Annotated in this window: 100 protein-coding genes and 1 other annotated feature (2 of these 101 cut by a window edge); of the genes, 48 read left to right on the top strand and 52 right to left on the bottom strand. The window is 60.8% G+C overall.

The annotated features are described in order from the left end of the window. Nucleotides 1-676, top strand: the 3' portion of a protein-coding gene (locus IE127_RS05985) for an SMP-30/gluconolactonase/LRE family protein (RefSeq protein ID WP_189424274.1). It extends 200 nt beyond the left edge of the window; 676 of the gene's 876 nt are visible here — the last part of the coding sequence; its start codon lies beyond the left edge, outside the window; the stop codon is at nucleotides 674-676. Between the two features lie 9 nt (nucleotides 677-685). On the opposite strand, the gene IE127_RS05980 is transcribed toward IE127_RS05985, so the two are convergent. Beyond that, nucleotides 686-1,072: a helix-turn-helix domain-containing protein gene (locus tag IE127_RS05980; protein WP_189424272.1), complete on the bottom strand. Its 387-nt coding sequence runs from the start codon at nucleotides 1,070-1,072 to the stop codon at nucleotides 686-688. A gap of 284 nt (nucleotides 1,073-1,356) precedes the next feature. Here IE127_RS05980 and IE127_RS05975 point away from each other — a divergent pair, with 284 nt between their 5' ends. Both IE127_RS05975 and IE127_RS05970 read left to right on the top strand, forming a co-directional pair. Beyond that, nucleotides 1,357-3,780 (top strand): DUF4214 domain-containing protein, encoded by a 2,424-nt coding sequence (locus tag IE127_RS05975; RefSeq protein WP_189424270.1) that lies wholly within the window; start codon nucleotides 1,357-1,359, stop codon nucleotides 3,778-3,780. Nucleotides 3,781-3,859: 79 nt separating this feature from the next. Next, the gene (locus IE127_RS05970) at nucleotides 3,860-5,389 is read left to right on the top strand and encodes a methyltransferase regulatory domain-containing protein (protein ID WP_189424268.1); all 1,530 of its coding nucleotides are present in this window, start codon (nucleotides 3,860-3,862) and stop codon (nucleotides 5,387-5,389) included. A gap of 3 nt (nucleotides 5,390-5,392) precedes the next feature. On the opposite strand, the gene IE127_RS05965 is transcribed toward IE127_RS05970, so the two are convergent. After that, nucleotides 5,393-6,160, bottom strand: coding sequence for a Crp/Fnr family transcriptional regulator (locus tag IE127_RS05965; protein WP_189424266.1), 768 nt, complete (start codon nucleotides 6,158-6,160; stop codon nucleotides 5,393-5,395). 220 nt (nucleotides 6,161-6,380) lie between these two features. Between IE127_RS05965 and IE127_RS05960 the strand changes: the two genes are divergently transcribed. Together IE127_RS05960 and IE127_RS05955 are read left to right on the top strand one after the other, a co-directional pair. Next, a complete protein-coding gene (locus IE127_RS05960) occupies nucleotides 6,381-6,650 on the top strand; it encodes a hypothetical protein (protein WP_189424264.1) in 270 nt (89 codons plus the stop codon). Between the two features lie 251 nt (nucleotides 6,651-6,901). Continuing rightward, complete coding sequence (locus IE127_RS05955) at nucleotides 6,902-7,447, top strand: response regulator (protein WP_189424262.1); 546 nt, start codon at nucleotides 6,902-6,904, stop codon at nucleotides 7,445-7,447. 11 nt (nucleotides 7,448-7,458) lie between these two features. Here the strand turns inward: IE127_RS05955 and treY are convergent, their stop codons facing one another. The 6 genes from treY to IE127_RS05925 form a co-directional block, all read right to left on the bottom strand. After that, nucleotides 7,459-10,095 (bottom strand): malto-oligosyltrehalose synthase, encoded by a 2,637-nt coding sequence (gene treY, locus IE127_RS05950; protein WP_189424260.1) that lies wholly within the window; start codon nucleotides 10,093-10,095, stop codon nucleotides 7,459-7,461. After that, complete coding sequence (gene treZ / locus IE127_RS05945) at nucleotides 10,092-11,915, bottom strand: malto-oligosyltrehalose trehalohydrolase (RefSeq protein WP_189424259.1); 1,824 nt, start codon at nucleotides 11,913-11,915, stop codon at nucleotides 10,092-10,094. Before treZ ends, treY begins: the two co-directional genes overlap by 4 nt. Before the next feature lie 108 nt (nucleotides 11,916-12,023). Further along, nucleotides 12,024-12,809 (bottom strand): SDR family oxidoreductase, encoded by a 786-nt coding sequence (locus tag IE127_RS05940; RefSeq protein ID WP_189424257.1) that lies wholly within the window; start codon nucleotides 12,807-12,809, stop codon nucleotides 12,024-12,026. Then, nucleotides 12,806-13,738 (bottom strand): dihydrodipicolinate synthase family protein, encoded by a 933-nt coding sequence (locus IE127_RS05935; RefSeq protein ID WP_189424255.1) that lies wholly within the window; start codon nucleotides 13,736-13,738, stop codon nucleotides 12,806-12,808. The genes IE127_RS05940 and IE127_RS05935 overlap by 4 nt, the downstream gene beginning before the upstream one ends. Nucleotides 13,739-13,752: 14 nt before the next feature. Next, nucleotides 13,753-14,622, bottom strand: a complete 870-nt coding sequence (locus IE127_RS05930) for an amidohydrolase family protein (protein ID WP_189424253.1) — start codon at nucleotides 14,620-14,622, stop codon at nucleotides 13,753-13,755. Continuing rightward, nucleotides 14,619-16,313: an IlvD/Edd family dehydratase gene (locus tag IE127_RS05925; protein ID WP_189424251.1), complete on the bottom strand. Its 1,695-nt coding sequence runs from the start codon at nucleotides 16,311-16,313 to the stop codon at nucleotides 14,619-14,621. The genes IE127_RS05930 and IE127_RS05925 overlap by 4 nt, the downstream gene beginning before the upstream one ends. A 285-nt stretch (nucleotides 16,314-16,598) precedes the next feature. Between IE127_RS05925 and IE127_RS05920 the strand changes: the two genes are divergently transcribed. Next, nucleotides 16,599-17,612, top strand: coding sequence for a Gfo/Idh/MocA family protein (locus IE127_RS05920; protein ID WP_189424249.1), 1,014 nt, complete (start codon nucleotides 16,599-16,601; stop codon nucleotides 17,610-17,612). Between the two features lie 30 nt (nucleotides 17,613-17,642). Then, nucleotides 17,643-18,311 carry a GntR family transcriptional regulator gene (locus IE127_RS05915; protein ID WP_189424247.1) on the top strand — a complete coding sequence of 223 codons (669 nt, stop codon included), beginning with the start codon at nucleotides 17,643-17,645 and terminating at the stop codon, nucleotides 18,309-18,311. A gap of 69 nt (nucleotides 18,312-18,380) precedes the next feature. Here IE127_RS05915 and IE127_RS05910 read toward each other — a convergent pair whose 3' ends face one another. Further along, a complete protein-coding gene (locus tag IE127_RS05910) occupies nucleotides 18,381-19,979 on the bottom strand; it encodes a GH39 family glycosyl hydrolase (RefSeq protein WP_189424246.1) in 1,599 nt (532 codons plus the stop codon). A gap of 386 nt (nucleotides 19,980-20,365) precedes the next feature. On the opposite strand from IE127_RS05910, the gene IE127_RS05905 reads away from it, so the two are divergent. The 5 genes from IE127_RS05905 to IE127_RS05885 all read left to right on the top strand — a co-directional run bounded on the left by IE127_RS05905 (nucleotide 20,366) and on the right by IE127_RS05885 (nucleotide 26,079). Beyond that, a complete protein-coding gene (locus IE127_RS05905; protein WP_189424244.1) occupies nucleotides 20,366-22,264 on the top strand; it encodes an ABC transporter substrate-binding protein in 1,899 nt (632 codons plus the stop codon). Between the two features lie 77 nt (nucleotides 22,265-22,341). Then, nucleotides 22,342-23,346: an ABC transporter permease gene (locus IE127_RS05900; protein WP_189424242.1), complete on the top strand. Its 1,005-nt coding sequence runs from the start codon at nucleotides 22,342-22,344 to the stop codon at nucleotides 23,344-23,346. Between the two features lie 5 nt (nucleotides 23,347-23,351). Then, a complete protein-coding gene (locus IE127_RS05895) occupies nucleotides 23,352-24,209 on the top strand; it encodes an ABC transporter permease (protein WP_189424241.1) in 858 nt (285 codons plus the stop codon). Nucleotides 24,210-24,211: 2 nt separating this feature from the next. Continuing rightward, nucleotides 24,212-25,228 (top strand): ABC transporter ATP-binding protein, encoded by a 1,017-nt coding sequence (locus IE127_RS05890; RefSeq protein ID WP_189424240.1) that lies wholly within the window; start codon nucleotides 24,212-24,214, stop codon nucleotides 25,226-25,228. After that, nucleotides 25,225-26,079: an ABC transporter ATP-binding protein gene (locus IE127_RS05885; RefSeq protein WP_189424239.1), complete on the top strand. Its 855-nt coding sequence runs from the start codon at nucleotides 25,225-25,227 to the stop codon at nucleotides 26,077-26,079. Before IE127_RS05890 ends, IE127_RS05885 begins: the two co-directional genes overlap by 4 nt. Nucleotides 26,080-26,097: 18 nt before the next feature. Here IE127_RS05885 and IE127_RS05880 read toward each other — a convergent pair whose 3' ends face one another. The 4 genes from IE127_RS05880 to IE127_RS05865 form a co-directional block, all read right to left on the bottom strand. Further along, nucleotides 26,098-27,384, bottom strand: coding sequence for an MFS transporter (locus IE127_RS05880; protein WP_189424238.1), 1,287 nt, complete (start codon nucleotides 27,382-27,384; stop codon nucleotides 26,098-26,100). Nucleotides 27,385-27,455: 71 nt separating this feature from the next. Beyond that, a complete protein-coding gene (locus IE127_RS05875) occupies nucleotides 27,456-27,830 on the bottom strand; it encodes a TraR/DksA family transcriptional regulator (RefSeq protein WP_189424237.1) in 375 nt (124 codons plus the stop codon). Between the two features lie 2 nt (nucleotides 27,831-27,832). After that, nucleotides 27,833-28,684, bottom strand: coding sequence for a universal stress protein (locus IE127_RS05870; protein ID WP_189424236.1), 852 nt, complete (start codon nucleotides 28,682-28,684; stop codon nucleotides 27,833-27,835). Between the two features lie 12 nt (nucleotides 28,685-28,696). Further along, nucleotides 28,697-30,184 (bottom strand): SulP family inorganic anion transporter, encoded by a 1,488-nt coding sequence (locus tag IE127_RS05865; protein ID WP_189424235.1) that lies wholly within the window; start codon nucleotides 30,182-30,184, stop codon nucleotides 28,697-28,699. 111 nt (nucleotides 30,185-30,295) lie between these two features. Further along, nucleotides 30,296-30,348, bottom strand: a sequence feature (sul1 is cis-regulatory element that is thought to sense ions involved in sulfur or methionine metabolism; They are found in Alphaproteobacteria). A 298-nt stretch (nucleotides 30,349-30,646) separates the two neighbouring features. Here IE127_RS05865 and IE127_RS05860 point away from each other — a divergent pair. Continuing rightward, the gene (locus IE127_RS05860; protein ID WP_189424234.1) at nucleotides 30,647-32,104 is read left to right on the top strand and encodes a D-alanyl-D-alanine carboxypeptidase; all 1,458 of its coding nucleotides are present in this window, start codon (nucleotides 30,647-30,649) and stop codon (nucleotides 32,102-32,104) included. Nucleotides 32,105-32,126: 22 nt separating this feature from the next. Here IE127_RS05860 and IE127_RS05855 read toward each other — a convergent pair whose 3' ends face one another. Both IE127_RS05855 and IE127_RS05850 read right to left on the bottom strand, forming a co-directional pair. Then, nucleotides 32,127-32,681: a flavin reductase family protein gene (locus IE127_RS05855; protein ID WP_189424233.1), complete on the bottom strand. Its 555-nt coding sequence runs from the start codon at nucleotides 32,679-32,681 to the stop codon at nucleotides 32,127-32,129. Nucleotides 32,682-32,794: 113 nt separating this feature from the next. Then, nucleotides 32,795-33,403, bottom strand: coding sequence for a superoxide dismutase (locus IE127_RS05850; RefSeq protein WP_189424231.1), 609 nt, complete (start codon nucleotides 33,401-33,403; stop codon nucleotides 32,795-32,797). 90 nt (nucleotides 33,404-33,493) lie between these two features. On the opposite strand from IE127_RS05850, the gene IE127_RS05845 reads away from it, so the two are divergent. Then, nucleotides 33,494-34,174: a helix-turn-helix transcriptional regulator gene (locus IE127_RS05845; protein ID WP_189424229.1), complete on the top strand. Its 681-nt coding sequence runs from the start codon at nucleotides 33,494-33,496 to the stop codon at nucleotides 34,172-34,174. Here the strand turns inward: IE127_RS05845 and IE127_RS05840 are convergent. Continuing rightward, the gene (locus IE127_RS05840; RefSeq protein WP_189424227.1) at nucleotides 34,163-34,897 is read right to left on the bottom strand and encodes a copper homeostasis protein CutC; all 735 of its coding nucleotides are present in this window, start codon (nucleotides 34,895-34,897) and stop codon (nucleotides 34,163-34,165) included. The two genes, IE127_RS05845 and IE127_RS05840, sit on opposite strands and share 12 nt — an antisense overlap. After that, entirely contained in the window at nucleotides 34,897-35,799 is a 903-nt protein-coding gene (locus IE127_RS05835) for an ROK family protein (RefSeq protein WP_189424225.1), read from the bottom strand. Before IE127_RS05835 ends, IE127_RS05840 begins: the two co-directional genes overlap by 1 nt. A gap of 128 nt (nucleotides 35,800-35,927) precedes the next feature. On the opposite strand from IE127_RS05835, the gene IE127_RS05830 reads away from it, so the two are divergent. The 3 genes from IE127_RS05830 to pcaD are packed head-to-tail and all read left to right on the top strand — an operon-like array spanning nucleotide 35,928 to nucleotide 38,863. Continuing rightward, the gene (locus tag IE127_RS05830) at nucleotides 35,928-37,361 is read left to right on the top strand and encodes a M81 family metallopeptidase (protein WP_189424223.1); all 1,434 of its coding nucleotides are present in this window, start codon (nucleotides 35,928-35,930) and stop codon (nucleotides 37,359-37,361) included. Between the two features lie 60 nt (nucleotides 37,362-37,421). After that, nucleotides 37,422-38,036 carry a DnaJ domain-containing protein gene (locus IE127_RS05825; protein ID WP_189424221.1) on the top strand — a complete coding sequence of 205 codons (615 nt, stop codon included), beginning with the start codon at nucleotides 37,422-37,424 and terminating at the stop codon, nucleotides 38,034-38,036. A 17-nt stretch (nucleotides 38,037-38,053) separates the two neighbouring features. Next, the gene (pcaD, locus tag IE127_RS05820) at nucleotides 38,054-38,863 is read left to right on the top strand and encodes a 3-oxoadipate enol-lactonase (protein ID WP_189424219.1); all 810 of its coding nucleotides are present in this window, start codon (nucleotides 38,054-38,056) and stop codon (nucleotides 38,861-38,863) included. Here pcaD and IE127_RS05815 read toward each other — a convergent pair. Beyond that, on the bottom strand, nucleotides 38,860-39,633 hold the full coding sequence (locus IE127_RS05815; protein WP_189424217.1) for an SDR family NAD(P)-dependent oxidoreductase: 774 nt from the start codon (nucleotides 39,631-39,633) through the stop codon (nucleotides 38,860-38,862). The genes pcaD and IE127_RS05815 overlap by 4 nt on opposite strands. Before the next feature lie 361 nt (nucleotides 39,634-39,994). Here IE127_RS05815 and IE127_RS05810 point away from each other — a divergent pair, with 361 nt between their 5' ends. Continuing rightward, complete coding sequence (locus tag IE127_RS05810; protein ID WP_189424215.1) at nucleotides 39,995-41,848, top strand: autotransporter assembly complex protein TamA; 1,854 nt, start codon at nucleotides 39,995-39,997, stop codon at nucleotides 41,846-41,848. Beyond that, complete coding sequence (locus IE127_RS05805; protein WP_189424213.1) at nucleotides 41,848-46,206, top strand: translocation/assembly module TamB domain-containing protein; 4,359 nt, start codon at nucleotides 41,848-41,850, stop codon at nucleotides 46,204-46,206. Before IE127_RS05810 ends, IE127_RS05805 begins: the two co-directional genes overlap by 1 nt. A 48-nt stretch (nucleotides 46,207-46,254) precedes the next feature. Here the strand turns inward: IE127_RS05805 and IE127_RS05800 are convergent, their stop codons facing one another. The 5 genes from IE127_RS05800 to IE127_RS05780 form a co-directional block, all read right to left on the bottom strand. Further along, nucleotides 46,255-46,725 (bottom strand): GNAT family N-acetyltransferase, encoded by a 471-nt coding sequence (locus IE127_RS05800; protein WP_189424212.1) that lies wholly within the window; start codon nucleotides 46,723-46,725, stop codon nucleotides 46,255-46,257. A 78-nt stretch (nucleotides 46,726-46,803) separates the two neighbouring features. Beyond that, nucleotides 46,804-48,669 (bottom strand): extracellular solute-binding protein, encoded by a 1,866-nt coding sequence (locus tag IE127_RS05795; RefSeq protein ID WP_189424211.1) that lies wholly within the window; start codon nucleotides 48,667-48,669, stop codon nucleotides 46,804-46,806. 85 nt (nucleotides 48,670-48,754) lie between these two features. Then, entirely contained in the window at nucleotides 48,755-50,362 is a 1,608-nt protein-coding gene (locus IE127_RS05790) for an ABC transporter ATP-binding protein (RefSeq protein WP_244639953.1), read from the bottom strand. Further along, on the bottom strand, nucleotides 50,359-51,504 hold the full coding sequence (locus IE127_RS05785) for an ABC transporter permease (protein WP_189424209.1): 1,146 nt from the start codon (nucleotides 51,502-51,504) through the stop codon (nucleotides 50,359-50,361). The genes IE127_RS05790 and IE127_RS05785 overlap by 4 nt, the downstream gene beginning before the upstream one ends. Then, complete coding sequence (locus IE127_RS05780) at nucleotides 51,501-52,607, bottom strand: microcin C ABC transporter permease YejB (protein WP_189424208.1); 1,107 nt, start codon at nucleotides 52,605-52,607, stop codon at nucleotides 51,501-51,503. The genes IE127_RS05785 and IE127_RS05780 overlap by 4 nt, the downstream gene beginning before the upstream one ends. A gap of 197 nt (nucleotides 52,608-52,804) precedes the next feature. Here IE127_RS05780 and IE127_RS05775 point away from each other — a divergent pair, with 197 nt between their 5' ends. The 5 genes from IE127_RS05775 (at nucleotide 52,805) to IE127_RS05755 (ending at nucleotide 55,835) form a co-directional block, all read left to right on the top strand. Then, a complete protein-coding gene (locus IE127_RS05775) occupies nucleotides 52,805-53,131 on the top strand; it encodes a cupin domain-containing protein (RefSeq protein ID WP_189424207.1) in 327 nt (108 codons plus the stop codon). A gap of 115 nt (nucleotides 53,132-53,246) precedes the next feature. Next, the gene (locus tag IE127_RS05770) at nucleotides 53,247-53,693 is read left to right on the top strand and encodes a hypothetical protein (RefSeq protein WP_189424206.1); all 447 of its coding nucleotides are present in this window, start codon (nucleotides 53,247-53,249) and stop codon (nucleotides 53,691-53,693) included. 62 nt (nucleotides 53,694-53,755) lie between these two features. Continuing rightward, nucleotides 53,756-54,967 (top strand): mannonate dehydratase, encoded by a 1,212-nt coding sequence (uxuA, locus tag IE127_RS05765; protein ID WP_189424205.1) that lies wholly within the window; start codon nucleotides 53,756-53,758, stop codon nucleotides 54,965-54,967. 115 nt (nucleotides 54,968-55,082) lie between these two features. Beyond that, a complete protein-coding gene (locus IE127_RS05760) occupies nucleotides 55,083-55,616 on the top strand; it encodes a response regulator (protein WP_189424203.1) in 534 nt (177 codons plus the stop codon). Nucleotides 55,617-55,637: 21 nt separating this feature from the next. Then, the gene (locus tag IE127_RS05755) at nucleotides 55,638-55,835 is read left to right on the top strand and encodes a CsbD family protein (protein WP_189424201.1); all 198 of its coding nucleotides are present in this window, start codon (nucleotides 55,638-55,640) and stop codon (nucleotides 55,833-55,835) included. Between the two features lie 42 nt (nucleotides 55,836-55,877). Here the strand turns inward: IE127_RS05755 and IE127_RS05750 are convergent, their stop codons facing one another. Next, nucleotides 55,878-56,870: a sensor histidine kinase gene (locus IE127_RS05750; RefSeq protein WP_189424199.1), complete on the bottom strand. Its 993-nt coding sequence runs from the start codon at nucleotides 56,868-56,870 to the stop codon at nucleotides 55,878-55,880. Between the two features lie 259 nt (nucleotides 56,871-57,129). After that, nucleotides 57,130-57,924, bottom strand: coding sequence for a response regulator (locus IE127_RS05745; RefSeq protein WP_189424197.1), 795 nt, complete (start codon nucleotides 57,922-57,924; stop codon nucleotides 57,130-57,132). A 147-nt stretch (nucleotides 57,925-58,071) separates the two neighbouring features. Here IE127_RS05745 and IE127_RS05740 point away from each other — a divergent pair, with 147 nt between their 5' ends. Together IE127_RS05740 and IE127_RS05735 are read left to right on the top strand one after the other, a co-directional pair. Then, nucleotides 58,072-58,293: a NepR family anti-sigma factor gene (locus IE127_RS05740; protein ID WP_189424195.1), complete on the top strand. Its 222-nt coding sequence runs from the start codon at nucleotides 58,072-58,074 to the stop codon at nucleotides 58,291-58,293. A 5-nt stretch (nucleotides 58,294-58,298) separates the two neighbouring features. Continuing rightward, nucleotides 58,299-58,853, top strand: coding sequence for an RNA polymerase sigma factor (locus IE127_RS05735; protein WP_189424193.1), 555 nt, complete (start codon nucleotides 58,299-58,301; stop codon nucleotides 58,851-58,853). 1 nt (nucleotide 58,854) lies between these two features. Here the strand turns inward: IE127_RS05735 and IE127_RS05730 are convergent, their stop codons facing one another. After that, entirely contained in the window at nucleotides 58,855-59,250 is a 396-nt protein-coding gene (locus tag IE127_RS05730; protein ID WP_189424191.1) for a response regulator, read from the bottom strand. A 98-nt stretch (nucleotides 59,251-59,348) separates the two neighbouring features. On the opposite strand from IE127_RS05730, the gene IE127_RS05725 reads away from it, so the two are divergent. From IE127_RS05725 to IE127_RS05715, 3 genes are all read left to right on the top strand, one after another. Next, a complete protein-coding gene (locus IE127_RS05725) occupies nucleotides 59,349-60,104 on the top strand; it encodes a Crp/Fnr family transcriptional regulator (protein ID WP_189424189.1) in 756 nt (251 codons plus the stop codon). Nucleotides 60,105-60,175: 71 nt separating this feature from the next. Then, on the top strand, nucleotides 60,176-61,096 hold the full coding sequence (locus tag IE127_RS05720) for a diacylglycerol/lipid kinase family protein (protein WP_244639952.1): 921 nt from the start codon (nucleotides 60,176-60,178) through the stop codon (nucleotides 61,094-61,096). A gap of 137 nt (nucleotides 61,097-61,233) precedes the next feature. Continuing rightward, nucleotides 61,234-62,973 (top strand): sensor histidine kinase, encoded by a 1,740-nt coding sequence (locus IE127_RS05715; protein WP_189424188.1) that lies wholly within the window; start codon nucleotides 61,234-61,236, stop codon nucleotides 62,971-62,973. Nucleotides 62,974-63,149: 176 nt separating this feature from the next. On the opposite strand, the gene IE127_RS05710 is transcribed toward IE127_RS05715, so the two are convergent. From IE127_RS05710 to IE127_RS05625, 18 genes are all read right to left on the bottom strand, one after another. Then, nucleotides 63,150-63,512 (bottom strand): DNA gyrase subunit B, encoded by a 363-nt coding sequence (locus IE127_RS05710; RefSeq protein ID WP_189424186.1) that lies wholly within the window; start codon nucleotides 63,510-63,512, stop codon nucleotides 63,150-63,152. Between the two features lie 210 nt (nucleotides 63,513-63,722). Then, nucleotides 63,723-63,881, bottom strand: a complete 159-nt coding sequence (locus IE127_RS05705; RefSeq protein ID WP_189424184.1) for a DUF3309 family protein — start codon at nucleotides 63,879-63,881, stop codon at nucleotides 63,723-63,725. A 37-nt stretch (nucleotides 63,882-63,918) separates the two neighbouring features. Further along, entirely contained in the window at nucleotides 63,919-64,077 is a 159-nt protein-coding gene (locus tag IE127_RS05700) for a hypothetical protein (RefSeq protein ID WP_189424182.1), read from the bottom strand. A gap of 122 nt (nucleotides 64,078-64,199) precedes the next feature. After that, nucleotides 64,200-65,078: a transglutaminase family protein gene (locus IE127_RS05695; protein ID WP_189424181.1), complete on the bottom strand. Its 879-nt coding sequence runs from the start codon at nucleotides 65,076-65,078 to the stop codon at nucleotides 64,200-64,202. After that, complete coding sequence (locus tag IE127_RS05690; protein WP_189424179.1) at nucleotides 65,078-67,492, bottom strand: circularly permuted type 2 ATP-grasp protein; 2,415 nt, start codon at nucleotides 67,490-67,492, stop codon at nucleotides 65,078-65,080. The genes IE127_RS05695 and IE127_RS05690 overlap by 1 nt, the downstream gene beginning before the upstream one ends. 3 nt (nucleotides 67,493-67,495) lie before the next feature. Further along, entirely contained in the window at nucleotides 67,496-70,843 is a 3,348-nt protein-coding gene (locus tag IE127_RS05685) for a transglutaminase family protein (RefSeq protein WP_189424177.1), read from the bottom strand. A 78-nt stretch (nucleotides 70,844-70,921) separates the two neighbouring features. Then, the gene (locus tag IE127_RS05680) at nucleotides 70,922-72,505 is read right to left on the bottom strand and encodes an FGGY-family carbohydrate kinase (protein WP_189424175.1); all 1,584 of its coding nucleotides are present in this window, start codon (nucleotides 72,503-72,505) and stop codon (nucleotides 70,922-70,924) included. A gap of 27 nt (nucleotides 72,506-72,532) precedes the next feature. After that, entirely contained in the window at nucleotides 72,533-73,207 is a 675-nt protein-coding gene (locus IE127_RS05675) for an HAD family hydrolase (RefSeq protein WP_189424173.1), read from the bottom strand. A 3-nt stretch (nucleotides 73,208-73,210) separates the two neighbouring features. After that, nucleotides 73,211-74,692, bottom strand: a complete 1,482-nt coding sequence (locus tag IE127_RS05670) for a mannitol dehydrogenase family protein (protein ID WP_189424172.1) — start codon at nucleotides 74,690-74,692, stop codon at nucleotides 73,211-73,213. A 15-nt stretch (nucleotides 74,693-74,707) separates the two neighbouring features. After that, the gene (locus IE127_RS05665; protein ID WP_189424170.1) at nucleotides 74,708-75,721 is read right to left on the bottom strand and encodes an ABC transporter ATP-binding protein; all 1,014 of its coding nucleotides are present in this window, start codon (nucleotides 75,719-75,721) and stop codon (nucleotides 74,708-74,710) included. Between the two features lie 10 nt (nucleotides 75,722-75,731). Then, on the bottom strand, nucleotides 75,732-76,562 hold the full coding sequence (locus tag IE127_RS05660; protein ID WP_189424168.1) for a carbohydrate ABC transporter permease: 831 nt from the start codon (nucleotides 76,560-76,562) through the stop codon (nucleotides 75,732-75,734). A 13-nt stretch (nucleotides 76,563-76,575) separates the two neighbouring features. Then, a complete protein-coding gene (locus IE127_RS05655; RefSeq protein ID WP_189424167.1) occupies nucleotides 76,576-77,448 on the bottom strand; it encodes a carbohydrate ABC transporter permease in 873 nt (290 codons plus the stop codon). A gap of 194 nt (nucleotides 77,449-77,642) precedes the next feature. After that, entirely contained in the window at nucleotides 77,643-78,953 is a 1,311-nt protein-coding gene (locus tag IE127_RS05650; protein ID WP_189424166.1) for an ABC transporter substrate-binding protein, read from the bottom strand. Nucleotides 78,954-79,153: 200 nt separating this feature from the next. Further along, on the bottom strand, nucleotides 79,154-80,113 hold the full coding sequence (locus IE127_RS05645) for a sugar-binding transcriptional regulator (RefSeq protein ID WP_189424164.1): 960 nt from the start codon (nucleotides 80,111-80,113) through the stop codon (nucleotides 79,154-79,156). Nucleotides 80,114-80,189: 76 nt separating this feature from the next. Next, the gene (locus tag IE127_RS05640) at nucleotides 80,190-83,306 is read right to left on the bottom strand and encodes an efflux RND transporter permease subunit (protein WP_189424162.1); all 3,117 of its coding nucleotides are present in this window, start codon (nucleotides 83,304-83,306) and stop codon (nucleotides 80,190-80,192) included. A gap of 2 nt (nucleotides 83,307-83,308) precedes the next feature. Continuing rightward, nucleotides 83,309-84,499: an efflux RND transporter periplasmic adaptor subunit gene (locus tag IE127_RS05635; protein WP_189424160.1), complete on the bottom strand. Its 1,191-nt coding sequence runs from the start codon at nucleotides 84,497-84,499 to the stop codon at nucleotides 83,309-83,311. Between the two features lie 121 nt (nucleotides 84,500-84,620). After that, complete coding sequence (gene sseA / locus IE127_RS05630) at nucleotides 84,621-85,463, bottom strand: 3-mercaptopyruvate sulfurtransferase (protein WP_189424158.1); 843 nt, start codon at nucleotides 85,461-85,463, stop codon at nucleotides 84,621-84,623. A 14-nt stretch (nucleotides 85,464-85,477) separates the two neighbouring features. Beyond that, nucleotides 85,478-86,524, bottom strand: a complete 1,047-nt coding sequence (locus IE127_RS05625) for a LacI family DNA-binding transcriptional regulator (protein WP_189424720.1) — start codon at nucleotides 86,522-86,524, stop codon at nucleotides 85,478-85,480. Nucleotides 86,525-86,984: 460 nt separating this feature from the next. Here IE127_RS05625 and IE127_RS05620 point away from each other — a divergent pair, with 460 nt between their 5' ends. The 7 genes from IE127_RS05620 (at nucleotide 86,985) to IE127_RS05590 (ending at nucleotide 93,605) form a co-directional block, all read left to right on the top strand. After that, nucleotides 86,985-88,253 (top strand): ABC transporter substrate-binding protein, encoded by a 1,269-nt coding sequence (locus tag IE127_RS05620; protein ID WP_189424156.1) that lies wholly within the window; start codon nucleotides 86,985-86,987, stop codon nucleotides 88,251-88,253. A gap of 109 nt (nucleotides 88,254-88,362) precedes the next feature. Then, nucleotides 88,363-89,343 (top strand): carbohydrate ABC transporter permease, encoded by a 981-nt coding sequence (locus IE127_RS05615; RefSeq protein WP_189424154.1) that lies wholly within the window; start codon nucleotides 88,363-88,365, stop codon nucleotides 89,341-89,343. Next, nucleotides 89,343-90,173 (top strand): carbohydrate ABC transporter permease, encoded by an 831-nt coding sequence (locus tag IE127_RS05610; protein ID WP_189424153.1) that lies wholly within the window; start codon nucleotides 89,343-89,345, stop codon nucleotides 90,171-90,173. The genes IE127_RS05615 and IE127_RS05610 overlap by 1 nt, the downstream gene beginning before the upstream one ends. Before the next feature lie 11 nt (nucleotides 90,174-90,184). Next, nucleotides 90,185-91,192 (top strand): ABC transporter ATP-binding protein, encoded by a 1,008-nt coding sequence (locus tag IE127_RS05605; RefSeq protein ID WP_189424151.1) that lies wholly within the window; start codon nucleotides 90,185-90,187, stop codon nucleotides 91,190-91,192. A gap of 184 nt (nucleotides 91,193-91,376) precedes the next feature. Then, complete coding sequence (locus IE127_RS05600) at nucleotides 91,377-92,159, top strand: ThuA domain-containing protein (protein WP_189424149.1); 783 nt, start codon at nucleotides 91,377-91,379, stop codon at nucleotides 92,157-92,159. Between the two features lie 71 nt (nucleotides 92,160-92,230). Continuing rightward, nucleotides 92,231-93,280, top strand: coding sequence for a Gfo/Idh/MocA family protein (locus tag IE127_RS05595; RefSeq protein ID WP_189424147.1), 1,050 nt, complete (start codon nucleotides 92,231-92,233; stop codon nucleotides 93,278-93,280). A gap of 73 nt (nucleotides 93,281-93,353) precedes the next feature. After that, entirely contained in the window at nucleotides 93,354-93,605 is a 252-nt protein-coding gene (locus IE127_RS05590) for a GlsB/YeaQ/YmgE family stress response membrane protein (RefSeq protein ID WP_189424145.1), read from the top strand. A gap of 76 nt (nucleotides 93,606-93,681) precedes the next feature. Here the strand turns inward: IE127_RS05590 and IE127_RS05585 are convergent, their stop codons facing one another. Next, nucleotides 93,682-95,274, bottom strand: coding sequence for a bifunctional metallophosphatase/5'-nucleotidase (locus tag IE127_RS05585; protein WP_189424144.1), 1,593 nt, complete (start codon nucleotides 95,272-95,274; stop codon nucleotides 93,682-93,684). 281 nt (nucleotides 95,275-95,555) lie between these two features. Here IE127_RS05585 and IE127_RS05580 point away from each other — a divergent pair, with 281 nt between their 5' ends. The 6 genes from IE127_RS05580 (at nucleotide 95,556) to IE127_RS05555 (ending at nucleotide 100,777) form a co-directional block, all read left to right on the top strand. Further along, a complete protein-coding gene (locus IE127_RS05580; RefSeq protein ID WP_189424142.1) occupies nucleotides 95,556-95,999 on the top strand; it encodes a GtrA family protein in 444 nt (147 codons plus the stop codon). Between the two features lie 10 nt (nucleotides 96,000-96,009). Then, nucleotides 96,010-96,669 (top strand): class I SAM-dependent methyltransferase, encoded by a 660-nt coding sequence (locus IE127_RS05575; RefSeq protein ID WP_244639950.1) that lies wholly within the window; start codon nucleotides 96,010-96,012, stop codon nucleotides 96,667-96,669. Nucleotides 96,670-96,719: 50 nt separating this feature from the next. Further along, nucleotides 96,720-97,370, top strand: coding sequence for a ThuA domain-containing protein (locus IE127_RS05570; protein ID WP_189424140.1), 651 nt, complete (start codon nucleotides 96,720-96,722; stop codon nucleotides 97,368-97,370). A gap of 81 nt (nucleotides 97,371-97,451) precedes the next feature. Then, entirely contained in the window at nucleotides 97,452-98,327 is an 876-nt protein-coding gene (locus tag IE127_RS05565) for a cytochrome b/b6 domain-containing protein (protein ID WP_189424138.1), read from the top strand. Then, complete coding sequence (locus IE127_RS05560; protein WP_189424136.1) at nucleotides 98,324-99,115, top strand: molybdopterin-binding protein; 792 nt, start codon at nucleotides 98,324-98,326, stop codon at nucleotides 99,113-99,115. The genes IE127_RS05565 and IE127_RS05560 overlap by 4 nt, the downstream gene beginning before the upstream one ends. 294 nt (nucleotides 99,116-99,409) lie before the next feature. Beyond that, complete coding sequence (locus IE127_RS05555; RefSeq protein ID WP_244639949.1) at nucleotides 99,410-100,777, top strand: DEAD/DEAH box helicase; 1,368 nt, start codon at nucleotides 99,410-99,412, stop codon at nucleotides 100,775-100,777. Between the two features lie 55 nt (nucleotides 100,778-100,832). Here the strand turns inward: IE127_RS05555 and IE127_RS05550 are convergent, their stop codons facing one another. The 7 genes from IE127_RS05550 to puuE all read right to left on the bottom strand — a co-directional run bounded on the left by IE127_RS05550 (nucleotide 100,833) and on the right by puuE (nucleotide 107,716). Then, nucleotides 100,833-102,251 carry an alpha,alpha-trehalose-phosphate synthase (UDP-forming) gene (locus tag IE127_RS05550; protein WP_189424132.1) on the bottom strand — a complete coding sequence of 473 codons (1,419 nt, stop codon included), beginning with the start codon at nucleotides 102,249-102,251 and terminating at the stop codon, nucleotides 100,833-100,835. Nucleotides 102,252-102,272: 21 nt separating this feature from the next. Beyond that, the gene (otsB, locus tag IE127_RS05545) at nucleotides 102,273-103,028 is read right to left on the bottom strand and encodes a trehalose-phosphatase (RefSeq protein ID WP_189424130.1); all 756 of its coding nucleotides are present in this window, start codon (nucleotides 103,026-103,028) and stop codon (nucleotides 102,273-102,275) included. A gap of 362 nt (nucleotides 103,029-103,390) precedes the next feature. After that, a complete protein-coding gene (locus IE127_RS05540) occupies nucleotides 103,391-104,023 on the bottom strand; it encodes a nucleoside deaminase (RefSeq protein ID WP_189424128.1) in 633 nt (210 codons plus the stop codon). Nucleotides 104,024-104,057: 34 nt separating this feature from the next. Continuing rightward, nucleotides 104,058-104,558, bottom strand: a complete 501-nt coding sequence (locus tag IE127_RS05535; protein ID WP_189424126.1) for a hypothetical protein — start codon at nucleotides 104,556-104,558, stop codon at nucleotides 104,058-104,060. Nucleotides 104,559-104,620: 62 nt separating this feature from the next. Beyond that, nucleotides 104,621-105,127 carry an ureidoglycolate lyase gene (locus IE127_RS05530; protein ID WP_189424125.1) on the bottom strand — a complete coding sequence of 169 codons (507 nt, stop codon included), beginning with the start codon at nucleotides 105,125-105,127 and terminating at the stop codon, nucleotides 104,621-104,623. A gap of 1 nt (nucleotide 105,128) precedes the next feature. Beyond that, a complete protein-coding gene (locus IE127_RS05525; protein ID WP_189424123.1) occupies nucleotides 105,129-105,959 on the bottom strand; it encodes a bifunctional allantoicase/(S)-ureidoglycine aminohydrolase in 831 nt (276 codons plus the stop codon). A gap of 341 nt (nucleotides 105,960-106,300) precedes the next feature. Further along, a complete protein-coding gene (gene puuE, locus IE127_RS05520; RefSeq protein ID WP_189424122.1) occupies nucleotides 106,301-107,716 on the bottom strand; it encodes an allantoinase PuuE in 1,416 nt (471 codons plus the stop codon). 158 nt (nucleotides 107,717-107,874) lie between these two features. On the opposite strand from puuE, the gene uraH reads away from it, so the two are divergent. The 6 genes in view from uraH to IE127_RS05490 are tightly spaced (at most 2 nt apart) and all read left to right on the top strand, a layout consistent with a single transcriptional unit that may run on beyond the window. Continuing rightward, the gene (uraH, locus tag IE127_RS05515) at nucleotides 107,875-108,231 is read left to right on the top strand and encodes a hydroxyisourate hydrolase (RefSeq protein ID WP_189424121.1); all 357 of its coding nucleotides are present in this window, start codon (nucleotides 107,875-107,877) and stop codon (nucleotides 108,229-108,231) included. A gap of 2 nt (nucleotides 108,232-108,233) precedes the next feature. Beyond that, on the top strand, nucleotides 108,234-109,697 hold the full coding sequence (xdhA, locus tag IE127_RS05510; RefSeq protein ID WP_189424120.1) for a xanthine dehydrogenase small subunit: 1,464 nt from the start codon (nucleotides 108,234-108,236) through the stop codon (nucleotides 109,695-109,697). After that, nucleotides 109,697-112,021, top strand: a complete 2,325-nt coding sequence (xdhB, locus tag IE127_RS05505; protein ID WP_189424119.1) for a xanthine dehydrogenase molybdopterin binding subunit — start codon at nucleotides 109,697-109,699, stop codon at nucleotides 112,019-112,021. The genes xdhA and xdhB overlap by 1 nt, the downstream gene beginning before the upstream one ends. Beyond that, complete coding sequence (gene xdhC, locus IE127_RS05500) at nucleotides 112,018-112,869, top strand: xanthine dehydrogenase accessory protein XdhC (RefSeq protein ID WP_189424118.1); 852 nt, start codon at nucleotides 112,018-112,020, stop codon at nucleotides 112,867-112,869. Before xdhB ends, xdhC begins: the two co-directional genes overlap by 4 nt. Continuing rightward, nucleotides 112,870-114,435 (top strand): ABC transporter ATP-binding protein, encoded by a 1,566-nt coding sequence (locus tag IE127_RS05495; RefSeq protein ID WP_244639947.1) that lies wholly within the window; start codon nucleotides 112,870-112,872, stop codon nucleotides 114,433-114,435. Then, a protein-coding gene (locus IE127_RS05490; protein WP_189424117.1) for an ABC transporter permease crosses the window boundary here: on the top strand, nucleotides 114,416-115,343 show its 5' portion. 158 nt of this gene lie beyond the right edge of the window; the window shows 928 of its 1,086 coding nt (coding positions 1-928); the start codon lies at nucleotides 114,416-114,418; its stop codon lies beyond the right edge, outside the window. Before IE127_RS05495 ends, IE127_RS05490 begins: the two co-directional genes overlap by 20 nt.

Genomic DNA, 115,343 nt, shown 5'->3' with positions numbered 1-115,343 from the left:
GATCGCGGCGACCGGTTCCGGCTTTGCGCGGCTCGGCATGCCGCAGGGCGATGCGGCGGTGGCGCTGGAGCCGCTCGAGACGATGCTGGCGGATATGCCAGGCATGCGGATGAACGACGGGGCGCTCGACCGGCAGGGACGGTTCTGGGCCGGCAGCATGCTGGAGCCGGCGGATGCACAGCGGGCGCAAGGGGCGCTCTACAGCCTTGATGGAATGGGTTGCCGGCGGCACCGTGACGGGTTCGTGGTGCAGAATGGGCTGGCATTCAGCCCGGATGGCGGGCGGATGTATTTTTCGGATTCGCACGTCTCGAAGCGCTGCGTGTGGGTGGCGGATTATGACGGCGCCGCGGGGCGCTTCGATGCTGTGCGGGTATTCGCGGATTTCGCCGAACTCGGCGGGCGGCCCGACGGAGCGGCGATCGATACCGACGGGTGCTACTGGATCGCGGCGACGGATAGCGGGCGGATCTTGCGGCTGACGCCCGAGGGGCGGGTGGACTGTGCGGTGGAGGTGCCGACAAGCAACCCGACAAAGCCGTGCTTCGGCGGACCGGAGTTGAAAACGCTCTACATCACCTCGCTGACGCCGGAGGCGGCGGATGCAGAGGCGGGGAATGTGTTTGCGCTTGAGGGGACGTGGCAGGGTGTGGCGGAGACGCCGTTCAACGGTTGAGCGGCTGGTCTATTTTGTGAGTCGCGCGACCATCTGCTCGAGCCGCAAGAGGCGCTGCTTGAGGTTGTCCCCACTCTCTGGCGCGGTTTCGGCCTCCGGCGCATCCTCGAACAGGATGGCGTGCGTCACCGGATCATAAAAGCGCATCATGGTGCGGGCGAACGGGCGTGCCTCGAGCCCGAGCGCATGGGCGTATGAGAGGTAACGGTCCGGCGGAATGCGGCCGCGCCCGGCCTCGATCTGGCTGATGAACGTATAGTACTCAAGCCCGACCTTTTCGGCGATTTCGCGCTGGCTCAGGCCGGCGGCCTCACGACGCTCACGCAGCCAACGGCCAGCTTCACGCCGCAGCTCCTGCGTGTCGGCGCTCTTGCCCTGCTGCGGATGTGAATACATGTGGCCGGCCTCAAGGGACAGTGGTTTCTCAACCCGCAGCAATAGTGAATGCTTGACCGCTTGTACAGCAAGTAGTTAACCGTATGCAGCGACCTGATTACCTACGTAGTCTGCCGTAGATATCGAAGAAAAGAATGTAAATTCAGTGGTTTGTGAAAAGTTAACGTGGACTGAACAGGGGTTGGCTGGGCAGGAGAGGGGTTGCGTGAGTTGACAACCATAAGCTCGAGGACTTAGCAAACCGACGACCCCAAACAACGGTCACTGAGGAAAAGGGAACCACCATGGCTACCATTCAGGAAGTCTACATAGCGCTCTTCGGGCGCCCGGCCGATCCGATCGGCTACAACTACTACGTCGAGGCCACCGATGATGGTGCGAACCTCGACGCTGTTGGCGATCTGTCGAACTCGGAAGAGTATATGGAGCGCTTCGAAGGGCTGACCGATGCTCAGAAGGTCAACCAAATCTATCAGGACCTGTTCGGCCGCCAGGCTGATGCAGCCGGCCTGACATTCTACACGAACCTGCTGGCTTCCGGCGCTGCCACCGAGCAGTCGATCGCCATCCAGATCCTCGACGGCGCCACCGGCACCGATCGCGAGATCATCGACAACAAGGTTGCCTCGGCACAGGCCTTCACCGACTCGCTCGATACTGCTGAAGAAATCCTCGCCTACCAGGGCGAAGAGGCTGCCGAGCTCGGCCGTGAGTACCTCGACGGCATCACTGCTGACGACACCACCGTGAAGACCGAAGCGCAGGCCCAGGCTTACATCACTGCACAGGTCGTTCCGAACGCACCGCAGGGTCCGGTTGGCATGACTGTCCCGCTGACTGACAAGGTCGAGTCGGTGTCCGGCGGTTCGCTCAATGACACGTTCAATGGTGTCTCCGATACCACCCTTCAGGCTGGCGACGTCATTGACGGCAAGGGCGGCACCGATACCCTTAACATCACGCTCCAGGCAGATGTCGGCGCAGGCGTTTCGGTTTCGAATGTCGAGATCGTCAATGCCCGCAACGTTGACGGTGGTACGCCGCATTCGGTGAATGCAGTGTCGTTCAGCGGCGTTCAGCAGCTGTGGAACGATCGTAGCCTCACCGGCAGCGACGTGACGTTCAATAATGTCTCGGCTGCTGCGACAATCGGTGTGCGCGGCACGTCTTCAGACACCACTGCCAACTTTGGCGCTGGCGTGTTCTCGGGCAAGACCGACACGGTCAATGTCGCTCTTGAAGGCGCGAGCGGTGGCGACCTGACCATCAACGCAGATGGCACGGAAAACGTCGAAACCGTCTCCGTGATGAGCGGCGGCACGGGCGCCAACAAGCTTGGTACGCTTGAAGTTGATGGTGCCGAGACACTGAACCTGACTGGCAAGCAGAACCTCGAACTGACCGTTGATGGCGACGTCGAGACCGTTTCGGCTGCTAACCTTGGTGGCAAGCTTACAATCGATCTTTCGGCTGTTGCTGCTTCCGGCATCGATGACCTAAAGTTCACCGGCTCCGCTCAGGATGACACGATCACCACTAGCGACACCGATGACGACGACGTCATCGATGGCGGAGCAGGCAACGACACGCTGATCGTGACCGGCTCGTTTGGGGCGAAGCTCACCAATGTAGAGAACCTGACGGTGAAGACTGGCAATGCCCCAGACATCGATCTGGAGAATGCTCAGTCGATCGGCGTCGTGAACGTTGAAGCTTCTGCTGCTTTGACTGATTTTACGTTCGAGAATGCAGCAGACGACATTGTTGTCAACATTAAGAACAACAATAACTCGACCTATGCTTCAGGCGAATTGACTCTTGAAGACGATGGTAGCAGCGACGAAGCGACGCTCAACTTCACCGGCAACGGCACTGTCACTTTTAATGGCGGTAAGGTTGACATCGGTGGGCTTGAGACACTCAACCTGTCGAGCGTTTCCGATCTGACCTTGAACCAGGCAGATCTCTTCGGCGCCGACGGCACTGAGGACGAGTTGGAGACCATTAACTTCTCCGGCTCGGGCGATGTCGATGTAGATGCGTCTCTCTTCGACAATAACAGCCTGACCACCGTTAATGCTTCGGCCCTCACAGGTGACTTCAGCAATGAAGGCGTCACCATCAACGGTGGCGGCGCTATCGAAATCATGGGCGGCAGTGGCAATGACACCATCGTTGGTGCTGGCGGCAATGACACCCTGAGTGGTGGCGATGGCAATAACGACATTGACGGCAAAGCTGGCTCGAACGAGATCGACCTGGCAGGCAACGGCAACAACACCGTTTCGATCTCGGTGGCAGGATACAATGAAATCTCAGGCTTCAACTCCGGTGATGTCGTTGATATCGAGCTAGCAGCGGGTAAGGGTGGCGAACAATCCGTCACCACACAGTTGGCTGCTCAGTACGATCCTACCGATACATTTACTGTCGTCGTGACTTTGGATGCTTCTGAAGACTCGATCACCACTGGTGGGACCCAGACCATTGCTGATTTCACCGATCTTGCCGACGTAGCGGCTTATCTTGATGAAGGCTTCGATGTCGAGGCCAACGAGGACTTTGTCTTCGTGCTGAACGACGGCGAAGATTCCTACGTCTACAGCGTAGCCAATGGTGGCGATACTACGATTGCTGACACAGAAGTATCTCTTATTGGCATGGTCGACGGCTATGTCCTCGGCACTGGCGATGTGACCCAGTCGTAAGCTCATTTACCGAGTGCAAAGCAGCCCCGTCGCGCAAGCGCGGCGGGGCTTCTTTTATTGATTAATTGGAGCACCGCAGATGAGCACCTGGACTGCCGGCTATGTGGCCGATCTTGCCTATACGCATGGGTTTTATCGCGAGTTGACGCCGGCGCTTTTGCGGCTGGTGCAACTGTGTGTGGGGCAGAGGGGGCCGGACGAGGGCCGGCCGACCTATTGTGAGCTTGGGTGCGGGCAGGGGTTTTCTACGAACCTGTTGGCGGCGGCAAACCCAGGGATTTCGTTTTACGCGACGGACTTCAACCCCGGGCAGATCGCCGGGGCGCGGCGGCTGGCGCGGGAGGCGGGAACGCCGAATATTCAGTTTTTCGACCACAGCTTTGCCGAACTCGGCGCGGAGCCTTCGCTGCCGGCGCAGTTCGATTTCATTGCGCTGCACGGGATTTACAGCTGGATCAGCCCTGAGAACCGGCAGCACATTGTCGAATTTATCCGCCAGCGGCTGAAGCCGGGCGGGCTGGTTTATATCAGCTACAATGCCTTGCCGGGCTGGGCATCGGGAGAGCCGCTGCGGCGGCTGCTGGCCAATGAAGAGCACCAGACGGGCGGCACACTGACCGAGCGGATCGATGCGGCGATCGGCTTTGTCGAGCGGTTGCAGGCGGTGCAGCCTGCCTATTTCGGGCAGAGCCCGGTGATTGGCAAACGGTTTGAAAAACTGAAGGGCGAGAACCGCAATTATCTGGCGCATGAATATTTCAACAAGCACTGGACGCCGTTCTATTTCGCCGATGTGGCAGCGGAGCTGAGCGAGGCCAAGCTGCAGTTCATCGGTTCGGCGCATTTGCTGGACCAGATCGACCCGGTGAACCTGACCAATGAGCAGCGCAAGTTTCTCGATGGGGAGAGCGACCCGACCCGCAAACAGACACTGCGCGATTTCATGGTGAACCAGCAATTCCGCCGCGATGTGTTCGCCAAGGGCAGCGTGGGGCACAGCGCCGCCTCGCAACGCGCCGAGTGGCTGGCGACACGGTTTGCGTTGACGACGCCCCGGGCCGATGTGCCTGAGAAGGTGATGGGGGCGCGCGGCGAAGCGGACTTGCAAAAGCACATTTATGATCCGATTGCCGATGCGCTGGCTGAGGGGCCGGCAACGGTAAAGCAGCTGACGGAGCGGCCTGAACTGTCGGGCATGAGCTTTTCCAGCGTGTTGCAGGCGCTGACGGTGCTGACGGGGGCCGGGCATGTGCAGCCTTGCCTCGATGCAGAAGGAGATGCGGCGCGGGCCGAGCAGACGCGCGCGTTCAACACGGCAGTGTGCTGGCGCGCGATGGAAACGCAGGATCTACAGTTTCTGGCATCGCCGGTAACGGGGGGCGGGGTGCCGCTCGACCGGTTTGGTCAGCTGTTTCTTGTGGCGCATCAGGAGGGGCGGAGCGATGCGCCGGCCTGGGTCTGGTCGATACTGGCGCAACAGAACCAGCGGCTGCTGAAGGACGGCAAGGCGCTCGACACTGCCGAGGCCAACACTGCAGAGCTTGCGGCGCGGCAGGAGGTGTTCTTGAGCAAGCGCCTGCCGCTGCTGGAGCGGCTGGGGATTGCTTGAGGATCAAGCAGCTTCGTTGGGGGTTGGGTCGCTGAGGCCGAGGTAGTGGCTGTCGAAGGCAGCGATTTCGGCGAGCTTTTGCCGATCGTGAAGGATCGCGCGGCCCGAGCGGAAGGTGAGGACTTCGCGGCGGCGCAGATCCTGCAGGGTACGGTTGACGTGAACGGTGGAGAGGCCCAGCGCCTCGCCGAGTTCGGCCTGGGTGAGCGGCAGATCGAAGGCCTGACTGCCGGCGAGCTGGACGACGCGCAGCCGCGCATAAAGCTCGCAGAACAATTGAGCGACGCGCTGCTGCGCAGTGCGCAGGCCCAGATTGACCATCCATTCGGCGGCGATGGCTGAATCGATGGCCGACACGCGCAGCAGGGCGCGCATGATGCGTGGCTGGCGTTCGCAGAGATCGGTCAACGCCTCTACCGGAATGTGCGCAACCTCGACGGCGGAGATGGCGCAGACCGACTGATCCGGCGCGCGATCGGCGAGATAGCGGTGATCGCAGATATCGCCGGGGATGAGGTAAGAGGTGATCTGGCGCCTGTCATGCAGGGTCTTTATGCGGCAGGCAAAGCCGGAAAGGATCACCTGGACTTCGCCGGACTGCTGCTTGCCCTGCACCAGCTCCGTGCGCTGGGGCACCTTGCGGCACTCGGTGACCAGCTGCGCAATTCCACGCAGGTCTGCCTCGCCCAGATGCACATGGCTGGCGAGATTTGCGAGGAACGGGCGCAGGCGCCCGATTTCGGTAGATCCGTTTTGCGGACCTTGCTGCATTGAGCCTCCAAGCGTTGTTCAGCATTGCGACGAGGATGTCTTGCCGCGATCAACACTGCCACAATTCTGCCAAATGGCCGGATGTTCCCCACGAGGCGGGGTTTGTCCGGCGGGTGACCAAACTTAATCTGTGTTTAGTCAGGGGCGGCCTTAGCGACGGATCGTGATGCAACCGGGCCGGATTCTCGTTTGTTGCGGCAACAACGAAAGGAGGCCGACCATGGCTGAAGACAAGAACCCGAAACATTCCCGCGGACAGCAGGGTGCCAAGGGCGCAGGGGCTGATGACGGCGTTGAGCGCACCGACGAGTTCGACCTTGCCTCCGATATCAAGGGCCGCAATTCGCTGCAGGGCGACGACCAGCTGAATGTGCCGGACCAGCGCCAGGCCCAGGCCGATGCCAAGGGCGAAACGGACGGCGTGATCGAAAGCTTCGAGAAGCTCGACAAGGAGGAGCGGGCACGCCGCGACCTCGGCAAACGCAAATAGCGTTTCAGAAGAGCGATATGGGGGGCGGCCACGGGGTCGCCCTTTTTTCTGGCTGGCAGATGGTTGATGTACGTTAACGAACCCAGGTGAACCCGCGCCGCAACACCACGTTTATCCTGCAACCCTGGGCGGGTGACCGACAATCGATAGATTACTTCAATAGCAGTTACGCACTGATCCTGCGTATGGATCAAGCGATCTGCCGGGTAGATCGAGATTTTCGGCATATCCGCTCATACCAGGAAGGGCGGGTGTCTATGTCTATAGAGAGCGTAAGTGCTGGAGACGGCCGGGCAGGGCCGGACTTCAAGGGTCGCCGCATATTGGTGGTCGAGGACGACCAGACACAGGCGAAGCAGCTTTCGAGTACGCTGAAGGCGCGCGGCGCCTCGGTACTGGGGCCGGCGCCGACCTGCTTTTATGCGCAGAACCTGATGATGGGGCCGCGCACGATCGATGGCGCGATCCTCGATACGCGGCGCGGCCGCGATGAATTGTTGACATTGGCTAGTGAGTTGCGGCGGCGCGGCGTGCCGTTCGTGTTCGGCGGACAGCCGGGAGAAGTGCAGCCGGCGGCATTGCAGGGCGCGCCGTGCCTAGAGCGGCCGTCTTGCGATGGGTGGCTGGAGCAACTCGCACAGGAAATGGTCAGCATTCACGCGCATCCAGACCTGAAGCCGGCGGTGCCAGGCAGCGAAGTTGCGCCAGAGCCAAAGCCGGAGCCGATCAACGCACCGCTATGCAGGTCCGACCGGCTGGCGCATAGCGTGGTATTGGCGATGAAGCAGCGGCCCTGAGGGCCGCTGCATTAGCTTGTGCTCGTGAACATCGCGATCGGCAGGGCAGAAAGCGCCTCGCGCGCGCTGAGTGTGCCGCCGGTTTCGATGCTGTGGCCGGTCAAGGCATCGGTGAGGGTGCGGTGGCCGAGTGGCGACAGATCGAGCGTGGTATCGGCCCAGATCGAAGGATCGACGGCGAGATCGTCGGTATCCTCACCCAGCAGGGCGAAAGGCAGCCGTGGGACGATGAGGAGTACGGAGGCGTCTCCGTCCGTCCGGGCGAAGGCGACGAGATGGCGGGCCATGCGGCCGCTGACCACGATGGGGAGGTAGGCGCCGCCGCTGAGAAGGTCTGGCAGGGCCTTGCGCAGTTGAAGTCCGCGCGCCAGCAGCCAGCGCTTCAGCGTGCCGTCGCGCCAGTGCGGCAATGCGGCGTCGAGAGGCTGCTCGCGTAGTTCGGTATGGGCATCAGCGCTGATGAAGTCTGGCGGGCGGCGATTGTCGGGATCGACAAGGCTGAGGTCCCAGGTCTCGGTGCCCTGATAGATATCAGGGATGCCGGGGGCAAAGAGCTTGAGCGCGGTCTGCGCCAGACTGTTGAGCGCACCGGCGCGCAGGTATGGGCCGATAAAGGCTGACATCTCCGTACAGAAGGCCGGGTCTTCGAGGAGCGCCATGGCGTAGTCGCGGGCGGCGTTCTCATACTCTTCGTTGATTTCGGTCCAATAGGTCTGGCGCTTGGCTTCGCGCATGGCCTTTTCGAGATAGGCAAGGAAACGTTCGGAAAGCGCTGCGACATCGAGATCGGCGGGCTGCATCGGCCAGACGCCGAACAGGGCTTGGAAAATCAGCCACTCTGTTTCGCGATCGGGCGCGGGGCCGCCCGCGATTGTCTTGACCTGGGAGGCCTGCTTGGCGCGCCATGCCTCGACAAAATCGCCCCATGCAGCCGGGCTTTCGCTGATGGTGTAGAGGCGGGCACGGGCATCCTCGCCACGCTTTGTATCGTGGGTCGCGGTTGCCAGTAGGCCATGCGGCTGCTCTTCCTGCCGCGTTGCCATCGCGGCGTGAAAGCCATCGATCGCGGCGCCAGACAGCTCCGGTTCGCCGCCGACCTCATTGAGGCCGATCAGCAGGTTCCTCCTGTAGAATAACGTGTCTTCGATCGCCTTGGCCATCACCGGGCCGGTGGTTTGCCCGAAGCGGCGGACGAAGTGATAGGCCTTCTCGCGGGCGCTATCCGGCACATCGAGGAGCAGCATGCGGGCGAGGGCGTCGACGAGATCCGATTTGAGGCCGGCGTGCCGGCACAGGCCTGCAGCGAGCGCCTCGATCATCTGCCGATCGATTTCCCGGGCGCCGGAGGGTTCGACATAGGTGCGGTAGACGTCGAACGAGACGGCAAGCTCGGTGATGGCGACGCGCCAGTCGGCGTCACTTGCCTCCGGGCCATCCATCTGTGCGCTGGTTTCGCGCGCGAGGTTGGTGAGGAGCGTCAACTCGGTTTCGAGGTTGTGCTCGAGAATTTGCAGTTTTGCGGCGCGACGTTCCGCCTCAAGCGAACGCTCGGGTTGGACAGCGTTCTGGTAGGCGGCTTCCAGTTCGGGAAAGTGCTGCTCATCAGACAGCATGTCGGCAAGTGCGGCGATGAACTCGTAGCCGGTGGTGCCGGAGATCGGCCAGCTCTCGGGCAAGGACTCGTCGGGGCCGAGAATCTTTTCGACGACGATATAGGCATCGGGGCCTGCCCGCTCGCGCAGGTGGCGCAGATAGCCGGTCGGGTCGGCAAGACCGTCGACGTGATCGATGCGCAGCCCGTCAATCACGCCAGATTTGAGAAGATCAAGACTGAGACGGTGGACGTCCTCAAATACCGCGTTATCCTCGACGCGAACGCCGACGAGGCCGGTGACCTCGAAGAAACGGCGATAGGACAGGTGCTTGCGCGCATCACGCCAATAGGTCAGGCGCCAAGGCTGTGCCTCGTGCAGCGTTTCGAGCAGTTGGTGATTGTCGGCCAAGCCTGAAAGAGCCTGTGACAGCTTGGCTCCTTCATTGCGGAGCGCATCAGCGAGGGCCGTGCTGTCAGATGGCGCTGCGTTTTTCGCCAGATCCGAGAGCGGGCTGGAGATGCCGATGGCCTCAAGGATGATCGGGTATGTGTTGGGGTGAATGGGGAAGCGCTGGTCGTAATACTGCAGCACAAAGTCGGCGTGCGGTTCGTCGAACGCCACGGCGAGCTCGCCGTCCGCGAGGCACTCAGCAAACGGTTTGCCGAGATTGGGGACGGTCAGTCGCTCCGACCAGTCAATGTCAAAATGGCTGGCAAAAGCGCTGTCTTGGCCCCATTTCAGCACATCGCGCCACCACGGATTCTCGGTGCTCGCCGCCATGTGGTTGGGAACGATATCGAGACTGAGGCCGATGCCGGCAGACGACAGAGCTTCGGCCAGCGCCATGAAGCCGTCCTTGCCCCCAAGAACGGGATCAAAGACGTTGTGGTCTGTGACGTCGTAGCCGTGGGTAGACCCTGACGTCGCCGAGAAGATCGGCGAGGCGTAAAGGTGGCTGATGCCGAGCTGGCTGAGGTAGGGAACCAGTTTTTCGGCTTTCGCGAAGGTCATGCCATCGCGGAACTGGAGACGGTAGGTGGCAGATGGCTTCATGTACGAACGAGTTCCTGATGGCCGCGATCGAGTGCAACGACGATGCTGCAGCCGGGCAGGGCGGTTTCGTCAAGCAATTGCTGGAGCGCCTCGGGGCTGCTTGTGTAGATTACCTCGCCGACCGCTGAAGGGGTGGGTTCCGGCTCATGGCTCATATTTGCCATCATCACGAGGCGGGCTCCGGAGAGCTGCCAGGAGACCGCGATAACGCCCTCTTCAGCGCGATCCACCGTGCCGACATGGCCGCCAACGCCAGCCAGCAATGGGACGATGCGATCCTGGCGCAGTTTTAGCAGGTGCTGAACGAAGTCGAACCAATCCCGGCCGCTCTCTGACTCGAGCCGGGACCAATCAAGCTTGGAGGCCAGAAAGCTGGCCTCGCTATTGGGATCCGGGACCTGCTTAAGGCTCTCCGCGGAATTATGGAAGGCGCCGAAACCGGCGAACTCCTTGCGTCGACCCTCGCGTACGGCATCGGCCAATTCGCCATGGAAATCGGTGAAGAAGATAAAGGGGCGGGTTTCGCCCCATTCCTCGCCCATGAACAGCAGCGGGATATGCGGCGACAGCAGCAGCGTGGCCATGAGCGTGCGCACCATGCCGGAGCCTGCCAGATCGACCAGGCGTTCACCAAAGGCGCGGTTGCCGACCTGATCGTGGTTCTGGATGAAATCAACGAAAGCGGTGGGCGGCAGGTGGGCGCTGGGTTCGCCGCGCGTCTCGCCTGTCTGCTTGCTGCGTTCGCCCTGATAGGCGAAGCCTTGGGCAAGCGAGCGGGCAATCATATGCCAGTGATGTTCGGCAAAATCGGCGTAGTAGCCTTCGGTCTCGCCGGTTGCGATGGTGTGGGCGACGTTGTGGAAGTCGTCATTCCACTCGCCGCTGAACAGCGGAATACCGCCGTTTTCATCGCGCGTGTGGAGCGTGGTGATGTTGCGGTTGTCTTCGGTCGTGAGATGAATATTGCGATCCGGGAATTTGGCGCGGATGCGTCGAGCGGCCTCGACCAGCAGTTCCGGCTCGCTGTCGTCCCGGATATGGTCGATCGCATCGAACCGCAGCCCGTCGAGACGAAACTCTTCGAGCCAATAAATGGCGTTATCGATGAAGAAATCGCGCACTGGCGCGCGCTCATAGGCGATGGCGCCACCCCATGGGGTATGCCGCTCCGGATGGAAGAAATCCGGGGCGTAAAGCGACAGATAATTCCCGTCAGGACCGAAGTGGTTGTAGATCACATCGAGGACGACATTGAGGCCCAGTCCGTGCGCGGCATCGATCAACGCGCGCAAATCATCCGGCGTGCCGTAGACGTTGTGCGGGGCGTAGATCAGAACGCCGTCATACCCCCAACCGCGATTGCCCGCGAATTGACCGACGGGCATGATCTCTATCGTGTTGATGCCAAGCTGCTTGAGGTGTGAGAGCTTGTCGATGGCGGCAAGGAAGGTGCCTTCCGGCGTGAAGGTGCCGATGTGCAGTTCGTAGTAGACCGTCTCTTCCCACGGACGAGCGCGCCAATCAGGGTTCTGCCAGACATAGCTATCGGGATCGACCACCACCGAGGGCCCATGGACGTCGCCGGCTTGCGCGCGGGCTGCGGGATCCGCGACTTCCATGCCATCCGGGAGTATGAAGCTGTAGTGAGTTCCCGGCGCAATGGTGTCGAGCGTCCACTCGAACCAGCCGTCGGCATCGGGGCGCGCCGGGTGATCCTGCCCGTTGATGCGAAGACTGATCTCTTCGCCAGCCGAGCCCCATAGCCGAAAGAGCATCCGCCCGTCGTCAAGCCGGCGGGTTCCCCACTGCGTAACCGTCATTTCTGTGCCCCCAGACGTAGAACAAGCGACGGCTGCAAGACAGCCGTCCAATTTGCTCAACGAGCAAACGGCATCGAGGTTGCGGTGGGCGCCGAACCTGCTCGCGGATCATACAGCTGCGATGAGGCCCCCATCGACCCGAATACGAGTGCCGGTGATGTAGCTGGAGCGTTCGCTGACGAGAAACAGCACAGTGTCCGCCAGTTCTTCGGGACGGCCGTAACGGCGCATGGGGATGCTGTTCTTCGAACGGGTGCGTACTTCTTCGACCGACAGGTTCTGGCGCTTGGCATTCCCCTCATCGAGTTGATCCACACGATCCGTATGAATGCGACCCTGAACGATGATGTTGACGGTGACCCCATCGGCGGCAACTTCGTTGGCGAGGGTTTTCGACCAGCCGACAAGCGCCTGCCTGAGGCTGTTGGAGATGGCGAGGCGGGGCAGAGGCACTTCGACGCCGGAGGATGTGAGCGTGAGGATGCGGCCCCAGTTTTTCTCGCGCATTTGCGGCAAGAGCTTCTGGGTAATCTCGATCAGGCTGCGCACCATGATGTCGAACTGGCTGGAGAAGGTATCCGGGGCGACTGCGTGCGCTTCGCCGGGCGGCGGGCCGCCGGAGTTGTTGACGATGATATCGACGCCGCCATCGGCGACGAGCGCCTCTGCGAGCGCCGTGACCGAGGCGGGATCCGCAAGATCGAGCGCATGCGCGATGATACTGCCGCCGGATGCCGGATCGATCTGATCCGAGAGCGCCGAGATTGCATCGACGCTGCGCGAGGCACCGATAACGGTCGCACCCTCATTGGCGAGAGCGATCGCGGTAGCGGCACCGAGGCCTTTGCTGGCGCCGATGACCAGTGCGCGCTTTTTTTCGAGGCCGAGTTTCATACTGCAATCTCCGAAAGGCGGCGGGTCTGGCGGGCGAGCAGGCGCTCGACATCGGCAGTATCTTCGGGGCTGAGGGCCGCGCCAGGTTTGCGCAATGTGGGCGAGGCGATGACGCCACGCTTGGCGAGAACGTATTTGCGGCAGGCGAGGCCGACGCCCTGCTGCTGCTCGTACCGCGCCAATGGCAGATAAGCATCGAAGATGTCATGGGCGCGCTCGGGATTGCCGGCCGCATATTCGCGCACTACGCCGACCAGCATCTCGGGGTAGCAGAAGCCGGTCATGGCGCCATCGGCGCCGCGGGCTATTTCCTCGGGCAAGAACAAGCCGCCATTGCCGCAAAGGATCGAGATGCGACGGGTGTTTCCGGCATCGCTCGAGCGGCGGAGTGCGCCGATCTTCGAAAGGCCTGGCCAATCCTCATGCTTGAGCATGACGCAGGTCTCGACCTCGTTGATGATCCGCTCGATCACCTTGGGCGCGATGGTGACATTGGTGGTGAGCGGGTAATCCTGGAGGACGAACGGGGTATCGCCAAGCGCCTCTGCCACATTGGCGTAATAGGCGAAGATCTGGTCGTCGGTCTTGAGCGTCCAGGGTGGCGCAACCATGACGCCGGCGGCACCAAGCCCCATCACCGTCTCAGACAGCTCGCGCATTGCTGCGAGGCCGGGCGCGGAGACGCCGACCACGACGGGCAGGCGGCCATCGGTGCGCTTGAGGACGCGCTCAGCGACAAGGCGCGATTCTTCCGCAGTCAGCTTCGGTGCTTCGCCGAGCTGACCGAGAATGGTGAGGCCGGTCGCGCCAGCCTCCTCATAAAAATCGACCATCCGGTCGACGCTTTCGAGGTCTAGGGCGCCATTCTCGGTGAACGGCGTGACGGCGATAACGTAGACGCCCTTGGCATCTTCGGTGAGTTTGGACATTGCGGTCTCCAAGATTAGGGCCTGGACCAATAGAGGGACTGTGGGGTGTCAACGAAAAGGCGCTGGCGAAGCGAGGGCGGCACCCATTCATCGAATGCGTCGAGAAGGTCGGTGTCGTCGGGCACGGTATCGAACAGCTCGGTGTGCGGCCAGTCGCTACCCCAGAGCAAGCGATCGGGATTGGTCTCGGCAAGGGCACGGACAAAGGTGCCAAAGCCGTCGTAATGTGGCGCTTGTGCCAGCCGGTAGGGTGCAGAAAGCTTGCAATAGACCTGGCCGGTCTCGAGCAGCCGCTTGAGCCTCGCCAGGTGTTTTTGCGCATCGGGACCTGTCGGATCGACAAAGGCCAGGTGGTCAATGACGACCGGGATCGAGAGGGTCGGCAACATGTCCTCAAGAATGGTGAGGGTTTCCGGCCCCACCTGAAAAACGAAATGCCAGCCGAGCGGCTGCATACGCCGCTCGAGCGCCGGCACGGCCTCGAGGCCAAGGCCGGACTTGTTGCGCAGGTTGACCCGGACGGCGCGTACGCCGGCGGCGTCCAGCCGGGAAAACTCCTCCGGCGAGGTTTCAGGATGAATGACGACGACCCCGCGCAGTGCGTCTGGAGCCGATGCGAGCGCGTCAAGGAGCACCGAATTGTCCTGCCCGTAAACGCTCGGCTGCACCAAAACGCCGCGTTCGATGCCGGCGGTATCGGCAAGGCGCCGCCAACCATCGAGGGTCTCGACCTGCGGGGTATAGCTGCGCGGTGTGACCAGCGGCGCGCCTTCGGCAAAGACGTGGAAGTGGCAATCGCACGTGCCTTCGGGAAGGCGTTGTCGCGGCGTGCGCGCGATCGGATGCGGCGGCAGGCACTGGCGCGGTTCGGCGTCCGATGTCATTCGGTACCCCAGAGGAAATCGAAATCGGCACCGTCATCGGCCTGCTGGACGTGGGTGTCGTAGAGGCGGGCATAGCCGCGCGGCGGAGCCGGCTTGCGCTCGGGAAGTGCCGCCATGCGCCGCGCATATTCGTCGGCATCAAGCAGCACATCGAGCGTACGCGCCTCGACATCGAGGCGGATGCGATCACCGCTCCTGACGATTGCAAGGGGGCCGCCATCAGCGGCTTCTGGCGTGACGTGGAGGACGATGGTGCCGAAGGCGGTGCCGCTCATGCGCGCGTCCGAGATCCGCACCATGTCGCGAACGCCCTGTTTTGCCAGCTTGCGCGGGATTGGAATATAGCCGGCCTCCGGCATGCCGGGCGCGCCGCGTGGGCCGCCATTGCGTAGAACAAGGACATCGTCAGCAGTGACGTCAAGGTCGTCGGCGTCGATCCGCTCGGCCATTTCGGCGAGCGTGTCGAAGACCACGGCGCGGCCTTCATGCCGGTAGAGTGCGGCTGAGGCAGCGGAGTGCTTGATGACGGCACCGCGCGGCGCCAGATTGCCGCGTAGCACCGCAATGGCGCCGGTGGGCTTCACCGGTCGGTCTCGCCGTCTGATGATGGCGTCGCTTGGCGTGGTCATGGCGCCATCAATCATCTGGCGAATGGTGCTGCCGGTGACGGTTTTGGCGCTGGTGTCGAGCGCATCGGCTATCTCGCCGAGGAGGCGCGGTACACCGCCGGCGTCGTGGAACTCTGCCATATAGGCGGAGCCGGAGGGCTTGAGGTCCACCAGAACCGGAATTTCGCGGCCGATGGCATCAAGCTCTTGAAGGTCCAGTTTGGTGCCAAGACGGCCGGCAATGGCGGCCATGTGGACGACGGCATTGGTCGAGCCACCAAGGGCCTGAAGCGTTGCGAGGGCGTTGCGCATCACAGCCGGCGTCAGCAGATCGCGTACGGTCGGGCCGCCATTGGCGGCAAGTTCGGCGGCGGCGCGCCCGGTCTCCTCTGCGAGCCGGGTGCGTTCAGCAGAGGTGGCAGGTGCCGAGCCGGCCATTGGCAGGCAGAGGCCCATGGCTTCCGAAAGGCACGCCATGGTGCTTGCCGTGCCCATGACGGTGCAGGTGCCGACAGAGGCGACGAGCCGGTTATTGATGGCGCCGATCTCGGTTTCATCGAGCTCGCCGGCCCGGAACTGCCCCCACAGCCGGCGGCAATCGGTGCAGGCGCCGAGCCGTTCACCACGGTGGCTGCCGGTCGACATCGGGCCGGTGGGCAGCACGATCGCGGGTACGTCACTGCTCGCGGCAGCCATGATTTGCGCGGGTATCGTCTTGTCGCACCCACCGATGAGGATGACCGCATCCATTGGCTGGGCACGGATCATCTCCTCGGTCTCCATAGCCATCAAATTGCGAAGATACATGGAGGTGGGAGAGGCGAAGCTTTCGTGAATCGAGATGGTGGGGAACACCATTGGCAGTGCGCCCGCGAGCATAACGCCGCGCTTGGTGGCCTCGATCAATTGCGGCACGTTGCCGTGACAAGGGTTGTAATCGGAATAGGTATTGGCGATGCCGACGATCGGCCGATCGAGTGCGTCGTCGGAAAACCCCATGGCCTTGATGAAGGCCTTGCGCAGGAACAACGAGAACTGCTCGTCGCCATAGGTGGTGAGTTTTCTGCGTAGGCCGCGGGCCAAGATGATCGCCTCCTGGTAGGGCGGGGTGCCCGAGACAGCCCCACACTTTTGCGGTAGCCTAGTCATGCGGCAATTATTGTCAATAAAATTACCTGTCTGTCTCTTATTGACACTTTCACGGGACTATCCCGGCGCCCGATAGATGCTGCGAGCAATCCAAGACATGTGGGGCATTACGCGCAGTTTCCGACTCCGAGCGGGCCGGATAGGCAGGACTGGCGTTGCGGATCATTATTGATAAAGATAGAAGTGGCGGACTGAATTTTCTACTCACGGGGGACGCCAATGGCGAAAATGCGCGTAGGTCTCGTCGGCGCTGGCTGGGTCAGCGAATATCACCTCGGCGCCTGGCAGCGCCTCAGTGACCGCGCGCAGGTGGTGGCCATTTGTGATCCAGATGCAAACGCGCTGCAGCGCCGTGCCCGGGACTTTGGCATTGAAGAAACGTTTACGAGTGCAGAGGCGATGGTCGATGCGATGACGCTCGATGCGCTCGATATCTGCGCGCCGCGCGAGTTTCATCTGGAAATGGTGCGGCTCGGGGCCGGCAACGGCCTCGCGGTACTCTGCCAGAAACCGTTGGCGCCGACTTTTGGGGAGGCAGAGGCGCTGGTCGCTGAAATCGGCGGCAGCGTGCCGTTCATGGTCAACGAGAACTGGCGGTTTCGCGCCTATTACCGGCGGCTGCGTGAATGGATTGATGCAGGACGGCTCGGCGATATTCGGCAGGTACAGTTTCAATTCTTGTCGAGCGGCATGATCCCTGGCGGCACCGGCGAGCGACCGGCGCTGGTGCGGCAGCCGATGTTCCGGGGGCTAAAACGGCTGCTGGTGATGGAGGTGCTGATTCATCATCTCGATTCCCTGCGGTTTCTGCTCGGCGATCTGCGTGTCCTTGGCGCCCATCTGGAGCGCACCAACAATGAGATTGTCGGGGAGGACGTTGCGGGCGTCGCGCTGCAGCGCAAGAGCGACGGTGTGCCGGTGTTTGTGACAGGCAATCTCGCAGTGCCCGGCGCGGCACCAGCGCCGAAAGATCAATTGACGCTGATCGGCTCAAAAGGTGTCGCCAGGCTCGATGGCACGACACTGACGCTTGAGGGCGACGAAAGCGATCGCGAAGAGTTCGATCCGATGCAGACCTATCTCGACAGTTACCACGCAGCGATTGCGCACTTTGTCGACGGTGTGTGCGATGGTGGCGCGTTCGAGACGCATCCAAAGGACAATCTCGAAACTCTGCGGCTGGTAGAAGATGCCTATGCCCTGAGCGGGTTCGAGAATCGGGGTGGAGCCTGATAGGCTGGCCCAAATGCTGGATTTGCGCCAATGACACCAGAGCTGAAATCAGAAGAAAACGACGGCCGCGAGTACGATGATCTGAGTATCGCCCGGGCCCTCGAAGAAGACATCATTTTTGGGCGTTTGGGGCCGGGCGAGCGGCTGACCGAGGATTCGCTTCTGGCGCGATTTCCGGTCACCCGGCATTTCGTGCGTCAGGCTTTGGTGCAGCTCGAGCAGATGGGCATCGTGGCGCGGGAGCGCAACAAGGGCGCGACGGTTCGGTCGCTGACCTCGGATGAGGTCCGGCAGATCTACGCGGTGCGCGAACTGGTGCAGCGCCAGGCCGCCCTGTTGATCCCGCTGCCGGCCCCGGCGGAGCTGATCGAGGAATTGCTGGAGATCCACGAGGAGCACGGCCGCCATATCGAGAGCGGGTATCTTCGTGGCGTGCACGAGGCAAATGACCGGTTTCACCTGACGCTGTTCGGCGCGGCCGGCAACAAGTATCTGGTGCAGACGATCGAGCTCTACATGCGATTCAGTCTGCCGGTGCGAGCGAACTCGATGAGCGACCGCAAGGCGCTCGATACGTCCCATACCCAGCACCGGCTGATGATCGAGATGCTGAAGGGCGAAGACAACTGGGTGCTATCGCAGCTCTGCGTCGACCATTTGCAACCGAGCAAACGGCGCTATCTCGAGATCGTCACCTGATTGCGGGGGCGCCCGGTCCTCGGGAGGGGGAGGCCGGGCGCCGTCGCAAAGCCTGCGGCGTGATGCAGGCTATTCGATACGCAGCAGCGATACGCCCTGGCGTGGCAGCTGCATGCTGACGCTGGCATTGCCGCCGTCGACGGACAACGAGGTTTCCTCGATCATCGCCAGCTTGCCGGCTGCTTCGAGCTTGTCGTAGTCGGCGCCTTCAATGGTTTGCGGCGAGCCCATGTCCTGCCAGACCTGATAAGCATTGGAATGATGCTTATCCATGCGGTAGTGGCGCAGTTTCGTTGCGCCTTCAGGCAGGTTGGCGAGTGAGACCGTGACCGATGCGTCGCCATCTTCAATGTTATCGTCATGGTAATTCCAGACGAGAACGCTGACGCCCTTCTCGTCTTTCGTTGCGACCGCGTTGACGTCGGGCTGGCCGCGCACGCCATGTTCCATGATGGTGCCGATATCGAGCGCGTGATCGCTTTCGGCTTCGACCCACTCACCCGACAGCATGCCGAGCATGCGGAAGCCGTTGAGCACCGCCTTGTCGATGCCGTTGGTCGCCAGATCGCGGAAGCCATCAAAATATGGCTGGTCCTCAAACATGAAGGCCCAGGTGACGGCGCCTTCGATCTCGATGCCAGCCTGTCGCGAGAGTTCATAGGTACGAAGCATGCTTTCGACGACGTAGACGCCGTAGAGCGGGCCGTTACGATATCCATTCTGCGGATGGACACGCGCCGAGCAGGCGGCGCAGCCCTCAGGATCGGATTCGCCGATGACGACCGGCAGGTGCGTCAGTTGCGGAAACTCGTTGATGATCGCGAGATTGGTTTCGATGTCGCGCAGCTGTTTCGAGACGCCCATACGCACGTGGTCCTTGTAGACCACGGGATTGCCTTTGGCGTGGAAGGCGATGAAATCGATCGGCGAGTTGTTGTCGACGACGTGCTGCAGGAACTCGCGGAGAAATTTCTGAGCCTTGGGGTTCGAGAACCCGCCACATGTGTGAGGGCCGCCAACGCGCGCATCGGAGATGACCTTCTTGATGGCCTTTGCGGTGACATCATACATGGCGCAGAATTCGGGTATTGTGCCGGTCCAGTAGTGACCATCGGGCTCGTTCCAGACTTCCCATGGCCAGTGACGCACGGTCTCAATGCCGTAGCGCTCGACGAGGTGGTTCGCCCACGCCTCAATGAGTCCGCCCCATTTCTCGAGATTGTTCGGCGGTGCAGCCCAGCCGGTCATGATGGTGGCGTACCGGTCATCAAGCGACCAGCTGTGTTGGTAAGGACCAGGATCGTCGGAGAGCGCCTCGGGGGTAAAGCCGACCTGTATCAGCGGCGATGTGCCCGACTCTTTATACGAGTCGAAAATCTGGTCCATGATCGTCCAGTCGTAGACCGGGTTGCCGTTCTCGTCTTCTGTATAGGCGTTGGTCGAGCCCCACTTCAGCGCGTGCTGACCATCGCCTGATGTCAGCAGGTTGTGAGTACGGATATGGGCAGGGCCGGGGCTGAGTTCGGCAAGCTCGCGCAGCAGCTTTTTCCCGTTCGGGGTGTAGGTGTAGTTCGGCTCGTCATGGCCGAACCAGTTCCATAGCGGCTTGTAGGGGCCCTTGCTCTTATTGGCATCGACGGAAATCGCCACGTCGTAGGTTTGCGGCATCGGTCCTTAATCCTCTCCCAAAATGGTGTGCGCGGCACATGGCGTACGCCTTGCGTGCGGTGTAGCGCGAATCTTGTGGTGCGCCGAGCCGGCATGCGTCTCGGCAGAGAATGAGGAAGCTATGGCAATCCTCAGTTTTGTCAATAATCCTTTCTTGTGGAGAGGGGTGCTCACCAACGTACAGGCCATTATATGGCGGTTTTTGCGCAGGTGAGGCGATTTTCGGTTGCTCGTCTTGCAAAAATTGTCGATAAAGAGCTTGTTTATGCCATCATGGTGATCGACCGAAGTGGTGAACATCCTCGACTGAGGCGGGAAGTGGCATCTGTTGAGGGGCGCGAGGAGGCAAGCCGACCGGCTTGCGACGTGCGATGAGGAGGAAAAGCATGAGAGTGAGAAGGTTAATTGCAGCCGCGATGGGCGTGGTCGCCCTAGCGATGCCGGCGGCCGCCCAGGATTTCATTGCCGGCATTCCGCGCGAAGAAGCGCTGATCGTTCAGGGGCCGGAAAAACAGAATGCCGACTGGTTCAATATGTGGGCATCCGGTGGCGGCGCGTCTCACAACGGCCAGCAGCAGCTGACCGCCGACACGTTCTGGTTCATCAACCCGGAAGGCTCGGGCGATAGCGCCTGGACCAATGCGCTGGCGACCGAGCGCCCTATCTATAATGACGACTTCACGCAGATGACGGTGAAGCTGCGCGAGGGCGTCTACTGGAGCGACGGCGTTGAGTTCACGGCCGAAGATGTGGTCTATACGGTCGAAACGCAGATGGAAAACCCCGGGATGGGCTGGAGTGCCCCGTTCCAGGTGAACGTTGAAAGCGTTGAGGCAACGGACGATTACACGGTGGTCTTCAATCTGAAGCAGCCGAACTCCCGCTTCCACACGCTGTTCACAGTTCGCTGGAATGCTGCCTGGATCATGCCAAAGCATGTGTTCGAAGAGGTTGAGGATCCGGCAAGCTTCGCGTTCAATCCGCCAGTCTCCTTGAGCGCATATGTGCTCAATAATTACGACCCGAACGGGCAGTGGACGATTTGGGAACTGCGCGACGACTGGGAGCGCACCTCGATCGGCATGACGCTCGATGAGGAACCGGACGTCAAATACGTGGTGTACCGCACCGCCGGCAATCCGGACGCCCGCGTCATCGAGCAGTTGAACCACAATCTCGATGTGATCAACGATATCGCCCCCGAGGGCATGTTCACGATTGCCCGTGATGCTGCCGATACGACGACGCAATGGCTGCCGGGTTTCCCGTTCGCGCACCCGGACCCGACTTTGCCGGCGGTTATTCTCAACACTAAGATCGATGAGCTCAGTGATCCGCGCGTGCGTTGGGCATTGGCGCTGATGATCGACATTCGCTCGGTCTCGATGGGCTCTTATCGTGGCGCGGCGAACATTTCGGCGCTGGCGGTGCCGCCGACCGGTGCAGCGATTCCGGATTATTTCGAGCCGATGCAAGCCTGGCTGGAAGATTTCGAGCTGGATACCGGCAGCCGGACGATCAAGCCGTACGACTCGACCATCGCCGAACAGGTGGCGACGCTGGTGCGTCCGCAATGGGGCGACAGCCTGCCGGAAGACGAAGACGCGCTGAAGCGCCAGTTCGGGTTCGGCTGGTGGAAGAACGACCCGGAAGCTGCAGGCGAACTGCTTGAAAGCGCTGGTTTCACCAAGCAGAACAACCAGTGGATGACCCCGGATGGCGAGCCGTTCGAGATCAACCTGCTGGTTGAAGGCGACAACATCCCGACGCTGGCGCGTGCCGGCGGCATCATTGCCCAGAACTGGTCAATGCAGGGGATCGACGCCGAGGTGCAGGTTGCAGGTCCGGTTTTCGGCGATCGTCTCGATGTGGGTGATTTCGATGCCGCGATCTTCTGGACAATCGAGACCTGGGGTGGTCACCCTGACCTGAGCTTCTTCCTCGAAAGCTATCATTCGGACTTCATCCGTCCGATCGGTGAGAGCCAGCCGCCGCGCAATCTGCAGCGTTGGGAAAATCCCGAGCTCGACGAGATCATCGAGGCCAACCGCACGGTCGGGTTCGACGATCCGGAAGTAGTGGAACTGGGCATGGACTTCCTCAAGCTCGCTGTCGAGGAAATGCCGATGATTCCGTTGATGGCGTACAACAAGTTCGCGCCGTTCGATACGACCTACTGGACCGGCTATCCGAGCATCGACAATCCGTACTCGGCGTCCGGCCCCTTCTGGTCGAACCTTCGCTACATGATCGTTCAGCTCGACTCCACCGAGCAGGCTGACTGATCGCCACTGCATAGCATACCTGGAGGGCGGTGCTTGGCGCCGCCCTTCATCCTCGCAGTCCGAAGGCGGATTATCGGATGAACGGCTTTGTTAAATACCTTGCCGAACGGCTGTTCCAGCTGTTCCTTGTGATCTTTCTCGGCGTCAGCCTGGCGTTCGTGATCACAACACTCTCACCGGTCGATCCGGTACAGGTTTCGCTCTCCCAGATGACGAGCTTCGGCGCTGTCGACCCGCGCTCCGTTGAGCTGATGCGCGAGGCGCTCGAAGAGCTCTACGGGCTGCAGGGCACGATGCTCGAACAATATTTCAATTTTTGGCGGCGTGTGCTGACCGGCGATTTCGGTCCGTCGCTGTCTGCCTTTCCAACACCGGTGATGACGCTGATTGCGGCGGCGGTGCCGTGGACCCTTGGGCTTCTCGGGTTGTCACTAGCGATGACCTGGATTCTCGGTAATCTTCTGGGAGCACTGGCAGGGTACTTTCGCAACAACACGCTGCTGAAGCTTTCGGGCGCCGCAGTGATGGCGCTGCACCCGGTGCCCGCCTACATCACTGGGCTGATCCTGCTGCTGTTGTTCGGATATGCGTGGCCGATCCTGCCGATTTCAGGCGGCGCGCAAATGAACCTTCAGCAAGGATTCACTCTCGAATACATCACGTCGCTGATCCGGCACGGATTGTTGCCTGCGATGGCGATGGTGCTGGTTGGCATCGGCAGCTGGTTCATTTCGATGCGCTCGCTGGTCTCCAACATCGTGACCGACGACCACGTGGTGTACGCAGAACTCGGCGGGGTGAAGTCGCGCAAGATCTTCAGCCAGTACGTGGCACGCAACGCGTTGTTGCCGCAGGTGACAGGGCTGGCGCTCAATCTCGGCCATATCTTCGGTGGCACGGTGATTATCGAGTTCTTGTTCAACTACCCTGGAATGGGGCGGCTTCTCATTCAGGGGATCTATCGCGGTGACTACAGCCTGGTGCTGGGCGTCACGACGATATCGATCGTTGCGGTGGCGTTCGCCGCCTTCGTCCTCGATCTCGTCTATCCACTCATCGATCCGCGCGTCAGGCTGGGGTAAGCAGCATGTTCAAAGTTCTGCGCGATCTACTGCGCTACAATAGAGAGTTTCTGATCGGGTTCATCCTGACGGCCTCACTGGTGATCTACGCATCGCTGCACTTCTTCTCGCCGTACGACAATACGGCCATCTACCTGCTGCCGCCCGACATGCCGCCTTCGCCAGACTATTGGCTGGGCACCACGTCTCGCGGCCAGGACATCTTCTGGCAGATCAGCGCGGCGTTGTGGAACACCATGACGTTCGGCATCACCGTGACAGTGATCAGCCGCATGCTGGCGCTGACTATGGGCATGATCTCGGGCTATATCGGCGGACGCGGCGACCGCGTGCTGATGACCATCAACGACACGCTGATCGCGTTGCCGAACCTGCCGATCCTGCTGCTGGTCTACTTCGTCATGCGCGAGCAGATGAACTGGGCGATCCTTGCGGTGGTGACGGCGTGCCTCAGCTGGAACTATGACGCCCGCATCATCCGATCGGTGGCGCTGAGTCTGCGGCAACGCGAGTTCACCCGCCACGCGGTCTATGCCGGCATGAGCATGCCGCAGGTTCTGGTGCGCCAGCACATGCCCTACGTGATGCCGATTGTCTTCTTCACGGCGATGAACAATCTGATCTTTGCGATCGGCATCGAGGTCACGCTGGCAGTGCTGGGGTTCATCGACCTCAACCGGCCGACGATTGGCGGGATGATCAACTGGGCCAACCAGCACCAGGCGATTGTTGCCGGTGTGTGGTGGTGGATTGCCTTCCCGATTATCGCGATCGTGCTGCTGTTTCTCGGCCTGTTCCTGCTGGCCATCTCCATCAATGAATATATCGACCCGCGCAGCCGCCTGGCGCGCATGGGAGGCTGATCATGCTTACCACTGCCGAGGCCGAGCAGCGGACTGGCACCGTGCTCGAGGTGAAGAACCTCAAGGCGTATTACCAGATGAACTATTTCGGCGTGCAGCGCGAAGTGCGGGCTGTCGACGATATTACCCTCAGCATCAAGCGCAACGAGGTCTATGGCATTGCCGGTGAATCATCGAGCGGCAAGTCCTCGCTGATCAAGACCATTGCCGGCGCGATCAATCCGCCGCTGCGTGTCGTCGACGGCTCGGTGAAATTCGATTTCGATGGCAATTTCGTCGATGTCTATGGTGAGCCAGGGTCGATGAACAGTGCCCGGTGGCGGCACCTCAGCTACATCATGCAGGGTTCGATGAACGTCCTGAACCCGGTGCGGCGCGTGAAGCGGTCGTTCGAGGACTTCGCGTTCGAGCATATGGGGCTGAGCAAGGCCGAATTCTGGCCGCGGGTGCGACAGCACCTCGAAAAGCTGGGACTGAATCCCAACGTTCTCGAAGCCTATCCGCACCAGCTCTCCGGGGGCATGCGCCAGCGGCTAACGATCGCGCTCGCAACGGTATGCGAGCCGGAGTTCATCATTGCGGACGAGCCGACGACGGCGCTCGACGTTCTTGTGCAGCAGGATGTTCTGGGGCTGATCAAGGACGTGCAGGAACGCATGGGCTCTTCGATCATCTTCGTGACGCACGATATGACTGTGCATGCGGCGATCGCCGACCGGATCGGCATCGTCTATGCTGGCCGGCTGGTGGAGGAGGGGCCCTCAATCGACATCTTCAGGCGGCCGCAGCATCCGTATACCGCGCACCTGATCTCGAGCCTGCCGCGCCTTGGCGATCCAAAACGGCGACAGGCGCTGGCGGGCAAGCCGCCGAACCTCGCTGATCCGCCGCCGGCATGCCGGTTCCACCCGCGCTGCCCACTGGCGATCGACAAGTGCAAGACCGACAACCCACCCCTCGTGGCGCGGGAGACTGGTCGCGTGGCGTGCTGGCGCGCCGGGGAAGTGGAGGTCTCATGAGCAAGCTTCTGGAACTCGATCAGGTCACCAAGACCTTCCAGATCGGCGGGCTGTTAGACCGGGCGACGCTGCAGGCGGTCAAAGGCGTCAGCTTCGATATCGATGATGCCAAGGCGGAGATTTTTACCATTGTCGGAGAGTCCGGCAGCGGCAAAACGACAATCGCCAAGATGATTCTCGGCAACGAAGTGCCGACAACCGGGACGATCAGGTTCGAAGGCCGCGACGTGACGACAGTGCGGAAACGGCGCGACCGTCTCGACTTCATGAAGCGGGTGCAGCCGATTTTTCAGAACCCGTTCGAAGCGTTCAATCCGCTCACCCCTATCGACCTGTTTCTGTTTACGACGGCAAAGCAGTTCTGCGGTGCGAAAACCCGCGCCGAGCAGGAGTCGCAGGCGGACAAGGCGCTGCAGCATGTCGGCCTGTCACTGGCGGAGATCAAAGGGCGCTATTCGCACGAGCTTTCAGGTGGGCAGTTGCAGCGCATTGCTGTGGCACGGGCGTTGATACCCGAGCCGAAGCTGATCGTCGCAGATGAACCGGTCTCGATGGTCGATGCATCGCTGCGCATGTCGATCGTCAATCTGTTCCAGCATCTGCGGGATGATCTTGGGGTCTCGATCATCTACATCACGCATGATCTGGCGACGGCGTATTACATCTCAGACCGCGTGATCATCATGCATCGTGGCGATGTGGTCGAGGCCGGCAATGCGCAGGAAGTGCTGGACAACCCGAAGCACGAGTATTCGACCGCGCTCAAGAACGCGGTGTTGCCGCCAGACCCGGAGCGCGCTTCGGCGGCGCTTCGGCACAGACGAGCGGAGCGGCAGGCGGAGCGTGCGTGACGGTCGTTTCGGAGGCCCTCAGGCCTCCGCTTCTGCCGAGGTTTCTTCGACCCGCTTTTTGAACGCCTCGCGCAGCAGCAAATAGGCTGTGGCGCCTGCGATGCAGTAGGCAGCGTAGAAGAATGCCTGCAGTTCCAGTTCAACCCCGATATCAACGAGATAGCCGGCAAGCCCCGGGCCAAGTGCTGAGGCGGAAACCAGGGCCGCGACCGCGAGAGCGCGTATGGCGCCGATATGGGCGGTGCCGTAGATCTCGGCCCAAAGCGCTCCCATAACCGGGGACATCAACCCGTTGGTCATGCCGAAGAGCAGCAGCAGCAGCGGAATGCCCCAAACGGCATCGATGGTGCCAATGCTCAGGCACCCGACTGCCATCGGCAAGAGGATGACCGGCATGAGACGCCATGCGCCAAACCGATCGACGAGAAACCCTGCGGCCAGACCCATCGCCACACCAGTCACTGAAAGAACCGGGAAAAAGGCGGTAAACACAGTCAGCTCCCAACCCTTGAGCTCGGCAAGGTGCGCCTGATGGAAGATGAAGAGCGTGCCGATGGCGGGCGGGCCCATGATCCCCGGGATGATGCTGTAAAATAGCGGGTCGCGCAGGACGCGACCGCGTGTCCACTTCAGGCCGGTGGGGGTGGTGCTGGTGGCGGCATCCGGATTGATTGCACCGCTGGCCTTGGCGCGCTTGCCGTCAGGCGGATCGCGCAGCAGGAAGAAGATAATTGGCACGATGACCGCGAGCAGCAGTACGGCGGTTCCGGCCCAGACCTGGCGCCATCCGAACAGGCCGATCGACAGGGTAACCAGGAACGGGAAGATTGCCTCGCCGCTGGCGAAGCCGAAGCCCGCGAACGAGAGCGCGCGGCCGCGAAAGCGGTTGAACCAGCGAGACATCGTTGTCATCGCGATGTGGCTGAGCATGCCCTGACCACAAAATCGCAGACCCGCCAATGCCAGCACCAGCAGCACGATGTGGTTTTGAACCGACATCGTCAGGCAGACGAGCGCCAGACCGCATACCGCAAGGAGCGCCAGAAGGCGCGGCGCCAGCTTGTCGGCGAGACCACCCGCCCAGACAAGGACGGTGGCGCTGAGCAAGGTGGCGATGGTGTAAAGGCCGCCAAACTCGCCGTGGCTTAGATCGAAATGACCGCGCAGCGATTCATTGAACTGGGCGATAAAGACGGTCTGGCCAGGCATTGTCGCCATCGTCATAGCATAGCCACCGAGAATCCACTGAATCTGCCGGCCGGTCAGTTCGCGAAGGGGTGGCGATTTGGTTCCAGCAGAGGCCATGACACATTCCTTTCTTGCTACGCCACGAGGTGGGGCGCAGAAATGGGCGGTAGCGAGTGCCGGCTCTTAGGCTAGCGGGATTTTGGTTTGTCGGCGCGATTGGCGCAGGCAATGCAGAGAGTAACAGCAGGATCTACCTCGAGGCGCTGACGCGCAACAGGTTCGCCGCAATCGAGACAGTATCCATACTCGCCCTCCCGTATTCGGCGCTGCGCCATCTGAAGGGCGGTGCGGCGGCGGGCGCGGCGCGTCTCGGATGCCTTGGCGAGAGCCTGGCCCTGCAGTGCCTCCATGCGCGACAGCCTGCCGACGCTTTGCTGATCGAGTGCAACCGGCGCTCGATCCTGCTCGGTGTCGCGCGTCTGCTTCTCGATCTCGGCGAGTTCCTTCTCAATCAGCGGCGCGAAGTGACGGATGAGAGCCTCTTCGTCGTGCTCTTCAGTCATTATCAGCGGAACAGCATGACCGGGATCAGCACCGAGCGCACCATTTCGGCGGTGGTCGAGCCGATGAACAGGCTACGGACGCGCGAGTGGCTATATGCTCCCATCACCAGCAGGTCGATGCCGGAGGCTTCAGTATGCCGCGAGATGACTTCTTCGGGCTGACCTTCCTCGATCAGCGTTTGGACTTCAAAGCCACTGCTGCGCAGAACGCCCGCCGCCGCTTCCAGCTTTCCACGCATGTCCTGCGTCTCTCGACCGGCGGATATCATCGTGCAGGGCAGGCCTGCGAACAGCTTGCTGGTGGCAATGTGATTGATCGCTTTCATGACGCTGGCGCCGCCATCGAAGGCGATGAGAAAGCGCTCGATCGGCTTGAACTTGCGGTTGGCAACGAAGACCGGCTTGGTCGAGACGCGCGCGACCCGCTCGAGGTTCGAGCCAAGGTGCAGCTTGGCGAAATCGGCAGCCTCGCCGCGCTTGCCGATCATGATCATGTCGGCGCCCGATTCCATGTCCTGCACCGCTTCGACAATGTCTCCGGTGCGCAGCCGGGCAGCGACTTCCTTGAGGCCCGCTTCCTGCAGTCGCTCAACCGCGCTGTCAACGAGCAGGCGACCGCGTTGCTGGGCCAGGCGCGCCCGCTGTTCGTCGTGCTTGGAAAGCTCTTCGAGAAGGTGCTGGTGCGCACCCGCTTCGAGGCTTCCACTGAAGCTCACCGGTGGCGTCGAGGTTTCGCGCCGCCCGATAACGTGGACGATCTCCGCCTGGGCGTCGGTGCGCTCCGAAACCCAGGCGGCGTAATCGAGAACGCTTTCGGAGTAGGTTGAGCCATCGATAAAGGCGATGAGTTTCATTGCGCGCTCCTCCTAGTGCCCCATGAGGCGATCGAGCGCCCCGGGTTTGTCATGAATGGCCAGCTTGTCGACGATGGTTTCGCTGGCTTCGTTCATGCCGACAAGGTCTACCTCCGAACCCTCGCGGCGGAATTTCAGGATCACCATGTCGAGCGCCTGAACGCTCGAGATGTCCCAGATATGCGCATCTGACACGTCAATGGTGACTTTTTCCAGAGCTTCCTTGAAGTCAAAGGCATTGGAGAAATCATCCGCCGAGGCGAAGAAGATCTGTCCTTCGACGCGATAGGTACGGTGCCGGCCATCCGGCGACAAATTCGAGGTAACGCGGAAGATCTGCGAGATCTTCCAGGCAAAGAAGATGCCCGACAAGAGCACGCCAACGAGCACGCCAATCGCGAGGTTGTGGGTGTAGACGACGGTGACGACGGTCGCCAGCATGACGATGGAGGAACTGCGCGGGTGCACGAACAGGTTCTTGAGGGACACCCAGGAGAAGGTGCCGATCGAGACCATGATCATGATCGCGACAAGCGCCGCCATCGGAATGATGCTGACGAGATCCCCGAGAACGAGGATGAGGAACAGAAGCATGGCGCCGGCAAAAAAGGTCGACAGCCGCCCGCGGCCACCTGATTTCACATTAATGATCGACTGCCCGATCATGGCACAACCGGCCATGCCGCCGATGAAACCGGTGGCGGTATTGGCGATGCCCTGGCCGACGCACTCCTGGTTCTTGTCGCTCGGGGTGTCGGTGAGGTCATCAATGACCTGCGCGGTCATCAACGATTCCAGCAGCCCGACCACGGCGATCGCAGCGGAATAGGGCAGCACGATCATCAGGGTTTCTAAGGTGAGCGGGATCTGCGGGATCAGGAAGATCGGCAGGGTATCGGGCAGCTGGCCCATGTCCCCAACCGTGCGCAGATCAAAGTTGAAGGCGATCGATGCAGCGGTAAGCACGACGATGCAGACCAGCGGGGACGGCACCGCCTTGGTGATGCGCGGAAACAGATAGATGATGCCAAGGCCCGCTGCCACCATGGCGTAGGTGAGCCAGGTGACGTTGGTCAACTCGGGCAGCTGCGCCATGAAAATGAGAATCGCCAGCGCGTTGACGAATCCGGTCATTACCGAGCGCGAGACGAAGCGCATGACGTAGCCGAGCCGCAAGAGGCCGGCGCCGATCTGCAGGAGCCCGGCGAGGACGGTCGCTGCAAGAAGATATTGCAGGCCATAATCGCGCACCAGCGTGACCATGAGTACCGCCGTTGCGGCGGTTGCTGCGGAGATCATGCCCGGCCGTCCGCCGACAAAGGCGATGAGGACGGCAATGGAGAACGAGGCGTAAAGCCCGACCTTGGGGTCGACGCCTGCAATGATGGAGAAGGCGATGGCCTCTGGAATGAGGGCCAGCGCAACGACGAGACCCGCGAGCAGGTCCGCGCGGATGTTGCCGAACCATTCGGCACGCATACGTGTGATAAAGTCGATCATCGGCTCGTTTTCGGATCGGGACTCGCCGAATTGTTACCGACGATGCACGGCATGCCCAACTTTGACAGGATCGTGCAATCGGAGCCCGGCAGCGCCCGAATGTCATGAATTCTGTTGCCGGGGGATAGGCGCCCGGAGAAGCCACCCGATCATTCGGGTCCGTTCGATGCCGCGCTTTTGCCCCATTGTCGTCAAGAGCGCAAGGCATGCGTGCCGACACACGGCAGATCGACCCCTATTGGTAAGTTTACTCCGTACTAACCATCCAGTGGCACACTGATGCTCGAAGTGGATGCCAGAGGCACGGGGGCGCGCCGGCATCCAGAGTGCTGGCGTATGGGCGCAGTTGCGTCCAATTGGTAATTATTGTTGGAGTCCCGAGTGGCATTTGTACTCTCAGCCCCTCCCGTTTTACGTTTTCAGAAGATCTGGCTCTGCATTTTAGCAGTATTGACGGCTTTCATGGTGATGGCGCCGACGGCGCACGGCATGGAAAACCTGCGCAAGTACGCGGGTATTGTCGTTGACGCCAAGACCGGCCAGGTGATGTACGAAGCGGCGGCCGATGAGCGGCGTTATCCGGCATCCGTTACCAAGGTGATGACGCTCTACATCGCCTTTCAGGAACTCGAGGCCGGCAATCTCACGCTCGATTCACAGATCACGGTTTCGCGGCATGCGGCCAGTGCGGTCCCAACCAAGCTTGGGCTAAGGGCCGGCGCCAAAATCCGGCTCGAAGATGCGATGAAATCGCTGGTGACGCTTTCGGCCAACGACATGGCGCGCGCCATTGCCGAGCATATTTCCGGCTCGGAAGAAAAATTCGCCGAACGCATGACGGCAACCGCACGCGCCCTCGGCATGAGCCACACCACCTATGGCAACGCTTCCGGATTGCCTGACGCGCGGCAGGTGACGACAGTGCGCGACCAGTCGATCCTGGCTTTGGCCGTCTACCAGCATTTTCCGAACCGATATTCGCTGTTCCAGACCAAGAGCTTCAACTATGGCGGCCGTACTTACGGCAACCACAACCGGGTGCTTGGCTACATGGATGCCGTCGACGGCATCAAGACCGGCTATATCAACGCTGCCGGATCGAACCTGATGACCGCCGCCCGCAAGGACAACCGGCACATCATCGTCATCGCTTTCGGCTTCAACAGCTCCGCATCTCGCGACCAGAAAGTGCGCGAGCTGGTGCGTGAGTATTTCGACGAGGGCCTGCGTGGCTCCTACCAGGAAACCGCAATGATCCCGCGTCCGGGCGAAGGCGGTGAGCCAAACCGCTTGTTTGCGCAGTCGCGGCCGTTCTACGTGTCGCCGGCACCGCTCCCCGGCTTCCGCCTGGCGCAACTGGCTCGTGGCGAAGGCCGTGCCGAGCAGCCGCAAATCGTGACGGCAAGCCTTGGTGGCGGGCCGGGCACCGCGCTTGAGGCCGCTGCGGGCCTTGCGGGCGCTGAAGATCCGAAGAGCGGGCTCAGTGAAGTCATGGGCGCCTGGATCAACGAAGGTTATTCGCTCGGCACCGCCTCGATCGCAGATCCGGTTCCGGTGACGCCGCCGACCCCGGCGGAGCGCGTGCAGGCCGATGCCGAGCCGGAAATCGTGCCGGACCAGATCCGTACCGCAAGCATATCCCCGAGTGCGACGGCACCGACGCCGGCCAGCGAAGGGCGCTGGACCATCCAGGTTGGCGCCGCTGTGAGTGCAGATGAGGCGCGCACCCTGCTGCAGACCGCGCAATCGACTGCCTCTGCACTTTCCGACCGTCGCGCCGATGTCGACAGCATCGAACAGTTTGGCCGCACGGTGTTCCGCGCCCGGTTTGTCGGGTTCGGGGACCGCGAGCAGGCACAGTCGGTATGTTCAGAACTGCGCGGCGCGCCGGAACTCGGCTGCCTCGTTATTGGCGGCTAGATCAAGCAGAACCGGGTGCCGCTCAGTCGGCGCTCAGTTCGATCCCGCGATAGCCGCGGCGATGCCAGAGCAAGGCCTGGCGGCTTTCATCGCTGCGGCTTTCGACGATACCGCCAGCGAACAGGATGTGCGTGCCGGTGTCCATGCGCCCGATCACCTCGCAATCGATCGCCGAGACTGCGTTCGCGAGCAATGGATCGCCGGAAGGCCACTCTGACCAATCGCCGACGCTGAAACGGTCAATCTTTCCGAGTTTGCCAGCGAAGGCATCGCCGACATCGCGCTGGTCGGTCGCCAGAACGGCAAGCGAAAACCTGCCGGAGGCGGCGATCAGATCGGCGAGGCGACTGGTGCCGTCAATCGAAACAAGGATCGAGGGTGGTTCGGGTGCGAGTGGCAAAACAGCCGTCGCAGTGCGGCCGCGCCGTTCGCCATCATGAATGGCCGTCACGACCGTAACGGTGGCCGCAAGATGCGACATCACCTCACGAAAATCCGAGCCGGTGATGGGCGGCTGCTTCGGCGCCGTGAGGGGGAAACTCGGCCCTAGTTCGAAGCCGGTCGGCAGAACGCTCATTTCTTCAAACACCCAGCGAACCGCACCGCGTCGATCCGTCCTTTAGCGCCAAAGCGCTTCGTTTGGTCAATCGGGGCGCAACGTTGCGCCCCGGGTCTTGGTTCAGTACCAGCTCAGGCGGACTTCAGGTTTTCCTCAGCGAAAGCATAGTTCGCCAGATTGTCGAGGAAGTTGCTGACATAGTCCGGACGCCGATTGCGGAAGTCCAGGTAATATGCGTGTTCCCACACATCGAGGCCGAGCAGCGGGGTGCCTTCGCCTGTCGCAACCGGGTTGGAGCCGTTCGGCGTTTTGGCGACCGCAAGTTTGCCATCGGTGCCGGCGACGAGCCATGCCCAGCCGGATCCGAACTGGCCGGTGGCTGCTGTCTTGAACGCCTCCTTGAAGGCATCGACGCTGCCGAAATCTGCAATCAGACGCTGTTCGAGCGTGCCGGGGATGCCGCCGCCATTGGGGCTGAGGGCCTGCCAGAAATGGATATGGTTGTAGTGCTGGCCCGCATTGTTGAAGACCGGCGCCATATCCGGCTGATCCTTCGACAAAGCGATCAATTCCTCAAGCGATTTGCCCTGAAGCGCATCGTTCTTCTCAACCAGGGTGTTGAGGGTGTTGACGTATGTCTGGTGGTGCTTGCCGTGGTGCAGCTCGAGCGTTTCCTGGCACATGCCACGCTCGGCAAGTGCTGAGGGTGCGTAGGGCAGATCGGGCAGGGTAAAAGCCATTTGAACCTCCGTGACCGGCGGGCTGCTTGCATTCGTTGACCAGCGCCGGTAGTTTTCCAAGCATGTTCTTTGAAAACCTGTGCCACTAGTATGTCAAGTGATAGCTTGGAAAATACCGACTGGTCGCCGCGGAGCGCCGGTGAGCGGATTCTGATGCTGATCAAGATGCGTGGCGCGATGACCAGTGCTGCGCTGGGCGCCGCGCTCGGCATAACGGCGGAAGCAGCACGACAGCAACTGGTACGGCTCGGCGATGCCGGGTTGGTGGAATTTTCTGCGGAGCGCAAGGGTGTCGGTCGCCCCAGCCGACGCTGGCAGCTGACAGAGGCAGGGGCCGCCCGGTTTCCAGATACGCATGCGGCGCTGACGGTTCAGCTTCTCGATATCGTGCGTGACGCCTTGGGTGACACGGCACTTGACAGCGTGATCAGCGAGCGTGAGCGCAGGACTCTCGCGGCATATCGCGGTGCGATGTCTGACGCGGCAACGCTGCAAGACAGGGTGAAGGCGCTGACAGCGATGCGTAGCGAAGAAGGGTATATGGCCGCCTCTTGGCAGCAGGACGATGGCAGCTACATGCTGGTCGAGAACCATTGCCCGATCTGCGCTGCCGCAACCGCATGCCAGGGGTTTTGCCGTGCGGAACTGGCGGTTTTCCAGGAGGTGCTGGGGAGCGGGGCAGAAGTGCGGCGCAGCGAGCATATCCTCGCGGGTGCCCGGCGTTGCGCTTATGAGATCAGGCCGGCCGGTAAAGAAGTATCAGCGGACTAGTGCGTCGAGCGCTCTGCGCAGAGCCTTGACCGACTCCACCTCGGTGCTGCGGCGCTCAGGCGCGGTGAAACCGAGGGAAACGGCTGCGGCCGATTGCGGCTGACTGGTGCCGCATGAGGCATGCCATTCGTCAAGAGGGGCACGGCTTCTGATGGCCCGTACGACATCTGGAGCGATACCGGAACCAGCCATGATGGCCAGACGGCCTTGAGCGCATTGATGGGCAAGGGCGATGTCACCGACTCCGTCGATGGCGCGCGCGGCGCGGCCGGACGTCAGGATGCGCTCGAAACCAAGGGCTGAGGCGGCTTCAACCGCCTCGGCGATGTCCGGAACCAGATCGAACGCGCGGTGCAATGTGGTGCCAAGTTGATGTGCGCGGGCGCGTTCCGCCAGGTGCCCCAGCGTCTCGGTGTCGAGGCTGCCATCCGGTAGCGACGCACCGAGTACGACTCCGGCGAGGCCTGCTTCGGCGATGGCATCGATTTCGGCGAGCATCACCGCTCGGTCCGCTTCCGAGAAGACGAAGTCGCCGCTTCGGGGACGGACCATGGCATAGACCGGGATTGGCGATGACGCCGCCACGCGCAAGAGGCCAGGCGTTGGCGTCAAACCACCCAGTTCGAGCGCCGAGCACAATTCGATGCGGTTGGCACCGCCGGTGATCGCAGCCTCGAGACTCGGGTTATCGGCTACGCAGATTTCGAGGACCGGCCCTGGCATCAGGCGCCGCCTGTTGCAAAGAGTGCCGCACCGATCCAGCCTGGTTCACCCTGTGCGATGCCAGGTACAACCAGCGGCTGATCGATACGCCGCAGGATGCGCTGACGGACAGCGGTATCGAGCGCGGAGACGAGCCTCGCGGCGCGTGACAGGCCGCCGCCGACCGGCACCACATCGGCCCCAACGACATTGACGACAAGTGCGAGTGGCCCGGCGAGCAATTCTATCTGTGCGGATACGGCCCGGGCAGCATTTGCATCGCCCGCCTCCCAGGCCGCAATGATCTGCTGGCTGTCGAGAAACTCGCCGTTGAGATGCTGGTAGAGGCGTTCAAGACCCCGGGCGCCCCCGACTGTATCGAGGCAGCCGATCTGGCCACAGCCGCATTTGAGTCGCGGGATAGCGACAGGGGGATCACCCACCTGCGTGCCGGCAACGGGCCCGTGGCCCCACTCGCCGGTGAGACCGCCGACCCCCTGGTGCAGGCGACTATCGATGACCAGGCCCCCGCCGACGCCGGTGCCGAGAATGGCGCCGAAGACGACGCGCTTGCCACGCCCGGCGCCGAAGCCGGCTTCAGCGAGAACGAAACAATCCGCGTCGTTGACGATATGAACAGGCCGAGCAAGACGCTGCCGAAGCACCGAGGCGAGCGAGAGGCCATCGATGCACGGGATATTGGCGCAGGTGACGATGCCGGTCTCGGGATCGATGACGCCCGTGATCGACATGGCGATGATGGTGTCATCAGGTGCCCGTGACACATCGCGAGAAATGGCCCCGACGAACGCCTCGAGATCAGAAGCGGGGGTTGGCTGGCGGTTGAGCGGCTTGAGCTGATCGGGGGTATCGCCAAGGGCCGACTTGATCGTCGTGCCGCCAATATCGAAACTCAAGATCATGTTAAACGGCTCGCTGCCATCCCCTGGACGCAATGCAGCTAGCGCATGGCCGGGTAGGGTGCAACATTGACAGTAGGGGCAAGTCTTGCAGACTTACCGTCGTTACGAACCACCCGAAGGTCTTTCCCATGCGTATTGCCGTTGCCGGACTGCACACCGAGTGCAGCACTTATAATCCTGTGCTGGCCAGAGAGCCGGATTTCAAAGTGCTGCGCGGACAGGCGATGGCGAAAGACGCCTATTTCGACTTCCTGACACACTTTCCGGCGGAGTTCGTGACCATTCTGCATGCGCGCGCGATTGCAGGCGGACCTGTGGAGCGCGGCATCTACGATGCCTGGAAGGCAGAGATCCTCGATGGCCTGCGCGCGGCGCTGCCTGTCGATGGCGTCTACCTCGCGACGCATGGCGCCATGTTTGTCTACGGGCTGTTCGACGCGGAAGGCGATTTCATCTCGGCGGTGCGCGAGGTTGTCGGGCCGGATGTGCTGATTTCGGCGAGCTATGATCTGCACGGCAATGTCAGCCAGCGGATCGTAGACAGCCTCGACATGTTCTCCACCTATCGCACGGCGCCGCATATCGATGTGCCGGATACGATGCGCCGCGCCGTCTCGATGCTGGTGCGGGCGCTGCGCAATGGGGAAAAGCCCGGGATCATATGGGCGCCGGTGCCAGTTCTCCTTCCGGGCGAGCGCACCAGTACGCAGGATGAGCCGGGGCGCAGTTTTTATGCCCGGATCGGCGAGTTCGAAGAGCAGTCCGGCATTTGGGATGCCTCGTTTCAGGTGGGCTATGTGTGGGCGGACGAGCCACGCGCGACCGCTGCCGCGATCATGACAGGAACCGACAGAACGCTGCTGGAGAAACAGGCAAAGGCGCTGGCGCAAGCCTATTGGGACATCCGCGAAGATTTCAAGTTCGGCACGAAGACCGGGAGCATCGAAGAGTGCGTCGACTGGGCCGTCGCCAGTTCGACGGCGCCAGTGGTGCTGGCCGAATCCGGCGACAACCCCACGGGCGGGGGCGTCGGCGATCGTGCGGAAGTGCTCTCGGCGCTGATCGCACGCAATGCTGAGGGAGTGGTGTTTGCAGGTATCGCCGACAAGGCGGCAACCGACGCTGCCTATGAGGCCGGCGTCGGGGCGACGATCGACCTCACGATCGGCGCGAGCCTTGATACGTCCAGCACTCCGGCCGACGTGACGGCGACGGTGAAGTTCCTGCTTGCCGTTGAGGATCCGTTCTACCGCGAGGCGGTGCTGACGATCGGCGGCATCGACCTGGTGGTGACGGTGCGCCGGCGTCCGTTCCACAACATTCCGGATTTCACCAAGCTTGAGCTCGATCCACGCACCGCGAAGATTGTCGTCGTGAAGTCCGGCTATCTGTCGCCGGATCTCGGCCCGATCGCCAATCCGAGCCTTATGGCGCTGTCGCCGGGCGTGGTCGATCAGTATGTCGAGCGGCTGGAGCGCAAGCACAAGCAGCGCCCAACTTATCCGTTCGATGCCGACGCCAGCTATACGCCCGAGGCAATTCCATCGGCGCGTCTCGGCTAGCACGGGAAGCACCGCAACGACGCGCTTCAATTCGCGCCGTTGCGGTGCTATCAGCCGGCCATGACCGACTTCGATCCATATCGCGTGCTCGGGCTCGGTGCGGATGCCGATGCGTATGCCATCAAGTCCGCGTATCGCCGGGCGGTGCAAACAGCGCATCCTGACAGGGGCGGTGATCCCGACGCGTTTATCGAAATCGTGCGCGCCTTCGATATTCTCTCGGATGCCGATGCGCGTCGGCTGTTCGATGAAACCGGGACGGTCGACCCGGAAGCGGCGCGCAGTCTCCGACACGATGTGGCGGTGGTACTTGCCGACATGTTCGATGCAGCGGTGAAGACCGCGGTCGACACGCGCCTGCCGCTCGATGGGGTCGATTTCATCGAGATGATGACGAAAGCGGTGCGCGGCCATGCGCGCGAAGCGGAGGGGCATGCGCGACGTCTCGAGGGGGAGGTCGAGGCACTGGCGACCCTCAAGCGGCGGATCCGCAGGCAGGGCGAAGGCTCGAACATGTTCGCCGACCGTCTGGACGAGCAGATAGAGGCCAAGGCGCAGGAGCAGCTGCAATTGCGCCGCCGGGTCCACATCTTCGAGATCGCGGTGATCGAACTGGGGAACTACGACACCGAGGTCGAGTTGATCTCAGCACTCGAAACCGAACAAACCACCTAAGCCGCGAGAGGCACCGCATGCAATTCGCACGCGTCAACGACGTCGTTCTGCACTACCAGATGATCGGCGACCCGAACACCAAGCCGCTGATCGTCTTCGCCAATGCACTTGGCACGGATTTCCGAATCTGGCGCGACGTGATCATTCGGCTGGTCGGAGACTTCTCGGTTCTGACCTACGACAAGCGTGGACACGGGCTCTCGGAAACCGGACCGACACCCTACACCATGGACAATCATGTCGAGGATTTGGCGGCGCTATTGGAGCTCGTCGGCGCCCGGCAGGTGTTCGTTTGCGGGGTGTCGATCGGCGGGATGATTGCGCAGGGGCTGGCGTCGAGCCGCCCGGACCTCGTCCGTGCGGTGGTGCTGTGCGATACCGCGGCCAAAATTGGTGACGACGCTTCATGGAACCAACGGATCGAGGCGGTGAACGCTGGCGGAATAGAGGCTATCGCCGATTCCGTTCTCGAGAAGTGGTTCACCCCAGCATTTCGCAAGCCGGATAACCCGGAGTTTGCAGGGTACCGCACGATGCTGACGCGGCAATCGGCTGAAGGCTATGCGGCCACCTGCGCTGCGCTGCGCGATGCAGACCTTACGGACGCTGCGAAAACACTGACGGTGCCCTCGATCTGCATCGTCGGCGATGAAGACGGCTCGACGCCGCCTTCGCTGGTTGCGGACTTCGCCAAAACCATTCCCAACACTCATTTTGAAGTGATCAAGGGCGCCGGGCATCTGCCTTCGATCGAGCAGCCCGAGCGCCTCACGGATATCGTCCGTGCGTTTGCCGGAATGGTCAGGGCCGGAGGCCGGCCCAACTAGTCTTCGCGGTAGATATCGAAGGGTGCAAACGCCTGGGTGGTGGCCATCATCTGTACCCGATTGATGTTCACGTGGCGCGGCAGGATGGTCGACCAGACGATCGACTCGGCGATGTCGTCGGCATTCATCGCCTCGGTATTGGCGTAGGGGGCGGCGGCCTTGCTGTCGTCGCCCTTGAAGCGCACCAGCGAGAACTCGGTTTCGGTCAGGCCCGGCTCGATATTGGTGACGCGGATGTTCTTGCCCTGAACGTCGGAGCGCAGGTTAAGGGCGAGTTGTTTGACGAAGGCTTTGGTGGCGCCGTAGACGCTGCCGCCCGGATACGGGTAATCGCCAGCGACCGAGCCGACGGTGACGACGTGGCCGCCGCCGCGCGCGATCATGCCGGGAAGCAAAGCCCTGATGGTGTACATCAAGCCCTTGACGTTGGTGTCGACCATCGTCTCCCAATCGGTGATATCGACTTCCGCCGCAGGCTCAAGACCGAGTGCGAGGCCGGCATTGGCGATCACCACATTGATTGCATCGAACGGGGCGGGAAGGTCGGCGACAAATTTCTCGATAGCCTTGAAGTCGCGTACGTCGAGGACGCCGACATGGCAACGCTCGCCGAGCTCGGCCTTGAGTTCGTCAAGGCGCTCGGCGCGGCGGCCCGTGGCGATGACGCGGGCGCCGGCCTCGACATAGCGCCGAGCGGTGGCGGCGCCGAAGCCGGAGGTGGCGCCGGTAATGAACACCGTGAACTCTTTGGGATCGATGGTCTGATACATTGCGCGGCTCCTCGTATGGTTAGTGCACCCTTAACACGGTTGCATCCTGCAAGGCATTGGGCAATTTGACGATTTAGTCTGTGGCACGGTTGCCACTTTGCCGCTTTGTGATCGCCAAAATTGTCTAAAGTGCTGTCGAATTCGCCGGATTGCCCTTACTGTGAGACCGGATATGACGGCCACTGGGCTGCGGCGTGGAGCGTCAACGCGCCGATCCTGCCACCGATGTTCGTGAGCCCTGGCTTTCACGCGGTGCAGGTCAGTTCACGCCGGTAGTAACGATGGGACCGGAAAACTGACCCTCGCGCGCGTACTCACTCGATCTGGTGCCCTGCTGTGCACGGCATCATTCCTCGCGATCATGACGGCGCCACAGGCGTCGGCGCTTGAAATCTTCGGCATCACGCTGTTCGAGGACGAGGCTGATCGCGACCAGGATGCCGTTATCGCTGATCCGCAGCCCTATACGGTCGATTTCATAGCCAACGCCGATGGTGATCTTGAATCGACCATCCGGAATGCGTCGGCGCTGTTTTCGGATCAGGACGAGCCGGCATCGGGTGCTGCGGGCTTTCTGGCAAAGGCACGTGGCGACTATCGGCGCATTACCGCCGCGCTTTATGGCGAAGGCTATTACGGTGGAACGGTCAACATTCTGGTCGGTGGTGTCGAGGCGGTGAACCTGCCGCCGGACGCCAATTTGCCGGATCCCGTGGACGTGGTGGTGACGGTCGATCCGGGTCCGCTGTTCCGCTTTAACCGCATCCAGATCGTCAACCAGGCGCCGCCGACAAGTGACCCGGATGACTATGTCGAGCCGCCGTCCGATTTAGGTTATGTCAGCGGCGAAGTCGCCCGCTCGACGGTTGTGGTGCGTGCCGAAACGGTGGCCCTCAATGCGTGGCGCCAGCTTGGGCACCCGAAGGCTGAGATCACGCGACGCGAAGTGGTCGCGGATCACTCGAACAACACGGTCGATGTGGCCATCGTCGTTGCGCCAGGTGCACGTGCGGCGTTCGGCCCGGTGCGGGTACAGGGCACTGACCGCATGAATCCGGAATTCGTGGTGCAGCAGACGGGGCTGGCTGTCGGGCAGGAGTATGACCCGGACGATCTCGAGAAGGCTCGCGACCGGCTCGACCGGCTGCAGGTTTTCCGTTCTGCCCGGTTCGAGGCAGCGCAGGATATCGGCGCGGACGGACTGCTGCCCTATACGCTGATGGTGCAGGAACTGCCGCCGCGTCGGTTCGGCGTTGGCGCCGATTATTCGACGGTCGATGGGCTCGGGGTCGAGGGCTTTCACCTGTGGCGGAATCTATTCGGCCAGGCCGAGCGGCTACGGCTCGATGCGCGCGTTGCCGGCATTGGCTACCCGGTTGAAACCGACGAGTTCGACTATTTCTTCGGTGGAACCTTCACCAAGCCGGGGGTGATCACGCCGGATACCGATCTCGTTGCTTCGATTTCAGCCGAGCGCACCGTGTTGCCGCGATTTACCGAGACATCGGCGGGCGCACGGCTGGGTCTGAGTCACCTGCTATCCGACGAGATCACCATCAATGGCGGTGCGGCGTTCGAGATCGCCGAGTTCGAAGACGTGTTCGGTACGCGCAATTTCACGACGGCAGGCGTTTACGGCGAACTGATCTTCGACAATCGCGATGATCCGCTCGATGCGACGGAAGGCTTTTACGCCACGGCGCGGGTCGAGCCGTTCTACGAGTTCAACTACGGCAACCCGGCAATGCAGGCGGTTGTCGAGGGGCGGACCTATTTCGGGTTTGGCGAGGATGACGATGTCGTGCTCGCGGCACGCGTCAAAGCGGCGGCGTTGCTTGGTCCAGACCTCGATGAGGTGCCACCGGACCGGCTGTACTTCGCTGGCGGCGGCGGTTCCGTGCGCGGTTATGGCTTCAAGTCGATCGGCGTTGAAGGACCGAACGGCGAGATCACCGGCGGGCGCTACCTTCTGGAAGGATCGCTCGAGGCGCGTGCCAAAGTGACGGACGATATTGGTGTCGTCGGCTTCGTCGATGGCGGGTATGTCGCGGCGGATACCTTCCCCGGCCTCGACGATCTTCGCCTCGGGGCCGGTCTCGGCCTCAGATACTATACCGGGCTCGGGCCGCTGCGGCTCGATGCGGCCATTCCGCTCAACAAGCGCGACGGCGATCCGGACTATGCCCTTTATGTGGGCATTGGACAGGCATTTTGATGATGATGGTTCTCGAGGTTTCGTTGCGCCGCTTTTTGGCCTGCTGCGCGGTTGTTCTGACAGTGTTGTGCACCAGCTTCGTCGCCACGGCGCAGGATGCGCCGGCTGAAGACTACCAGGACATGTCCGACGACGAGCAGAAGGGGTTTCTGACCAACTTCGTTCAGGACCGGCTGTCGACGCCCGAGCGGCAGATTCGACTGTCCAATATCGATGGTGTTCTCGGCTCTGACGTATCGATCAACGAGATCACCATCGCCGACGAACAGGGTGTGTGGTTGCGGGTGAACAACGCGCAGCTGACTTGGAACCAGAGCGCACTGTTCTTCGGCCGGCTCGAAGTGGAGTCGCTGAGCGCGGAGTCCATACAATTTCTGCGCACCTCGGTACCGGCAGAGAATGCTCCCGCCGAACTGCCCGATCCAGAAGCGAGCGGCTTCGAGATTCCGGAGTTTCCGGTCGCAGTGATCATCGAGAACCTGTCGGTGCCATCGGTGACGTTCGGCGAGGGCGTGTTCGGGCTCGGGTCGGAGATCTCCGTCAACGGCAGCCTGACGCTCGAAGACGGCAATCTCACCACAAACCTCGATATCGAACGTCTCGATGGACCTGGCGGCACGCTCGATGTCGCGGTCGATTACACCGGCGAATCGCAGGTGTTCGATGTCGATGTGACGCTCGCGGAGCCGCAGGACGGCATATTGGCCAATCTGCTGAATATCGAGGGGCGACCAGCGGTTGAATTGTCGATTGTCGGCAGCGGCCCGATTTCTGATCTGCGTACCGAACTGACATTTGCGGCCGATGGGCGGACAGCGCTCGCCGGGCTCGCGAGCCTGACGCAGGTTGAGCAGGGGCTTTCAATCTCTGTCGACCTCAATGGTGCGCTGGCACCGCTGATCGCGGAGCCGTACCGCCCGTTTTTCGGCAACGAGACCAACCTCGACGCCAACGCACTGGTGCGCTCGGACGGCGGCGTCACGGTGACCGGGCTGCGACTGAGTGGCGGGCAACTCTCACTAGAGGGCGAACTCGAAACCACCAGCGACAATTTCCTGCGGCGCCTGTCGCTGAGCGCACTGATTGCCAGCCAGTCGGGCGATCCGGTGGTTCTGCCGGTCGCGGGAAGCCAGACGCGCCTGCAACAGGCGCAGCTCAGCGTCAATTTCGGCGGGCAGGGTTCCGAGAACTGGACTGCGGACATCACCGTTGACGGCTACACGATGCCGGACTTCATGGCGGACCAGATCAGGTTGAGCCTCAACGGTGTCGCGGCCAATCTCGATTCACCGATGGAGCGGCGGATCACGCTCAATGGCGATGGCGTCGTTTCCGGAATTACGGCACAGCCTGAAGTCGAGGCTGCGCTGGGGGATAGCATAGGCCTAGGGGTGGCCGCGTTGTGGGAGGCGGGGCAGCCAATCCAGCTCGCGGAATTCCGCATTGCCGGTAACGCGCTGACGGCGGCACTTTCCGGCGAGATTGCCAATTCTGTATTCGATGGACAGGTCTCGCTCGAGACGTCCAGTATCGCACCGTTTTCGGGAATAGCAGGGCGGGACCTCTCGGGGTCGCTCGACCTTGTGGCGGACGGCACGATCAGCCCACTGGCTGGCGGGTTCAATTTGACTCTCGATGGCACCGGGCAGGGGCTCGGGATCGATGATCCGGTAGCCGACCGCATTCTCGAGGGTACCGTCGCGCTCTCCGGCCGTGTGGCCCGCACCGAGGCAGGACTGGAGGCTGACAATTTCCGGCTCGGTAACGACCAGATTCAGCTCGTTGCTGACGGCACCTATGCCAGCGATGTCGCCGATTTCCGGTTCGATCTCGATTTGGCGGATCTGTCGCTATTGGCCGACAACGCTTCAGGTCGCCTGTCGGTCGTGGGTACGGCGCAGGGGCAGGACGGGACGATCGCGCTCGATCTCGATGCCAGCGTTCCACAGGGCTCGCTTGCCGGGCGCGACTTGCGCGATGCAACGCTCGGGTTCAACGGCACGCTTGCCGATGGCGGGCTGACAGGCGCCGTCAACGGCGATGCGTTTCTCGATGCCTATCGTGTGACGCTGACCAGCGATGTCGCGGTGAACGAGACGGCGACGCGGCTCGAGAACATCAGGTTCGAAACCGCGGGCGCGCGGTTCAACGGCAATCTGGTGCGCCAGCCGGATGGTCTGCTGACGGGCAATCTGGTTCTCGAAGCTTCGGATGTCTCGACTGCTGCGGCTCTGGCCGCGCTCGATGCACGCGGCGCGATCAACGCCCGCGTGGCGCTGAGCGCCAATGGCGACCAGCAAGGCGCCGATATTTCCGCCTCCGTGCGTGACTTGCGGGTCAACGAGATCCGCGTTGGCAGCGCCGATGTAACGGCAGTGGTCAATGATCTGTTCGGCGTGCCGGCAATCGATGGCGAGATCACCGGCAGCAATATCGCAGCTGCTGGTGTCGATGTGACCAGTCTCAACGCCACGGCTACGCAGAGCGATGGTGCAACGAGCTTTGATGCGCAGGCATCCCTGGCCACCGGCACCAATGTCGACATTGCCGGATCGCTTTCGCCACAGGGCGAGGGATACCGGCTTGCACTCGACCGGGCGAACCTCACGCAGGGCGGGCTCGCCGCGCGTCTTGCCAATCCGACGGTGCTGATCGTCGATGGCGATACTGTCCAGCTCGATACGGTGCAGTTCGACATCGGTTCGGGCTCGATCACCGCGACCGGCAGTGCTGGGGAGACGCTCGCGATCGATCTGAGCGTTGATAACCTGCCGCTTTCGATCGCCAACACGATTTCCCCCGAGCTCGGTCTCGGCGGTACCATCAATGGTAGCGCCTCGATCACCGGCAGCGGGTCCGATCCGCGCGCCAGTTTCACGGTATCGGGCAGCGGGATCGACGCGGCGGCTGTGAGCGAGTTCGGCATTTCGCCGTTATCTTTCACTGCAAACGGCAGCTTTGCCGATAACGTGGTCAGCCTTGCCAGCCTTTCTGCGCAGGGCAATGGCGGGTTGGAAGTTTCCGGCTCCGGCACGGTGCCGCTCAGCGGCTCCGGGCTGGCGCTCAATCTTTCCGGGTCGGCCCCGCTGGCCCTCGGCAACCAGTTCGTCGCCGATCGTGGCGGTCAGCTTGCAGGCGTTCTCAATTTTAACGCCCAGGTCAGCGGCAGCCTTTCGGACCCGCAATTCAGCGGCAGCGCCTCGACCTCAGGCGCCAGCTATGTCGATCCGGCCCTGAACCTGCGGCTCACCGACATTGCGGCCAATGTGGCACTGAGCGGGACACAGGCACAGATCCAGTCGATCTCGGCGCAACTGGCGACAGGGGGCTCGGTTTCCGGATCGGGCACGATTGGCTTGACGGGGCAGTTCCCGGCGAATGTTTCGCTGGCGCTGAACTCGGCACGCTATGCCGATGGCAATCTGTTTGTTGCGACAACCTCGGGCAACTTGACCCTTACCGGCAATTTGCTGGGCAATCCCCTGCTTGCCGGTAATGTGTTGATCGAAGAGGCTAACATCACCGTGCCGGAGAACTTCGGTGGTGGGCCAGCGCTGATCGATGTCGAGCACATCAATACACCGGCCGATGTCGAGCGGACGCTGGCAAAGGCGCGTGTCGATGAAGCCAGCGGCGCCCCTACGCCGGCGACGCGCAGCACCGGCCTGCTGCTCGACGTGCGGGTAAATGCGCCAAACCAGATTTTTGTGCGCGGGCGGGGGCTCGATGCCGAGGTCGGCGGCTCGGTGCGGCTGACGGGCCCGATTGACGATATCCGCCCGGTAGGCGCGTTCGAGCTGATCCGAGGTCGTCTGGCGCTGCTCGGTCAGCGGATCACCTTCGAGACCGGCCGGGTGACGCTTGTCGGCGATCTTGATCCCGATCTGAACTTCGTGGCGCGCACGGAAGGCGATGGCATCACGGTATTCATCACGCTTTCAGGCCGTGTTTCGGAGCTTGATGTCGAGTTCAGCTCGAACCCGGAGCTGCCGCAGGACGAGATCCTGGCGCGGTTGATCTTCAACCGCTCGACCACGGAACTTTCGCCGCTGCAGCTGGCACGCCTTGCAGGGGCTGTTGCCGAGCTCTCTGGCGGCGGCGGTGGCGGCATCTTCGACAGCCTGCGCGAAGGCACCGGGCTCGACGATCTCGATGTGGTGACCGACGATCAGGGCAATGTCGGTGTGCGGGCAGGCACATATATTCAGGACAATGTCTATCTTGGCGTTGAGGCAGGTTCGGGTGGCGACAGCCGCGTGACCATCAACCTCGATGCGACCGAGAACCTGACCGTGCGCGGCGGGACCGGCTCAGACGGCGAGTCGAGCGTCGGCGTGTTCTACGAGCAGGACTACTAATCAGCAATCAGGCGGCGCGGCTTCAGTTCGCGCCGCTTGTTCGCTCGCCTAGCCGCCGCGTTGCGGGGCAACCTGAATATCGAAGTGGAACGGTTCTTCGGGGCTGCCCAATCGTTGGTAGAGCGCAACCGCCGGTGCATCCTCACGATCGGCCTGAACAAAGATCACCTCAGCTCCGTACTGATGTGCAATCGGCTTGAGATCGAGGATCAGTCGAGTGGCGATGCCCTTTCGCCGCCAGGGTTCGGCGACCGCAAGATCATAGAGATATATTTCGCTTCGCGCCCGCTCCAGCTTTGCCAGCACATAGGCCGTGATTCCTCCCACAACCTCGTCGCCCACTTCCGCGACGAGAACAATGACCCCTGGCGTTCCCAAAACGGTCTCTAGATAGCTGTCCTCGGGCGGCGCCTCGGCATAGAGCGCTTCTTCCTCGAACGCCTCGGCGTAGACCTGCAGCAGGCCACGAAGAGCCGGGAGGTCGGATGGCGCAAGCCGCCTGATACGGGCGTTCGACATGGTCACACTCCTCAAAGCAAAAGGGCCCGGAAGATCGTAGTCTTCCGGGCCCGAAGTCCATTATACGGCGGTGCCGCCTTACTGGGCACGGCCGGTCTCGTCGGCCTTGGCTTCGTCATACCACCAGATGCTGGGAAAGCCGACGGAGTATTCCGGCAGCGGTTCTGGATGTGAGAAGCGATCCCAGCGGGCAATGCGCGAGCTGCGCAGGGCGTAACTCGGAATGATGTAGTGGCTGTTGATCAGCACGCGGTCGAGCGCACGCGTTGCCGCTTCTAGGCTTTCATAATCGTCGGCGAAGATGATGTCGTCGATGAGGGCATCGACTGCCGGATTGTCGATGCCGGCATAGTTCTGTGCGCCCGGGTCATCGACGGTGACGGAGCCGAAGAAATAGCGCTGCTCGTTGCCCGGGTAGCTCGATTGCGCCCAGCCGGAATAGATGATGTCGTAATCAAAGCTGCGCAGACGATTGATGTATTGTGGTGAATCCACAGGCCGCAGTGTGGCGCTGATGCCGATCTGCGCGAGATTGGCGGCCCAGCTTGCAGCAACAGGTTCGATGGTCGACCCGTTGAGGAGAATTTCGAAACTGAGCTGATTGCCGGCTTCGTCGACCAGCTGCGTTCCCTCGAGCTGATAGCCGGCCTCGTTCAGGAGGTTGAGGGCGGTGCGCAAATTCTGGCGCAGCCCGCCGGCTTCCTCGTTCGTCGGGTTGGCATATTCCTCGGTGAAGACTTTTTCGGGGATCTGGTCGCGCAACGGTTCCAGAAGCTCCAGTTCCTCGCCCTCGGGCAGGCCGCTCCAGCGCAGATTGTCGAGACCGTAGAAATAGGAGTCGAGCCGCTCGTACTGGCCGAAAAACATGGTGCGATTCAACTCCTCGAAGTTGAAGGCGTAGTTCAGCGCCTCACGCACCTTCGGGTCCTGAAATTTCTCGCGGCGAAGATTGGGAACGAAGCCGACCATGACGCCGGAGCCGTTATAGGCCTGCTCGAACAGCTCGCGCACCACGCGGCCATCTTCGACAGCTGGGAAATCGTATGCGGTAGCCCAGCGGCGGGCCTGGTTCTCGCTCCACCAGTCGAGCTGATCGCCCTTGAAAGCCTCAAACTGCACGTTGAGATCAAGGAAGTACTCGTAGCGGATCTCGCCGAAATTGTTCTGGCCAATCTCGGTGTTGTGCTCGAGCCCCCAATAGTCCTCGACGCGCTCATAGCTGACGGTCTGGCCAGGCGAGAAGCTTGCAAGCCTATACGGCCCTGAGCCCATTGGCGGTTCGAGCGTCGAGGAGCGGATGTCGCGCTGCTCGCCATCCTCGTTGGTGCCTTCCCACCAGTGCTTCGGCAGCACCAGCAGCTGGCCGAGGATCTTTGGTAGTTCGCGGTTGCCGGTTTCGTTGAATGTGAAGGTCACCTCGCCCGGAGCGGTCTCTTCGGCGTCGGTGACGTTGGCATAGTATTGCGCGATATTGGGGCTGAGCTCCTTCTGGATCTCGAAGGACCAGATGACATCGTCAGCGGTGACGGGTTCTCCGTCGTGCCAGTGCGCATCCGGGTTCATGCGGTAGGTGACGGATGAATAATCCGCCGGAAAGCGTAGGGCTTCGGCCAGAAGGCCGTAGTCGGTCAGCACCTCGTCCATCGACGGGGTCATCAAGGTCTCGTAGACGAGCCCGAGGCCCGAGGCAGCTTCGCCGCGAGGGAGGACGGGATTGAACGTGTCGAAGCCACCCATCTCGCCGAGCCGAACCAGCCCGCCCTTAGGGGCGTCGACATTGACGTAATCGAAGTGCTCGAAGCCTTCGGGATATTTCGGCTCGCCGATCGCCGCCGTGGCATGGTGCCAGACATCGGGTTCGAGGATTTCGTCCTGGGCCGCTGCGGGCAATGCCGCGGCGATGAGCAAAGACAAAGTGGAAAGGGCAAGCGCCAAAGACTTCATACGCAGCGTCCTCCGGGGTGTTCGCACAAACGTTCAGTCTAGTGCGTGGTCAGAGATTGAACAGTGTCGTACAGCACGTGCGTCTTCAAGTTTTCGCGCTGTCGACATAGGTATCGAGATTGAGTGCAGCTGCCAGAAGCGCGCGCGTATAGGGTTCACGCGGGAACTGGAACACGGTTTCCGAGGGGCCGGATTCAACGATCTGGCCATCCTTCATGACGATGATATTGGTCGCCAGTGCTTTGACGACACGCAAATCGTGCGAGATGAACATGTAGGTCAGCCCGTGCCGGCGCTGCAGATCGCGCAGCAGATCGACCACCCGCGCCTGAATCGACACATCGAGGGCAGAGGTCGGCTCATCGAGAACCAAGAACTTTGGCTCGAGCACCATGGCGCGCGCGATCGAGATGCGTTGGCGTTGGCCGCCGGAGAATTCGTGCGGGTAGCGGAAGCGGCTTTCCGGGTCGAGGCCGACATCGCTAAGGGCCTCGACGACGCGGGCCTCGCGCTCGGCGCGCTTGAGGCGCGGCATGTGGACCTCAAGCCCCTCGGCAATGATCTGCTCGACCGACATGCGCGGGCTGAGGGAGCCAAAGGGGTCCTGGAAGACGATCTGCATATCGGCGCGAACAGGGCGCATGGCGCGTAACGAGTTGCGCTGCAGGTCCTTGCCGAGAAAGACGATACGGCCCTGAGATGAGACGAGTCGCACCAAAGCATAGCCGAGCGTTGACTTGCCGGAGCCGCTTTCGCCGACGACGCCGAGCGTTTCGCCGGCATTGATCTCGATATCAACACCGTCCACGGCCTTGATATGCCCGACCGTGCGGCGAAGAAGTCCGCGCTTGACCGGGAACCAGACCTTGAGGTCTTCGGCGGCGATGACGGTGTCGCCACGCGGGTTCGGCGGTGCCGGCTGGCCTTTCGGCTCGGCCGCAAGCAGATGCTTGGTGTAGGCATGCTTGGGCGCATCGAAAACGGTGTTCGTATTGCCGCGCTCGACGATTTCGCCTTCGGTCATCACGCAGACATCATCGGCCAGCTTGCGCACGATCGATAGATCGTGGGTGATGAACAGCATCGCCATGCCGAGGCGCTGCTGCAGATCTCGCAAGAGGGCAAGGATTTGCGCCTGAACGGTGACATCGAGCGCTGTCGTCGGCTCGTCCGCAACGAGAAGATCGGGCTCGTTGGCCAGCGCCATGGCGATCATGACGCGCTGGCGTTGGCCGCCGGAGAGCTGGTGCGGGAAGGCATCCATGCGCGATGCGGGGTCGGGTATGCCGACCTGATCCAGCAGTTCGAGCGTGCGCTGGCGGGCGGCGGCCTTGCGCAAGCCCTTGTGGGTCGCAAGGACTTCGCCGATCTGGCGGGCGACACTGTGAACCGGATTGAGCGAACTCATCGGCTCCTGAAAAATCATCGAGATGTCGTTGCCGCGAACGTGGCGCAGATCGCGGTCACGCGCCCCAATCAGGTTCTGGCCTTTGAAGATCACTTCGCCCTCAATGGCCGCCGTTGGCGGCAACAGGCGAAGAACGGAGAGCGCGGTGACGGATTTGCCGGACCCAGATTCGCCGACCAGCGCCATGGTCTTGCCGGCCTCAAGATCGAAAGAGACGTTGCGCACGGCATGCAGCGCGCCGAAGCGCACGTTCAGGTTGCGCACCGAGAGTAGCGGCGACCTCATCGCGGCGCCTTTCTTGGATCGAAGGCATCCCGCACTGCTTCGCCGATGAACACCAGAAGCGTCAGCATGAGCGAAATGGTGACGAAGCCGGAAATGCCGAGCCATGGCGCCTGCAGATTGTTTCGGCCCTGCGCCAGCAGTTCACCGAGCGATGGCGAGCCGGGGGGCAGGCCAAACCCGAGGAAATCGAGCGAAGTCAACGTAGCCACGGAGCCCGAGAGGATGAACGGCATGAAGGTGAGGGTCGCGACCATCGCGTTTGGCAAGAGGTGTCGGAACATGATCTTGACGTTCGAGACGCCAAGCGCCCGGGCCGCGTTGATGTACTCGAAGTTGCGCCCACGCAGGAACTCCGCGCGCACGATGCCAACGAGTGACACCCAGGAGAACAGCAGCAATATGCCGAGCAGCACCCAAAAACTGGGCGCGATGACGCTGGAGATGATCAACAGCACGTAAAGCGAAGGAATGGAGGTCCAGACCTCGATAAGGCGCTGGAAGATGAGATCGACCCAGCCGCCGAAGAACCCCTGCACGGCGCCCGCTACAACCCCGATGACCGAGGAGATTATGGTGAGGGTGAGGCCGAACAGCACGGAGATGCGAAAGCCATAGATCAAGCGGGCGAGCACATCTCGACCACGGTCGTCTGTGCCGAGCCAGTGCACATTGCCGTAGTGACAGGCAGGATCCTCGACACCGAGCGGATAGCGTTCGCAGATCTGCTCCCATTCCATCGTCCAGGATGGCGGTGCGGGGAAAGGGACGGGCACCTGCGCATCGACCGTTGAATAAGAGAAGTGGATGGGTGGCCAGAGCATCCAGCCGTTCTGCTCGATCTCGTCCCGGTTGAGCGGATTGCGATAATCGGTGACGGCAAGGAAGCCGCCAAACCTTGATTCCGGGTAGTCAACCAATGCCGGGACCAGCAGCTCGCCCTTGTACATGGCGATGATCGGCTTGTCGTTGACGATAAATTCGGCGCCGAGTGTGAGGATGAAGAGCGCCAGAAAGATCCAGAAGGACCACAGACCGCGCCGGTTCCGCTTGAAGTTTTCCAGTCGACGACGGTTGATCGGCGTGAGCCAGCCACGCTTCGGACGTTCTTCAAGCACACGGGCGGTAGTGGCGAGCTCGCTCATACGTCGCGGCTCTCGAAATCGATACGCGGGTCGATCCACATATAGGTCAGGTCGGAAATCAGGCTGACCACCATGCCGAGCAGGGAGAAGACGTACAGCGTTGCGAAAACAACAGGATAATCCCGATCGCCGATAGACTGAAAGCCCAGCAGTCCGAGGCCATCGAGCGAGAAGATGGTCTCGATCAGCAAGGAGCCGCCGAAGAACGCGCCGATGAATGCACCGGGAAAGCTGGCGATGATCAGCATCATGGCGTTGCGAAAGACATGCCGGTAGAGGACCTGACGATCGGTGAGGCCCTTGGCGCGGGCGGTGACCACGTATTGCTTGCCGATCTCGTCAAGAAACGAGTTCTTGGTCAAAAGGGTGGTCGTGGCGAACGCGCCAAGCGACATCGCGATGATCGGCAGGATCAGATGCCAGAAATAGTCGGCGATCTGTTGGTACCAAGGCATCAGGGCCCACCCGGGCGAGGTCAGCCCGCGCAATGGGAAGATCGACCAGAAACTGCCGCCTGCAAACAACACGATGAGCAGGATGGCGACGAGAAAGCCGGGTATGGCGTAGCCGACGACGATGAGCGTCGAAGTCCACACATCGAAGCGAGAGCCGTCACGAATGGCCTTGGCGATGCCGAGGGGGATGGAGATGCCGTAGGAGATGAGCGTCATCCACAGCCCAAGCGAGATGGAGACGGGCATCTTCTCGAGGATCAGATCGACTACGGCGATATCGCGGAAGTAACTCTCTCCGAAATCGAAGCGCAGGAAATTCCACAGCATAAGACCAAACCGCTCGAGCGGCGGCTTGTCGAAGCCAAACTGCTCTTCGATCTGGGCAACGAGCTCGGGCGAGAGGCCCTGCGAGCCGCGATAGCCGGTGCCAGAATCTGAATTGGATTGCGCGGAGGGCTGGGCGGCGAAATCGCCTTGCGCCGAGCCGGTAACCCGCTGCGTGATCGAGGCATTGGTGCCGCTGAGTTCGGCGATTGCCTGCTCTACCGGTCCGCCCGGGGCGAACTGTACGATAACGAACGAGACGACCATGATGCCGAACAATGTCGGTATCATCAGTAGCAGACGTCGCAGTATGTAGGCGCCCATTGACGCTCCCGATCCGGCCTTCAGGCAATAACGGCAGATGGCCGCCGCCCTGCAAATCACCTTGGAGTGAGATGCTTTAGTCTCACGTCAGCATTTTAGGGGCCGGATGGCAAGCCGCCGGCAAGTGCATGCGACTGCTTGCATTCCTGATGGTCGTAAGGCTACCAAGACTGTCGGTGATTGTCGGTGGAGGTAGAATGTCGCTGTTTTCTCAGAACGATGAAACCCCTTGGACCGAACTCGGCGCTGGCAGCCGTCGGCGTGTTCTCATTCATCTGCCGGAGTTGATGCAGGTGGAGTTTGGGTTCGACGAGGGCGCAGTGGGTGCGCTGCATTCGCATCCGCACATACAGGTGAGCTATGTGGCCGAGGGACGCTTTGAGGTAACCATTGGCGATCAAAAGCAGATCGTTTCTGCGGGCGGCAGCTTCATCGTGCCGGCCGATACGGAGCACGGTGTGCTGGCACTGGAGGTGGGCCGGCTGGTCGATGTCTTCACGCCGCGCCGGGATGATTTTCTCTAGCCCGAAGGCTGATGAAGCGTCATTGACCAAGCCTCAGACACAAGGGCTGCGCTGCAGGCTCAATCGCGATATAAGGAACTTTAGCATTCGGCTTTTGTCACCCTCAGAGATTGTCTTGTTTGTGCGTCTCCTTCTTGCCTTGCCCCTCCTGCTGCATCCGGCCATGGCGCTAGGGCAGGACGATCAATCGTTCAACCGTCAGTTGGAAGAGCGCTATGGCGGGCACGAAAGCTTCACGGCTGCGTTTTCTGCGCTGCAGGACGCTGTGCTGGTGGAGGACCGAGAGGCTGTAGCAGCCCTCGTAAACTATCCCTTGCGGGTGACGATCAATGGCGATCGCGACACGATTGGCAATCCGGACGAATTCGTTGACCGCTACGATGCGCTGATCACGCCTGATATTGCGCAGCTGATCCTCGGGCAGGATTATGACGAACTGACTCTCGACGGCAACATCGTGATGTTCGATGGCGGCGATGTATGGATGCGGTCCTATTGCACCGACAGTAGCTGCGAGGTGGTCTACTGGCTGATCCGTGGACTGGACCCTGATGGCGCCTAGCGCATCGGCCTTGCCCGGCCGCAACAGACTTGGCAACTCAGCCGCTTCACAGGAGAATTGAATTGAAGCAGACCTGGCGGTGGTTCGGGCCACACGATCTGACGAGCATTGATGACATTACCCAGGCGGGCGCCAGTGGCGTCGTCAGCGCTCTGCACCATGTGCCGACAGGCGATATCTGGACGCCTGAGGATATTGCGCGCAGGCATAAAGAGATCGCCACGCGCAAGGACGGCAGCGCCTCCGGGCTGACATGGGATGTGGTTGAATCGCTCCCGGTCTCCGAGGATGTAAAGAAGCAGCGCGGCGACTGGCGCGCGCATATCGAGAATTACAAGGTTTCGCTGAAGAACCTCGCCGACAGTGGCATCGAGATTGTCTGCTACAATTTCATGCCGGTGCTCGACTGGACCCGCACCGATCTGCGCTGGCAATTGGCCAATGGCGGATCATGCATGCGGTTCGACATGATCGATTTCGCAGCGTTTGACATACACATTCTCGAAAGGCCCGGAGCGCCTGCGGACTTCACGAACGCCGTTGCAGACGAGGCGGCAGAGCGGTTTGGCAGGATGGACGACGAGACGCGCAAGCATTTGGCGCGCAACGTGACCATGGGGCTGCCCGGTTCGACGGAATCGCTGAGCCTCGATGATGTTCGCGAACATCTTGCTGGATATGGGGCGATTTCGCCGGAGCAACTGCGCCAGCATTTCATCGATTTTCTCGAAGAGGTGGTGCCGGTGGCCGCAGAGCTCGGCATGCGCCTGTGCTGCCATCCGGATGATCCACCGTTTTCATTGCTCGGGTTACCGCGGGTGATGTCGACCGAGAGCGACTATCGCCTCATTCTCGAGGCGGTCGACAGTCCGGCGAACGGCATGACGCTGTGCTCGGGTTCGCTTGGAGCGCGGGCTGACAATGATCTTCCCGGCATGATGGAACGCCTGGGAGACAAGGTGCACTTCCTGCACCTTCGCAACACGCTGCGTGACGATGCGGCAGGCTCGTTCCACGAAAGCGAGCATCTCGGCGGTGATACGGACATGGTGGCACTGATTGCCGCCATCGTGCGCGAAGAGCGGCGACGCAAGGAAGCTGGTCGCACCGACCACCAGATCCCCATGCGCCCGGACCATGGCCAGGATATTCTTGATGACCTGAAGCGCCGGGCGCAGCCGGGCTATCCGACGATCGGGCGGATGAAGGGCCTTGCCGAGCTACGGGGGGTGATCACGGCGCTCGAGCATCCAATCACGGGTTTGGCCCGCTGAACCCAAGGGGTCTGAGATTCATGGGGAGAACACATCGCATGGTTGGCATTTGAACTATCGGCTTTAGGCGCCGGAAAGCGACGCGAAGGCATCGTCCGCCAACAAGGAGAGGCGAATGTTGCGTGAGATCCTTTTTCGGCCAGTCAACCGACGCTCGAGACGTTTGGGAGATGACATCGGCGCCAAGCCCGACTTTGCCGGCTTTCAAGAAATGGCGAAGCCTGCGCGAGCCGCCACCATTTTGTTTGTCGACGACGAAGAAGCGTGCCTTGCCCTTGCATCGCGCGCTGCAGATCGGGCGGGCGTCAGGGCCGTTGTTACGACGGATCCGCAAAACGTGCTTCTTGTGGTGCGCCGGGAACAACCTGATCTGGTGGTTGTGGATGTGCTGATGCCGCAGTTCGACGGCTGGGACGTGCTTGCAGCGTTACGCAACGACGTTGTGACCCGCGGGATACCAGTGGTGATGACTTCTGTAATCGACCAGGAAGCACGCGCCCTAGAGTCGGGAGCGCGCGACTTTGTGCCGAAGCCAATAACAGCCGAAGCGTTGCTGCGCGTGCTCGCAAAACAGGAAATTGGCAGTCGGCCGGCTTACATTGACGGAACCGTGAATCGAGCTTTTCGTTTGTCTCCTGAACGCCAATGACGGCTAACTTAGGAGATCGATATGAACTGGAATCAGATCGAGGGTAATTGGCAGCAGTTCCGTGGCCGCGCCCAGGAACAGTGGGGCAAGCTCACCAATGATGATCTTGACGTTGTTGAGGGTAACCGCAAGCAGCTGTCCGGCAAGTTGCAGGAACGCTATGGCAAGAGCGAAGAAGAAGCCGAGCGTGAGATCGACGATTGGCTGGCACGCCACTGATCGAATGCCTCAGAGCAAAAGCCCCGCTTCGGCGGGGCTTTTTTATTTGCCCAGTTGCTGAGCCGGGATCGACAGCTCGTAGCGCACCTCTTGCGGCTCTGGATCGTAAGAAGCGCTGCCGCTGACCGATAAGGGCACCACTTTTTCCAGCACGAGTGTTCCAAAACGCTTCGCCTGCGTGGGTCTGGTGTCATTGCCCCTGATCAATTCGTGCCAGACGAACTCCAGACGATCAGCATCCGCAACCCGGAGGCTGATGGTGATCGAGCCGGAATGACCGTCGCCGAGTGCGCCGTGGAGCACGGAATTGGTGGCCAGCTCGTGCAGCGCGAGCCCGAGATGAAGCGCGGTGTTGGGTCCAATAATGGGATCGAGGCCCTTGAGTTGAACAGGCCCGGGATCTGACCTCACAGCAACTCCCGTTCGAGACAGTTGTGCGGTCACAAGGTCATGGAACCGCGTTCCCTGCCAGTCGCTGTCCGTCACGAGGTCCTGTGTACTGGACAGCGCATGCAACCGACCACGAAATTTCAGCAGGAAGTCTTCGATTGTCCCGGTGTGCCGCGCGGTCTGCATGGCTACGCTTTGCACTATTGCCAGGAGGTTTTTCGAACGATGGCTGACCTCACGCATCAGAGCCCGCAGGGTCATCTCATGAGCGCGGGTCTCACTCACATCGAGAATGGTGATTACAAGGCCACTTGTTTTCGCGCTCTCGACGCTCTCGGCGTATATCCGCGCCTCGAATGCATGGGAGGTTCCGTTATGTTCGAGAGTAAAATCGACGATTTGCGGAGCACCGACTTCTCGAGCAAGGTGGATAGCATCATCGAGCTTGCTGCGCAGCGGTTCTTCCACTGCCTCCGTCACCGAGAAACCCAGCGGGTCTCGATAGGGCCAAAAATCCGGGAGATTCTCCGCCAGATCGATCCGGCCATCAACCCCGCAATGCAGCACGCTGACATTGCCGTGCCGGAGCGCCAGTGCGAGCGCACCGCGTCTTGCGTCAGGATGGACAGACGCTGAACTTCCCATGCTGCTCGCCTTTCAAGTAACGGCGCAGCCCGCAATGCTAAAGGCTGCGCCAAACCTCCGCTCAAAGCGAGGAGGTTTAGTCGTAGGAGACGAAGTCATGGCGGTGAATTATGCTGTTATTCTTCCAGCGAACTTTGCGTCATGAGAATTTATCCGCTTCCTGACTTTCGATCTGGAAACGAGGAAGAAATATTTCTGGTTCCTAAGAAAATAAGAAAAGGCCGGCCACGGGGCCGGCCTACGTCTAAAATTTTCATATTCACGCTGCTGCGCGCGAACCCTCGTCGAAGAACAGCGCCTGACTGATCAACGCCTTCACCATATCCGGGTTGAAAGGCTTGGTGACGAGGAATGTCGGCTCCGGGCGTTCGCCAGTTAGCAGGCGCTCCGGGAAAGCAGTGATGAAGATCACAGGCACAGAGTGCGAGTTGAGAATATCGTTGACGGCGTCGATTCCGGAGCTGCCATCAGCCAGCTGAATGTCCGCGAGGATCATCTTCGGCTGGGTCTGACCGAACAGATTGACCGCCTCCTTGTGCGTACGAGCAACACTGACCACCTTGTGGCCGAGGCTTTCGACAAGCTGCTCAATGTCCATCGCGATGAGGGGCTCGTCCTCGATGATCATGATCTCGGTCGCAACCTGCTTTGAGATGTCGCGCGATGCTTCATTCAGCAGATCTTCGAAATCAGATTCAGAGACGTCGAGAATCTCAGCGGCCTGCGCGTTGGTGAAGCCCTCAACTGCGACCAGAAGGAACGCCTGTCGGGCGCGCGGCGCAACCTGCGAAAGATTAGCTGCAGCGCGCTGCTCCCAGGCGAAGTTTGACACAGGCTCAGGCACGTTGATCGCCGACGAGGAAAACAATGCCGAAAAAATCTTGTACAGCGCGATCCGGTCGTTGGAGGCTTCCGGGAACAGCGATACGTCGGCGATAAGTGTTTCGAGAGTAGCCGCAACATATGCGTCTCCCGAAGTCTGGGACCCGGTTGCTGCCCGCGAAAACCGCCGCAAATACGGCAGATGCGGCGCAATACGCGTGGACAATGTCATCTAAATCAAACTCCCCTGTGACGCTGGTTCGTGGTTGATCACGAACTCGCTGAACGTGCACTCAAAAAAAAAGTTCCGGCTGCTGCTGGAACTTTATCCATCGTGAGGCATTTTCGCGGTAATCAGGTGTGAAGGCAACTTAGTTAAATGTTAGAGGAAAGCTCTGTGTCACAGAGGCGAACGCGAGCGCCATCCGGACGGACCGAAGACGGGCTGGGAACAAACTCGGATATCGGATCAAGATTAAGGGCGCTCTACGGATCTGTGCAGGAAGAGTCGGTGCCCGACCACCTGCTGGACTTACTTGAACGGCTGGATCAGGCAGAGTCGACACAGCGAAACAAATCCGTCCAAGACGACGGAGAGTAATGCCGATGTCATCAGAGACCCCTTCCTTCAAGCGCGAAATGCTCGCGACCTTGCCCAGCCTCCGCGCGTTCGCGGTGTCGCTCACGGGGCGGCACGACAAGGCGGACGACCTTGTTCAGGATACCATCATGAAGGCCTGGGCGAAGCAGTCCAGCTTCGAGATGGGGACCAACATTAAGGCGTGGCTATTTACGATTCTGCGCAACGAGTTCTACAGCCAGATGCGCAAGCGCGGTCGCGAGGTGCAGGACACCGACGGCGCGTTTACCGAAAGGATGTCGGTACATCCATCGCAGTATGGTTCGATGGATTTGGCCGACTTCAAGAAGGCTCTCGATGCTCTGCCGGCGGATCAGCGCGAAGCGGTGGTTTTGATTGGTGCCTCGGGCTTTTCTTATGAAGAGGCTGCAGAAATCTGCGACTGCGCCATCGGTACAATGAAGAGCCGCGTGAGCCGCGCACGCTCGCGCCTTGCTGAAGTGCTGCAGGTCAGTGGAGAGGGCGACTATGGTCCGGACGCGGTTTCAGCGCAGGTAACCACATACTCCCACAGCCGCTAGTCTACGCTTGTGGTGCACAAAGCTCTGGCCCTTCGCTGCGGGCCAGAGCAATCTTGATGGCGTCCAGCAAGGCCGCATCCGAGAACGGCTTTACAAGCACCGGGACGTCGTGCTCGGCATGAACAGCCTGGCGCACCCGGCCTTCAGACGTTGTGACCACCGTCGGAACCGCAGCTTCTTCAAGCATTTTCACTAGTGTGAACGTCTGGGGTGCTTTCGCGCGCACTTCCACGATCGCCAGGGCCGGGGTCGCCGACCGACTTAAGCTGATTTGTGCGGCCTCGGCGGTGTGGGTTATCACAACCTCACCCGGATTGTGCGCATCGAGTATCCGCTGTATGTCGAGGGCGATCAGATATTCGGCCTCGAGAATGAGTGTAGGCTTGCCGCTCAGCATGCAGTCTCCCAGTTTGAGTTCTTATGAACTGATTTCCGGGTACCCTGTCATTTAACTATGACATGCGGCGGCTTGTGTGCGCGCAATGGACGTGAAAGATGAACCAGATTCTACCGAAAAACGATCGGAGGGTTGGGTGCCGTGAATGTCCGCTCAATCTGAACCCGTGCTTCCGCAGTTTCACTGCCGAAGAACTGGCGTTCATGGAAGATTTCAAGACCGGGGAAATCCTGGTCGGAGCCGGATCGACGATTCTTTCAGAGGGGCACCTGTCTCCGAACCTTTACACTGTGCTTTCTGGCTGGGCTTTCCGTTACAAAACGCTGGAGGATGGCCGGCGGCAGGTCCTCAATTATCTCTTGCCTGGTGACCTTATCGGTCTTCAGGGCACTGTGATGGGTGAGATGGAGCACTCGGTGGAGGCGCTCACCTCGATCACGCTGTGTGTGTTTCCACGGGATCGGCTGATGGAATTGTATGCCAAGCACCCCACACTCGGCTTCGATGTTACATGGCTGTCCTCGCGCGAGGAACGCATGCTGGACGAACATCTGCTCAGCCTCGGGCGGCGCTCGGCGCTGGAACGCGCGGCATATCTGCTGGCATTTCTGCATGCGCGCGCGGGCACCACGATCTATCCGAGCAACAGCACCAACTACATTCCGATCACGCAAACGCATGTGGCAGACACGCTGGGGCTTTCAATCGTTCATACCAACAAGACCATCAAGCGACTGATGGAACGCGGCGCGATCCGCTGGCTCGGCGGCGCGTGCGAGGTACTCGATGCGGAGAAACTCTCCAAGATTGCCGGGTGGCACGGGCTCGACGAGCGCGTACGACCGCTGCTTTGACTGTTCCAGGAACGATACCAGCCAGTAGCCGTTAATGGCCGTTACCATCCAGTATCTCCCAAGGAGTCCAAGTGCACTATCTCGCCATACTCAATCGTGATGGTGGCACCTTGCGCACAATGGATCTCGAGGAGTTCTGCCAAGATTCACGCCGGATATTTGAAGACAACGGTCACGAGTTCAGTTGCAGGATAGTACCCGGCAAGGAGATCGTGGAAGCGCTCGAAGAGGCCGCATCGAGCAGCGAGGTCGATGCGTTGATTGCGGGTGGAGGCGACGGAACTGTGTCGACGGCCGCCGCTATCGCCTTCAAGAACCAGATGCCTCTAGCGGTCTTGCCCGCCGGCACAATGAATCTGTTTGCTCGCTCGCTCAAGCTTCCGCTTGATCTTTACGAGGCACTTGAAGCCATCGCCGAGGGTGACGTCGACGCGGTGGACATCGCGACCGCCAATGACCGCACCTTCGTGCACCAATTCAGTGTCGGCATCCACGCGCGGCTGGTGCGTGTGAGGGAGACGTTTCCTTATCGCAGTCGCATTGGCAAAATCATGGCCTCGTTTCGTGCTATCAGCTCCGCAGTGATCGAGCCGCCGGAGTTCGAGGTGGAGCTGAAAACTCCCGAAGGCACGCAGAGCAGGCGAACCGTCGGCCTTTCGGTTTCCAACAACCCTTTTGGGACCGGGCACATCCCGCATGCCGATGAACTTCACGCCGGGGTTCTGGGCGTTTACATTGCCAGTACGATGAATACGAGAGAGTTGATCCGGCTCGGCGTCGATGTGATGCGCGGCACCTGGAATGGGAACCCGATGGTCTCAGAAGCGCGGGTCTCGCAAGTGGTCCTTCGCTTCCCCAAGCGCAAGAAGAATGCATATGCAGTGATCGACGGGGAACTGGTGACGCTCGAGCGCGAAGTCGAGGTGCAACTGCACGCAAGGGCGCTAAAAGTGATTGTGCCACGGGTTGCGCAACGTGTTGAGACTGCTTGATATGGTTTTTGAAACCGTGCAACGCATGCGTGATTACGCTGTAGAATTGTGTGTTATGCACAAGACTTCGTATCGAGTTCGAATGAGAGTCGGGACCTGACTTGACGGATGCATCGCCTCCTTTATCGGAGGAAATAATGGCAGCGCTGGAGGATGTGGCACGCCGCGAGGTTCTTGAGGACCTCGGGATCATGGATTCGTCCCCTGACCCTGATTTTGACCGGCTGACCGCAGTTGCGGCGCGCGTCTTCGGCGCAAAATATGCTCTTGTGTCTTTGCTCGATGAGCGGCGGCAGTGGTTCAAGTCCTGCTTCGGCGTTTCTGAACTCGAGGAGACGCCAGTGGATATCGCGTTTTGTGCGCATACCCTGGCAGCCGAAACGGACCACTTTATTGTCCCGGATATGCTCAAGGACGAGCGGTTTGTGTCGAACCCTTTCGTCACCGGGGATTTCAGGATCAGATTCTATGCCGGGGCGCCCATCGTTGTTCAGGGCCAGCGGCTAGGTACCCTATGTGTGCTCGACGTCGCTCCGCGAGAGCATGTGGATGGCGATCAGATTGATCAGTTAAAGGATTTGGCTGCTGTCGCTGGTGCCCTGATCGGGTTGAAGAACGAAGCCCTGGTGCGGGCTCGGACTGCCGCCGACCTGATGCGGGAAGAGTGGCGTCACGCTCTTACTCTGGAAGCCGGGAAGGTGGGCAGCTGGGTTTGGGACGTGAAGACCGGTGCGGTCGACTGCAACGAGACCTTTCGCGAAATGTATGGCTTCGCTGCCAATGACGATGTCACGATGGACCGGGTGCTGCAGCGCACCGCCGAAGATGACCGTGCTGCCATGCAGGGATCGATCGAGGGCGCGTTTGAGCGTGGCGATGATCATGTTGCCGAGTTGCGGGTCTCGGACTCCCAGCGCTGGCTGATGACGCGTGGACGTGTTTACCAACGCGATGCGGCCGGGGCTCCGACATTGATGATGGGCGTAGCGCTCGACATCAGCGCGTCAAAACGTTCCGCTGACCAGACGCGTCTGTTGCTGCGTGAGCTTAATCATCGGGTCAAGAACACCTTGGCGATGATTCAATCCGTCGCTCGGCAAACGATTCGGCAGACACCGGACCCGGCCGCGTTCATGGAAGCCTTTTCCGGCCGGCTAAGGACACTCTCTGATGCGCACGTTCTGCTCGCTGACAATGATTGGCGCGGTATTCGGCTGTACGAGATCATTGCATCCGAGCTAGGGCCCGACTTCATAAAGGCTCCTGATCGCGCCGACGTTCAAGGCCCGGATGTGTTGCTGCCCGCAGATCACGCGCTGGGGCTTGGTCTGATCATTCACGAGCTGACCACCAATGCCTATAAGCATGGCGCCTGGTTGGGAGACAGTGGCCTTGTCTCGCTTCATTGGTCGCTTGTTGACGGTGGCCTTATGATGCGCTGGAAAGAAACCGACGCCAGCACGCTGACCAAACCAGAGGCTTCCGGCCTCGGAATCAAGCTGATTGAACGCAGCCTTGCAAAGGTTCTTGATAGTTCGGTTGAGTTCAGCTTGACCCGGATGGCGTACGGGCGGACATCTGGTTGCCTCTGCCGGCAGAGCCGGCAGAGTAGGTCCGTTTCAGTCGCGGTCGCGCGACCGCGACAGGGCGAAGTACGCCACAGCTGCCAGCGCAGGCAAAGCAAGGATACGCCCGAGGCCCGATCTGAGGACCAATGGCGCTGCCGTTACTGCCGCCGACGTTGCAATCGTGCCGGCTTCATCGCGCCGACGACGCGCACGCTCCCGCTCTCTCTTCGCGGCACCGACATGCCGCAGAAGATGAACGATAAGGCCGAGCACGAGGGCGCCGGCCGCGATGGCCAGCGCTGCATATAGCGGTCCGATGGCCGTTCCCAACGCGATGTAGCCCGCGACAAGCAGGAAAATGGCGGCGATAAGAAGACAAACCGCAACGGCGACGTTGAAGAACGTCGCGCGCCGCAGATTGTCTATAGCCGCTTCTGTCTCCACGCCGAAGACAGAGAGGATGGAGAAAAGGATCCTCATGCCGATCAGTGGCGCGAGATGAGCGCCAGAAGGTAGCCGATCCCGAGAGCAGCAAAGACCGACGCGAACGGTTTCTCACGGATACGGTCCTTCAACTCCAGTTCCAGTTCGCTCGCCTGGTCCTCGATGTCTTCGATCGTATCGTTGATGGAATTCGTCGCACGGCGTTGGAAATTGCGGAACTCGGCGCTGGCCGAGCGCTGGGCGCCAGATACCCGTTCTCCAGTAAGATGTTTCAGGGTGTCTGCGATGCCGCGCAAATCTTCCTGCAGCTGGGCAACCTGTACTTCGAGCTTGCGCTCATCGATATCGCCTTTTGCTTCTGCGAACCGTGCAGCAGCTTCATCTTTTTCCGGGTTGCTGGCCATGTTGACGCTCCAGTTGGTGTTACGCTCAATAACGTATAGCGTTCCCAAGGGGTTCCAGCGAGTCCGGGCAAGAAAAAGCTCCGGTTCGCAGGGGGAGCGAACCGGAGCCTTGTAGTGCGGGCCAAAGGGGGGCGTCCTTGTCCCGCTAAGCGCTTCCCAAAAAGGGTCGGTTTTGAACCAGCGCCTGTGTTTCGTAAATGGTGCCGCGCCTTATATGGTTCCCATCAGAATGAGAATGAGAACGACAACAAGCACAACGCCGATGATGCCGGACGGGAAGTAGCCGAACCCGCGCGAATAACCCCATGTCGGGAGCGCGCCGATCAGCAGAATAATGAGAATAATGAGAAGGATTGTGCCTAACGTCATTTAAGCCTCCGATTTAAAGCTGTTCCGCCTGCTTTGATCAGTGCATCCCGACCAACAGGACCGCTCCCGCAGTCAGAATAAGCATGGCGGGCAGGAGCGCTTTCAAGAGGTCGGCATAATGCGTCTGTCCGTCAAAACCTTTAGGCGGCCAGGTAGCAGTAACAACTTTTTCGGCGTTGCGTTTTGCTTTGGACATCTGCAAGTCCTCCTTGTCCGTCGGCGCTCGATGTCCGACTTCTGGATGAGATGCAACATATGCTGCATTCGGGACAAGTAACGGGAAAAGGCCAACTTTGGTTCCGTCAACCTGTGCAGGAGCTAATCCAGCCGGATCACGTCAACGGATTGTCGCGTGGCGTGCGAGCCGCTGGTCTTGAGCACTCCCACAATCGGAGAAATGTCGGCGTAATCGCGCCCATAACCAATCTCAATATGATCGCCGGCAGCCTCGATGGCGTTGGTCGGATCGAAAGCCTGCCAGCCCATGTCGAGCCCGCACCAGACCCGCACCCAGGCGTGCATGGCATCGGCGCCCTCAAGCCGCGGTTTTCCTGGGGGCGGGTTGGTCCGCAGGAAGCCACTGACATATCCAGCGGGTATTCCCAAACCACGCAAGCCGCAGATCATCAGATGCGCAAAATCCTGACAAACGCCCTTTTTTAGCAGGAAGGCCTCGCGGGGGCCGGTCTCTACGTCGGTGGCTTCCGGATCGTAGGCGAACTCGGCATTGATCCGCTTGCACAAATCCATCGCTGTTGCCCGCACGGACGGCGATGCATCAAGCGAGGCGCGCGCGAACTCAGTGATCTCGGTGTCTAGTGGGACGCGTGGCGAACTGGCGAGGAAATGGTGGGGGCTATCGGGTGAAACCGACCAATGGCGCGAAAGATCCTGCTGCAGCCCTTCGATGGTCGGCGACAGATCAGCCGGAGGATGAAGGTCATCAACCTGCACCCGCGCTGCGAGACGGATGTCGAGGCTTTCATGCGGCTCGCGCAATACTATGCTGGTGACCGCGTTGCCGAAATAATCGTCGTAGCGATGTTCGACCGAGGGCGCCGGGTCACACCGAAGCGATGCAGCGATAACACGTTGCGAACCCGGGCGGGAGATCGGCTGCACGCGGATCAGGTGCCGTCCGCCGCTGACCGGTGCGTCGTAGTCATAGTGAAGTTCCAGGCGGATATCATACAGCATCAGGTGAAATACGCCGCGGCCAACAGATCTGCGAGTGTACTGAGGTCATCAGCCAGGGCGTCCAGCCTTTCCTGAGTGAATTCTGCCGGTTCGGCCACAACCAGCTGGGTATGCAGCTGTAGGGCACATCTGGCGGCAGGGGACAATTGCCCGTCCTCGACGCCGCCTGGCAGGGCCTCGATCTGCTCGCTGAGCTCAGTCAACTGAAACAACACTGATCGCGGATTGAGCTGATCAAGGACCAAGAGGTCAATGGCGCTTTGGGCACCGGCACTGACCGAGTAGCGCCTGCGATGTGACATGACGCTATCGCCGATCTCCAGAAGGATCTCGACAGAGCCGTCGGGTGCATCGGGCGAGGTGTAGAAGGCAACAGTGCGTGCCATGTGAATGGCGCGCTCGAGACGGCGCCCGAGTTCGAGAAAGCGCCAGCCGGCAAAACGATACATGTTCTCGTGCACGAGGCCCGAAAAGCCGGCGAGCTTGCGCAGCAACACCGTCATCGACCGGGTGGCATCGTCGCCGGCACGAACGCGGCCCGCCAGGCGTCGGGCAGATTTTTGCAGATCGGAAAGGGCCAGCCATCCATCCGGCGAGAACCTGTCCCGGATCTGGCCGGCACTGAATACGGCGCTGTCGATTGCCTGCAGCAGCGCTGTCGGAAGTGGCTCGGTCGCGTCAACGTCGACGGATTCGAGATAATCGCGCGTGTGGACCAATACCGGCAGTTGCGGATTGGACAGCTCTGCAAGGCGCGCATTATAGGCGCGTAGAATGCGCACCGTGCTTTCACAGCGCTCTATGTAGCGCCCGAGCCAGATGAGGTTATCCGCGGCGCGGCTTGGCAGATTGCCAGGCTGATTGCGGACCAGGCGCTCGCCGTCCTGCGGCAGCAGCGAGACGCGTTCGACAGGAGAAGAACTGATAACCCAAACGTCTGCGGCCTGGCCACCGCGCTGCATGGAAAGGGCGGCCGTATCGCCAGATGCAGAGCCGACGCGGGCAAACCCGCCCGGCATGATTGTCCAGCCGTGTTCGGTGCGGGCGGCGTAGACACGCAGCGTTATCGGACGCGCTTCCAGGCGACCATCGACATAGACCGGCGCGGTCGAGAGGCGCACGAGTTCCTGGCCGACATAGTAGACGCCGTTGGTTGCCAGACGCTCACGAAGCGCCGCCTTCTGGTCATCCGGCACGTCCGCGCCGAGCGCCGTGCCACGCGGGTCATCGAGTGGCAGTGTGGTCGAGAACGCCTGGCCCAGCACCATAGTGTCGAAATTGTCGAGGACGTGCTGCCGCTCAGCAGGCTGGCCGCACCACCACGTGGCGATCCCCGGCAATTCGAGATCGGTATCGAGAAAATGGCGCGCCAGGCGTGGCATGAAGGCGGCCAGAGCACGCGTTTCAAGAACGCCCGAACCGAGAGCGTTGATCATCGATATCGATTGCTGGCGGAGGGCCTCGACCATGCCCGGCGTGCCGATACGGCTGTCGTAACGCAGCTCGAGCGGGTCGACGAAGCTGTCGTCCATGCGGCGCCAGAGAACGCTGACCGGACGCAGCCCGGCGACGGTGCGGACCATCACCTGGCCTTCCTCGACCACCAGATCCTCGCCCTCGAGCAGCATGAAGCCGAGATAACGGGCAATATAGGCGTGTTCGAAATAGGTCTCGTTGTGCTGGCCGGGCGTGAGGATGCCGACGCGCCCTTCGAGCCGTTTGCCCTGTGCCAATACGGCATCGCGAAAATCGCGAAAGAAGCCGGCCAACCGGTGAATGTTCATCCCATTATAGATTTCGGAAAGGGCGCGCGTTGTGGCGACGCGGTTTTCGAGAGCGAAGCCGGCGCCGGACGGGGCCTGGGTTCGGTCCCCAAGCACCCACCATGTACCGTCCGGTCCGCGGCCCAGCTCGAAAGCGCAAAAGTGCAGATAGTGCCCGCTTGCCGGCTTTACTCCGACCATGGGGCGCAAGAACTCGGGATTGCGCGCAATCAGTTCGGGCGGCAGCAGGCCCTGCGACACCAGGGTGTTTTCCCCATAGATGTCGGCAACAACGTTTTCCAGCAGTTGCGCTCGCTGGCGCAGGCCGTGGGTGATCAGCATCCACTCGCTCTCATCGAGCAGCAGCGGGATATGAGAAAGCGGCCATGGCCGCTCATTGCCCTCGGCACCGTCATAGGTGCGATAGAAGACGCCGGCGTCGCGCAGATACTGGTCGGCGCGCTCGAAACGGGCGGAAAGCTCTTCGGGGCCGAGGTCCTCGAAGGCGGAAATAAGCGCCGACCAGCCGGGGCGCACATTGCCGGCCGGATCGATCATCTCGTCCGGTATCCCCTCCATGAGGGTATAATCATCAATGAGCCCGCGCGCCGCCGGAGGTTCGTCTCCCGTGCGCCGATTCCCGATATCCATTCGTCAGATCAAGCCCGGCGGCCTGCGCAGGTCAAGAGTCATTGGAAACTCTTCCAATGAAGCTTCAGGCAAGAGGGTGTAAGCACCGGCGGTATGGTTGTGCGGCACGAAGCGGGCGAGGCGGCGCGCCTCGGCTTCGTTGTTGTTGATGGGGAACGTCTCATAGTTGCGCCCGCCCGGATGCGCGACGTGGTAGACGCAGCCGGCGACCGGCCTGCCGGTCCATTTGTCGAAGATGTCAAACACCAGCGGCGCATCAGCCGGTAGAACCGGATGAAAACCGGACGCCGGCTGCCAAGCCTTATAGCGGACGGCGGCGACATGCTGACCGCTTGTGCCGGTGGACCGCATCGGCAGGGGACGTTGATTGCAGGTGACGGTGTAGCGCGATGGATCAGCACCAGTGAGCATCACCTGCAGTCGCTCGACCGAGGAATCGACGAAGCGCACCGTGCCGCCTATGGCACCGCTTTCTCCTGTGACGTGCCACGGCTCGAGCGCCTGACGCAGCTCGAGCCGCATGCCGTCGAATTCGACCTCGCCGCAGAACGGGAAGCGGAATTCCAGTTGCGCCTCGAACCACTCAGCCTCGAACGCAAAGCCGTGATTGTCGAGATCGGAGAGAACGTCGCGGAAATCCTGCCAGACGAAGTGTGGCAGCATGAACCGATCATGCAGCGCGGTGCCCCAGCGCGTGAGCTTGCCTTGCGCGGGTTCGGCCCAGTAGCGGGCGATAAGGGCACGGACCAGCAATTGCTGGGCAAGGCTCATGCGGGCATTCGGCGGCATTTCGAAGCCACGAAACTCGACAAGACCCAGCCGGCCGGTGGGTCCGTCGGGCGAGAACAGCTTATCGATGCAGATTTCAGCGCGGTGCGTGTTGCCGGTGACGTCAACGAGCAGATTGCGGAACAATCGGTCGACCAGCCAGGGGCGGGGTGGTTCGGCGCCCGGCTCCGGGCAGTGCGCCAGCGCGATCTCGAGTTCGTAAAGACTGTCATGCCGGGCCTCGTCGATGCGAGGTGCCTGACTGGTCGGGCCGATGAACAGGCCCGAAAACAGGTAGGACATCGAGGGGTGACGCTGCCAATGCAGGATCAGGCTCTTGAGGAGGTCGGGACGGCGCAGGAACGGGCTGTCTTCGGGGGTGCGCCCACCAACGACCACATGGTTGCCACCGCCAGTGCCGGTGTGCTTGCCATCGATCATGAACTTGTCGGCGCCGAGCCTCGATTGGCGTGCTTCCTCGTAGATCGCGGTGGTCGTCGCGACGCAATCATCCCAGTTGTCGGAGGGGTGAATGTTGACCTCGATGACGCCGGGGTCGGGGGCGACGCGGATGACGTTGAGGCGTGGATCTTCTGGTGGGGCGTAGCCTTCGATCTGGATGGGAAGGCCGAGCGCCTTCGCCGCGGTTTCTGCGGCGGCGACGAGTTCAAGATAGTCTTCGAGGCGTTCGACCGGCGGCAGGAAAACCCAGAGGCGCTGATCGCGCAGCTCTGTGGTGACCGCCGTGCGCACCTTTCCTTCAATCTCGCCAAGCTCTTGTTCGGCGCGCTCCTGAGGCGCGGCGAGGCTTGGATCACGTTGTCCGCGCGGATCAACCGACAGGCCCTGCCCAAGGCGGACGGCGCCAGGCAGCATTTCGTGCGGTTCAGGCAGCGGCGGGCGCGGGACACCCGGATCCATCGGCACCACGTGCGGATACTCGGTTTGTTCGAGATGCGGCAACGAGGCTAGAGGCAACCGGTAGCCGGCAGCGGAATCGCCTGGCATCAGGAACAATCGCCCACGACGGGTGCGCCAGACCTCCGTCAGCCATGGGCTTTGCGGTGCAGAAGCATTCCAGCGCTGGATAGGCAGTACATAACTGACAGGCTCGGTGAGGCCACGCTCAAACACCGTGGCGATACGCGCCCGCGCTTCGGGGTCCTGAAGCTCTGAATTGGCGGGATCGACATTGTCGGGCAGCATTGCCTCTCGCAGCAGCCATTCACCCGGATCCTCGTATGCCGGGGCGATGGTTTCGCCGCCGACGCCAAGCGCGTCGGCCATCGCCTCGAGCAGCCGGCCGGCATCTTCCGGCTTTGCGTTGCTGGGGGCGCCCTCGCGCGAAATCAGATCTTCGTTTTGCCAGACCGGTTTTTTGTCAGTGCGCCAGAACAGCGAGAACGTCCAGCGTGGCAGGGTTTCGCCCGGGTACCATTTGCCCTGACCGTAGTGCAGCATGCCGCCCGGCGCGAAGCGATCGCGCAGCTTGCGAATGAGCGTATCGGCAAGCGCGCGCTTGGTGGGGCCGACGGCAGCGCTGTTCCACTCCGGAGCTTCGAAATCATCAATGGAAACGAAGGTTGGCTCGCCGCCCATTGTCAGCCGGACGTCGGCATCTTCAAGTTTTTTGTCGACCTGCTTGCCAAGCGCATCGAGGCGTTGCCAGCTCTCGTCCGAAAACGGCTTGGTGATGCGCGGGTGCTCGGCAACGCGGGTCACCGTCATGTCGAAAGAGAAATCGACCTCGGCATAGCTGGCAGTGCCGGAGATGGGCGCTGCCGTGCGGTAGTGCGGCGTTGCGGCGAGCGGCACATGGCTTTCGCCGGTTAAAAGCCCCGAGGTCGGGTCGAGACCAACCCAACCGGCGCCGGGCAAAAATACCTCGCACCAGGCGTGCAGATCAGTGAAATCATGGTCGGTGCCTGCGGGGCCATCGAGTGATTGCAGATCTGGTTTCAACTGAATGAGATAGCCGGAGACGAAGCGCGCAGCGAGCCCGAGATTGCGCAGGATCTGGACCAGCAGCCAGCTGGTGTCGCGGCACGAGCCCTTGCCGGCGGTGAGGGTTTCCTCGGGCGTATAAACCCCTGTTTCCATGCGTACGATGTAACTGATCTCGCGCTGGAGGCGTGCATTGAGCGCCGTGACGAAGGTCACGGTATTCATCGGTGTGCGGTCGATAGTATCGAGGAAGGCTTGCAGCGCCGGGCCGGTTGGCTCTGGGGTCTTGTAGACCTTGAGATCGTCGGCGATCTCCTCGGGGTATGCGAACGGCCAGATCTCGCCGCTTTCCTCAACGAAGAAGTCGAAGGGATTGTAGACCGTCATGTCGGCGACGAGATCGACTTCGATCTTCAGTTCGCGCACTGGCTCGGGGAAAACGAACCGGCTCTGGAAATTGCCGTAGGCGTCCTGTTGCAGATTGACGAAGTGATTGGACGGAGTGACTCGCAGCGAGTGACTTAGAACCTTCGTCTTGGAGTGGGGCGCGGGCTGCAGTCGGATGATCTGCGGCGCCAGGTAGACGGGCCGATCATAGCGATAGTGCGTCAGATGATAGACGGCGGCTTTGATGGACATGCTGACCCTGACGCATTGTTCGTACTTAAGGAACGACTTCGCCAATGCTAACGCAAGTGCATCACCTCAGCTAGCAGGCTAGCGCATGGTATCAATTACCTGACGGTGCCGCGTCATCTCTAGAAAGATCCGGTAGTCACGCTCGAACCGTTCGCGTGCGTCGGGGTTGGGAAGGCGTTCGCTGCGTCCCTGCTGCATTCCGGTGCATGCTGCATTGAGGTGCGGATAGTGTCCGGATGCCGTGGCGGCGACCATGGCCATACCCAGCAATGTCGCCTCTGGGGCTTCCGACTCCATCACCCGACAGCCGGTGGCATCGGCGTACAGCTCCATCAGCAGCGGATTGCGGGTATGCCCGCCGGTGACATGCAGCGTGTCTATGGCATAGCCCCTGGTGTTGAGAGCATCGAGAATGTGACGCACCCCGAGGGCAATAGAGACGGCGGTGCGCCAATACAGTCGGCAGAGGCTATCAAAGTCATGATCGAGGGTCAGCCCATGCACAACGCCACGCGCTTGCGGATCTGCAAGGGGTGAGCGATTGCCATGATAGTCTGGCAGGACATGCAGGCGCGAAGCGAGGTCATAACCCTCGACGCTGCGGAGCGCCGTGATCCGTTCGCCGATCTTTTGATGCATCGTGCTATCGGGATTGCCGCCCGCAGCATGGCTGCGAATGACGTGATCCAGAAGGGCGCCGGTCGCGGATTGCCCTCCTTCGTTGAGCCACGCGTTTGGCAGGGCGGCTCCGAAATAGGGGCCCCAGACGCCGTGTATGGGGCGCGGTTCTGCAGACAGGGCCATGACGCAGCTGGATGTACCTGCGATCAGGGCCAGATGCCGGTCGATCGTTTCGACGTCATTGGCAAATCCACCGAGGACACCGAGCGCGCCAGCATGGGCATCGATCAAACCGATGCCGACCTGGCAGTTGGTCGTCAGACCAAGGGCTTCAGCGGCCTCCGGTGCCAATGGCCCGGCGGAGCTGGCGACGGGTTCGGCACGTTCGGGAAGTCGGCCACGCTCGAGAAGATCCTCAAGCCCCATCATCTCCAGGAAATCCTGCTGCCAGCCGACGGCCTCGTGGCCGAGATAGGTCCATTTGCAGGTGAGGGTGGACTGGCTGCGAGCCAGAGAGCCAGAGGCTTTCCAACTCAGAAAGTCCGCAAGATCGAACAGATAGCCGATGCGATCCCAGTGCTCCGGCTTGTGGGTCTTGAGCCACATCAGCTTCGGCACCTGCATCTCCGGCGACATGACGCCGCCGATTGAAGCGAGCACGCGATGGCCGGAGAGGGTGCAGGCTTCGGCCTCGGCGAGGGCGCGATGATCGAGCCAGACGATCGTGTCCCAATGATCCTCATCATCGAGACTGACAGACAGGGGCAGGCCATCGACGTCGCGCACGACAAGCGAGCAGGTTGCGTCAAAGGCGATGCCGGTGATCGCACTCGGGTCGACACCAGCTTCGGCAACGGTGCTGCGGACGGCGAGGCAGACAGCGTTCCAGATGTCTTCGCTGTCATGTTCGGCGAAGTTCGCATCGCCGCGATTCATCAGGATCGGATGCTCGGCACGCGCCAACATCTGTCCGCTCGGGGTGAATAATCCAGCACGCGCACTGCCCGTGCCGACATCCACCCCCACTAACAGGCTCTCCATCCCGACCTCAGTGCGCGTTTTTTGCCGTTATGGCCGGGAGCCTATAAGATCAGGCAGGTTCTGCATATCGCTGAAAATGCGGTCAGGTGACAGCGCTGCAAGGGCCTGCGGCAGTCCCGCCGGTTCGGCGTGCGTACCGCCGATGAAACCGAAGACCTGCATACCGGCAGCACGTGCCGCCTTGACGCCTGCCGGGCTGTCCTCGATCACCAGGCAGCGTTCCGGCGCATGGCCCATCTGTTTTGCAGCATGCAGGAACAGGTCGGGCGCCGGCTTGCCGTTCTCGACCATGCTGGATGAGTAGATGTTGCCCTCGAAATGCGGGAGGAGGCCCGTGGTCTCGAGGCTGAGCCGAATGCGCTCAGGCTGGCTGGACGAGGCGACGCAGAAGGGACGGCCGAGTCTCGGCAGAATTTCTGGCAGGCCGGAATTCGCCTTCAGCTCTTGGCGGAACAGCGCATAAAGGTCCGTCCGCATGCTTTGAAGAGCCGCGTCGCCGAGCGGGGCGCCGTGGCTATCCTCGAGGGTCTTCGAGATGGTGGCGAGCGAGCGACCCAAAAACTCGCGATAGGCATGTTCGGCATCGAGCGTGATGCCTTGCCGACCGATGGCCTCGATCAGGACGCGCATGGCAAGCGGCTCGCTATCGACGAGAACGCCATCGCAGTCGAAGATCACGAGGTCGATCGGCTGGGCTGTCATGGATCAGAAAAGCGTCCCTTCGAGATAGCGCGTCACGGTTTTTTGCGTCCCGTCGCGCCAAAGGGCCTCAAGCGCTTTGGCGAAAGGCTCGGCGAAGCGCTGTTCCTGACCGAGATTTCCGTAAATGTCCACCATTTCAAGCCAGGCGGCCGGGTTGTCGCGCGCCAGCTTTGCCTGTGCCGTCAGACGCTCCCAGATCGGATCATTCGGCTCGATGGTCTCGCCGGCATCCGTTGTGCCGAAGCAATAGCGGCACCACAGAGCGCTTTCGAGCGCGAGCCCCTTGACCGATTGCCCCGCCGCGAGACGGTCGGTTACCGAGGTGAGGATGAATTTTGGCTGGCGGTTCGAACCGTCGAGCGCAAGCCGCCTGACGGTGTCGCCAATCTTCGGGTTGGCGAAGCGTTCGGCGACCTGCTGGTAGTAGGCGTCGAGATCGGTGTCCGGCACCGGTGGTACGGCGGGGATGATTTCTTCGCGTTCAAGCTTCTCGAGGAAGGCGCGGACCAGCGGGTTCTCCATCGCCTCATGAACGAAATGGATGCCCAGCAGCCCTGCGGGGTAGGCGATGGTTGCGTGTCCGCCATTGAGGATGCGGATCTTCATGGTCTCGAACGGCGTAACATCCGGCACGAACTGGACGCCGACCTTTTCGAGTGCGGGACGTCCTGCGGTGAATTTGTCTTCCAGCACCCATTGGCGGAAGCGCTCGCAAAACACCGGGGAGGCATCGGCAATGCCGAAGTCCTCGGCAAGCAGGCGCCGCTCACGATCCGAGGTCGCGGGGGTGATGCGATCGACCATGCCATTGGGGAAAGAGACATTGGCCTCGACCCAATCGGCGAGATCAGCATCGAACAGGCGCGCGAGGCCGACGACAGCGTCGCGGGTGACCTTGCCGTTGTGCGGAAGGTTATCGCAGCTCATGACCGTGAACGGCGTCTGAGATTGGGCGCGACGATTCATCAGGCCGGCAAGAATGAGCCCGAAGGCGGTGCGCGGCGCCGACATGTTCTCGGCATCGTGGACGATATCCGGGTGCTGCGGATTGAACCGCTGCGAAGACGGATCGATGTAGTAGCCGCCCTCGGTGATGGTCATCGACACAATGCGGATGGCGGGATCGGCCAGCTTTTCGAGGATCGCCGCGCTGTCGGCCGCGGTCACATAATCGATCATCGCAGCGGTGACGCGCGCGCTCGAGGAATCGGCTTCCTGCTCGACAACCGTCGTCAGCCAGTCCTGCCCCTCAAGCGCCGAGCGCATCGCGTTGTCAGCTTCGCGCACCCCGGTGCCGACGATCGCCCAATCATGATCGCTACCAGTCGCGAACAGGTCGTCAAGATAGACAGCCTGGTGGGCGCGGTGAAAATTGCCAACGCCGAAGTGCAGGATCCCGGGACGCAGCTCGGCGGGGTCGTACCCCGGAACGCTTGCAGTTTCGGCGATCGACGGGAGAGTCGCAGCCGAGAGTTTGGTAGGCATGGGATAGGTCCTTGCTCAGGCTTGGCCATGCGACAGCGCGGTGCCATCGGCGCTGAAGCGGTAGATGCGCTGGGGATCAGGCGTCAAGTGAACGGTCTCGCCGTTCTCGAAGGTCTCGTCTCCACCGGTGCGCACGGTGATCAGCCCGAGGCGTTCGACATTGACGTGGAGGAACGTGTCGGCGCCGAGCTGTTCTGCAACGGCCACCTTGCCGGTGAAGGTTCCGGATTCGCGGGACAGCTGGAAGTGCTCTGGGCGAACGCCAATCGAATGCGCGTCATAGCGGGCGGCGTCCTGACCGTCGATGAAGTTCATCTTCGGGCTGCCGATGAAGCCCGCGACGAACCTGTTAGCTGGCTTGCGGTATAGTTCGAGCGGCGTGCCGAACTGCTCGACCTTTCCGGCATTCAGCACGACGATGCGGTCGGCCATGGTCATGGCTTCGACCTGATCGTGGGTGACGTAGATCATCGTTGTCTTGAGCTGCTGGTGCAACTCGGTGATCTCGAGACGCATGTTGACGCGCAGCGCGGCATCAAGGTTCGACAGCGGCTCGTCGAAGAGAAAGGCCTTAGGTTCACGAACGATGGCACGGCCGATGGCGACACGCTGCCGCTGGCCACCCGAAAGCGCGCGCGGACGGCGGTCGAGGTAGTCATTCAGGTTCAGCGTGCGGGCCGCGTAATCGACTTTCTGAGCGATGACGTCCTTTGGTGTATTCGCCATCTTGAGAGGAAACGCGATGTTGTCGCGTACGCTCATATGCGGATAGAGCGCGTAGGACTGAAAGACCATGGCGAGGCCGCGCTTGGCGGGCGGCGCATTGGTCATATCGGCCCCATCGAGCTTGATGGTGCCGCCAGTGGTGTCCTCAAGGCCGGCGATCAGGCGCAGCAAGGTGGACTTGCCGCAACCGGAAGGACCGACGAAAACAACGAACTCGCCGTCCTTGATATCGAGGGAGATGTCCGGAATGACCTGGACGTCGCCAAAGGCCTTATTGACATGATCGAGCGTGATAGAGCCCATCGGTGTTCTCCTATTTGACGGCGCCGAAGGTCAGGCCGCGCACGAGCTGCTTCTGGCTGAACCAGCCGAGGAGCAGGATAGGCGCGATGGCGAGGGTGGATGCGGCAGACAGCTTGGCCCAGAACAGACCTTGCGGACTCGAGAACGAAGAGATGAAGGCCGTCAGCGGCGCTGCCTGCGCAGCGGTCAGGTTGATCGTCCAGAATGCCTCGTTCCAGGCGAGAATGACGTTGAGCAGCAGGGTGGAGGCGATGCCGGGAATGGCCATCGGCACCAGAACGTAGACGATCTCCTTCCACAGCTCGGCCCCGTCCATGCGGGCGGCCTCAAGGATGTCGACCGGGATCTCACGGAAGTAAGTGTAGAGCATCCAGATGATGATCGGCAGGTTGATCATGGTGAGCACGAATGTCAGCCCGTGCACTGTGTCCAGCAGTTGCCAATCCCGGAACAGCAAGTAGATCGGCACCACGACGCCGACGGCCGGCATCATCTTGGTGGAGAGCATCCACATCAGGATGTCCTTGGTGCGCTTGGTTGGCGAGAACGCCATCGACCATGCCGCCGGCACGCCGATGAACAGTCCGATCAGGGTCGATCCGACCGAGATCAGCACCGAGTTGAAGAAGTGCTTGAAGTAGTCGGAGCGGGCCTGAACGTCGAAATAGTTCTCTAGCGTCCAGACGCTTGGCAGCACCACCGGTGGCGAGGCAATCGCCTCGGACTCGGTCTTGAAGCTAGTGAGAATGGCCCAGAGAATTGGGAAGAACAGGATCAGCCCAACGAGCCAGGCGAGGACCGTAAAGGCAATCTTTGTTTGCGGGCGAACTGAGCGTGCCATCGTCTGATCCTCCTCAAGTGTCCAGGTTCTTGCCGACGGCGCGCATCAGGAAGATGGCGACGATATTGGCGAGAATGACCGCGATGACACCGCCCGCCGAGCCGCCGCCGATATCGTAATTGAGCAGTGCGGTGCGGTAGACGAGGAAGGTCAGATTGGTCGAGTTGTAACCGGGCCCGCCATTGGTGGTGACGAGAATTTCGGCGAAGATTGCCAGCAAGAAGATTGTCTGGATCAGCACCACGACGGTGATGGCGCGGGCCAGGTGTGGCAGGATTATATAGAAGAACCGGTTGAAGGCATTGGCGCCATCCATCTCGGAGGCTTCCAGTTGCTCTTCGCTCAGTGATTGCATGGCGGTCAGGAGGATGAGCGTTGCGAACGGCAGCCACTGCCAGGCAACAATCAGGATCACCGCGAAAAGCGGAACCTGAGCGAACCAATCAATTGGGCTTATCCCGAAGAACCGCGCGATATGCGCGAATATGCCGTAGCCGGGGTGCATCAGCATGTTCTTCCAGATCAGCGCCGCCACAGGCGGCATGACGAAGAACGGAGAGATCACGAGGATACGAACGATCCCTTGTCCGAACATCGGCTGGTCGAGCAATAGCGCGATAAGCGTACCGCCGATGACGGTGATTGCCAGAACGCCGCCAACGAGGAGCAGCGTGTTGACCATCGACTGCACGAAGGCCGGATCGGTGACAAAGAATTCGTAATTGAACCAGCCAGCAAAGCTCTGCATCGCCGGGTTCAGCAGATTGTAGTTCTGGAACGAGAAATAGATCGTCATGCCGAGCGGCACGATCATCCAGAGCAGCAGCAGCACCACAGCGGGTGCCATCATCGTGCGCGCAAGAGCGCGGGTCTGGCGGGTTGCCATTAAAGTCATCCTCCTGGCGCCGGTTGCGATGGCGCGGTCCGGCGTATGGCGAACTGAGCCGGTAGTGTGACCGCCCGGCCCGTGGAGGAGGGCCGGGCGGCATACGCACGAAGACACCGGCAAGGGAGGAGAGTTTGCCTTGTCGAGCGTCTTCGAGGCGGCAGTGCGGCAACTGGGGCCGCGCTGCCAAAGTGCTAGTTCATGTAGCCGCCGCGGCGCATTTCACGCTCGGCCACCGACTGGGCCTGGGACAGGGCGTCGTCAACCGAGCTCTGTCCGGCAAGCGCTGCCGAGAACAGCTGGCCGACAGTGGTGCCGAGACCCTGGAATTCCGGGATCGCGACGAACTGGCCACCGACATAGGGGACGGGATCAACTGTCGGGTTGACGGTGTCTGCGGCGTTGATCGCATCAAGGGTGATTTCCGCAAAGGGCGCGGCCTCGATGTAATCCGGGTTCTCGTAGAGGGAGGTGCGGGTGCCGGGCGGAACGTTTGCCCAGCCTTCGTTCTCTGCGACCAGGTTGGTGTATTCCTGTGACGTTGCCCAGGCAAGGAACTGCTTTGCAGCATCCTTTTGCTGCGAGCTCTCAGGAATGCCGAGGTTCCACGACCACAGCCAATTGCCACGGTTGTCGTTGCCGGTATCCGGAGCAACTGCATACCCAACCATGTCAGCGACTTCGGAGTCATCGGGGTTGGAGACGAACGAGGCGGCGACAGTGGCGTCGATCCACATGCCGCAGCGGCCCTGCTGGAAAAGCGCGAGATTTTCATTGAAGCCGTTGGACGAGGCGCCGGCAGGGCCGGCATCGTTCATCAGGTCGACGTAGAAATTGAGAACCTCGTTCCAGACCGGCTGATCGAACTGCGGGTTCCAGTCCTCATCGAACCAGCGGCCGCCGAAGGCATTGGCCATCGAGGTGATGAGGGCCATGTTCTCGCCCCAGCCGGCCTTGCCGCGCAGACAGATGCCGTTGATGTCGTTCTCACGATCCGTCATCGCGCGAGCAGCTTCTGCCACAAACTCCCAGGTCGGGTTTTCGGGCATCTCGAGACCGGCCTCTTCGAGCAGGTCGGTGCGATACATGATCATCGAGCTTTCGCCGTAGAACGGCACGGCATAAAGGGTGCCGTCGACGCTGAGGCCGCCGCGGATCGCCGGCAGCAGATCATCAACATTGTAGTCTGCGTCTTCCGCAAGATCGTCGAGCGGCGCGAGCCAGCCCTGACGGCCCCAGATCGGCACTTCGTAGTTGCCGATTGTCATGATGTCGTACTGGCCGCCGCCGGTTGCGATGTCGGTGGTGACACGCTGGCGCAGGGTGTTCTCTTCGAGAACGACCCAGTTGAGCTCAATGCCGGTTTCATCGGTGAAACCCGACGACAGCTCCTGCATGCGGATCATGTCGCCATTGTTGACGGTGGCAATCGTCAGGGATTGCGCCGAAGCGCTGCCAACGAGCGCAATGGTCAGCGCGCCCACGAGAAAGGGTGTGTTTTTCATAATACCTCCCATCGGTCGTAACGGGCATTTGTTACGAGGATGGGCAAATACTCACAGGTTGGGCGGCAGAGTCAATCCCCCTGCGCAAGGCTCCTTTGCCGTAAGCGCATGGGTTCGGCTGCGCCAACAACCAAGCGTTCAGAACCTATACTGCGGAATTTGAAGGGGTGTAGGCTATAAAAGCCTTTTATTGCAGTGGGTTATTCAGTGGCCAGAAGCCCCTCGGCCGTCAGCTCGTCAGTGATCAACCCGTTGACCAGGCGCCTGTTGAGGGCCGCGCGAATACCGGGCAATTTTTTCTCGCCTTTGGCAATTGCTACGACCAGCGATGTTTCGCGCGAGGGAATCGGCGCACTGGCAACACGGTCATTGGTGAACCCCTCGATTAGCCGGCCGTCGGCATTGAAGGCCCAGCCACATAGTTCACCGACCGCGCCCGCTTTTTGCAATGCCTTGAGTTCGGCTTCGGTGATGAATCCATCTTCATAGAGCGGGGCTTGCGGGCCAAGGTCGCCCACGCCCACAAAGGTGACATCGGCACGCGCCGCCAGTTCGAGCGTCTCGCGGATCATCGGCTGACTGTGCAGCATTTCGCGTTCCTGCGCCGAGGATGCGATCACAGGCAGGGGCATCGGGAAACTGCGCGATTTAACGACGTCTGCAACATTGAAGATGACGTTGTAAAAGGCCGCTGATCCGTCCGGCGCGATATTGCCGGTCAATGATACGACCTTGTGGTGCGGGCATTCCATGGGGGTCAATTGCTCGATAGCCGCCTTCAGCGTCCGGCCCGTGCCGATGGCTATGATCCTCGGTTCATCGAGTTTCAGCCAACGCTCGATTTCCGCTGCCCCCGCTTCGGCAAGTCCGATCGTGGTCGAGGGGCTCTCGGGATCGCTGGGTACTATCTCGACAAGATCGAGCGAAAAGCGGGATTTCAGCCGGGCACCGAGATCCATGCAGCGCCCGATCGGGTGATCGAGCCGCATCTTGATCAGACCCTCGCTGACCGAGAGCGAGACCAGCCGCTGCGCGGACTGGCGCGAAATCCCGAGCTTGGCCGCAATCTGATCCTGGGTATTGCCTGCCACATAGTAGAGCCAACCCGCGCGCGCCGCATCGTCCAGACGGTTCGCCGAAATTTCCTGACGTGTGGCCATGTCACTCCCTTTGCGGGGCCGATTATTCAATCATGGCTCATCCGGCTTCAAGGCATTATGCGATCTCACGCACGCATTACTCTGCTGGCCTGGGTGTTTCAGCAGAGTCGAGCTCACGCTCGAGGCGCGCCTCTTCCTCGGCTTTCGGGTTCGAGAAGCGCGCCAGCAAAAGATAGGCAACCGGGGTGAGATAGAGGGTGGAGATAGCGGCGAAGCTCAGCCCGCCGACGATGACCCAGCCGAGGGCCTGACGCGATTCTGCCCCCGCTCCTTGTGACAAGACCAGTGGGACACCGCCGAGAATGGTCGCGATCATGGTCATCAGGACCGGACGAAGCCGGATGTTTGCCGCTTCCTCAACAGCGTCCCGAACGGCGTAGCCCTGATCGCGCAGCTGGTTGGCGAATTCGACGATCAGAATGCCGTTCTTGGCCATGATGCCGACGACCAGCACAAGGCCGATCTGGCTGTAGATATTGAGGCTACCCCCAGTCACGAGCAGCGCATAAAGCCCGGCTGCGACGCCGAACGGCACCGTGGTCATGACAATTATCGCACTCCAGACACTCTCGAACTGGGCGGCAAGCACCAGCAGAATGATGATCAGGGCGAAGCCGAAGGTGATGAACAGACCATTATTGGCCTCGCCTATGGTACGGGCTTCAGCGAGAGGCTGGATCGCCGTGCCTTCAGGCAGAATCGGCTCGGCGATTTCGAGAAGGCGCTGGTAGGCATCGCCCATGGCGAGCCCGGAATCGAGGCTTGCCGAAACGCTGACGGCGCGACGCTGTTCTTCACGTCCAAGCGATGGAGAAACCGCAGCTTCCTCGATGCTGGCAATGGTGGACATCGGCACGAACCGTCCATCACCGGTTTCGACGAAAATCGTCTCAAGGTCCTGCGGGTCGTTGACCGGGTTGGTGGTCGAGACCATGCGCACGCTGTAGCTGACATCATCGATGAAGACGTTGCCAACGTCGGCGCCGTCAATCATCGCCTGCATGGTGGGCGCGAGCCCGGCAATATCGATGCCAAGCGAGTTGGCGCGTTCTCGGTCTATGCTGAGTGTGACCTGAGGCTCTGTGGTGTCGAACGCGACGCGGACACGGCCGAAGCGGCCATCCTCTTCCATTTCCTCTGCGATCTGTTCGGCGGTGTCCGCCAGCACGTCGTAGTTGGAGCCGACCACGGCGAACTGCAACCCCTCGCCGCCGCCCCGAATACCGAGGCTGTTGCCCTGCCGGACAAAGGCGCTGACTCCCGGCACCCGTTGGGTCATCTGATTGATTTCGGAGGCGATCTCCGCCTGGCTGCGTTCCCGCTCATCCCAGGGGGCGAGCGTCAGCGAGAGTATGCCGCCGGTGCCCCAGCCGGAGAGGACGAACAGGGACGTTGCTTCGCCGGAATCGACATAAGGCTGGAGCATCGATTCGATCTGCGTCATCCGGGTCCGCACGAAATCGAGGCTCACCGTATCCGGAGCGCGTACGAACATCGAGATCTGTGAGCGATCCTCCTGCGGCGTGATTTCCTGACGCAGGCTGCCATAGACATAATAGGCGGAGCCAGCGAATAGCGCCGCGACCAGCAGCACCACCATGGGATTGGCAAGGGCGAGGCGCAGCGTGCCGCGATAAAGCGCAGCGCCGCCTCGGCCGATGGCGCCAAACAGTCCCCGGCGTGAGCCGGCCTCCGGGCCGCCGCCTTTGAGGAACCGCGATGCGAGCATGGGCCCCATCGAGAGCGCGACCAGCGATGATAACAGGACCGCAATTGCCAGCGTAAAGCCGAACTCGCGGAACAGCCTGCCGGTCTGTCCTTCCAAGAAAGAAAGCGGGATGAACACAGCCGCCAGTGTGAGCGTGGTGGCAATAACGGCGAAGAACACTTCCTGCGTGCCGAGAACGGCAGCCGCTCGCGCGCCGGCACCCATATTGCGGCGGCGCACGATATTTTCGAGCACGACGATCGCATCGTCGACGACAAGGCCGGTGGCCAGAACCAGAGCCAGCAGCGTCAGGATATTGATGGAGAAGCCCGCGATATAGATGCCGCCGACGGCTCCGATCAGGGCAATCGGCATGGCTACGGCCGGCACTATTGTCGCCCGCCAATCCAGCAAAAACAGATAGATGATGACGATGACGATGACGAGAGAGGCGAGCAATGCAATCTGCACCTCGTGCAGCGCGCCCTCGATGAAGACGGCATCGTCGCTAGAGATCTTTATGGTGACGCCTTCCGGCAAAGTCTGGCTGAGGCTTTCAACTGCATCCTCGACGCCGCTCGAAATCTCGATGGTGTTGGATTGCGCCTGGCGCACAATGCCGAGGCCAATGCCAGGCTTTCCATCTGCCCTCAGGAAGCTGGAACTCGCGCCGGCGTCAAAAACGACTGTTGCCACATCGCGCAGCCTGTTCTGACCGCTGACGATAATGTTCTCGAAATCCTCAGGGGTCGTAACTTCCGAGATGGCGCGCACGGCGATGTTCTGGTTGGGACCGTTGATCGAACCGGCGGGCGTATCGAATGCGATCGTCGACAGGGCATTGCGCACGTCGGCGACTGTCAGCCCGAGGCTCGCCAGCTTGATCGGGTCGACGTCAACTTCAAAGGAATTGGACCGGGTGCCGTAGACTTGAACCTCGGCGACGCCCGGCACAGCAGCAAGGCGTTCCGAGACGACATCCTCAACGATCTGGCTAAGCTCTGCCGTGTCCATCGTATCGGAGGTCACGGCAAGCTGCATCATCGCCTGCGCATTGGAATCCGCCTTACGGATCGTCGGGTCTTCCACATCGTCAGGCCAGGAGCGACCGACACGGCTGAGCGCGTCTCGTACATCGGAGGTCGCGACATCAATATTGGTATTGTCGGAAAACTCCAGGGATACCCGGCTCGAACCGTTGGAGGAGCTGGAGGAGATTGCCGTGACACCCTGAACGCGGGCTACGGCACCTTCGACGGCGGCCGTGATCTCTCGATCGACGGTTTCCGCAGCGGCACCGTCAAAGCTTGTTGAAATGGAAATGACAGGTTGTTCGACGCTTGGCAGTTCGCGCACCTCGGCAGCGAGAAGCGCTGCAAGGCCGCCGACGACGATCAGGGCATTGATGACGACGGCCAATACGGGACGCCGCACGAACAGCGCTGCAAGCGTCCCGCCGCGCTGGTTTTTGCGTTCGATCGACATGGCTAACCCTCCTCCTGCTCGACAGGAGCGTCGGCAGGTTCAGCCTCTGCGTTCTGGTTGCCATCCGGACCTGAAAGCAGGTTGACCTCGTCGCCGTCGCCGAGCTGAAGTATGCCTTCGGTGATGATCGGGTCGCCCTGCTGCAGCTCGGCTCGAACGAGGACACCGTCGCTGTTGCGCTGGACGATCTCTGCCATCACACGTTCAGCTCTGCCATCGCTATATTTCCAGACATAGGAGCCTTCCGCAGACCACAGGATGGCCAACGGATCGACGGCTGGAAACTGCTGTCCATCGAAAGCCATGCTTACAGAAAACGACATGCCGGGGCGCATGGCGCCATCATCGTTGGGAATAGTCGCCTGCACCTGCAGCGTGCGGCTTTCGGTTTCGACGCGGTTGTCGATTGCAGAAATCTCGCCGCTGAAGACTTCTCCGGGCAGCGCGACTGGCATGGCGTCGATCTGCATGCCTGTACGAACGATGGTTGCGTACCGCTCCGGAACCCAGAAGTTGACGCGAAGCGAGGAGGTGTCCTCGATGGTGGTGATTGCGGTCTGCGAACCCACGTAATTGCCGGGGGTCACCTGCATGAGCCCGACCGTGCCCGCGATGGGGCTGACGATCTGGCGCTCCTCCAGCTCCAATTCAGCGCTGCGCAATTCCAGTTCGGCCGTATCTGCATCGAGTTGCGCAGTGCTCAGCGCCGAGCTTGCGACGAGATTACTGCGTGCCAATTCCTGCTGCCGCTCAAGCGTTGCCTCGGCATTTTGCAGGGCAAGCGCCGCACGATCACGCGCAAGGCTCTGGGCGGCGGAGTTCAGCCGCCCGATGATCTGCCCGGCTTCCACGACATCGCCGGGCGCTACAAGCAGCTCTTCCAGCGTACCGCCTGCCGGTGAGGTGACTGTGACAGAGCGGGCAGCGGCGCTTTCGCCGAGAGCGGTGAGGGAATCGTTGATTGTGGCGAGGGTTACGGGCGTCGTGACGACATTAGTCTGCCAGCCGCCAAAGCCGCCACTTGGCCCGCCGCCGCGTGCCGGGCCGCCTTCGGCAGCCTGCGCGCTTTCCGACAGGAACGGCACCGATATGCCGTATTCGTCCAGCGTCTGTCGTGCACCGGGCGCGAAGTTCACCCAGCCGACGAATGCCAGAGCCGATAGAACGAGACAGATAGACAGTTGGCGCAGCAAACGACCGATCCTAGTTCGTGGCGAGGCAATGCACTTACGTACGGGCGACAGGCGCTCGCTTCGGCATTAGAGCACACACTAGCAAGGGATGGGCCGGGCACACCTTAAATTGTTGTAAGCTTCAGTTATTTCCGGTGGCGACTTCGGTATCCGAGTGACTTCCCCAATCTGCCCACGATCCGTCATAGACGCGGACCTTGCCGTTTCCGACAGTTTCCAGCGCGAGTGCGAGTATCGCTGCGGTTACGCCCGATCCACAGGTGGTGATGACAGGCTGCTCCGGGTCGATACCTGCATGGGTCACGGCTTTAAGAATTGCGCTGCTGGAGATCAGTTCACCATTCTCGATCAACGTCGAGGCGGGCAGGTTGCGGCTGCTGGGAATGTGACCGGAGCGCAGCCCCTCACGAGGCTCCGGCTGTTCGCCTGCGAAGCGTGGTGCCGGACGTGCGTCGAGGATTTGCCCGCCGGATTTCGAGGCTGCTTCAACTTCCGCGAGATCTGCAACCCTCTTCTGGTCAAACGCCGCTTTGAACTGCGTTGGGGGCGGGTAAGGCCAGCCGGTGGCGAGGGGGCGGCTCTCTTCTCGCCAGCGCTTGCCGCCGCCAGAGAGAATGCGCACGTCCTTTGCGCCCATCGCTCGAAATGTCCACCAGACGCGTGGAGCGCTGAACAGCCCCGCCTCGTCGTAAATGACGATTGTCATGTCCTCGGAAATGCCCATTTGCCCGATCACCGATGCGAAGAACTCCGGCGTTGGCAGCATGTGGGGGAGGGCGGTGTGCTGGTCAGCGATCTTGTCGAGATCGAAGAAGACCGCGCCCGGGATGTGGCTCGCAGTGAATTCGGCTTCTGCGTCGCGATCGGTTCCCGGCAGGTACCAGCTGGCATCGACGATCGCGACATCCGAGCGCCCTAGAGCCTCTTCGAGCCATTGCGTTGAAACGAAGGGGGTGTCTGCCATGAATGCCTCCTTGGTCAGGAGGCCGAATATGCCTTGGCGGGCGCGATCGGTCGAGGGGCGGCGGTCGACTGCCGCAACACCAGTTCGACCGGCCATTCCTCATGGATCGCACCAGCCGGCTTTCCGGCGAGCAACTGCAGGAGCAGCTCGGCGATTCGTATTCCAGCCTGCCGGATTGAAGATCGCGTAGTCGACATCGTCGGATACATGTTGTCTGCGTTGAGATAAGGGAACACATCGTCGTGCGCGATCATCGACACGTCGCTGCCAAGTTCCAGACCTGCCTGCCTGATTGCGCGAAAAACGCCGAGTGCGGTCATCATCGAGCCGGCGAGAAAGGCTGTCGGACGGTGATTTTGCTCAAGCATTGACTGTGCCAGGCGGAACGCGACCTCGTCCGTAAAGGTGGAATTGGTCATCAGCGCTGCCTCGACCGGTAGATCCCGGGAGGAGAGGGCAAGCCGGTAGCCGGCCTCCCTGTGCTCAGCGAATGTGCGGCCCTTTACGCCATTAAGCAGCGCAATGCGCCTGTGACCGAGATCGAGCAGATGCGAAGTGGCCCGTTCGACAGCGCCCTGATTGTCTATGTCAAACCAGGCAACCTCCTTGCCGATATCGGTGCGCCCGTGGAGAACGAAGGGCACCTTCAGATCGAACAGGAGCTGCGCGCGCTCATCGAAGAGTTTCGGTGAATGCAGCACCATTGCATCGACCTTGCGGCTGGCTGCGGCGCGGCGATAGGCGGCCAGTTCGTCCTGATAGGAATCAACCGTGGTGACGAGGATGTCGACTTCTTCCTCGGCAAGGCGCCCGCCCAGGCCGCCGAGAAACTCGCTGGTGTGGGGACCGAACTCCTCGGAGCCGCGCAAGACCATGCCGATTGCTCCCGCGCGACCCGTGGCCAGCATGCGCGCGCTGGCATTTGGACGATAGCCGAGGCGCGCAGCTGCCTCATTCACGAGAATGCGGGTCGACTCCTTGACCTCGGGATAGCCGTTGAGCGCCCGGCTTACTGTCGTTTGCGACAGTCCGAGATGAAGCGCCAAGTCCTTGAGTTTCATAGTCATTCTGTCTCCCGCGCTCATGGCCGGACTCATTGGAGAGCAGCCATTTGTGCAGGAGGTTCACCCGCGCAATGTCGAGTGAACGCCTCCTCCTGCGGATATTCAAAGCGATTTCAATTTTTCTGGCAAGCCCTGTCTTACAGGCGCCGTGAGATGAGGTGCGTACATCAGAAACAGTGCCGCATCGTTTGCCTAGCCTGACGCATCTGAACCACTAACCAATTGATAAAAATAGAAAAAGATAAATTTCGAGGATCTGCCGCGCGGAAAACATAATTGGCACGCTTGACAGCTCACGCTGCCTCTGTTTCATTTTTTGCCAAAGCGCTTTGGGTGATTTCAAATGGTCACTTGGAGAGCTTTATCGGGAGGAGACGAAGGATCATGTTTTCAGCGTACCTAGGTGCGTCGAAAGCTCTTTTGCGCCCTCCCTCGCAATTTTCTCGGGAGGTACTTCATGAAAATCAATAAGATGCTGGTCGGCCTGCTCACCAGCGTAGCGCTTGGCGGCGGCGTGGCACATGCTGCAGAGCTTGCCATGGTTTCGGGCGATACCGGCACCGGCCTCGAATTCCTGCGTGGCCAGCTTGACCGGTTCGAGGAAGAGACCGGACACACCGTTACCATCGTGCCGATGCCGTCTTCGACCAGCGACCAGTTCGGTCAGTATCGCCTTTGGCTTGCGGCGGGAAATTCCGACATCGACGTCTATCAGACCGACGTGATCTGGGCACCGCAGCTGGCGGATCAGTTCCTCGACCTATCGGAAGCAGCGGCTGACGTTGTCGACGACCACTTCCCTTCGATTATCGAAAGCCAGACGGTGGACGGTAAGCTTGTTGCGCTCCCCGCTTTCACCGATGCGCCGGCGCTTTACTACCGCACCGATCTTCTCGAAAAGTACGGCAAGGAAGTTCCGCAAACCTGGGCCGAGCTCGAAGAAACCGCCATGGAGATCATGGAAGGTGAGCGTGAAGAGGGCAATCAGGACATGTGGGGCTTTGTCTTCCAGGGCAATTCCTACGAAGGCCTGACCTGTAACGCTCTCGAGTGGGTCGCCTCGCACGGCGGCGGACAGATCGTTGAAGCCGATGGCACGATCTCGATCAACAATCCGCAGGCCATCGAGGCCGTCGAGCAGGCTGCAGGCTGGGTTGGCACGATCGCGCCAGAGGGTGTGCTTGGCTACATGGAAGAAGAAAGCCGTGGCGTCTGGCAGCTCGGCAATGCCGTGTTCATGCGCAACTGGCCCTACGCCTATGCGCTCGGCAACAGCGATGGCTCGGCGATCGCCGGCGATTTCGATGTCGCACCGCTTCCGGCCGGTTCCGGCGAAGAGGGGCGCTCGGCTGCAACGCTTGGTGGCTGGAACGTAGCCGTTTCGAAGTACTCTCCGGATCCTGAGGCTGCCATCGAGCTGGCAATGTTCCTCTCCTCTGCAGACGTTCAGAAGGAACGCGCGATCAACCAGTCGAACCTGCCGACCATCGAGTCGCTGTATGACGACGCCGAGATCGCTGAAGCTCAGCCGATCATCCCGAACTGGAAGGAGATCTTCCAGAATGCGGTGCCGCGTCCGTCGGCTCCGACCCAGTCTAACTACAACGAGGTTTCCTCGATGTTCTGGGGTGCGGTGCACGAGACGCTGTCCGGCAACGGCACGGCAGCAGAGAACCTCGAGCTGCTCGAGCTCGACCTCGCCGACATCAAGGGCGACAGCTGGTAAGCCTTTCTGGCGGGCGGCGGTAATCCCGCCGCCCGCCGACCAACCAGCCCCTCCACAGTCCAGGCAAGTGCCCGAAGCCGCGTGCTCGGGTGATAGGGGAAGCAGTGCCATGACTACCGAAACCATGGTTCGGCCGGCGGTCGCCGATAGCGGCGCAAAGCGCTCCGAACTTCTCGCGCAACGCGTGCGGGCCGCGCGCTGGTTCCTTGTGCCGATGCTCGTTGCGCTGGCAATCGTGGCCGGGTGGCCATTGCTGCGTTCGATCTGGTTCTCGTTCACCGACGCCTCGCTCAATGATCTTTACGGCGCAGAATTCATTGGTTTCGACAATTATCTGCGCTGGCAGACGCTCGAGAGTGGGCGCACCATCTATCGCGGGCTGTTGGTCGACGACGCGTGGTGGAACGCAGTGTGGAACACTGTCCGTTTCGCTGTGATTTCAGTATCGATCGAAGCCGTTCTGGGCATCATCGTCGCCCTGGTCCTCAATGCCGAATTCAAGGGCCGCGGCCTTGTGCGCGCGGCAATTCTCATCCCCTGGGCGATCCCGACGATTGTTTCGGCCCGCATGTGGGGCTGGATGCTGAACGACCAGTTCGGCATCATCAACGACATCATGCTGAGGCTTGGGCTGATCTCGCAAAAAATCGCCTGGACAGCGAGCACCGATACCGCAATGACCGCGGTCCTGATCGTCGACATCTGGAAGACCACACCATTCATGGCGCTGCTTGTGCTGGCGGGCCTGCAGATGATCCCCAAGGATATCTACGAGGCTGCCGATATCGATGGCGTGCATCCGGTCAAGCAGTTCTTCCGCATCACCCTGCCTCTGGTGCGCCCGGCGCTGATGGTCGCGATCATCTTCCGCGTTCTCGACGCACTGCGCATTTTCGATCTGATCTACGTCCTGACGCCGAACAGCCCCGCAACCGAAACAATGTCGGTCCTGGCGCGAGAGAATTTGTTCGATTTCGACAATTTCGCCTACGGCTCGGCGCAGTCGACACTGCTGTTCTTCATCATCGCGCTGTTCACCATCGTTTACATCTGGCTCGGGCGCGTGAACTTTGACGGGGGAGACCGCTAATGGCCTGGGCGTATACCAAGAAAGCAGCGTTTTACCTGCTGGTGCTGGTCATCGTGGTGGTCTCGGTGTTTCCGTTCTACTACGCCATCCTGACCAGCTTCAAATCCGGCACCGATTTGTTCCGGATAACCTACTGGCCGACCTCGATCAGCTTCGACAATTATCTGTCGGTGCTGAACCAAGGGTCTTTCCCACGCAATGTGTTGAACTCGATCTTTGTCTCGACGCTGGTCGTCGTCCTGGCACTGTTCCTGGCCGTCACCGCTTCATTCGCGCTCAGCCGCGTGCGCTTCCGCGGCCGTGGCCTGTTGCTGATGACGATCCTCGCGGTCTCAATGTTCCCGCAGATTGCGGTGCTGGCGGGTCTGTTTGAGGTGATCCGCGGCCTAGGCATCTACAACACGCCTTGGGCGCTGATTTTCTCCTATACAATCTTCACCTTGCCGTTCACCGTTTGGGTGCTCACGACCTTCATGCGTGATCTGCCCATCGAGATCGAGGAAGCGGCTATCGTCGATGGTGCGACACCATGGGTGATCATAAGGCGTGTGTTCATGCCATTGATGTGGCCCGCCCTCGTCACTACCGGGCTTCTGGCATTCATTGCGGCGTGGAACGAGTTCCTGTTCGCGCTGACCTTCACCTCCTCGAACACAACCCGCACGGTGCCGGTTGCAATCGCGCTGCTGTCGGGCGGCTCACAGTATGAAATCCCCTGGGGGAACATCATGGCGGCATCGGTGATCGTGACCGTTCCGCTTGTGGCCCTCGTCCTCATCTTCCAGCGTAAAATCGTGTCCGGTCTCACCGCCGGCGGCGTCAAAGGCTAAGGAGCCGCATCATGGCAAAAATCGAACTGAAAGACATTCGCAAGTCGTTCGGCGCCGTGGAGGTGATCAAGGGCGTGTCGCTCGACATCCGGTCCGGCGAGTTCATGGTCTTTGTCGGCCCGTCCGGCTGCGGCAAGTCCACGCTGTTGCGGCTGATTTCGGGACTTGAGGACATTACTGCCGGCGAGATGTCGTTTGACGGGCAGGTGGTGAACGCGCTGACGCCGTCGAAACGCGGAATCGCCATGGTTTTCCAGTCCTACGCGCTTTATCCGCATATGACGGTTTACGAGAATATGGCGTTCGGCCTGACGCTCGAGAAGGGCAAGCCCAAAGAAGAGATCAAGAAGCGCGTGCACAGGGCAGCAGAGATGCTGCAGATCAGCGATTATCTCGATCGGCTGCCCAAGCAATTGTCCGGCGGCCAGCGCCAGCGCGTGGCTATCGGCCGGGCGATCACCCGCGATCCGCGCGTGTTCCTGTTCGATGAGCCGCTCTCGAACCTTGATGCGGCGCTGCGCGTCGCGACCCGCATCGAGATCGCCAAGCTTCACGAATCCATGCGCGACACGACGATGGTCTACGTCACCCACGACCAGGTCGAAGCCATGACGCTGGCGGATCGCATCTGCGTGTTGCGTGACGGGCTGGTAGAGCAGGTGGGTACGCCGATGGAGCTTTATGAAAAGCCCGACTCGATGTTCGTCGCCGGCTTTATCGGATCACCGAAGATGAACTTCATTTCCGGAAAGCTGGCAGAAGGTTTCAATGCGCCAACCGTTGGCGTGCGTGGTGAGCATCTGGTGATCAAGCCAAGCGATGGCGTCTGGTCGGGCGAGGTCATCCACTCCGAGAACCTCGGGTCGGACAGCTACATCTATGTCAATGTCGGTAGCGAGGAACCGGTGGTGGTGCGCGAGGATGGTGCCACCAAACATGCTGTCGGCGAGCACGTGGAGATCGCACCCATCGATGGACGCGTCCACAGGTTCGACAAAGCAGGAAAGCCGATCCGCTAACCTTTGCAATAGTGCGAAATTGACGCCGGTGCTCGAACGGGGTTGAGCACCGGCGTATTATCGCGATAGTGGCGTAGCCGAAAGGCCGGTACTCGCGCCGACCATCGACTTGTTGAAACCAGCTCCCCACGTGGTGCATCGCCCGTGCGGATCAACTGCAGACAATCACCTACAGGAGGCCAAGATGCCTATCAGAACCCTGGTCTGGGGCGAGAACGTTCACGAGCAAAAGAACAAGGTCGTCGCCGATAACTACCCTGAAGGCATGCATGGCCAGATCGCCAAGCTGCTTTCCGAGGACAGCAATATTTCGGTGAAGACGGCAACGCTGCAGGAGCCGGAGCACGGCTGTACCGAAGCGGCACTGGCCGAAACCGACGTCTTGATGTGGTGGGGCCATGCTGCGCATGGCGATGTCGAGGATGTGGTGGTGGAACGTATTGCCAAGCGCGTCTGGGAAGGCATGGGCCTGATCGTCCTTCATTCAGGGCACTTCTCCAAAATCTTCAAGCGTCTGATGGGCACGCCCTGTGCCCTGCACTGGCGTGAAGCCGGCGAGCGCGAACGCGTGTGGGTGGTCAATCCAGGCCATCCGATCGCAAGGGGGCTTCCTGCTCACTTTGAGCTCGAGATGGAAGAGATGTACGGCGAACCGTTTTCCGTGCCGGAGCCGCTCGAGACGGTGTTTATCTCGTGGTTCCAGGGCGGCGAGGCGTTCCGTTCGGGCATTACCTATCGCCGTGGTGCCGGCAATATCTTCTATTTCCGCCCGGGTCACGAAACCTATCCCACCTATCATGATGCAACCGTTGGTCAGGTGCTGCGCAATGCGGTGAACTGGGCCTACAATCCGGAATCGCACCCGGAACTGATGGATGCGCCCAATCGCAGCATCGATAAGGCGCTGGAGCCAATCGAGGAGCGCGGTCCGCGCCTTCACGCACACGGCGAAGAAGGCTTCCGCTAAGCTATGTACTCAAGCCCCTGGCCATGACGGCCGGGGGTACTCCTCTCCAGATCAGCCCCGGACTTGATACTATGCGCCTGCTCATCCTCGGCACGGGCGGCATGGCAAACGCCCATGCCAAGAACTTTTCTGCAATCGATGGCGTAGAGGTCGTCGGTGGCGTCGATGTCGATCCCAGCCGGGTCGAGGCGTTCAACGCGATGCATAACATTCCGCATGGTTTCGGGTCGCTCGACGCGGCGCTGAACTGGGGCGAGTTCGACGCCATCGCCAACGTGACCCCCGACAGCGTCCATCATCCGACGACGATGGCGGCGCTGGCTGCCGGCAAGCACGTATTCTGCGAGAAGCCGCTGGCGACCGACTATGCACGCGCAATCGAGATGACCGAAGCGGCGGAAGCCGCTGGTGTGGTTGCGATGGTCAATCTGACCTACCGCAACGTGGCGCAGCTGCAAAAGGCTCGGGAGCTCGTGCAGGCGGGTGAGCTCGGCAAGGTGAAGCACTTCGAGGCCAGTTACCTGCAGAGCTGGTTGGTTTCGAAAGCCTGGGGCGACTGGCGCACCGAAAGTCAGTGGCTCTGGCGGCTGTCCAAAAAGCACGGCTCGAACGGCACGCTGGGCGATATCGGCATCCACATCCTCGATTTCGCTGTCTACGGGGCGGGCAGCGATATCGACAAGGTGTTCTGCCGGCTGGAGACCTTCAACAAGGCGGAGGGCGATCGGATCGGCGAGTACGACCTCGATGCCAATGATAGCTTCGCGATGACTGCGCAGCTCGAGAACGGCGCGCTCGGTGTTGTGCATGCGACCCGCTGGGCCACCGGGCATTTCAACGAGCTTCGGCTCAGGGTTTATGGCGAGCGGGGCTCTGTCGAAGTGCAGCATCGACATGATTGGTCGAAGCTGTTCACCTGCCTGGGTGATGATGCGGAAACCGGCAAATGGACGGAAACCGAGGTGCCGTCCGTGCCCACGAACTATGAGCGTTTCTTCGAGGCCGTGCAGATGGGCCGTACTCTTGAGCCCTCATTCCGCCATGCCACCAGCCTTCAGCGTGTGCTGGATCTGTCAATGCTCACCGATCGGGACCGTCGCGAGCATGAGGTCTATCTCTAGTTGTTCTGACTGCTCAGTGCTTGCAAATGACGCCTCCCGTGCCGAATTTAGTGCGCAGCAGATGGAGGCATGAATGAGCATATTGTGGAGCATTATCGTCGGGTTCTTTGCAGGGCTGATCGCCAAATGGGTGACGCCTGGCGATAACAAGCCATCCGGCTTCATCCTCACGACCGTTCTGGGCGTCATCGGAGCAGTGCTGGCAACGTGGCTGGGACAAGCTGTTGGGCTTTACGGGCCAAATGACGGGGCAGGGTTCATCGGCGCGATCGTCGGCGCAGTGATCATTCTTCTGGCCTGGAGCCAGATTGCAAAGCGCTCCTAATGTACTCGCCCGTACTGTAGGGAAGAAAAAAGGGCGCCCCTGAGGCGCCCTTTCTGTTTGGATTTGTCACGAGCCCTTACTGGGCTGTGATACGTCCGTCAGTGAATGGTTCGTACTCATCGCCCTGTTCGGCGATAAAGTCGGCAACCACGTTCTCGAGCGGCGGGCCGAAATCGTAGGCATTGTCACCGCTGGCAAAGGTTTCGTAGCCGTCACCGCCACCACGCATGTAGTTGTTGGTCACGATCGTGTAGGTCGCGTCTTCATCGATTGCGACCCACTCGCCGTTCTCGTCGACCATCACATCGCTGATGCGCTCGCCAGCCGGCTGGTCGATGTCAAAGGCGTACTGCAGCCCCGCAACCTGCGGGAAGCGGCCGGCACCGTTTTCGATGTCACTGACGCCGTTCTCAAGAGCTTCGATGACATCGGCACCGGAGATTTCGACGGTTGCGAGCGTGTTCGAGAAGGGCAGAACCGTGAGGACCTCACCCATCGTGATCTCGCCGGCATCGATAGAGGCGCGTAGCCCGCCGCCGTTCTGGATTGCGATGGTGGCACCCTGGTCAGAGGCAGCATCCAGCATGGCTTCGGCAACGAGGTTGCCCATGGAGCATTCGCCAGCGCGGCAGGTCTCGCGGGAGCCGTCGATCTCGGCGCTCGTGGTGCCGATGACTTCCTGCATCAACTGGGTGATCGGCTCTTCAAGCTCGGCAAGACGTTCAACAGCGTCTTCATCCGGAGTGACCGAAGCATCGAGAAGCAGCGGATCGCCTTCGGCCGAAATGACGTTGCCATCATCATCCCAGGTGACCTCGATGTCGCCGAGGTACTTGCCGTAGGAATAGGCAGTAACGATCGGCACTTCAGTGCCTGACGGGCCGTTGACCATCGTCGGATAGCCACCGGCGGCCGACTCGTCCGAGTTGGACAGCAGAGTGTGCGAGTGCCCGCCGACAATGATGTCAATGCCGGGAACGTTTGCAGCAATCTGCTGGTCGACCGTGAAGCCGACATGGGTCAGGGCGATGATCTTGTTGATACCGGCAGCTTCGAGCGCAGCGGCTGCGGAACGAAGAGAAACCATGGTGTCTTCGATGACCACATCGTCGCCCGGCGAGGAGGTTTCGTCGGTGTCTTCAGCAAGAGCGGAAACCACGCCGACGCGCTCACCGCCGAAATCGAGGACATAGACGCCAGGCAGTTTGCCTGCCAGGTCAGCATCAGCCATGACATTGGTGTTGGTCGAGATGATCGGGAAATCGACCGCCTCGATCAGGGCTGCCAGTTCTTCCGGACCGTCATCGAACTCGTGATTGCCAACGGCCATCACGTCGATACCCAACTCCTGCGTAAACTCGGCGATGATCTCGCTGCGGTAAGTCGAGTAAAAGAGCGAACCCTGGAACTGATCGCCCGCGTCAAGAAGAACGACGTTCGCGTCCGAGAGTTCTCCGCGGCGCTGTTCCACTGCAGTGATCAGGCGTGCAATGCCGCCAAAGCATTCGCCCGCAGCATCGGTTTCGGCATCGCAATTCGAATCGGTTCCGGTAATCGGGGCGAAGCGCGAATGGAAATCGTTGATGTGAAGGATGTTGAGCGTAAATTCGGCATGCGCCGCGCCCGTCATCATCGTGAGCGCGGTCGCGCCCAAAAGCAGTCGTTTCATCCCTGTGTCCCTTCTTGTATTTCGGACGGTCGGCGCCTCTATTTCACGCGTTCATGACGACGCGATGAAGTCGCTTAAGAGCCTGCCGCCCCAAGCATGAGAGTTAATCAGGAAACGCCAGGCGTTGAAAGTGGACCAGGTGGTCAAAATTTGATCCGGGTCAGCTTTACTGTCGATTAACCATGTCATCCAGCTGCCGGTGGAAACTTCGTCGCCTGTAAGCATTTGCCCATAAAGAGGTGCCAGTCTGACTGAAATTCTCAAGCCCTGTGACGCCGATAATGTCCGAAATCTCATCATCGCCAAGAAGTCAGCGGCTGCTGGCAAAGCCGTTTGATGCCGATGCGGCTGCGCAGTTTGCGATTTTTACCGGCATAGGCGGCGGCGCGGCGATTGCCTATGCGGTGCTTGTGCACATGCTTGTCAGCGCCATGCCCTACCTCGCAACGGGGTTGATCGCTTCGCTGAGCTACGGCGCGTTTGTGGTCCCGGTCTATCTGCTGCATCGTCGGTATACGTTCAGGTCGGCAGCGGCCCACCGCCAAGCTTTGCCACGATATGTCACTGTGCAGCTGGCGGCTCTCGCGGGAGCGGGCATTTTCACTGCGGTCGCCTATAGCATGCTGGGGCACGGCAGCTGGATTGCCCCTTGGATTGGAATTGGTCTGACGTCCGGCGTCAATTTCCTAGCGGTAAGAGCCTGGGCGTTCGCCCGTGGCAACTGAGGGATTGTTGGTGCAAGCCAGGCTGAAAGCTCTCCTCAACGCGTCTCATGATGCTGCTGTTCTGCGGCGACGGGTCAAAGTGCTGGCAAGAGCCCTTGCGCGTGCCATTCCAGGGCCGGGACGCGTGCTCGACATCGGTTGCGGCGACGGTCAGATCGCAGCAGGACTGCTGGAACAAAGGCCGGACCTGCGGCTGGAAGGCGTTGATGTGCTGGTGCGTCCGCAAACCCGGGTGCCAGTTGCCGAGTATGACGGCGAGACCTTGCCTTTTTCCGATAACAGCTTCGATTACGTCACCATTGTCGATGTGCTGCATCACACGGATTCGCCAGTCTCTGTCTTACGGGAGGCGGCCCGGGTTGCCCGGCAGGGCGTGGTGATCAAGGATCATTTGCGCGAGGGTCTTCTTGCCGGCCCGACCTTGCGGCTGATGGACTGGGTCGGCAATCGTGGGCACGGCGTGCGCCTTCCCTACAACTACCTTTCGCTCGGCGAGTGGGAAGAGGCCTTCGACCGGGCGGCCCTTGATCGCTTGACCTGGGTGGACCGACTGGACCTTTACCCGCAGCCGCTGAACTGGTGGTTCGAACGCCGCCTTCACTTCGTTACTCTGCTGCGCCCGCGAGCGTTCCTACGCGACGAATATCCCGTCAGGGGTTTCAATACCTGATTGGTCGGGTATTCTCCGCCGCGAACTATGATTTGCGGGGAGCACGCGTGATGCGTAAGGCACTGATCGTTTACGGCGGCTGGGAAGGGCATGAGCCTGAGGAGTGTGCCGCTATTTATCGCCGATGGCTGCACGAAGACGGTTTCTCGGTTCGCACAGCAACGGAAACTTCGGCTTTTGCCGACCCATCGATCCACGACCTGTCTCTGATCGTTCCGATTTTCACCATGTCGAAGATCGAGAAGGATGAGGCGCTGAATTTGGCGAAAGCTGTCGAGGGCGGTGTTGGCCTTGCCGGCCACCACGGCGGCATGAGTGACGCCTTCCGCGATTCTGTCGTCTATCAGTTCATGATCGGCGGGCAGTGGGTGGCGCATCCGGGTGACATCATCGACTACACGGTGGATGTCGCCAAGCCCGAAGATCCGATCATGGAGGGGATCAAGTCATTCCCGTTCAACTCGGAACAGTACTACATGCATATGGACCCGGCGGCGGAAGTGCTGGCCACTACCACGTTCTCCGGTGAACACGCGTGGTGGATCAAGGACGTGGTGATGCCGGTCGTCTGGAAGCATAGGTATGGCCATGGCCGTGTGTTTCACACGACGCTCGGCCATCAGGCGCACGAATTCAACGATACCAACATGGCGACAATCATGCGGCGCGGGCTGAACTGGGCGGCGCGTGAAGAGAGCTAAATCCTGCTCGCTCCTTCTTGACTTGAAACAATCGGCCATCTGTTCCCGTATTAAACTGTAGAGCAATTCGGGGAGAAGCAGATGGCCGACAGTGCCACAGGCAGCACGCAGGATGTTGACGCCGAGACAAAGCCCGGCAAAGGGCCGCTGATCTACCGGCAGTCGATCTGGACACGCATCACTCATTGGACCTGGGTGATCTGCCTGTTCTTCCTGCTTTTTAGTGGGCTGCAGATCTTTAATGCTCATCCGACTCTCTACATCGGACAGCAATCGGGCTTTGAGTTCGACAACTCGGTCTTGAGCATGCGTGCCATCAATACCGACACTGGCCCGCGTGGGCAGACGACTGTGTTCGGTCAGACATTCGATACAACAGGTGTCTTCGGCATGAGCGGGCCGGCGGAGAACCCGCACTTTCAAGGCATGCCGCAGGCCCTGACGATCCCCTCGTTCCGCGATTTGGCAACGGGGCGAGTGGTGCATTTCTTTTTCGGCTGGATTTTCGTGGGCGCGCTGCTGGTCTGGTTCGTCGCCAGCTTCATCAACGGCCATCTGAAGCGCGACCTGGTGCCCAAGGGCGATGATCTGCGTGCGTTACCCGGCGATGTGAAGGCGCACGCAACGCTGAAGTTCAAGCATGGCCGCAGCTACAACCCGATACAGAAGCTGACCTACTTCCTGGTGTTTGTGGTGTTGTTCCCGCTGATAATCCTGACCGGGCTGACCATGTCTCCCGGCATGGATGCGGCTTGGCCGTGGCTGCTCGATATCTTTGGTGGTCGCCAGACAGCCAGGACCATTCATTTTGGTGCGATGCTTCTACTGGTCGCATTTTTCATCATCCATATCCTAATGGTGGTGGCAGCCGGTCCGATCAACGAACTGCGTTCGATGCTGACGGGCTGGTATCGGGCAGGACCAGAAACGGCGAAACGCGAAGGAGACCGCCCATGAGCACGTTCAAGCCTTCACGTCGTCGCTTTCTTGGTGCTGCTGCAGCATCAGCATCCTCGCTAGCCCTCGCCGGCTGCAGCCAGTTCGATTTTCTCGGCCAGCGTGACAACGCGGTCCGTGATACGCTGGAGCAAGCAAACAGCCTGACCTATCGCGTGCAAAGAATGCTGCTGGGTGAAGACTGGCTGGCGCGCGAATTCTCGGAAAGCGAGATCCGCCAAGGGCAGCGTCCCAATGGTTCGACCAACCCGCGTACCGAAGAGTATGCGGCTCTTCGCGATTCAAACTTCGCAGATTACCGGCTGGAAGTCGGAGGGCTTGTGGATAACCCGTCGAGCTTTTCGCTGGACGAGTTGCGCAACATGCCCGCGCGCACACAGATTACCCGGCACGATTGTGTCGAGGGCTGGAGCTGCATAGCAAAATGGACCGGGGTGCCGCTGCGGCTGATCCTTGATCAGGTGGGCGTGCGTCCGGAGGCTCGGTATGTAGTGTTCCGGTGCTACGACGATATCGAGCGCAGTATGTCGGGACTGGTGTTTTACTATGAGAGTTGCGATCTCGTTGATGCGCGCCACCCACAGACGATCCTTGCCTACGGGCTGAATGACCAGGCTCTGCCAGTCCAGAATGGTGCGCCTCTTCGGGTGCGGATCGAGCGTCAGCTTGGCTACAAGATGGCGAAGTTCATCCGGTCCATCGAACTGGTCTCGAGCTTTTCCGATATTGGCCGGGGCAATGGCGGATACTGGGAAGACCGAGGTTATGAATGGTACGCCGGCATTTGAGCATTGCGTTCCACGAATGGGTCGGTTCCCGACTTGGTGCTTGCTATTTCGGCGCGGCTGTACCAAATAGCATGCATCGTTGATTGCCGGCGATTGGCCGCTCAACGAACTTCTCTTCTTATCGAGACCTAGCGGTGAGCGGCGAAGTGGGCCCGGGATAACCAGCCGGGCAACGGGAACGATAGCGTTCCCGCGACACCGCACCCGCGCGATGCTTTCATCGCCGATGCACTCCTTCACCGATCGCCGCGGGCGATCCTGCGTGCCCTTGTGCACGCCACGAAAGATATCAGTTTGACAAATTTCTCTTCTCTCGGCCTTCCCGCCGCGTTGAGCGACTCCCTTGCTGCGGCCGGCTTTATCGAGCCGACGCTGATCCAGCGCGAGGCGATCCCGGCGCTGGTCGAGGGCCGCGACATGCTGGGCATCGCCCAGACCGGTTCCGGCAAGACCGCAGCCTTTGCACTGCCGATCCTTGCTGCCATCATGGCGCTGCCGGGTCGGCCACGCCCGATGTCGGCTCGCGCTCTCATTCTCGCGCCGACGCGCGAGCTTGCCGTGCAGATCGAAAAGGCTGTTCGCAGCTTCGCTTCCGGCAACAAGCGCATCACGACTGCGCTTGTGCTTGGCGGCGTCTCGCGCCAGCAGCAGGTGCTTAAGCTGGCGAAGGGTGTCGACGTTCTCGTCGCGACCCCAGGCCGCCTCAACGATCTGCTTGATGACGGCAAGGTCTGGCTCAGCGAGACACGTTTTCTCGTTCTCGACGAAGCCGACCGCATGCTCGACATGGGCTTCATTGCGCCGGTCAAGAAGATCGCCAAGGCAGTCGGGCACAAGCGCCAGACCATGCTGTTCTCGGCCACCATGGCATCGAACGTTGCCGAACTGGCTAAGGGGCTACTGAACGATCCGGTTCGGGTTGAAGCCACACCGCAGGGCTCAACTGTCGAGACGATCGAGCAGCGCGTTGTGATGGCCGACTCCAAGGCCAAGCGCGACGCCCTCAACAAACTGCTTGCCGATCCGGCGCTGTCGCGTGTCATCGTGTTCGCACGGACAAAACACCGTGCCGACAAGGTGACAAAGCAGCTCGAGATCGACGGATTCAAAGCCGCCGCTATCCACGGCAACAAGAGCCAGAATGCCCGCCAGGGTGCGCTGAGCCGGTTCTCGTCGGGGCAGATCCGCTTGCTGGTTGCCACAGACATCGCCGCGCGCGGTATCGACATTTCGGGCATCACCCACGTCATCAACTATGACCTGCCGGACGATTCCGAGAACTATGTGCACCGTATCGGGCGTACCGGGCGTAACGGCGCTTCGGGCATTGCGATCACATTGTGCGACGGGACTGAGGTTCCGAAGCTGCGTGAAGTGGAAAAGCTGACGCGCCAGCGTTTCGAGGTGAGCGGCGATACCCAGTTGCTGCAGAAGGGCGCGGCCGCAGCGCCGGCAAAGCCCCAGCGCTCCCGCAAGCCCTCGAATGGTGCGCGGCCAGAGCGTTCTGAGAAGCCGCAGCGTGATGCGCGTCCCTCCCGCCCGCATGGCGACAAGCCAGCGGCGCAGAAGCCCAGTGGCAACAAGCAGCGCTGGGATCGCAACAAAAAGATCGCTGGAAAGGCCCGGCGAGAAGATTCTGTGCGCCGTGAGCGCGTAGCGTAAATAATAAAGGCGGTCGAAAGGCCGCCTTTTTAGTTAGGGCCCGAGATGCTCGGTTTCAGGCGACCGTATCGAGATTGAGGACGTCTCGCACTGGCGGTCGCTTATTGCCGCCATCGGCCGGCGTCAGTTGCTCGAGGAAGTGCTTCGCCCAATTGTCGACGCTATGCGTCTTTGCAGCCTGCATGAGCGTTTCCCAACGGGTGCGGCGTTCGTCGAGGGGCATCTGCAACGCCAGCCTCAATGCTTCGGCAGTTTCGTCGGTATCAAACGGGTTGACGAGCAGGGCGTCCTCAAAAATCTCCGCTGCGCCCGCGAACCGCGACAACACAAGCACACCCGGATCCTCCGGATCCTGGCAGGCGACAAATTCGTGCGCAACGAGGTTCATGCCGTCTCTGAGCGGCGTAACGAGGCCGACGCGGGCTAGACGGTAAAGGCCGGCGAGGCTTGGCTGACCGTAGGCGCGCTTGACATAGGTGAGGGGCTGCCAATCCGGCTCGGCGAAATGGCCCATGACCCTTCCGACCATGGCATCGAGCGTATCGCTGGTCTCCTGGTATTCCTTGATGCTGTCACGCGAGGGCGGGGCGACCTGAAGCAGGTGGACCTGGCGACGGAAGTTGGCGTTGTTGGCCAGCAGTTTCTCGTAGGCCTCAACGCGTTGCGGAAGGCCCTTGGAATAATCCAGCCGGTCGACGCCCAGGATCAGTGCCTGCTCCTCGAGAAGCCGCTGCATGCGCTTGACCATCTTCGTGGCGGCGGGTGTCGTGGCGAGCTTTGCGAAGGCGTCGGGGTCTGACCCGATTGGGAATGCCTTCACTTCAGTGTTCGAGAAATCAACCGTGCGAAGCGGGCTGCCGGAGAGCGTCGCGGGCGCCTGATGATCCGCAAAATCACGGAAGGCGGTGACATCGCGCTCCGCCTGCATGCCGACGAGATCGTAGCGCGAGAGATCACGCATGAGTTCGTTGTGGTGCGGGATAGCGTAGAGCGCGTCGACTGTGGGAAAGGGGATATGGAGGTAGAAGCCCATACGGTTTCGCGCGCCGAGATTGCGAAGCTCGGTCGCCAACGGGATCAGATGGTAGTCATGCACCCATATGACGTCATCGGCCTGGATATGCGGCTTGAGTGCGCGCGCGAACTGCGCATTGACGCGGCGATAGCCCTCGTACCAGTGGCCCTCAATGGTCGCGAGATCGAGACGCAGGTGGAAACTGGGCCAGAGGATAGAGTTGGAAAAACCAGCGTAGTAAGCGTGGTGATCGTGCTGTGTCAGGTCGATCTTTCCGACATTGAGGCCCTCGATATCCTCGAACACTGCCTCGGGTTCGGGCTTTTCCACCAGCTTGCCCGACCACCCGAACCAGAACCCTTCATGTTCCGTCAGCACCTTGCGCAGTGCCACCGCCAGTCCCCCGGCAGCGGGACCTTTGCCTGGTGTGCGGTTGGAAACAATGATCAGCCTACCCATAGAATTCGCCCCTACATTACCTTATGCCGTCTGAAGCTCGTGCTCGCGGCTGTTGGCGGCCATGTCGCCCAGCCCCTGAATCAAAGAATGCACCGAGTCGACATCGGCGATGCGCATTTTTGCTGCAGTCTTGCCCGTTCCTAGCTTGATGCCGATGCCGCCCAGCTCCTGCGCGGCGATAAAACCATCCTCATCGGTCACGTCATCGCCTATGAAGATCGGTGTTCGGTCGCGAAACGGCGCTTCCTGCATGAACGCTTTCAGGGCGGTGCCCTTGCTCATGCCATGAGGACGCGCCTCAATAACCATCTTGCCATGGATCAGATCGAAGCGGTCGTCATTATATGTCGCCTCTTCCATGGCTATCCTGCACGCGTACTCGAGATCTGGCGCTTGCCGGTAGTGCAGCGCAACTGCACCCTTCTTGCGTTCGATGATGAGTTCTGGATTGTCAACGATCAGCGATTCCAGCTGGCCGGCGATTTCTTCAGCCGCCGTGAGGGTATCCGCATCGAGCCCCTCGATCGATCCATCGACGCGACGACGCTGACTGCCATGAGCGCCCGCAACGGGCAGGGTGAGCGGCGCGAGGAAATGATCGATGTCTTCAATCTGCCGACCTGTAATAACCGCCAGCGCGCTATCCAATTCTCGGGCTGCGCGCTCCAGCTGGTGTGCCAAGGCGACCGGAACTTCAACCTCTTCCGGGCGTTCTGCAATGTCGACCAATGTGCCGTCGAAATCGGTAAATATCGCTAGCTTCACTCCAGGCGCCATTCGTGGCGCGATTGGTGCACTCGACATTTTTCCATCCAGCTGGGTTGTTGGGTCGACGGGCTAACGTGCGAACAAGGCTTTGGTTCGGCTGCTGGACCAAGTTAAGCATATTAGCTCTTGCGGATCACAACTGCACGTCGTTAACCGGACCTCAAACCATCTGGCGCTTTTGTCATCATCGTGTGGCCGGCATAGGCCACTGTAGAGCGATCAGAGTCTGGAGTTGATGATCGATGCGGGCGCTAGTGCTTACGGTGCTTTTTATGTTGTCTTTGAGTGTCATTGCGCTTGCAGCGACGTTCGTGGGTGCTCCGCCCCAGGTGGCAGCGACTGCCGCAGAAGTCGCGAATGCTGAATAACGGTTAGCTGAGCGGAATGGCGTTGTTGGCCTTGGTGTCCTGATAGCGCGCCGACAGATCAGCATAGAGCGCTGTTATGTTGTCGACCCGTGCCAGCAGCATTTCTCGGTTACCCCGATCAAGTGCGGCTATCATCGACACCAGATCGCGTGACGTGAAGAACGCGTTCTCGCGGTTATAGAGTGGGCGATCGGCGGGAACAGCTTGCCGGTCCGGATCAGGTACGGCGTAGACTTCGCGCAAGATACGGATGTCATGCGGAATAGCGAACCTGTCGCGGCTGTCCTCGTGGCTGAACAGATAAAAGAAATTGTCGAACCCGGCCCACGTTATGCCCGAAATGCATAGCGAGCACGGCTCGTGCGTCGACAAAAATACACAATCCTGCGGCGGCGGGCGGCGGTCATCAGGCAGTTCGTGATAGCGCTTGATGGCATGCATTTCACCATGCCAGAGCGGATTTGCCATCTCGTTATTGGTCTCTATGACCACCGAGCCAAGATCCGCTTTTTTCAGTATGGCCGCTCCGAAAATCTTGTTCCCTGATGAGACGCCCCGGCTTGTCTTGGGAGCGATCTCAAATTCGATGACATCGAGCAGGCGGGCAGTAAGGTCGGTGATATCGTGATCAAACATTCCAATAATTTTTCCAACCTTCGCCCACGCCGGGCTAGAGTTGCGGCGCGCGCAGGCTTTTCTCGATTCTGGTCACGACCGCGTTATAGCGGGCTTTCTGATCAGCAGGATAGCTGATCTCAAAGGCCGAGAAGGCCGAACGGTCGCGGTTGAGCAGGAATTTCGTGTAGACGATCAGGTCCGTGCCATCGGCCTGCCTAGACAGACCGGACAAAACGAACCATCTTTCGCCCCCGGCGCTATAGGTGATGTTGGGGATCTGGCCGCTGTCGCGTACCGCCTGCTCGAGTTGGCTGGTGGTATAGCCTTCTGTATTTGGCGCGCCGAAGACGCTGAGCTGTCCTTCCCCGGAGGATGTCAGATAGGTCTGGCTACCAGCACTACTTTCGGCAGGGCTGTAAAGCGCCCCCGGTATGTCGACAGTGTAGCCGAAGGTTCGGTCATCATATGAAGACCAGCCCAAATTGCCTTGCGCGGTCGCCGGCACCGAAAGAACCGCGAACACCAGTAGAGTGGTTAGCTTTGAAAGCCGCATGACAGTACTCCCTCATCCTTGGGCAGCAACTCCATGCGGTGGCAGTAGTTCCGGGAGGCCGATCACGATGCCGAACGGTCGCGCATGACGATCATGTAGCCTTGCTCGAAGAGATGTTCTTCAAGGTTGGTGCCTTCGCCGCCCCGGTCAACGACGAGAAAGTCGCTTTCTGCCTCAAGCGGGGTGAGCACTCCGTGCCAGGTATTGATGGCAATGTTGACGCCCTCGCCGGGCTTCGGAAGGAAGGCGCGTGGCTCAGCAGGCTTCCCCTCGTTGTCCTCAGCGACAATCACCAGGAATGGTCGGCTCGATAGTGGGAAGAACGCCTGGCTGCCGAGCGGGTGCCGCTCCATCAAGCTGAGGGTCAGCGGCAACTCATAGGGCTGGCCTCTGAAGATGGAGATGAGAGGGCGCGCTGCCGGGCCCTCAAGCTCCACAGTTGCAAGGTCGTGGTAGCGTTCCGTCATGCCAGCATTGATAGGGTAGTGTGTTGCGTTCTCGGTGGACAGGATCTGCCCGAACGGCGCGAATTCTTCTGCGGTCAGCGCCTCGATCTCGATGGTGTGCATCTCAGCCTCCCGGCCGCAGCTTCATGTGGCGGTTGACGTCCTTATAGAGCAGGTAGCGGAAGGGTTCGGGGCCTCCTGCGTAGCAGGCCTGAGGGCAGAAAGCGCGCAGCCACATATAGTCGCCGCCTTCAACTTCCACCCAATCCTGATTGAGCCGATAGACGGCCTTGCCCTCGAGCACATAGAGGCCGTGCTCCATGACGTGCGTCTCGGCAAAGGGAATGACCGCGCCCGGCGCGAGAGTGACGATGTTCACATGCATGTCGTGGCGCAGATCTGTCGGCTCGACGAACCGCGTGGTCGCCCATCGTCCTTCAGTGTCCGGCATCGGAATGGGCTCAAGATCGCGCTCGTTGGTCACGAATGCCGGTGGCACCTCGATGCCATCGACGCGCTGATAGTGTTTGCGGATCCAATGGAAGCGGGCCGGAGCCTCACCAGTCGCCGATAAGCTCCAGATGCACCCTGGCGGCACGTAGGCGTAGCCGCCAATCTCGAGCTTGTGGGCTTCGCCCTCGATCACAAGATTTACGCTGCCTTGCGTGATGAAGAGAACGCCTTCCGCTTCGGCTTCCGGCTCCGGCTTGGTACTGCCGCCGCCGGGCGCGACCTCTATGACGTAATGCGCGAAGGTTTCAGAAAAGCCGGTCATCGGCCGGGCGATTACCCAAAGGCGCGTGGCGTCCCAATGCGGCAAATAGCTGGTGACGATATCCGTCATCACGCCACGCGGAATGACGGCATAGGCGGGCGTGAAGACCGCACGGCCGGTAAGCAATTGTGATTGTGGCGGAAGACCCGCAGACGGTTGGGCGTAGGACGGCGATGACATGTGTGCCCCTGAGCGAAACTAGAACCTGGCGACTATGGTGGTTTGTCGTAGTTTGTCGAGATCGGCTCGCGTGCGGCATGGCACGGTGAGCGCTAAATTTACGGCCGATAAACTCTGATCTTTTTCAACTATGGTGCGTTCAAACGAAAAGAGCATCATCATTGATGCCTGAGGTGGGAGGAGATCATGGGCCTGAACGTAATGCATCATGCTGGTCGCTTTGGTGCCAGAGCCGGAGTGTTTGTATTAGCCGCTATCGTAGGCGCCGTGAGCGTCATCACCAGACGCCAGAGCGACGGCGCGATTGCTTGGGATTGCGGGGACGATTGCTGATCGGTCATTCAGCCGAACAATGCATCAAGGCGTAACCGAGCAATTCGCTCGACCTGTCCGCAGGCGGTGGTGAATTCCTCGGCGCGATCATTTTCTAGGCGTGATTGGAATGCCTTGAGAATGCCAGCCTTGGAATGATCGCGGACGGCGATGATGAACGGGAAATCGAACTTATCGACGTAGGCCTCGTTGAGGCGCGAGAACGTCTCCCTTTCTTCATCGGTAAGCGCATCAAGGCCGGCAGACGCCTGTTCGCTGGTCGACTCGGCCGTTAGCCGCTTGGCAGCGGCCAGTTTGCCTGCGAGATCCGGATGGGCACGCAAAACCTCCAAACGCTCAGCTTCTGTCGTGGCCCTGAACTGGGTGCGCAACGCAAAGTGGAGGCCGACAGCGGTGTCGTTGGCCGGGGCCAGCTCGCCCTCCCATGCCCGTTCCGCGATCCACGGAGAGTGTTCGAATATTGAGCCAAATGCTTGCACAAAGGCTTGCTTGTCCATCTTCGAGGGAACTATGGCGGGCGGCTGATAGGGGTGTACGCGGTTCCAGTGTTCGGCGATCTGCAAACGGGTCGGAGTCCAGACACCATCGACGGTTCGGATGTATTCGATGAAGCGCTTGAGACCGGCAAAGCGTCCGGGCTGACCGACGAGCCGGCAGTGCAGCCCGACTGTCATCATCTTGGCTTTGCCGGCTTCACCTTCTGCATACAGAGCGTCGAAGCTATCCTTGAGAAACTGAAAGTACTGTTCGCCATTGGCGAAACCTGAGGCGGTGACGAACCGCATGTCGTTGGCCGACAGTGTATATGGAATGATGAGCTGCGGGCGTCCGTCGTAAGGTCGCCAGTAGGGCAGGTCGTCATCATATGTGTCTGAAATATAGGCGAAACCGCCAATTTCCGACACCAGGTCGACGGTGTTGAGCGAGCAGCGACCAGTGTACCAGCCGAGGGGGCGGCTGCCGGTTGCCAGTTCATGCAATTTTATGGCTTCGTTGATCTGGCGACGTTCTTCGTCCGGCGGCATGTCCTTGTGCTCGACCCATTTGTAGCCGTGGCTGGCGATTTCCCAACCCACCTGCTGCATGGCCTCGAGCTGTGCCGGCGCGCGCATCAAAGCCGTGGCTACAGCGTAGACCGTGACGCCGATCTGGTGCTCGGTCAGAAGCCGGTGCAGGCGCCAGAACCCTGCGCGGGCGCCATATTCGTACATCGACTCGATGTTCCAGTGGCGCTGTGCCGGCCATGGCGCTGCACCGACGACGTCGGCAAGAAAGGCTTCGGACGCAGCATCGCCGTGCAGGATGTTGTTCTCGCCGCCTTCTTCATAGTTCAAAACAAATTGCACCGCGATGCGTGCGCCACCGGGCCAGTTGGCGTTCGGGGGATTGGCTCCGTAGCCGTGCAGATCTCTGGGGTATCGCATTATAACACCGCATGTTTTTCGGTTAGTGTAACGTCCCGGACGGGTGTCGTGACCTACCGAAAATGGACCAATTGGTAAAAAATCTGGCTGGCCCCTCTTTCAACCGTCGCTGTTTGCGATAGTCTTCCGCTTCGGGGCAAAATTCGAGGTAGCAGCTTATGGCGGGAACCGGCCGTCTGACCACCCATGTTCTGGACACGACACATGGCACGCCAGCGCGTGGCATGCGGATCGATCTGTTCTTCGTTCATGGGGATCACACGCATCATCTGGTGGAGAGCTACACCAATGCCGACGGCCGGCTGGATCAGCCATTGCTGGAGGGTGAGCATTTCCAGCTCGGTGAGTTCGAAATCGCCTTTCACGTCGGACAGTATTTCTCGCGGCTCGGTGTCGAACTCGAGCATCCGTTTCTCGATGTCGTGCCGGTACGGTTCACCACCAGCGAACACATGCATTACCACGTCCCGCTGCTGGTCAGCCCGTTCGGCTACTCGACCTATCGGGGCAGCTGAGCATGGCTGAGACACGATCCTCGATTCGCTTCATCCTCAACGGCGATCTGGTGGAACTGGACGATGTTCCGGCCGACCGCACGCTGCTGGACTTTCTGCGGCTCGATCATCGGCTGCGCGGCACCAAGGAGGGTTGCGCCGAGGGCGATTGCGGGGCGTGCACTGTCCTGATCGGCCGGCTTGCGGGGGACAACCTGGTCTATGAGTCGGTGACCTCCTGCATCCGGTTCGTTGCAAGCCTTGATGGCTGCCATGTCGTCACGGTCGAGCATCTGGCGCGCGAGGGGGTGATGAATCCGGTGCAGCAGGCCATGGTTGAGCATCATGGCAGCCAGTGCGGGTTCTGTACGCCGGGCTTCGTGATGTCGCTTTACGCATTATGGATGAAGACGCCGCGCCCGAGCCGCGCACAGGTGGAACAGGCGCTGCAAGGCAACCTTTGTCGCTGCACCGGCTACGCGCCGATCATCCGCGCTGCCGAAGCGATGTCCGACTATGGTGCGCCGGAGGCCGATCCGTTGCGCGCGGAGCGGCAGAGCATCAAGGCGAGACTGCAAGAGCTTGACGATGGCAAGCGTGTTGATGTGCGCTCGGGTGAACACCGCACCATCATCCCGGCTGATCTTGACGACTTTGCCGCTGCCTACGCAGAGCTTCCAGATGCCACGATCGTCGCGGGCTCCACTGATGTGGGGCTTTGGGTGACCAAGTTCATGCGCGAAATATCCCCCGTCATTCATATCGGGCGTCTCGAAGGGCTGAAGCGCATCGAGCCTCTGGATGGGGCGACGCGTTTTTTTGCCGGCGTCACCTACACCGAAGCGGTTCCGGTCTTGGTCGAGCGGTATCCGCAGCTTGAAGAGCTTATGAGCCGGTTCGCCGGCGAGCAGATCCGCAATATGGGTACGATCGGCGGCAACATCGCCAATGGCTCGCCGATCGGCGACATGCCGCCGGCGCTGATCGTCCTTGGCGCAACGCTGACCCTTCGCAAGGGGAATGAGCGCCGCGACCTGCCGCTTGAAGACTTCTTCATCGCCTACCACCATCAGGATAGAGAGCCGGGCGAGTTTGTCGAAAGCGTCACCGTGCCGGATCTGCCGGAGGGTGAGAAATTCGCGGTGTACAAACTCTCAAAGCGCCGGGAAGAAGATATTTCGGCGGTGTGCGGCGCATTTCGGGTGAAGCTCGATGATCAGGGTGTGGTCGTCTCGGCACGGATCGCATTCGGCGGCATGGCGACGACGCCGAAACGTGCTGCCACAATCGAGGCTGGTCTTGTTGGCCAAGCTTGGACTGCTGAGATCATAGAGACCGTCGCGCCGCAGATGGTCGAGGATTATCAGCCGATTTCCGATATGCGGGCGAGTGCACGCTATCGCCTGCTGGCCGCTGAGAACCTGCTGCGGCGCTTCTATCAGGAAACGATTGGGCAGAGCGCGCGGTTACGGCGGGAGGTTGCCTGATGAACCGGCATACCCAAGCCAATCCCGCTACCTTGCATCAGCCGACGCGTCATGATTCCGCTCCCAAGCATGTGAGCGGTAGTGCCGAATATATCGACGATATCGTCGAGCCCGAGGGTACGCTTCATGCGTATCTGGCGTTGTCGGAACGCGCGCACGCTGAAATCTCAGCGATCGATCTCGATGCGGTGCGCAAGTCTCCGGGTGTTGTTGGGGTGCTAACGAGCGCGGATATCCCGGGCGACAACGATGTGAGCCCCGCGCACAAGCACGACGAGCCGGTTTTTGCCGACAAGCTCGTCCAGTTCTGGGGGCAGCCGATGTTTGCGGTTGTCGCCGAGACGCGCGAGGCTGCGCGGCGTGCGGCCCACCAGGCGCGGATCGAATATCGTGATCTCGACTGGATACCGGACGTGCGTACGGCGCAGGCTGCTGGTGGCCGGATGGTTACTGAGCCGCTGAAGCTCGAGCGCGGCGATGTGGATGCGGGGCTCGCCTCAGCACCGCGCCGTCTCAAGGGCGAAATCCGAATTGGCGGCCAAGACCACTTCTATCTCGAAGGGCACATCGCGATGGTGGTGCCTGGTGAAGACGAAGACGTGACGGTCTATTCCTCGACGCAGCATCCGAGCGAAGTGCAGCTGATGGTGTCGCACGTCCTCGGCATTCACCAGCATGCGGTGACCGTAAACGTGCGCCGGATGGGCGGCGGCTTCGGGGGCAAGGAGACCCAAGGGAACCTGTTCGCAGCGGTGGCAGCGCTCGCGGCGAAGCGCTTCAATCGCGCGGTGAAGATCCGACCCGATCGCGATGACGACATGACAGCGACCGGCAAGCGCCACGATTTCGTGGTCGATTACGAGGTCGGTTTCGATGACGAAGGGCGCATTTTGGCTGTCGATGCTGTCTATGGCGCCAATGGCGGGTTCTCATCCGATCTGACGGGTCCGGTCTCGGATCGGGCGCTGTTTCACTGCGACAACGCGTATTTCTATCCGGCGGTGCGAGCCCGTTCGGAGCCGCTTTATACCAATACCGTTTCCAACACGGCGTTTCGTGGGTTTGGCGGCCCGCAAGGCATGGTCGGGTGCGAGCGTTGGGTGGAGGACATCGCCTATGCGCTCGGCAAGGATCCGCTGGAGATCCGCAAGCTGAATTTCTACGGCACCGATACCAACAATGTGACGCCGTATCACCAGGCTGTCGGCGACAACATAATCCATCGCATCGTCGACGAACTCGAGTCCTCCTCCGACTACCAGAAGCGGCGGGAGGCGGTGAGAACCTTCAACCGCGAAAACGCGATCCTCAAGAAGGGGATTGCCTTGACGCCGGTTAAGTTCGGCATCTCCTTCACCGCCACCTGGTACAATCAGGGCGGCGCACTGGTGCATGTCTATCGCGATGGTTCGGTACACCTCAGCCACGGCGGCACCGAAATGGGGCAGGGGCTGCATATCAAGGTGGCCCAGGTTCTCGCCGATGCGTTCGGACTTGGCATTTCCGAGGTCAAGATCACAGCGACCACCACGGGCAAGGTGCCGAACACCTCGGCTACTGCTGCCTCTTCGGGGTCGGATCTCAACGGCATGGCAGCCTATGACGCCGCCCAGCAGATCAAGCGTCGGCTCGTGACTCATGCTGCGCAAGTCTACAAATGCGAGGAGGATGCCTGCCAGTGGGTGGCCGGGGGGCTTCAGGCCGGCGATGAATTCGTGCCTTTCAAGGAATTGATCGCTTCCGCCTATCTCAACCGTGTGCAGCTTTCGGCCGCGGGGTTCTACAAGACGCCGAAGATCCATTGGGACCGTGCAACCGGGCGCGGGCACCCGTTCTACTACTTTGCCTATGGTGCATCTGTTTCAGAGGTGACCATCGACACGCTCACGGGCGAGTACACCGTCGATCGCGTCGATATTCTGCATGATGTGGGTCGTTCGCTGAATCCAGCCGTCGATATGGGGCAGGTGGAAGGCGGTTTCATTCAAGGCATGGGATGGCTGACGACCGAAGAACTGAACTGGGACGACAAGGGGCGCCTGCGTACGCACGCGCCTTCCACTTACAAGATCCCGCTCGCGTCCGATGTGCCGCCAATCTTCAACGTGAAGCTGGCCGAATGGTCACAGAATGCCGAGCCAACCATCGGACGGTCGAAGGCCGTCGGCGAGCCGCCGCTCATGCTGGCAATTTCCGTCGTTGAAGCATTGTCGATGGCCGTGGCGTCCGTTGCCGATTACAAAGTTGCGCCTCGGCTTGATACGCCGGTGACGCCTGAACGCGTGCTGTTTGGTGTGGAGCGGATGCGCGAGGCAAAGGCATGAGCATTGCCGCGCCGGATCTCAGAGCCTTTCTTGGGCGGGAGCCGGCTGCAATTGTGGCTGAACTGACGAAAGTGCGGGGATCAAGCCCGCGCGCAGCCGGTACTTTCATGCTGGTTGGGCGCCGTGAAATCTTCGGCACCATTGGCGGTGGCGCGCTTGAATATATGGTGATCGACCATGCGCGACGGATTATGGCGAGTGGGACAGGGGATGCTACCCTTGATGTGCCGCTGGGGCCGGAGATCGGCCAGTGCTGTGGTGGCCGGGTTGAGATCAAGCTTTATCCGTGCACTGCAGTTGTAGCCGAAAGTCTGGCGAGACGGCTGCAACAGGACGCTTCGGCCCGTCCGCATGTCTATGTTTTCGGCGCCGGGCATGTCGGGTGCGCGCTTGCGCGGTGTCTCTTGCTGCTACCGGTTCAGGGGCATGTCATCGACACACGGCGCGACGCGCTGGAGGGCGTACCGCAGGGCATAGAAGCGGTCTCCGCGCCGTTGCCGGAGGCAGTTGTTCGCTCGGCACCGCGCAACAGCTCCTTCGTCATCCTGACGCATGACCATGCGCTCGATTTCATGATTGGCAAGGAGGCGTTGGCGCGCACAGATGCGCCCTATGTCGGCATGGTCGGCTCACAAACCAAGCGTGCGCGGTTTTCGAGCTGGTACCGGTCCGAAGGCGGAAGCGACGCCGACCTTTCCAGGCTTTTTCTACCGATCGGCGCGCAAGGTCTTGGGGATAAGCGGCCCGAGGTTATTGCGGCACTGGCGGCTTCGGAAATTATGGTCCAGATTGGTCGCCGGGAAGTTTCTGAAGCGCGTGCGCCGGCCACCGAGTATGGGGAGCCGTAGATGGACGCTAATATGCCGGCGCGGCTCGCGCTCGAGGGCATTACCAAGGCTTTTCCCGGAGTGCTGGCTAACGATAATGTCAGCTTTTCCGTGCAGCCGGGCAAGATCCACGCGCTGCTGGGCGAGAACGGTGCCGGCAAGTCCACTCTCGTCAAGATGATCTACGGCATCATGAGCCAGGACGCCGGCACGATCCGCTGGAATGGCGAAGCTGTGCGCATCGACAATCCCAAGCAGGCGCGACGTCTCGGGATCGGCATGGTCTTCCAGCATTTTTCGCTGTTCGAGGCCTTATCGGTGCTCGAGAACATTGCTCTGGGGATGGATGCGAAAATCCCGTCGCGCGAGCTGGAAAAGCGCATTCGGGCGGTGCTTGAAACCTATGGTCTGAAGCTCGATCCGCACCGGATCGTCTCGACTTTGTCCGTGGGCGAGCGCCAGCGTATCGAGATCGTGCGGGCGCTGCTGTTGTCGCCGAAACTGCTGATTATGGACGAGCCGACCTCGGTGCTGACGCCGCAGGAGGTGGATCAACTGTTCGGCACGCTGCGCCAGCTCGCCTCTGAAGGCTGCTCGATCCTTTACATTTCGCACAAGCTCGATGAGATCAAAGCGCTGTGCGATAGCGCGACCATTCTGCGTGGTGGCAAGGTTGTGGCGACATGCGATCCGGCTGAGGAAACGTCGCGCTCGATGGCCGAAAAGATGATCGGCACCAGTCTTGCGGACGTCGAAAAGAACGCATCGCGGCAATTTGGCGAGCCAAAGCTGGTGGTAAGCCGGCTTTCGACGAAGTCTGAAGACGAGTTCGGGGTCGCGGTTGCCGATGTGAGCTTTTCGGTCCGGGCTGGTGAGATCTTCGGGATCGCCGGAGTTGCCGGCAATGGCCAGAACGCGCTTCTCGACGCATTATCAGGTGAGGTGCGTGGTGCCGACAGCGAGGCGATCACCCTCGACGGCCACCCGCTTGGTCTACTCGGCACGACGCAACGTCGAAAGCTCGGCTTATGTGCGGTTCCCGAGGAGCGCAACGGGCATGCTGCTGTGTCCGAGTTCACCCTTTCCGACAACAGCGTTTTGACAGCACGAGACCGCAAGGGCCTCGTGGGGAGTGGGCTGATCAATTCTGGCGCCGCGCGCAACTATACCGGCGAGGTGATCGCGGAGTTCGCAGTCAAGGCGCTGGGGCCCGAAGCGCTGGCTGGATCGCTCTCAGGCGGTAACCTTCAAAAATACATCATGGGCCGCGAAATCCTGCAAAGCCCGACCGTGCTGGTGGTGAGCCAGCCGACATGGGGGGTCGATGCGGGCGCCGCCACTGCGATCCGGCAAGCGCTGGTGAATCTGGCCGCAGCCGGCTCTGCCATCGTGGTAATCAGTCAGGATCTGGATGAACTGCTCACGCTGTCCGATCGGTTGGCGGTCATCAATGATGGGCATCTCAGCCAGCCGCTCGATGTCGATGGCATTTCGATCGAGGAGATTGGCCTTCTGATGGGGGGTGTGCACGGCACATCTCAGGAAACGCGGATCGTGGCGGGGGACGATGTTGCAGTATCGGCTTGAGAAACGCGCCGAACCCAGCCGCATCATGCTTTATGCAGCGCCGGTGCTCGCTGTGGTGCTGGCCATGATTATCGGCGCGACGATCTTCGCGGCAATCGGCTATGACGGTATCGCGGCGGTACGCGAGATCTTTCTGACGCCGCTGACCAATAGCTACAAGTGGCAGGATCTAGCGATCAAGGCCGCGCCCCTCATCATTATCGGCGTGGGTCTGGCCGTCTGCTACCGGGCCAATGTCTGGAATATCGGTGCAGAAGGGCAATACGTGGTTGGCGGCGTTTTTGCTACCGGCGTGGCGCTTGCGACCTATGGCATGTCGGGGTGGTGGATCCTGCCATTGATGGCGTTGGCAGGCGCTGTTGGCGGCATGGCCTATGCGGCCATCCCCGCATTCCTGCGCACTAGGCTCGGCGTCAACGAGATCCTCACCAGCCTGATGTTGACCTACGCCTCGGTTCAACTGGTTTATTACCTGGTGCGGGCGCCCTGGAAAGATCCGATGGGCATGGGCTTTCCGCAGACGCGTCTGTTTTCGGAAGCGGCACGTTTGCCGACGCTGATACCGGGAACGATTGTCCATGTCGGCGTCCCGATCGCGATCGTTGTGGCAATCATCGGCTGGTTTGTGATGAAGCGGTCGCTGATGGGCTTTCAGGTTCGTGTCGTCGGCGCGGCGCCGCAGGCTGCGCGCTATGGCGGGTTCAGCCACACGCGCACGATCTGGCTGGCATTGTTGATCAGCGGTGGTCTCGCCGGTTTCGCCGGCATGCTTGAGGTTTCGGGCCCGTTTCAGCGTCTGGTACCGGGCTTTCCGACGAATTACGGCTATACGGCGATCATCGCCGCCTTTCTGGGGCGGCTGAATCCCATCGGGGTGATCTTTGCCTCGCTCGTTCTGGCAATCACCT

Origin of the sequence: Devosia pacifica (assembly GCF_014652635.1) — a bacterium.
Taxonomy (GTDB): Bacteria; Pseudomonadota; Alphaproteobacteria; order Rhizobiales; family Devosiaceae; genus Devosia; species Devosia pacifica.
Note: the sequence above shows the minus strand (reverse complement) of the source record. Positions and strands in the feature narration are given on the sequence as shown.

Coding starts and splice junctions, on each gene's coding strand:
- IE127_RS05980 (WP_189424272.1), bottom strand. CDS start 1,072: ATGTATTCACATCCGCAGCAGGGCAAGAGCGCCGACACGCAGGAGCTG.
- IE127_RS05975 (WP_189424270.1), top strand. CDS start 1,357: ATGGCTACCATTCAGGAAGTCTACATAGCGCTCTTCGGGCGCCCGGCC.
- IE127_RS05970 (WP_189424268.1), top strand. CDS start 3,860: ATGAGCACCTGGACTGCCGGCTATGTGGCCGATCTTGCCTATACGCAT.
- IE127_RS05965 (WP_189424266.1), bottom strand. CDS start 6,160: ATGCAGCAAGGTCCGCAAAACGGATCTACCGAAATCGGGCGCCTGCGC.
- IE127_RS05960 (WP_189424264.1), top strand. CDS start 6,381: ATGGCTGAAGACAAGAACCCGAAACATTCCCGCGGACAGCAGGGTGCC.
- treY (WP_189424260.1), bottom strand. CDS start 10,095: ATGAAGCCATCTGCCACCTACCGTCTCCAGTTCCGCGATGGCATGACC.
- treZ (WP_189424259.1), bottom strand. CDS start 11,915: ATGACGGTTACGCAGTGGGGAACCCGCCGGCTTGACGACGGGCGGATG.
- IE127_RS05940 (WP_189424257.1), bottom strand. CDS start 12,809: ATGAAACTCGGCCTCGAAAAAAAGCGCGCACTGGTCATCGGCGCCAGC.
- IE127_RS05935 (WP_189424255.1), bottom strand. CDS start 13,738: ATGTCCAAACTCACCGAAGATGCCAAGGGCGTCTACGTTATCGCCGTC.
- IE127_RS05930 (WP_189424253.1), bottom strand. CDS start 14,622: ATGACATCGGACGCCGAACCGCGCCAGTGCCTGCCGCCGCATCCGATC.
- IE127_RS05920 (WP_189424249.1), top strand. CDS start 16,599: ATGGCGAAAATGCGCGTAGGTCTCGTCGGCGCTGGCTGGGTCAGCGAA.
- IE127_RS05915 (WP_189424247.1), top strand. CDS start 17,643: ATGACACCAGAGCTGAAATCAGAAGAAAACGACGGCCGCGAGTACGAT.
- IE127_RS05910 (WP_189424246.1), bottom strand. CDS start 19,979: ATGCCGCAAACCTACGACGTGGCGATTTCCGTCGATGCCAATAAGAGC.
- IE127_RS05905 (WP_189424244.1), top strand. CDS start 20,366: ATGAGAGTGAGAAGGTTAATTGCAGCCGCGATGGGCGTGGTCGCCCTA.
- IE127_RS05900 (WP_189424242.1), top strand. CDS start 22,342: ATGAACGGCTTTGTTAAATACCTTGCCGAACGGCTGTTCCAGCTGTTC.
- IE127_RS05895 (WP_189424241.1), top strand. CDS start 23,352: ATGTTCAAAGTTCTGCGCGATCTACTGCGCTACAATAGAGAGTTTCTG.
- IE127_RS05890 (WP_189424240.1), top strand. CDS start 24,212: ATGCTTACCACTGCCGAGGCCGAGCAGCGGACTGGCACCGTGCTCGAG.
- IE127_RS05885 (WP_189424239.1), top strand. CDS start 25,225: ATGAGCAAGCTTCTGGAACTCGATCAGGTCACCAAGACCTTCCAGATC.
- IE127_RS05880 (WP_189424238.1), bottom strand. CDS start 27,384: ATGGCCTCTGCTGGAACCAAATCGCCACCCCTTCGCGAACTGACCGGC.
- IE127_RS05875 (WP_189424237.1), bottom strand. CDS start 27,830: ATGACTGAAGAGCACGACGAAGAGGCTCTCATCCGTCACTTCGCGCCG.
- IE127_RS05870 (WP_189424236.1), bottom strand. CDS start 28,684: ATGAAACTCATCGCCTTTATCGATGGCTCAACCTACTCCGAAAGCGTT.
- IE127_RS05865 (WP_189424235.1), bottom strand. CDS start 30,184: ATGATCGACTTTATCACACGTATGCGTGCCGAATGGTTCGGCAACATC.
- IE127_RS05860 (WP_189424234.1), top strand. CDS start 30,647: ATGGTGATGGCGCCGACGGCGCACGGCATGGAAAACCTGCGCAAGTAC.
- IE127_RS05855 (WP_189424233.1), bottom strand. CDS start 32,681: ATGAGCGTTCTGCCGACCGGCTTCGAACTAGGGCCGAGTTTCCCCCTC.
- IE127_RS05850 (WP_189424231.1), bottom strand. CDS start 33,403: ATGGCTTTTACCCTGCCCGATCTGCCCTACGCACCCTCAGCACTTGCC.
- IE127_RS05845 (WP_189424229.1), top strand. CDS start 33,494: ATGTCAAGTGATAGCTTGGAAAATACCGACTGGTCGCCGCGGAGCGCC.
- IE127_RS05840 (WP_189424227.1), bottom strand. CDS start 34,897: ATGCCAGGGCCGGTCCTCGAAATCTGCGTAGCCGATAACCCGAGTCTC.
- IE127_RS05835 (WP_189424225.1), bottom strand. CDS start 35,799: ATGATCTTGAGTTTCGATATTGGCGGCACGACGATCAAGTCGGCCCTT.
- IE127_RS05830 (WP_189424223.1), top strand. CDS start 35,928: ATGCGTATTGCCGTTGCCGGACTGCACACCGAGTGCAGCACTTATAAT.
- IE127_RS05825 (WP_189424221.1), top strand. CDS start 37,422: ATGACCGACTTCGATCCATATCGCGTGCTCGGGCTCGGTGCGGATGCC.
- pcaD (WP_189424219.1), top strand. CDS start 38,054: ATGCAATTCGCACGCGTCAACGACGTCGTTCTGCACTACCAGATGATC.
- IE127_RS05815 (WP_189424217.1), bottom strand. CDS start 39,633: ATGTATCAGACCATCGATCCCAAAGAGTTCACGGTGTTCATTACCGGC.
- IE127_RS05810 (WP_189424215.1), top strand. CDS start 39,995: ATGACGGCGCCACAGGCGTCGGCGCTTGAAATCTTCGGCATCACGCTG.
- IE127_RS05805 (WP_189424213.1), top strand. CDS start 41,848: ATGATGATGGTTCTCGAGGTTTCGTTGCGCCGCTTTTTGGCCTGCTGC.
- IE127_RS05800 (WP_189424212.1), bottom strand. CDS start 46,725: ATGTCGAACGCCCGTATCAGGCGGCTTGCGCCATCCGACCTCCCGGCT.
- IE127_RS05795 (WP_189424211.1), bottom strand. CDS start 48,669: ATGAAGTCTTTGGCGCTTGCCCTTTCCACTTTGTCTTTGCTCATCGCC.
- IE127_RS05790 (WP_244639953.1), bottom strand. CDS start 50,362: ATGAGGTCGCCGCTACTCTCGGTGCGCAACCTGAACGTGCGCTTCGGC.
- IE127_RS05785 (WP_189424209.1), bottom strand. CDS start 51,504: ATGAGCGAGCTCGCCACTACCGCCCGTGTGCTTGAAGAACGTCCGAAG.
- IE127_RS05780 (WP_189424208.1), bottom strand. CDS start 52,607: ATGGGCGCCTACATACTGCGACGTCTGCTACTGATGATACCGACATTG.
- IE127_RS05775 (WP_189424207.1), top strand. CDS start 52,805: ATGTCGCTGTTTTCTCAGAACGATGAAACCCCTTGGACCGAACTCGGC.
- IE127_RS05760 (WP_189424203.1), top strand. CDS start 55,083: ATGTTGCGTGAGATCCTTTTTCGGCCAGTCAACCGACGCTCGAGACGT.
- IE127_RS05755 (WP_189424201.1), top strand. CDS start 55,638: ATGAACTGGAATCAGATCGAGGGTAATTGGCAGCAGTTCCGTGGCCGC.
- IE127_RS05750 (WP_189424199.1), bottom strand. CDS start 56,870: ATGGGAAGTTCAGCGTCTGTCCATCCTGACGCAAGACGCGGTGCGCTC.
- IE127_RS05745 (WP_189424197.1), bottom strand. CDS start 57,924: ATGACATTGTCCACGCGTATTGCGCCGCATCTGCCGTATTTGCGGCGG.
- IE127_RS05740 (WP_189424195.1), top strand. CDS start 58,072: ATGTTAGAGGAAAGCTCTGTGTCACAGAGGCGAACGCGAGCGCCATCC.
- IE127_RS05735 (WP_189424193.1), top strand. CDS start 58,299: ATGTCATCAGAGACCCCTTCCTTCAAGCGCGAAATGCTCGCGACCTTG.
- IE127_RS05730 (WP_189424191.1), bottom strand. CDS start 59,250: ATGCTGAGCGGCAAGCCTACACTCATTCTCGAGGCCGAATATCTGATC.
- IE127_RS05725 (WP_189424189.1), top strand. CDS start 59,349: ATGAACCAGATTCTACCGAAAAACGATCGGAGGGTTGGGTGCCGTGAA.
- IE127_RS05715 (WP_189424188.1), top strand. CDS start 61,234: ATGGCAGCGCTGGAGGATGTGGCACGCCGCGAGGTTCTTGAGGACCTC.
- IE127_RS05710 (WP_189424186.1), bottom strand. CDS start 63,512: ATGGCCAGCAACCCGGAAAAAGATGAAGCTGCTGCACGGTTCGCAGAA.
- IE127_RS05705 (WP_189424184.1), bottom strand. CDS start 63,881: ATGACGTTAGGCACAATCCTTCTCATTATTCTCATTATTCTGCTGATC.
- IE127_RS05700 (WP_189424182.1), bottom strand. CDS start 64,077: ATGTCCAAAGCAAAACGCAACGCCGAAAAAGTTGTTACTGCTACCTGG.
- IE127_RS05695 (WP_189424181.1), bottom strand. CDS start 65,078: ATGCTGTATGATATCCGCCTGGAACTTCACTATGACTACGACGCACCG.
- IE127_RS05690 (WP_189424179.1), bottom strand. CDS start 67,492: ATGGATATCGGGAATCGGCGCACGGGAGACGAACCTCCGGCGGCGCGC.
- IE127_RS05685 (WP_189424177.1), bottom strand. CDS start 70,843: ATGTCCATCAAAGCCGCCGTCTATCATCTGACGCACTATCGCTATGAT.
- IE127_RS05680 (WP_189424175.1), bottom strand. CDS start 72,505: ATGGAGAGCCTGTTAGTGGGGGTGGATGTCGGCACGGGCAGTGCGCGT.
- IE127_RS05675 (WP_189424173.1), bottom strand. CDS start 73,207: ATGACAGCCCAGCCGATCGACCTCGTGATCTTCGACTGCGATGGCGTT.
- IE127_RS05670 (WP_189424172.1), bottom strand. CDS start 74,692: ATGCCTACCAAACTCTCGGCTGCGACTCTCCCGTCGATCGCCGAAACT.
- IE127_RS05665 (WP_189424170.1), bottom strand. CDS start 75,721: ATGGGCTCTATCACGCTCGATCATGTCAATAAGGCCTTTGGCGACGTC.
- IE127_RS05660 (WP_189424168.1), bottom strand. CDS start 76,562: ATGGCACGCTCAGTTCGCCCGCAAACAAAGATTGCCTTTACGGTCCTC.
- IE127_RS05655 (WP_189424167.1), bottom strand. CDS start 77,448: ATGGCAACCCGCCAGACCCGCGCTCTTGCGCGCACGATGATGGCACCC.
- IE127_RS05650 (WP_189424166.1), bottom strand. CDS start 78,953: ATGAAAAACACACCCTTTCTCGTGGGCGCGCTGACCATTGCGCTCGTT.
- IE127_RS05645 (WP_189424164.1), bottom strand. CDS start 80,113: ATGGCCACACGTCAGGAAATTTCGGCGAACCGTCTGGACGATGCGGCG.
- IE127_RS05640 (WP_189424162.1), bottom strand. CDS start 83,306: ATGTCGATCGAACGCAAAAACCAGCGCGGCGGGACGCTTGCAGCGCTG.
- sseA (WP_189424158.1), bottom strand. CDS start 85,463: ATGGCAGACACCCCCTTCGTTTCAACGCAATGGCTCGAAGAGGCTCTA.
- IE127_RS05625 (WP_189424720.1), bottom strand. CDS start 86,524: ATGAAACTCAAGGACTTGGCGCTTCATCTCGGACTGTCGCAAACGACA.
- IE127_RS05620 (WP_189424156.1), top strand. CDS start 86,985: ATGAAAATCAATAAGATGCTGGTCGGCCTGCTCACCAGCGTAGCGCTT.
- IE127_RS05615 (WP_189424154.1), top strand. CDS start 88,363: ATGACTACCGAAACCATGGTTCGGCCGGCGGTCGCCGATAGCGGCGCA.
- IE127_RS05610 (WP_189424153.1), top strand. CDS start 89,343: ATGGCCTGGGCGTATACCAAGAAAGCAGCGTTTTACCTGCTGGTGCTG.
- IE127_RS05605 (WP_189424151.1), top strand. CDS start 90,185: ATGGCAAAAATCGAACTGAAAGACATTCGCAAGTCGTTCGGCGCCGTG.
- IE127_RS05600 (WP_189424149.1), top strand. CDS start 91,377: ATGCCTATCAGAACCCTGGTCTGGGGCGAGAACGTTCACGAGCAAAAG.
- IE127_RS05595 (WP_189424147.1), top strand. CDS start 92,231: ATGCGCCTGCTCATCCTCGGCACGGGCGGCATGGCAAACGCCCATGCC.
- IE127_RS05590 (WP_189424145.1), top strand. CDS start 93,354: ATGAGCATATTGTGGAGCATTATCGTCGGGTTCTTTGCAGGGCTGATC.
- IE127_RS05585 (WP_189424144.1), bottom strand. CDS start 95,274: ATGAAACGACTGCTTTTGGGCGCGACCGCGCTCACGATGATGACGGGC.
- IE127_RS05580 (WP_189424142.1), top strand. CDS start 95,556: ATGTCCGAAATCTCATCATCGCCAAGAAGTCAGCGGCTGCTGGCAAAG.
- IE127_RS05570 (WP_189424140.1), top strand. CDS start 96,720: ATGCGTAAGGCACTGATCGTTTACGGCGGCTGGGAAGGGCATGAGCCT.
- IE127_RS05565 (WP_189424138.1), top strand. CDS start 97,452: ATGGCCGACAGTGCCACAGGCAGCACGCAGGATGTTGACGCCGAGACA.
- IE127_RS05560 (WP_189424136.1), top strand. CDS start 98,324: ATGAGCACGTTCAAGCCTTCACGTCGTCGCTTTCTTGGTGCTGCTGCA.
- IE127_RS05550 (WP_189424132.1), bottom strand. CDS start 102,251: ATGGGTAGGCTGATCATTGTTTCCAACCGCACACCAGGCAAAGGTCCC.
- otsB (WP_189424130.1), bottom strand. CDS start 103,028: ATGGCGCCTGGAGTGAAGCTAGCGATATTTACCGATTTCGACGGCACA.
- IE127_RS05540 (WP_189424128.1), bottom strand. CDS start 104,023: ATGTTTGATCACGATATCACCGACCTTACTGCCCGCCTGCTCGATGTC.
- IE127_RS05535 (WP_189424126.1), bottom strand. CDS start 104,558: ATGCGGCTTTCAAAGCTAACCACTCTACTGGTGTTCGCGGTTCTTTCG.
- IE127_RS05530 (WP_189424125.1), bottom strand. CDS start 105,127: ATGCACACCATCGAGATCGAGGCGCTGACCGCAGAAGAATTCGCGCCG.
- IE127_RS05525 (WP_189424123.1), bottom strand. CDS start 105,959: ATGTCATCGCCGTCCTACGCCCAACCGTCTGCGGGTCTTCCGCCACAA.
- puuE (WP_189424122.1), bottom strand. CDS start 107,716: ATGCGATACCCCAGAGATCTGCACGGCTACGGAGCCAATCCCCCGAAC.
- uraH (WP_189424121.1), top strand. CDS start 107,875: ATGGCGGGAACCGGCCGTCTGACCACCCATGTTCTGGACACGACACAT.
- xdhA (WP_189424120.1), top strand. CDS start 108,234: ATGGCTGAGACACGATCCTCGATTCGCTTCATCCTCAACGGCGATCTG.
- xdhB (WP_189424119.1), top strand. CDS start 109,697: ATGAACCGGCATACCCAAGCCAATCCCGCTACCTTGCATCAGCCGACG.
- xdhC (WP_189424118.1), top strand. CDS start 112,018: ATGAGCATTGCCGCGCCGGATCTCAGAGCCTTTCTTGGGCGGGAGCCG.
- IE127_RS05495 (WP_244639947.1), top strand. CDS start 112,870: ATGGACGCTAATATGCCGGCGCGGCTCGCGCTCGAGGGCATTACCAAG.